At 40.1% G+C, this 115,343-nt stretch carries 112 protein-coding genes, 1 tRNA gene, 3 pseudogenes and 1 riboswitch (1 of these 117 cut by a window edge); of the genes and pseudogenes, 89 read left to right on the top strand and 27 right to left on the bottom strand.

Annotated elements, in window-relative coordinates; all coding sequences use genetic code 11:
• From FZC79_RS00905 to FZC79_RS23945, 8 genes and pseudogenes are all read left to right on the top strand, one after another.
• Positions 1-244, top strand: partial view of a DUF5412 domain-containing protein gene (locus FZC79_RS00905; protein WP_148945452.1) — the 3' portion only. 107 nt of this gene lie to the left of the window's left edge; the window shows 244 of its 351 coding nt (coding positions 108-351); its start codon lies beyond the left edge, outside the window; its stop codon occupies positions 242-244.
• A gap of 476 nt (positions 245-720) precedes the next feature.
• Positions 721-2,781 (top strand): DUF4179 domain-containing protein, encoded by a 2,061-nt coding sequence (locus FZC79_RS00900; protein ID WP_148945024.1) that lies wholly within the window; start codon positions 721-723, stop codon positions 2,779-2,781.
• 100 nt (positions 2,782-2,881) lie between these two features.
• Positions 2,882-3,763 (top strand): aminoglycoside 6-adenylyltransferase, encoded by an 882-nt coding sequence (locus FZC79_RS00895; protein ID WP_148945023.1) that lies wholly within the window; start codon positions 2,882-2,884, stop codon positions 3,761-3,763.
• 150 nt (positions 3,764-3,913) lie between these two features.
• Positions 3,914-4,021, top strand: a pseudogene (locus FZC79_RS23525) (GNAT family N-acetyltransferase); the annotation flags it as partial.
• A 192-nt stretch (positions 4,022-4,213) separates the two neighbouring features.
• Positions 4,214-5,104: an EamA family transporter gene (locus FZC79_RS00880; RefSeq protein WP_148945022.1), complete on the top strand. Its 891-nt coding sequence runs from the start codon at positions 4,214-4,216 to the stop codon at positions 5,102-5,104.
• Positions 5,105-5,181: 77 nt separating this feature from the next.
• Positions 5,182-5,841 carry a hypothetical protein gene (locus FZC79_RS00875; RefSeq protein ID WP_148945021.1) on the top strand — a complete coding sequence of 220 codons (660 nt, stop codon included), beginning with the start codon at positions 5,182-5,184 and terminating at the stop codon, positions 5,839-5,841.
• A 561-nt stretch (positions 5,842-6,402) separates the two neighbouring features.
• On the top strand, positions 6,403-7,794 hold the full coding sequence (rlmD, locus tag FZC79_RS00870; RefSeq protein WP_148945020.1) for a 23S rRNA (uracil(1939)-C(5))-methyltransferase RlmD: 1,392 nt from the start codon (positions 6,403-6,405) through the stop codon (positions 7,792-7,794).
• Between the two features lie 438 nt (positions 7,795-8,232).
• Entirely contained in the window at positions 8,233-8,457 is a 225-nt protein-coding gene (locus FZC79_RS23945; protein ID WP_316246766.1) for a hypothetical protein, read from the top strand.
• A gap of 116 nt (positions 8,458-8,573) precedes the next feature.
• On the opposite strand, the gene lexA is transcribed toward FZC79_RS23945, so the two are convergent.
• Entirely contained in the window at positions 8,574-9,194 is a 621-nt protein-coding gene (gene lexA, locus FZC79_RS00860) for a transcriptional repressor LexA (protein ID WP_148940050.1), read from the bottom strand.
• 153 nt (positions 9,195-9,347) lie between these two features.
• Here lexA and yneA point away from each other — a divergent pair, with 153 nt between their 5' ends.
• From yneA to FZC79_RS00810, 10 genes are all read left to right on the top strand, one after another.
• Positions 9,348-9,674, top strand: coding sequence for a cell division suppressor protein YneA (gene yneA / locus FZC79_RS00855; protein ID WP_148945019.1), 327 nt, complete (start codon positions 9,348-9,350; stop codon positions 9,672-9,674).
• Between the two features lie 11 nt (positions 9,675-9,685).
• Positions 9,686-10,336 (top strand): YneB family resolvase-like protein, encoded by a 651-nt coding sequence (locus FZC79_RS00850; RefSeq protein ID WP_148945018.1) that lies wholly within the window; start codon positions 9,686-9,688, stop codon positions 10,334-10,336.
• A 121-nt stretch (positions 10,337-10,457) separates the two neighbouring features.
• A complete protein-coding gene (locus tag FZC79_RS00845; RefSeq protein WP_148945017.1) occupies positions 10,458-10,691 on the top strand; it encodes a DUF896 domain-containing protein in 234 nt (77 codons plus the stop codon).
• Between the two features lie 429 nt (positions 10,692-11,120).
• Positions 11,121-13,127, top strand: coding sequence for a transketolase (gene tkt / locus FZC79_RS00840; protein WP_148945016.1), 2,007 nt, complete (start codon positions 11,121-11,123; stop codon positions 13,125-13,127).
• 394 nt (positions 13,128-13,521) lie between these two features.
• Positions 13,522-13,962, top strand: coding sequence for a sporulation inhibitor of replication protein SirA (gene sirA, locus FZC79_RS00835; RefSeq protein ID WP_148945015.1), 441 nt, complete (start codon positions 13,522-13,524; stop codon positions 13,960-13,962).
• A gap of 197 nt (positions 13,963-14,159) precedes the next feature.
• Positions 14,160-14,378 carry a YneF family protein gene (locus FZC79_RS00830; protein ID WP_119549243.1) on the top strand — a complete coding sequence of 73 codons (219 nt, stop codon included), beginning with the start codon at positions 14,160-14,162 and terminating at the stop codon, positions 14,376-14,378.
• 451 nt (positions 14,379-14,829) lie between these two features.
• Positions 14,830-15,990, top strand: a complete 1,161-nt coding sequence (locus FZC79_RS00825; protein WP_148945014.1) for a CamS family sex pheromone protein — start codon at positions 14,830-14,832, stop codon at positions 15,988-15,990.
• A gap of 631 nt (positions 15,991-16,621) precedes the next feature.
• Complete coding sequence (locus tag FZC79_RS00820) at positions 16,622-18,370, top strand: ABC transporter transmembrane domain-containing protein (RefSeq protein WP_148945013.1); 1,749 nt, start codon at positions 16,622-16,624, stop codon at positions 18,368-18,370.
• A 4-nt stretch (positions 18,371-18,374) separates the two neighbouring features.
• A complete protein-coding gene (locus FZC79_RS00815; protein WP_148945012.1) occupies positions 18,375-20,171 on the top strand; it encodes an ABC transporter ATP-binding protein in 1,797 nt (598 codons plus the stop codon).
• 112 nt (positions 20,172-20,283) lie between these two features.
• Positions 20,284-20,946, top strand: a complete 663-nt coding sequence (locus FZC79_RS00810; protein ID WP_148945011.1) for a hypothetical protein — start codon at positions 20,284-20,286, stop codon at positions 20,944-20,946.
• 212 nt (positions 20,947-21,158) lie between these two features.
• Here FZC79_RS00810 and FZC79_RS00805 read toward each other — a convergent pair whose 3' ends face one another.
• Positions 21,159-21,359 carry an aspartyl-phosphate phosphatase Spo0E family protein gene (locus tag FZC79_RS00805; RefSeq protein ID WP_148940039.1) on the bottom strand — a complete coding sequence of 67 codons (201 nt, stop codon included), beginning with the start codon at positions 21,357-21,359 and terminating at the stop codon, positions 21,159-21,161.
• Between the two features lie 465 nt (positions 21,360-21,824).
• Between FZC79_RS00805 and FZC79_RS00800 the strand changes: the two genes are divergently transcribed.
• From FZC79_RS00800 to FZC79_RS00785, 5 genes are all read left to right on the top strand, one after another.
• A complete protein-coding gene (locus FZC79_RS00800) occupies positions 21,825-22,532 on the top strand; it encodes a cytochrome c biogenesis CcdA family protein (protein WP_148945010.1) in 708 nt (235 codons plus the stop codon).
• A 258-nt stretch (positions 22,533-22,790) separates the two neighbouring features.
• On the top strand, positions 22,791-23,150 hold the full coding sequence (locus FZC79_RS00795; protein ID WP_148945009.1) for a response regulator: 360 nt from the start codon (positions 22,791-22,793) through the stop codon (positions 23,148-23,150).
• A 547-nt stretch (positions 23,151-23,697) separates the two neighbouring features.
• A complete protein-coding gene (locus tag FZC79_RS00790; RefSeq protein WP_148945451.1) occupies positions 23,698-24,183 on the top strand; it encodes a CcdC family protein in 486 nt (161 codons plus the stop codon).
• 93 nt (positions 24,184-24,276) lie between these two features.
• The gene (locus FZC79_RS22910) at positions 24,277-24,441 is read left to right on the top strand and encodes a hypothetical protein (protein WP_187442600.1); all 165 of its coding nucleotides are present in this window, start codon (positions 24,277-24,279) and stop codon (positions 24,439-24,441) included.
• 219 nt (positions 24,442-24,660) lie between these two features.
• The gene (locus tag FZC79_RS00785) at positions 24,661-25,443 is read left to right on the top strand and encodes an undecaprenyl-diphosphate phosphatase (RefSeq protein ID WP_148945008.1); all 783 of its coding nucleotides are present in this window, start codon (positions 24,661-24,663) and stop codon (positions 25,441-25,443) included.
• 148 nt (positions 25,444-25,591) lie between these two features.
• Here the strand turns inward: FZC79_RS00785 and FZC79_RS00780 are convergent, their stop codons facing one another.
• The gene (locus FZC79_RS00780; RefSeq protein ID WP_148945007.1) at positions 25,592-26,020 is read right to left on the bottom strand and encodes a DUF2621 domain-containing protein; all 429 of its coding nucleotides are present in this window, start codon (positions 26,018-26,020) and stop codon (positions 25,592-25,594) included.
• A 282-nt stretch (positions 26,021-26,302) separates the two neighbouring features.
• Here FZC79_RS00780 and FZC79_RS00775 point away from each other — a divergent pair, with 282 nt between their 5' ends.
• Together FZC79_RS00775 and FZC79_RS00770 are read left to right on the top strand one after the other, a co-directional pair.
• Positions 26,303-27,631: an ATP-binding protein gene (locus FZC79_RS00775; RefSeq protein ID WP_148945006.1), complete on the top strand. Its 1,329-nt coding sequence runs from the start codon at positions 26,303-26,305 to the stop codon at positions 27,629-27,631.
• 794 nt (positions 27,632-28,425) lie between these two features.
• Entirely contained in the window at positions 28,426-28,992 is a 567-nt protein-coding gene (locus tag FZC79_RS00770; RefSeq protein WP_148945005.1) for a YtxH domain-containing protein, read from the top strand.
• 241 nt (positions 28,993-29,233) lie between these two features.
• Here FZC79_RS00770 and FZC79_RS00765 read toward each other — a convergent pair whose 3' ends face one another.
• Together FZC79_RS00765 and FZC79_RS00760 are read right to left on the bottom strand one after the other, a co-directional pair.
• Complete coding sequence (locus FZC79_RS00765) at positions 29,234-29,731, bottom strand: CBO0543 family protein (protein WP_148945004.1); 498 nt, start codon at positions 29,729-29,731, stop codon at positions 29,234-29,236.
• Positions 29,732-30,063: 332 nt separating this feature from the next.
• A tRNA-Sec gene (locus FZC79_RS00760) sits at positions 30,064-30,160 on the bottom strand.
• A gap of 258 nt (positions 30,161-30,418) precedes the next feature.
• Between FZC79_RS00760 and FZC79_RS00755 the strand changes: the two genes are divergently transcribed.
• The 6 genes from FZC79_RS00755 to FZC79_RS00735 all read left to right on the top strand — a co-directional run bounded on the left by FZC79_RS00755 (position 30,419) and on the right by FZC79_RS00735 (position 38,124).
• Positions 30,419-30,949, top strand: a complete 531-nt coding sequence (locus tag FZC79_RS00755) for a hypothetical protein (protein WP_148945003.1) — start codon at positions 30,419-30,421, stop codon at positions 30,947-30,949.
• Positions 30,950-31,425: 476 nt separating this feature from the next.
• Positions 31,426-32,571: an exonuclease SbcCD subunit D gene (locus tag FZC79_RS00750; RefSeq protein WP_148945002.1), complete on the top strand. Its 1,146-nt coding sequence runs from the start codon at positions 31,426-31,428 to the stop codon at positions 32,569-32,571.
• Positions 32,568-35,702, top strand: a complete 3,135-nt coding sequence (locus FZC79_RS00745) for an AAA family ATPase (RefSeq protein WP_148945001.1) — start codon at positions 32,568-32,570, stop codon at positions 35,700-35,702. Before FZC79_RS00750 ends, FZC79_RS00745 begins: the two co-directional genes overlap by 4 nt.
• A gap of 418 nt (positions 35,703-36,120) precedes the next feature.
• On the top strand, positions 36,121-36,420 hold the full coding sequence (locus FZC79_RS22905; protein ID WP_187442599.1) for a hypothetical protein: 300 nt from the start codon (positions 36,121-36,123) through the stop codon (positions 36,418-36,420).
• Positions 36,417-37,211 (top strand): type II pantothenate kinase, encoded by a 795-nt coding sequence (gene coaW, locus FZC79_RS00740; RefSeq protein WP_187442598.1) that lies wholly within the window; start codon positions 36,417-36,419, stop codon positions 37,209-37,211. The genes FZC79_RS22905 and coaW overlap by 4 nt, the downstream gene beginning before the upstream one ends.
• Before the next feature lie 316 nt (positions 37,212-37,527).
• Entirely contained in the window at positions 37,528-38,124 is a 597-nt protein-coding gene (locus FZC79_RS00735; RefSeq protein ID WP_148944999.1) for an SCO family protein, read from the top strand.
• Between the two features lie 116 nt (positions 38,125-38,240).
• Here FZC79_RS00735 and FZC79_RS00730 read toward each other — a convergent pair whose 3' ends face one another.
• A complete protein-coding gene (locus FZC79_RS00730; protein WP_148944998.1) occupies positions 38,241-39,062 on the bottom strand; it encodes a DUF2935 domain-containing protein in 822 nt (273 codons plus the stop codon).
• Between the two features lie 364 nt (positions 39,063-39,426).
• Here FZC79_RS00730 and FZC79_RS00725 point away from each other — a divergent pair, with 364 nt between their 5' ends.
• The 4 genes from FZC79_RS00725 (at position 39,427) to FZC79_RS00710 (ending at position 43,534) form a co-directional block, all read left to right on the top strand.
• On the top strand, positions 39,427-39,963 hold the full coding sequence (locus tag FZC79_RS00725; protein WP_148944997.1) for a GNAT family N-acetyltransferase: 537 nt from the start codon (positions 39,427-39,429) through the stop codon (positions 39,961-39,963).
• A gap of 199 nt (positions 39,964-40,162) precedes the next feature.
• Positions 40,163-42,055 carry a selenocysteine-specific translation elongation factor gene (gene selB / locus FZC79_RS00720; protein ID WP_148944996.1) on the top strand — a complete coding sequence of 631 codons (1,893 nt, stop codon included), beginning with the start codon at positions 40,163-40,165 and terminating at the stop codon, positions 42,053-42,055.
• A gap of 47 nt (positions 42,056-42,102) precedes the next feature.
• Positions 42,103-43,002 (top strand): SDR family oxidoreductase, encoded by a 900-nt coding sequence (locus tag FZC79_RS00715; protein ID WP_148944995.1) that lies wholly within the window; start codon positions 42,103-42,105, stop codon positions 43,000-43,002.
• A gap of 52 nt (positions 43,003-43,054) precedes the next feature.
• Positions 43,055-43,534: an 8-oxo-dGTP diphosphatase gene (locus FZC79_RS00710; protein WP_148944994.1), complete on the top strand. Its 480-nt coding sequence runs from the start codon at positions 43,055-43,057 to the stop codon at positions 43,532-43,534.
• 56 nt (positions 43,535-43,590) lie between these two features.
• On the opposite strand, the gene FZC79_RS00705 is transcribed toward FZC79_RS00710, so the two are convergent.
• The gene (locus tag FZC79_RS00705) at positions 43,591-44,385 is read right to left on the bottom strand and encodes a SurA N-terminal domain-containing protein (protein ID WP_148944993.1); all 795 of its coding nucleotides are present in this window, start codon (positions 44,383-44,385) and stop codon (positions 43,591-43,593) included.
• Between the two features lie 242 nt (positions 44,386-44,627).
• Between FZC79_RS00705 and FZC79_RS00700 the strand changes: the two genes are divergently transcribed.
• The gene (locus tag FZC79_RS00700) at positions 44,628-45,065 is read left to right on the top strand and encodes a Dps family protein (protein WP_148944992.1); all 438 of its coding nucleotides are present in this window, start codon (positions 44,628-44,630) and stop codon (positions 45,063-45,065) included.
• A gap of 267 nt (positions 45,066-45,332) precedes the next feature.
• Here FZC79_RS00700 and FZC79_RS00695 read toward each other — a convergent pair whose 3' ends face one another.
• Positions 45,333-45,596 carry a YpbS family protein gene (locus FZC79_RS00695; RefSeq protein WP_148944991.1) on the bottom strand — a complete coding sequence of 88 codons (264 nt, stop codon included), beginning with the start codon at positions 45,594-45,596 and terminating at the stop codon, positions 45,333-45,335.
• A gap of 222 nt (positions 45,597-45,818) precedes the next feature.
• Between FZC79_RS00695 and FZC79_RS00690 the strand changes: the two genes are divergently transcribed.
• The 6 genes from FZC79_RS00690 (at position 45,819) to ggt (ending at position 52,118) form a co-directional block, all read left to right on the top strand.
• Complete coding sequence (locus FZC79_RS00690) at positions 45,819-46,385, top strand: VanZ family protein (protein WP_148944990.1); 567 nt, start codon at positions 45,819-45,821, stop codon at positions 46,383-46,385.
• Between the two features lie 84 nt (positions 46,386-46,469).
• On the top strand, positions 46,470-46,733 hold the full coding sequence (locus tag FZC79_RS00685; protein WP_148944989.1) for a hypothetical protein: 264 nt from the start codon (positions 46,470-46,472) through the stop codon (positions 46,731-46,733).
• 739 nt (positions 46,734-47,472) lie between these two features.
• The gene (locus FZC79_RS00680) at positions 47,473-48,051 is read left to right on the top strand and encodes a GNAT family N-acetyltransferase (RefSeq protein ID WP_148944988.1); all 579 of its coding nucleotides are present in this window, start codon (positions 47,473-47,475) and stop codon (positions 48,049-48,051) included.
• Positions 48,052-48,151: 100 nt separating this feature from the next.
• Positions 48,152-48,331 (top strand): H-type small acid-soluble spore protein, encoded by a 180-nt coding sequence (locus FZC79_RS00675; RefSeq protein ID WP_148944987.1) that lies wholly within the window; start codon positions 48,152-48,154, stop codon positions 48,329-48,331.
• Positions 48,332-49,574: 1,243 nt separating this feature from the next.
• Positions 49,575-49,985 carry a glucose starvation-inducible protein GsiB gene (gene gsiB, locus FZC79_RS00670; RefSeq protein ID WP_148944986.1) on the top strand — a complete coding sequence of 137 codons (411 nt, stop codon included), beginning with the start codon at positions 49,575-49,577 and terminating at the stop codon, positions 49,983-49,985.
• Positions 49,986-50,411: 426 nt separating this feature from the next.
• Positions 50,412-52,118, top strand: coding sequence for a gamma-glutamyltransferase (ggt, locus tag FZC79_RS00665; RefSeq protein ID WP_148944985.1), 1,707 nt, complete (start codon positions 50,412-50,414; stop codon positions 52,116-52,118).
• A 217-nt stretch (positions 52,119-52,335) separates the two neighbouring features.
• On the opposite strand, the gene FZC79_RS22900 is transcribed toward ggt, so the two are convergent.
• Positions 52,336-52,629 (bottom strand): hypothetical protein, encoded by a 294-nt coding sequence (locus FZC79_RS22900; protein WP_148992101.1) that lies wholly within the window; start codon positions 52,627-52,629, stop codon positions 52,336-52,338.
• A gap of 382 nt (positions 52,630-53,011) precedes the next feature.
• On the opposite strand from FZC79_RS22900, the gene FZC79_RS00655 reads away from it, so the two are divergent.
• Positions 53,012-54,310: a Glu/Leu/Phe/Val family dehydrogenase gene (locus tag FZC79_RS00655; RefSeq protein ID WP_148945450.1), complete on the top strand. Its 1,299-nt coding sequence runs from the start codon at positions 53,012-53,014 to the stop codon at positions 54,308-54,310.
• Between the two features lie 23 nt (positions 54,311-54,333).
• On the opposite strand, the gene FZC79_RS00650 is transcribed toward FZC79_RS00655, so the two are convergent.
• Positions 54,334-55,176: a hypothetical protein gene (locus FZC79_RS00650; protein ID WP_148944983.1), complete on the bottom strand. Its 843-nt coding sequence runs from the start codon at positions 55,174-55,176 to the stop codon at positions 54,334-54,336.
• A 239-nt stretch (positions 55,177-55,415) separates the two neighbouring features.
• On the opposite strand from FZC79_RS00650, the gene FZC79_RS00645 reads away from it, so the two are divergent.
• The 8 genes from FZC79_RS00645 (at position 55,416) to FZC79_RS00610 (ending at position 61,560) form a co-directional block, all read left to right on the top strand.
• Positions 55,416-56,060: a class I SAM-dependent DNA methyltransferase gene (locus FZC79_RS00645; protein ID WP_148944982.1), complete on the top strand. Its 645-nt coding sequence runs from the start codon at positions 55,416-55,418 to the stop codon at positions 56,058-56,060.
• A 190-nt stretch (positions 56,061-56,250) separates the two neighbouring features.
• Positions 56,251-56,712 (top strand): S-ribosylhomocysteine lyase, encoded by a 462-nt coding sequence (locus FZC79_RS00640; protein WP_148945449.1) that lies wholly within the window; start codon positions 56,251-56,253, stop codon positions 56,710-56,712.
• Between the two features lie 15 nt (positions 56,713-56,727).
• Positions 56,728-57,645: a PLP-dependent cysteine synthase family protein gene (locus FZC79_RS00635; protein WP_148944981.1), complete on the top strand. Its 918-nt coding sequence runs from the start codon at positions 56,728-56,730 to the stop codon at positions 57,643-57,645.
• Positions 57,646-57,649: 4 nt separating this feature from the next.
• On the top strand, positions 57,650-58,786 hold the full coding sequence (locus FZC79_RS00630) for a bifunctional cystathionine gamma-lyase/homocysteine desulfhydrase (protein WP_148944980.1): 1,137 nt from the start codon (positions 57,650-57,652) through the stop codon (positions 58,784-58,786).
• Positions 58,787-58,970: 184 nt separating this feature from the next.
• Entirely contained in the window at positions 58,971-59,318 is a 348-nt protein-coding gene (locus FZC79_RS00625) for an NIPSNAP family protein (protein WP_187442597.1), read from the top strand.
• Positions 59,299-59,943, top strand: coding sequence for a YdcF family protein (locus FZC79_RS00620; RefSeq protein WP_148944978.1), 645 nt, complete (start codon positions 59,299-59,301; stop codon positions 59,941-59,943). Before FZC79_RS00625 ends, FZC79_RS00620 begins: the two co-directional genes overlap by 20 nt.
• A 491-nt stretch (positions 59,944-60,434) precedes the next feature.
• The gene (locus tag FZC79_RS00615; protein ID WP_148944977.1) at positions 60,435-60,869 is read left to right on the top strand and encodes a hypothetical protein; all 435 of its coding nucleotides are present in this window, start codon (positions 60,435-60,437) and stop codon (positions 60,867-60,869) included.
• Positions 60,870-61,026: 157 nt separating this feature from the next.
• A complete protein-coding gene (locus FZC79_RS00610; RefSeq protein ID WP_148944976.1) occupies positions 61,027-61,560 on the top strand; it encodes a GNAT family N-acetyltransferase in 534 nt (177 codons plus the stop codon).
• Positions 61,561-61,606: 46 nt separating this feature from the next.
• On the opposite strand, the gene FZC79_RS00605 is transcribed toward FZC79_RS00610, so the two are convergent.
• The 3 genes from FZC79_RS00605 to FZC79_RS00595 all read right to left on the bottom strand — a co-directional run bounded on the left by FZC79_RS00605 (position 61,607) and on the right by FZC79_RS00595 (position 63,795).
• Positions 61,607-62,116: a hypothetical protein gene (locus FZC79_RS00605; RefSeq protein ID WP_148944975.1), complete on the bottom strand. Its 510-nt coding sequence runs from the start codon at positions 62,114-62,116 to the stop codon at positions 61,607-61,609.
• Between the two features lie 248 nt (positions 62,117-62,364).
• On the bottom strand, positions 62,365-63,216 hold the full coding sequence (locus FZC79_RS00600; RefSeq protein WP_148944974.1) for a VanW family protein: 852 nt from the start codon (positions 63,214-63,216) through the stop codon (positions 62,365-62,367).
• Between the two features lie 15 nt (positions 63,217-63,231).
• On the bottom strand, positions 63,232-63,795 hold the full coding sequence (locus FZC79_RS00595; protein WP_148944973.1) for a hypothetical protein: 564 nt from the start codon (positions 63,793-63,795) through the stop codon (positions 63,232-63,234).
• Between the two features lie 495 nt (positions 63,796-64,290).
• On the opposite strand from FZC79_RS00595, the gene FZC79_RS00590 reads away from it, so the two are divergent.
• The 9 genes and pseudogenes from FZC79_RS00590 (at position 64,291) to FZC79_RS00555 (ending at position 71,221) form a co-directional block, all read left to right on the top strand.
• Entirely contained in the window at positions 64,291-65,274 is a 984-nt protein-coding gene (locus FZC79_RS00590) for a ring-cleaving dioxygenase (protein ID WP_148944972.1), read from the top strand.
• 18 nt (positions 65,275-65,292) lie between these two features.
• Positions 65,293-65,904 carry an alpha/beta hydrolase gene (locus tag FZC79_RS00585; RefSeq protein ID WP_148944971.1) on the top strand — a complete coding sequence of 204 codons (612 nt, stop codon included), beginning with the start codon at positions 65,293-65,295 and terminating at the stop codon, positions 65,902-65,904.
• Positions 65,905-66,141: 237 nt separating this feature from the next.
• Positions 66,142-66,558: pseudogene (locus tag FZC79_RS23520) on the top strand (DinB family protein); the annotation flags it as partial.
• Positions 66,559-66,615: 57 nt separating this feature from the next.
• Positions 66,616-67,182, top strand: coding sequence for a GNAT family N-acetyltransferase (locus FZC79_RS00580; RefSeq protein WP_252183229.1), 567 nt, complete (start codon positions 66,616-66,618; stop codon positions 67,180-67,182).
• A gap of 97 nt (positions 67,183-67,279) precedes the next feature.
• Complete coding sequence (locus tag FZC79_RS00575; RefSeq protein WP_148944970.1) at positions 67,280-67,735, top strand: DIP1984 family protein; 456 nt, start codon at positions 67,280-67,282, stop codon at positions 67,733-67,735.
• 1,045 nt (positions 67,736-68,780) lie between these two features.
• Positions 68,781-69,323, top strand: a complete 543-nt coding sequence (locus tag FZC79_RS00570) for a GNAT family N-acetyltransferase (RefSeq protein ID WP_148944969.1) — start codon at positions 68,781-68,783, stop codon at positions 69,321-69,323.
• 19 nt (positions 69,324-69,342) lie between these two features.
• Positions 69,343-70,173 (top strand): DUF2785 domain-containing protein, encoded by an 831-nt coding sequence (locus tag FZC79_RS00565; RefSeq protein ID WP_187442596.1) that lies wholly within the window; start codon positions 69,343-69,345, stop codon positions 70,171-70,173.
• A 15-nt stretch (positions 70,174-70,188) separates the two neighbouring features.
• Entirely contained in the window at positions 70,189-70,665 is a 477-nt protein-coding gene (locus FZC79_RS00560) for a GNAT family N-acetyltransferase (RefSeq protein ID WP_148944967.1), read from the top strand.
• A gap of 283 nt (positions 70,666-70,948) precedes the next feature.
• Positions 70,949-71,221 carry a GNAT family N-acetyltransferase gene (locus tag FZC79_RS00555; RefSeq protein ID WP_148944966.1) on the top strand — a complete coding sequence of 91 codons (273 nt, stop codon included), beginning with the start codon at positions 70,949-70,951 and terminating at the stop codon, positions 71,219-71,221.
• Positions 71,222-71,329: 108 nt separating this feature from the next.
• Here FZC79_RS00555 and FZC79_RS00550 read toward each other — a convergent pair whose 3' ends face one another.
• Positions 71,330-71,827 (bottom strand): L,D-transpeptidase family protein, encoded by a 498-nt coding sequence (locus FZC79_RS00550; RefSeq protein ID WP_148944965.1) that lies wholly within the window; start codon positions 71,825-71,827, stop codon positions 71,330-71,332.
• Between the two features lie 227 nt (positions 71,828-72,054).
• On the opposite strand from FZC79_RS00550, the gene FZC79_RS00545 reads away from it, so the two are divergent.
• On the top strand, positions 72,055-73,536 hold the full coding sequence (locus FZC79_RS00545; RefSeq protein ID WP_148944964.1) for a Na+/H+ antiporter NhaC family protein: 1,482 nt from the start codon (positions 72,055-72,057) through the stop codon (positions 73,534-73,536).
• Positions 73,537-73,660: 124 nt separating this feature from the next.
• On the opposite strand, the gene FZC79_RS00540 is transcribed toward FZC79_RS00545, so the two are convergent.
• Positions 73,661-74,953: an NCS2 family permease gene (locus FZC79_RS00540; RefSeq protein ID WP_148944963.1), complete on the bottom strand. Its 1,293-nt coding sequence runs from the start codon at positions 74,951-74,953 to the stop codon at positions 73,661-73,663.
• A gap of 221 nt (positions 74,954-75,174) precedes the next feature.
• Positions 75,175-75,275: riboswitch (purine riboswitch) on the bottom strand.
• A gap of 440 nt (positions 75,276-75,715) precedes the next feature.
• Between FZC79_RS00540 and FZC79_RS00535 the strand changes: the two genes are divergently transcribed.
• The 6 genes from FZC79_RS00535 to FZC79_RS00510 all read left to right on the top strand — a co-directional run bounded on the left by FZC79_RS00535 (position 75,716) and on the right by FZC79_RS00510 (position 83,629).
• The gene (locus FZC79_RS00535) at positions 75,716-76,447 is read left to right on the top strand and encodes a YwaF family protein (RefSeq protein WP_148944962.1); all 732 of its coding nucleotides are present in this window, start codon (positions 75,716-75,718) and stop codon (positions 76,445-76,447) included.
• Positions 76,448-76,862: 415 nt separating this feature from the next.
• Complete coding sequence (locus FZC79_RS00530; RefSeq protein ID WP_187442595.1) at positions 76,863-77,270, top strand: NUDIX hydrolase; 408 nt, start codon at positions 76,863-76,865, stop codon at positions 77,268-77,270.
• Between the two features lie 142 nt (positions 77,271-77,412).
• The gene (locus FZC79_RS00525) at positions 77,413-77,955 is read left to right on the top strand and encodes an RNA polymerase sigma factor (RefSeq protein ID WP_252183213.1); all 543 of its coding nucleotides are present in this window, start codon (positions 77,413-77,415) and stop codon (positions 77,953-77,955) included.
• The gene (locus FZC79_RS00520; protein WP_148944959.1) at positions 77,936-79,105 is read left to right on the top strand and encodes a DL-endopeptidase inhibitor IseA family protein; all 1,170 of its coding nucleotides are present in this window, start codon (positions 77,936-77,938) and stop codon (positions 79,103-79,105) included. Before FZC79_RS00525 ends, FZC79_RS00520 begins: the two co-directional genes overlap by 20 nt.
• A 474-nt stretch (positions 79,106-79,579) precedes the next feature.
• The gene (locus FZC79_RS00515; RefSeq protein WP_148944958.1) at positions 79,580-81,595 is read left to right on the top strand and encodes a putative bifunctional diguanylate cyclase/phosphodiesterase; all 2,016 of its coding nucleotides are present in this window, start codon (positions 79,580-79,582) and stop codon (positions 81,593-81,595) included.
• A 315-nt stretch (positions 81,596-81,910) separates the two neighbouring features.
• Complete coding sequence (locus tag FZC79_RS00510) at positions 81,911-83,629, top strand: M3 family oligoendopeptidase (protein ID WP_148944957.1); 1,719 nt, start codon at positions 81,911-81,913, stop codon at positions 83,627-83,629.
• 74 nt (positions 83,630-83,703) lie between these two features.
• Here FZC79_RS00510 and FZC79_RS00505 read toward each other — a convergent pair whose 3' ends face one another.
• Complete coding sequence (locus FZC79_RS00505) at positions 83,704-84,519, bottom strand: STAS domain-containing protein (RefSeq protein WP_148944956.1); 816 nt, start codon at positions 84,517-84,519, stop codon at positions 83,704-83,706.
• A 295-nt stretch (positions 84,520-84,814) separates the two neighbouring features.
• On the bottom strand, positions 84,815-85,042 hold the full coding sequence (locus tag FZC79_RS00500; protein ID WP_148944955.1) for a hypothetical protein: 228 nt from the start codon (positions 85,040-85,042) through the stop codon (positions 84,815-84,817).
• A gap of 547 nt (positions 85,043-85,589) precedes the next feature.
• Between FZC79_RS00500 and FZC79_RS00495 the strand changes: the two genes are divergently transcribed.
• Both FZC79_RS00495 and rlmN read left to right on the top strand, forming a co-directional pair.
• Positions 85,590-86,162 (top strand): chloramphenicol phosphotransferase CPT family protein, encoded by a 573-nt coding sequence (locus tag FZC79_RS00495; protein ID WP_187442594.1) that lies wholly within the window; start codon positions 85,590-85,592, stop codon positions 86,160-86,162.
• A gap of 178 nt (positions 86,163-86,340) precedes the next feature.
• On the top strand, positions 86,341-87,417 hold the full coding sequence (gene rlmN, locus FZC79_RS00490; protein ID WP_148944953.1) for a 23S rRNA (adenine(2503)-C(2))-methyltransferase RlmN: 1,077 nt from the start codon (positions 86,341-86,343) through the stop codon (positions 87,415-87,417).
• A gap of 544 nt (positions 87,418-87,961) precedes the next feature.
• Here rlmN and FZC79_RS22895 read toward each other — a convergent pair.
• The 6 genes from FZC79_RS22895 to FZC79_RS00465 form a co-directional block, all read right to left on the bottom strand.
• Positions 87,962-88,114 carry a DUF5348 domain-containing protein gene (locus tag FZC79_RS22895; RefSeq protein WP_187442619.1) on the bottom strand — a complete coding sequence of 51 codons (153 nt, stop codon included), beginning with the start codon at positions 88,112-88,114 and terminating at the stop codon, positions 87,962-87,964.
• A gap of 125 nt (positions 88,115-88,239) precedes the next feature.
• The gene (locus FZC79_RS00485) at positions 88,240-88,479 is read right to left on the bottom strand and encodes a DUF5348 domain-containing protein (RefSeq protein ID WP_113928799.1); all 240 of its coding nucleotides are present in this window, start codon (positions 88,477-88,479) and stop codon (positions 88,240-88,242) included.
• Positions 88,476-89,276: an ExeA family protein gene (locus tag FZC79_RS00480; protein WP_148942090.1), complete on the bottom strand. Its 801-nt coding sequence runs from the start codon at positions 89,274-89,276 to the stop codon at positions 88,476-88,478. The genes FZC79_RS00485 and FZC79_RS00480 overlap by 4 nt, the downstream gene beginning before the upstream one ends.
• The gene (locus FZC79_RS00475; protein WP_148944952.1) at positions 89,269-90,627 is read right to left on the bottom strand and encodes a DDE-type integrase/transposase/recombinase; all 1,359 of its coding nucleotides are present in this window, start codon (positions 90,625-90,627) and stop codon (positions 89,269-89,271) included. The genes FZC79_RS00480 and FZC79_RS00475 overlap by 8 nt, the downstream gene beginning before the upstream one ends.
• Positions 90,628-90,665: 38 nt before the next feature.
• Positions 90,666-91,178 carry a DUF6431 domain-containing protein gene (locus tag FZC79_RS00470; protein ID WP_286365351.1) on the bottom strand — a complete coding sequence of 171 codons (513 nt, stop codon included), beginning with the start codon at positions 91,176-91,178 and terminating at the stop codon, positions 90,666-90,668.
• Positions 91,179-91,316: 138 nt separating this feature from the next.
• Positions 91,317-91,556, bottom strand: coding sequence for a hypothetical protein (locus FZC79_RS00465; RefSeq protein ID WP_215727422.1), 240 nt, complete (start codon positions 91,554-91,556; stop codon positions 91,317-91,319).
• A 212-nt stretch (positions 91,557-91,768) separates the two neighbouring features.
• Here FZC79_RS00465 and FZC79_RS00460 point away from each other — a divergent pair, with 212 nt between their 5' ends.
• Entirely contained in the window at positions 91,769-92,461 is a 693-nt protein-coding gene (locus FZC79_RS00460) for an aspartate/glutamate racemase family protein (RefSeq protein ID WP_148944950.1), read from the top strand.
• A gap of 56 nt (positions 92,462-92,517) precedes the next feature.
• On the opposite strand, the gene FZC79_RS23515 is transcribed toward FZC79_RS00460, so the two are convergent.
• Complete coding sequence (locus FZC79_RS23515; RefSeq protein ID WP_252183211.1) at positions 92,518-93,123, bottom strand: peroxiredoxin; 606 nt, start codon at positions 93,121-93,123, stop codon at positions 92,518-92,520.
• Positions 93,124-93,374: 251 nt separating this feature from the next.
• Between FZC79_RS23515 and FZC79_RS00445 the strand changes: the two genes are divergently transcribed.
• The 13 genes from FZC79_RS00445 (at position 93,375) to FZC79_RS00385 (ending at position 108,331) form a co-directional block, all read left to right on the top strand.
• Positions 93,375-93,959 carry a glycerol-3-phosphate acyltransferase gene (locus tag FZC79_RS00445; protein ID WP_148944947.1) on the top strand — a complete coding sequence of 195 codons (585 nt, stop codon included), beginning with the start codon at positions 93,375-93,377 and terminating at the stop codon, positions 93,957-93,959.
• An 11-nt stretch (positions 93,960-93,970) separates the two neighbouring features.
• Positions 93,971-95,584, top strand: coding sequence for an aminotransferase class V-fold PLP-dependent enzyme (locus FZC79_RS00440; protein ID WP_148944946.1), 1,614 nt, complete (start codon positions 93,971-93,973; stop codon positions 95,582-95,584).
• Positions 95,581-97,431, top strand: coding sequence for an LTA synthase family protein (locus FZC79_RS00435; protein WP_187442593.1), 1,851 nt, complete (start codon positions 95,581-95,583; stop codon positions 97,429-97,431). Before FZC79_RS00440 ends, FZC79_RS00435 begins: the two co-directional genes overlap by 4 nt.
• Positions 97,432-97,751: 320 nt before the next feature.
• Positions 97,752-98,384, top strand: coding sequence for a LysE family transporter (locus FZC79_RS00430; RefSeq protein ID WP_148944945.1), 633 nt, complete (start codon positions 97,752-97,754; stop codon positions 98,382-98,384).
• A gap of 277 nt (positions 98,385-98,661) precedes the next feature.
• Positions 98,662-99,420 (top strand): RsbR, positive regulator of sigma-B, encoded by a 759-nt coding sequence (locus tag FZC79_RS00425; protein WP_148944944.1) that lies wholly within the window; start codon positions 98,662-98,664, stop codon positions 99,418-99,420.
• 178 nt (positions 99,421-99,598) lie between these two features.
• Complete coding sequence (locus tag FZC79_RS00420; RefSeq protein ID WP_113930092.1) at positions 99,599-99,799, top strand: cold-shock protein; 201 nt, start codon at positions 99,599-99,601, stop codon at positions 99,797-99,799.
• A gap of 463 nt (positions 99,800-100,262) precedes the next feature.
• Complete coding sequence (locus tag FZC79_RS00415; RefSeq protein ID WP_148944943.1) at positions 100,263-101,228, top strand: cation diffusion facilitator family transporter; 966 nt, start codon at positions 100,263-100,265, stop codon at positions 101,226-101,228.
• Positions 101,229-101,643: 415 nt separating this feature from the next.
• Positions 101,644-103,152: a flotillin family protein gene (locus tag FZC79_RS00410; protein ID WP_148944942.1), complete on the top strand. Its 1,509-nt coding sequence runs from the start codon at positions 101,644-101,646 to the stop codon at positions 103,150-103,152.
• A gap of 709 nt (positions 103,153-103,861) precedes the next feature.
• Positions 103,862-104,989: a DNA polymerase III subunit beta gene (gene dnaN / locus FZC79_RS00405; protein WP_148944941.1), complete on the top strand. Its 1,128-nt coding sequence runs from the start codon at positions 103,862-103,864 to the stop codon at positions 104,987-104,989.
• A gap of 633 nt (positions 104,990-105,622) precedes the next feature.
• Positions 105,623-105,991, top strand: coding sequence for an IDEAL domain-containing protein (locus FZC79_RS00400; RefSeq protein WP_148944940.1), 369 nt, complete (start codon positions 105,623-105,625; stop codon positions 105,989-105,991).
• Between the two features lie 81 nt (positions 105,992-106,072).
• A complete protein-coding gene (locus FZC79_RS00395) occupies positions 106,073-106,282 on the top strand; it encodes a hypothetical protein (protein WP_148944939.1) in 210 nt (69 codons plus the stop codon).
• Between the two features lie 9 nt (positions 106,283-106,291).
• Positions 106,292-106,417 carry a hypothetical protein gene (locus FZC79_RS23940; RefSeq protein WP_353733598.1) on the top strand — a complete coding sequence of 42 codons (126 nt, stop codon included), beginning with the start codon at positions 106,292-106,294 and terminating at the stop codon, positions 106,415-106,417.
• A 741-nt stretch (positions 106,418-107,158) separates the two neighbouring features.
• Positions 107,159-108,331 (top strand): endonuclease, encoded by a 1,173-nt coding sequence (locus FZC79_RS00385; RefSeq protein ID WP_148944937.1) that lies wholly within the window; start codon positions 107,159-107,161, stop codon positions 108,329-108,331.
• A 224-nt stretch (positions 108,332-108,555) separates the two neighbouring features.
• Here the strand turns inward: FZC79_RS00385 and FZC79_RS00380 are convergent, their stop codons facing one another.
• On the bottom strand, positions 108,556-109,053 hold the full coding sequence (locus tag FZC79_RS00380) for a hypothetical protein (protein ID WP_148944936.1): 498 nt from the start codon (positions 109,051-109,053) through the stop codon (positions 108,556-108,558).
• Between the two features lie 281 nt (positions 109,054-109,334).
• Entirely contained in the window at positions 109,335-110,975 is a 1,641-nt protein-coding gene (locus FZC79_RS00375; RefSeq protein ID WP_148944935.1) for a peptide ABC transporter substrate-binding protein, read from the bottom strand.
• 720 nt (positions 110,976-111,695) lie between these two features.
• Here FZC79_RS00375 and FZC79_RS00370 point away from each other — a divergent pair.
• From FZC79_RS00370 to FZC79_RS00360, 3 genes are read left to right on the top strand one after another with little or no spacing between them, the layout of a single operon-like run.
• On the top strand, positions 111,696-111,818 hold the full coding sequence (locus FZC79_RS00370; protein ID WP_148938977.1) for an FbpB family small basic protein: 123 nt from the start codon (positions 111,696-111,698) through the stop codon (positions 111,816-111,818).
• A gap of 18 nt (positions 111,819-111,836) precedes the next feature.
• Positions 111,837-112,244, top strand: coding sequence for a sporulation protein (locus FZC79_RS00365; protein WP_252183210.1), 408 nt, complete (start codon positions 111,837-111,839; stop codon positions 112,242-112,244).
• Positions 112,245-112,271: 27 nt separating this feature from the next.
• Complete coding sequence (locus tag FZC79_RS00360; RefSeq protein WP_148944934.1) at positions 112,272-113,069, top strand: TerC family protein; 798 nt, start codon at positions 112,272-112,274, stop codon at positions 113,067-113,069.
• A 273-nt stretch (positions 113,070-113,342) separates the two neighbouring features.
• On the opposite strand, the gene FZC79_RS00355 is transcribed toward FZC79_RS00360, so the two are convergent.
• A complete protein-coding gene (locus FZC79_RS00355) occupies positions 113,343-114,359 on the bottom strand; it encodes an NADP-dependent oxidoreductase (protein ID WP_397541122.1) in 1,017 nt (338 codons plus the stop codon).
• A 292-nt stretch (positions 114,360-114,651) separates the two neighbouring features.
• Here FZC79_RS00355 and FZC79_RS00350 point away from each other — a divergent pair, with 292 nt between their 5' ends.
• From FZC79_RS00350 to FZC79_RS00345, 3 genes and pseudogenes are all read left to right on the top strand, one after another.
• On the top strand, positions 114,652-114,876 hold the full coding sequence (locus tag FZC79_RS00350; RefSeq protein ID WP_148944932.1) for a hypothetical protein: 225 nt from the start codon (positions 114,652-114,654) through the stop codon (positions 114,874-114,876).
• Between the two features lie 12 nt (positions 114,877-114,888).
• A pseudogene (locus FZC79_RS23935) lies at positions 114,889-115,116 on the top strand (hypothetical protein); the annotation flags it as partial.
• A 37-nt stretch (positions 115,117-115,153) separates the two neighbouring features.
• The gene (locus FZC79_RS00345; RefSeq protein WP_148944931.1) at positions 115,154-115,339 is read left to right on the top strand and encodes a hypothetical protein; all 186 of its coding nucleotides are present in this window, start codon (positions 115,154-115,156) and stop codon (positions 115,337-115,339) included.
• Positions 115,340-115,343 lie beyond the last annotated feature (4 nt).

Below are 115,343 nucleotides of genomic sequence, written 5' to 3'. Positions count from 1 at the left end.
TGAAGAAACATCACCGGACGGAAAATTAACGCTAAAGGCCTATGTAACCAATGGCGGAGCAACCACTTCTTATGCTGTCAGAGGCGAGTTAGTATTCAACAAAGAGGAAAAAAAGAAAAGAAATATCTATTGGAATTACAGGGAAGAAACAGCGAACATTTCCTGGACTAATAAAAATACAGTCGTGATTAATGGGCATTCACTAAAAGTCCCTGATGAAAAATTTGATTTTAGGAATCAGTGAAGAAAGGTCTTTTAACCACTAAAATCGAGTAAGCAGCATAAGAATTAAATATTTTTAGCAAAAACTTTCACCGTATTTAGGATTGCAGCATCGATTATTCTTTTTTGTGAATGAAATTAAAATACCTCTGTCTATAAGTTATTTCTATTCAATTGAGGGAGTAACGGGTACCTTTTATCTAATGGCAGCCGGTATTATGTTCATGACAGTGATAAACAAATAGTGGAAATTGTTTAAACTGAACGATGCCGCTTCTTGATTGCGTCCACTTGTTGTGAAGATGCAGTCTCACCATCGTGAGTAAGGTCTTTATTTATTTTTGAAGAAACGATTAAACAGGAGTTTTCATTATGGTAAAATCAGGATAGGGAGAGTTGCTTTTTTTTTGGGATTCATATTTCTGAAAATTCCACCTATTAAACTGTAATATTATATAGTACTATAGCATCAGGGGAAAGAGGAGGGAAGCCAATTTTATGAAAGCTGAAACAGAGACGGTTGTAGTGAAAAATGTCGGCGAAGAGGGTATTAAGCCTATTTTGAATTGGTTCGATGTACAAAAGGCGTCTTTCTATAAGCTGGCCAGGGCCTATTCAAGCAGCAACCATGAAATTCAGGAAGTTTTTTATCAAACGGTAATGAAGCTTTTTGATGATAAAAAGTATAATGTGGAAGATCAGAATTTTGAGCTGCAGGCTGCAGCGCTTTTTATAAAAGAATGCCAGGCAATCAATAAGACAAGCATCGATGATACTGGAAGTCAGCAGTCTGGCAGTACATTCAATGAATTGAAAAAGCTTGAAGAGAAAGATAAAGAAGCGGTTGCGGTTACATATCTGAAAGAATTATCGTTTGAAGAGGCAGCGCAGATACTGCAGATCTCCATTGACTCTTTAAAATCACTGCTGTCCAGAGGGATACAACAGTTAAGCACAGGATTGGAAAAGAAGAAACACCAAGGAGGCTGTACACCATATAGAAATAAATTCATCGATTATTTAGGGAAAAACCTGGATAGAAATGAAAAGGTTGAATTAGAGATTCATATCCCTACGTGCCCTTCCTGTCAAGAGGAACTGACTGATGTTCAGGAGGCTATTCTTTCGCTGCAACGAAGTGCAGATCAATTACATATTCCACCTGAGTTGATGCGCTCGGTCAAAGAGAAGGCAGCTGAAACGGAATTGGTCAGAACACAGAGAAAGAAGAAGAGAAACAACCTTGGCCTTGCCGCTGTTGGCGTGCTGACATTTATCGTATGTACCGGTTTTGTAACAGGAGGATTCACTAGTCTCTACTATTCTTGGATGGGATGGACTGAAAAAGAAGAAATGGAAATCGTCCAATACTACAAAAGCGGAATAGGCGAACCGCTTGAACTCGTTCAGGAAAGCAATGGAGTCAAAGTAACGATCAAGACGGCGGTAGCCGATGATGTGCAGACGATGATTTATTACGAAGTGGAAGACATAAACAAAGAGAATCAATACTTCCTCAATCAAGATGAAGGACTGCGTGTGGAAAATGAATATGAAATACTGGACAGGCAGGCTAACCAAAGATTTTTCCATCCCTATGAACATGGGCTGGCCAATGAAGAAGAGGAAAGTATTTTTAGAGGAAAAATCAGTCTCGCTCCGATTAATTCCGATAACGGGACGATTAAGCTAAGGCTCATGAGGCTTCAGGAAACGATTAAAGAAGAACCAGACAGTGATACAGTTGGCTCTTATTATCCTGAATTCTTAGAGGGTGAATGGAGTTTTGATATTCCGGTCGAAAAGCACAAATCCACAGTATATGATATTGACCAGGAAAGTGAAGTAGATGGATTTCCAATCAAGATTAACAAAATCACACTGGCTCCTACGGCAACCCTATTGGAATACAGCTATCAGGAAAGAGACCAGGAACAATGGATAGAACATGTAACCATGGATTCCCTTACCACTAATGGTCATTCAGCGAAGGCTGATTATTTCGGAGGTGGAGAGTTTATCAATCAATCAGGAGAATGGACGACTTTACAATCAAGGTTTGAACCGCTTTTTGTTACTAATCCTGAGCAAGTGACCCTTTCCTTGGAGTCCATGCACCTTTTTATTGAAGACAAAAAAGACATCGAGGTTAATCAAGCTGATGAACTTCCGCAAACCTTTCAATATCGAGGAAGCGAGCTTTCCATCGACCGTGTGGAAACGGCAGGAAATACTACTAAAGTCTCTATTACTGACCCTTATACTAAAGGCAGAGAGCATGAAAGACTTCGTATTCAGGTGATGTCTGCTAATTCATCTCAAGGTTATGGTTTTGGGGTTGACGGTATATTGGTTGATAAAAATGGCCAGGAATTCGCACCTGAAGAATATCACTACCCTTTTAAAGATGTTGAACAGCCCCGCTTCTTTGAGACAAGCCACGAACTGGAAATTTATGATGATTCATCAAATGATCCAGGTTATCCGACGAAGCTGGTGATTGAAGGGTATAACGTTACGAAGTATATAGAGAGCAAGATTAATATTCCATTGAATTAGAAGGTTATTATGCATAGAGATAATGTTCCTCTATCGGTGAGTTTTTTAGACCTTGCAGAAAGCTGCTTACTTATAAACGAATAGGAATTGGAGAGATTCAATGAGAACTGAGAATGAAATGATGAATATCATACTGGAGGCAGCAGGGAACGAAGATAACGTCCGCGCTGTCTATATGAATGGCTCAAGGACAAATCCTAATGCCCCGAACGATATCTTTCAAGATTATGACATTGTATATGTGGTTAAAGAAACGTCACCTTTAATAGAAGATAAAAGTTGGCTGAAAGTATTTGGTGAGCTTCTCATGATTCAGGAACCAGACAAAAATGACAGAATGGCCGGCATTCGGAAGGAGTCAGCCAATTCTTATGGTTTTCTGATGTTGTTTGCAGACGGTAATCGAATCGACCTGCAGCTCCAAGCAATAGAAGGGATGCTGCCGAGGTATCTCAGTGATAAGTTGACTGTTCCTTTGATGGATAAAGACAACATCTTACCTCCCATCGTGAAACCGACTGATATAGACTATCATATAAAGAAGCCGACAGAAGCCCAATTCTTCAGCTCATGCAATAATTTCTGGTGGTGCCAGCAGAATGTAGCCAAAGGAATATGGCGTGATGAGCTTCCCTATGCAAAGAACATGTTTGAGTGCATCATACGGCCCCATCTGGATGAAGCAGTCTCATGGTGGATAGGAATCCAATCGAATTTTGGGGTGTCATCTGGGAAATCAGGTAAGTATTTTAAAAAGTATCTTCCTGATGCCTATTGGGAGATGTATCGGGCCACCTATTCTGACGGGAACTATAATAACTTTTGGGAAGCTGTCTTCACCGCCTGCTCGTTGTTCCGTGAATTAGCCAGGGAAGTTGCTGAAAGCCTGGAATACACTTACCCAGAACAGGATGACCGAAATATGATGAGGTACATGGAAAGAGTACGGAATCTTTCAAATGATGCAGAAGAAATCTATTAAATACATACCTGAACAATGATTCTTTAAAGGGTGTCGCTGTACGTGAAACAAAGGAAGAATGCGGACTGGATATCGAGGACGCAAAAACTAGACAAGTCCATCTGTAATACGCATTTCCTTGGAAAACCGTTTGGAGGAGAGCTTGCTACAAAGGGATTTCCAAGAGAAGGTCTGCTCAGGCACTATGAATACACTTGTTGGAAATTCGATGATTTGTACTTGTATTCTCTTTTAAGAAGTGATTTATATACGGCTTGATGCTCAACATGCAGGAGCAGAATAAAGAAGATAGCAGGAGTGCTGATGCCGCCTGTTATTTTTTATTGTGCTCTTAGTGTGTATATCGCTGGTAGTTAATAGGCTTGTTTGTCTTCTCATTTCACAATAATGCAGCTGTAATCGTTGGCAACTCAGATTTTTTCAGAGAATGAAGGAGCAGGAGTGGTATGTATGTTGAATCAAAGGTCCGCCTTATTAGTGCTGCTGGCCGCGGTTTTGTGGGGAACAACCGGCACTGTTCAAACTTTTGCTCCTCAGGGGGCAAGTCCGATCTCTATTGGAGCCTTCAGGCTTGCAGTTGGAGGGGGAGCTTTATTTCTGCTGATGATTGCTGCAGGAAAGCTTCAGTTGAAGAACTGGCCCATAAGACCAACCATTTTGGCTTCTTTGAGCATGGCTTTATATCAACCGCTATTTTTTTCTGCTGTATCTATGACAGGAGTGGCAGTAGGAACAGTGGTTGCCATCGGAAGTGCGCCAATTCTTGCCGGGCTATTGGAATGGATAGTGCAAAAAAGAAAACTATCAAATCTATGGATTTTTTCAACAATACTCTCAGTTACAGGCTGCTCTTTGCTATTTAGTAACAGGGAATCGCTCATAATAGAGCCAGTTGGAATATTGCTGGCCTTGGGAGCAGGGCTTTCATTTGCCGTCTATACATTAGTCAGCAAGCAGCTGATCAGTAACCGCTCTTCGCTTTCAGTGACAGCGGTCGTATTTTCATTTAGTGCCTTGTGTTTATCTCCTTTTCTATTTCTCTCAGACATGACATGGATATTTAACGCAAGTGGAGTGGCTGTCAGTCTTCACCTGGGACTTGCTGCTACTGCCGCTGCTTATTTACTCTTCGCAAAAGGGCTTATGAATGTTTCTTCCTCTACAGCGGTTACACTTTCATTAGCTGAACCGATTACTGCAGCCTTGCTGGGTGTCTTTTTGGTTGGAGAAACGTTAAGTACTTATTCTTGGGCGGGCCTGGTCTTAATATTAACTGCAATATGTTTATTGATGTCGTTGACTAATCGTCAAGACCAGGGAAAGGTTATATCAAAAAACTGAAGTGCTCAAGTCACTTTTTTCTCTAATCAGTTTCTCCCTTATCTTTTAGGGTAGAAAAAATAGGAAAGGAGAATGAGATGGACACAATTCTTTTTGGTTTATTTGCTGCAGCATATATTGGATTGGCAATTTGGACAATTAAGATATATAAAACGGAACGTGTGATCAGTGCTGCTTTTCTGGTGCCTGTCATTTTGGGGCTTGTTTATGATAATAGTATCATAGCTGCAGGAAGATTCATCGGGGAAGGGTCATTCCTTCAATTTCTGAATGCGCTCCGTTATTGGTATCATGCGTTTTTCACACCTCTTCTGGTTCTTTTCTCGTGGAAGACATTAGAGCAGGCGAATATCAGTTGGGCAAAAACCAAATGGTTGCGCTGGGCCGCATATCTTCTGACAGCAGCGTTGGTTTTGCTTGAACTCTTCACAGAAGTCTTTGGTATGGAATTGGAGGCTGCTTGGGATTATGGAGTTCTTACATATAGCAATACAGCATCCTCTGGCGGACCTCCCATAATGGTTCTCGCCGTTTCAGTTGTTCTGTTGGCCGCCTCTATTATCATATGGTCGAAGAAGAAATGGATTTGGTTTTTCCTCGGTTCGCTTGTTATGGCGGCTGGAAGTGCTGTGCAGCTTCCAATCGAAAGCGGCGCAATCACAAACTTATTTGAACTTGCATTGCTGAGCTCTTTGGCTGCAACAGCGTATTTCCAAAGAAATAGAGAAGAAGTTTGAGGTGTATGGGAGAGAAGTAGAAATAACAATAAGCAAGCAAATTCTGTTATGAATTGCTTGCTTATTTTATTTTGGCAGGGCACATGCAGATTTATCATTCCTCAGACATGATTCATAGCTGTAATACCGATCCGTCAGTGTGAATCCGAAATAAAGATGTTAATGCAGATGGGGTAGACCTCTGCGTTTTCTTATTTCTGTGGAAAATCATGAACATGAGTAGTTACTGAGCAAGGGGGCTTTAATAAATTTCCACATGAGAAATAAGCAGGCGGACTTCCTTATTAGAAGGAGAAGAGAAGAGGAGAAAACATGCATAGCGTAAACATCAGATAGCCTTTTATGCAAAAGTATGAACAGATAAAAACATTTCGCTGACCATTCACAGCTCGGAATATACCGTTTTTTAAAGTAAAATTCTTCATATCTGCAGGAAAGCATTCCATATTCACTCGTCGTCCTTTATACTAGATAAGTATGTCTTCTAACAGAAATATAAATTTATCTTAAAGAGATTCTTTATAGATTATTAAAAGTTGTGGTATGAAGGAGGAATTCCAATTGAAGATTACTCAAGGTGAAATGGTAGAAACACAAATTCATCGATTGGATGATAGGGGTGCTGGACAGGCTGTTGTTTGGCGTGAGAATGAGAAGGGCCATATCGGCAAGCTGAAACTTACGATACCCCGTACTCTTCCCGGAGAAAAGGTCAGAGTGAAGGTCGATGAACCTCTAAAAAGGAGAAGAAAAGCCATTCCTGAAGAAATCATTGAACCGAATCCTGATAGGACGAATGCACCTTGTCCTCATTTTGAACGCTGCGGAGGCTGTGTATGGCAGCACTGGAGTTATGAAGGCCAGTTACGACATAAAACCGCTCACGTTAAAGAAGAAGTTGCTTCTCAAGGATATGACCCGGCTCTTGTACTTGATACGATCGGAATGGATAATCCTTGGCAGTATCGAAACAAGATGGAGTTCACGTTTTCACCGGACGGTTCCCTTGGATTGCATGAGCAGGGGAATTTCCGTAAAGTCATTTCGCTCGAAACATGTTTGATCGCCAGTGAAGAAATGGTAACAGCGGCAATGGAAGTAGCAGACTGGGTAAGCGAGCATGAATTGAAAGGATACGATAAAGACAGCCATGAAGGCCTGCTTCGCCATCTGATGGTAAGGCAGTCATTTGTAACGGGAGAAATCATGCTTGGCGTCTTTGCCACAGAGTCACCAGATGGCAGTCTGGAAGTAGCAGTATCTGATTTGGTTGATCGTGTGGAAAAAAAGTTCCCAAAAGTCAAAAGTTTGCTGTGGCTTGAAAATAGAGATTGGGCAGATCGTACTCAATCAGAAAAAAGCCATACGCTGGCTGGACGCGACTACATCTATGACGAAATGGATGGCTACAGATTCCGCCTCTGGTTTGACACGTTCTTCCAAACGAACCCCGTGCAGGCACAGAAGCTAGTAGACTTGGCCGTCGAGATGGGAAAACCGAAGAAAACAGAAAAAATGATCGATCTTTTCTGTGGTGTAGGCACTTTCTCACTGCCATTTGCTAGCAGAGTCGGAGAACTTGCCGGAATTGAAATTGTAGAAAGCTCGATTGAATCAGCTAAACGCAATGCTGAAGATAATGGAATTTCCAATACAACCTTCCTCGCAAAGGATGCAAGAAAGGGAATCGATGAGATCCTCGAGAGCTTTGGAAGGCCTGAACTGCTGCTGCTTGACCCTCCTCGTTCCGGTGCGGGCGGGAAGGTCATGAGAAGAATTGGACGTTCTCAGCCCGAAAGGATTGTCTATGTTTCTTGCAACCCTTCCACTTTTGCTGCAGACATTAAAGAATTAGAGCAATTTGGATATAGCTTGAAAGTGGTTCAACCGGTTGATTTATTCCCTCATACCGTTCATGTAGAGTGTGTTGCAGAGCTAATTTTAGAGAAGTAATAGTGAAACACCATCACGAACTGCCAAGTGTTTAACTTGAGATGAAATGCGGTAAAATGCAAACATCATTCAAGAAGCTAATCACATATAATTCACAGTGAAAAGGGTTTGGAGGTCAAATAATCTCCAAGCCCTTATTTGTACATCCTGAAATTATAAATTGATCATAGGCTGCAATAGATAAAGGAAGAGGTTTTCCTTGAAATAGCTCCATAAAAGGCTTATATAGAGTTTAAAGAATAAGAGGTTTAATATGAGGAGGGAACGTAATGAAGTTTTACACAGCTTCCGGTTTTAAAAATATCGAATCAGTAAGAAACCTTAACCAAAGAGTTACAACGAATTGGCTATATACATACCTATGATTGGACTCAAAATGACAGGGCATCTTCCCGGGAAGAGCTCGAGAGGATTGGCCGGGAAGAAAAAAGGGCAGTTATGGAATCTGACTTTATTATCGTTCTGCTGCCTGCAGGAAAAGGAAGCCATATAGAGTTGGGCATTGCGCTGGGACTTGGAAAAAAAGTATTTCTTTATTCACCGGAAAATGCAATGAATGATCTGGCAGCTACAAGTACTTTCTATCACTTGCCGGAAGTAGAACAATGCTTTGGAAGCCTTGATGACCTGTTAGTGAAGGTGGCAGCTTCCCAGCATATATAAGCGTTTTGCGGCTTCGGAATATACTTAAGAAGGAATTCCTTTCTACAGGGTCTAAAAGATAGGATGAACTATTAAACTCATAAAAAACCAGGCCGGATGCCGGCCTGGTTTTTTTATCAATGAATTTGGCGGTAAACCCCTATAACTTTACCAAGAATGGAAACATGGCGGAGGATAATGGGATCCATAGAGGAGTTTTCTGGCTGCAGACGGACAAAATCCTGTTCTTTGAAGAAGCGTTTCACCGTTGCTTCATCTTCTTCCGTCATAGCTACAACGATATCTCCATTATTGGCTGTCTGCTGCTGGCGGACAATAACATAATCCCCATCCAGTATACCTGCTTCTATCATACTATCACCCATAATTTCCAGCATGAACACTTGTTCATCTGCTGGGGCCAGATGCTGGGGAAGCGGAAAGAATTCTTCTACATTTTCTATGGCTGTAATGGGTTGGCCTGCTGTTACTTTACCGATTAACGGAACATTTACTGCTGCTTGTCTTGGAATATTGTCTTCCTCAAGGTTCAGGACTTCAATCGCCCTGGGCTTGGTTGGATCTCTCCTGATCAGGCCTTTGCTTTCCAATCTGGCCAGGTGACCATGAACAGTGGAACTGGAGGCAAGTCCTACGGCTTCTCCAATCTCTCTTACGGATGGCGGATATCCTTTTGATTTTACTTCTTCTTTAATATATTGAAGGATATCCTGCTGTCTTTTGGATAATTTTGTCATTTTTTCACCTCTAAACCGATCTTTTGTTCCCATTATAGCATGATAACCAAAGTGATACAAACATAAGTTCGAATAAATGTTGACACCAAACGGATGTTCGTACTATAATCATATTAACAAAAAACGAACACACATTCGTACGGAGGTATTGTCATGCTTATAACTATTTGGAGAAATTATTCTTATGTTATCCTTCTTATGGGATTGGCCGTGGCCATGAGTTCCATAGCTCTTATTAAACTTGGGGCGGGAGAAGCCTATCACGAAGTAACAGTAAAAGAAGGGGATTCACTTTGGAAGATTGCTCAGGAGTTATCTGAAGATCATGATATGTCCACACAAGCGATAGTAGAATGGGTCACACACAAAAACAATCTGGCAACGGACATAATTAAACCCGGGGAATCACTGATAATTCCAGGGGAAAATCGGGTTCTATTTAACAACGCCGATTATGAACTTGCAAGTGGAACAGAATAGGAGTTTGACTTATGAAAGCAGCAATATATTGCAGAGTCAGTACAAAAAAAAATACTCAGGAGTCTTCATTGCAGCGTCAAGAAGAGGAGCTTCTTAAGCTGGCTTCCAACTTTAACTTTGAAGTCAGCCATATCATAAAAGATCAAGCCAGCGGTTATGAACTTGAGAGAGAGGGCGTACTGGAATTGCTGGATCTCTTAAAGGCAGAAGAAATTGATGCGGTATTAATACAGGATGAAACAAGGATCGGGAGAGGGAATGCCAAGATCGCCCTCATCCACTGCATCATTAAGGAAGGTGTGAAGATTTTCAGTATTTCACACAGCGGGGAGCTTCATCTTTCAGAGTCAGACTCTATGGTCCTTCAAATCGTCAGTATGGTAGAAGAACACCAGCGGAAGCTGCATAATCTGAAGATAAAGCGCGGAATGAAAAGAGCGGTCGAGAAGGGTTATGAACCCCATAAAAACTTAAAGAACAGAGGAAACGGAGAGGGACGTGAAAGAATCGAAGTCCCAGTTGAAGAAATTGTAAGACTAAGAAACAATAAACTGACCTTTGCGGAAATAGCAGCTACGCTGAGAGGCTTTGGTTATAATATCTCTAAAGCCACTGTTCACAGGAGGTATCAGGAGTATGTACACCCTCCTGAAGAAGCGTGACACTTGTTTTTTCTCTCTTTTTCTAGTAACATGTCGATATTCAATCGGTCTTTTCTGATTAGTTATAAGCACAGGATGCTTTTAGAATAATTGACACTCATTAGGAGAGGAGAACCAGGTTATGCTATCAAAAGAAAAAATGGCAAAGATTAATACGCTGGCTAATAAAGCCAAAAGCAAAGGTTTGACGGCTGCTGAAGCAAAAGAACAAACAAAATTAAGAAAAGAATATTTGGAAACATTCAGACAATCTATGCGTTCGACCATTGAGAATACAAGAATGTTCGATCCTGAAGGAAATGAAGTAACTCCCCAAAAGGTCAAAGATATTCAAAATAGCAAGAAGTTTCATTAAAACATGCATTTTTCTGCATGTTTTTTATGTTGAATTAAGAGTGTTTTAAACAGGGTATCAGGATAGTAAAAAGGTGCATTCTAAAGATGTGAGGGTCATCTGTTTCACGTTGCAGTGCTATACTGAGTGTACAACCTTTAAATAATTCATTTATGCTCTAATGAGTCACAGTTAAATAGCGGACACTGCTATTGAGAAAGATTAATTTCACACGCTCTTTATGTGAAAGGAGCAGGAAGGAAAAAAATTTCGCGTTTTTATGGATTCGCGAAAATTATTTTCCCAATAAAGAAAAGGCTTTCATATCAATGAGGTAAGCGCTTTCTGTATGTCATTCCTGCTTTTCGGAGCAAACAAATCGTTTGTATAAACTGGATAAGAATATTAATATTAACAAGTAGTAATCGAAAAAAGGAAGGATGTTGATTAATGTTTGATAAAACTGATCAATTAGCCGTAAATACAATTAGAACACTTTCAATTGATGCCATTGAAAAGGCAAATTCAGGTCACCCGGGTATGCCGATGGGTGCTGCACCAATGACGTATGCACTTTGGTCCAAATTCATGAACCACAATCCAAAGAATCCTGATTGGCATAACAGAGACAGATTTGTTCTTTCAGCAGGCCATGGATCGATGTTGTTATATAGTTTGCTGCACTTGTCCGGTTATGATGTTTCAATGGAAGATCTGAAACAGTTCAGACAGTGGGGAAGCAAGACGCCTGGGCACCCTGAATACGGTCATACTCCTGGTGTGGAAGCCACGACTGGTCCACTTGGACAAGGGTTGGCAATGGCAGTGGGAATGGCAATGGCAGAACGTCATTTGGCATCTGTTTATAACCGTGACAACTTCAATATTGTGGACCATTATACATACAGTGTTTGTGGTGATGGAGATCTCATGGAAGGGATATCTTCAGAAGCAGCATCACTGGCAGCTCATTTAAAATTAGGGCGTCTGGTTGTGATGTATGATTCTAATGATATTTCACTAGATGGAGAGTTAGACAGGTCGTTCTCTGAAGACGTAGAAGGCCGTTTCAAAGCGTATGGCTGGCAATATGTTCGTGTCGAGGATGGAAATGATACAGAAGCAATAGCAAAAGCGCTGGAAGAGGCAAAGAGTGACGAAAACCACCCGACACTGATCGAAGTAAAGACCGTCATTGGTTACGGAGCTCCAAATAAATCGGGTAAATCCGATGTGCACGGTGCGCCGCTCGGTGAAGATGAAATGAAGTTGACTAAGGAAGCATACAAGTGGACTTTTGAAAAAGATTTCCACGTGCCTTCTGAAGTTCAAGATCGATTCAAAGAGCAAATGGTTGATGCAGGAGCGAAGAAAGAAAAGGAATGGAATGAGTTATTCACTCAATATAAAGCAGAATATCCTGAACTTGCCGCTCAATTCCTATCTGCGATGAATGGCGAGCTTCCTGAAGGCTGGGATAAAGAGGTTCCTGTATATGAAGAAGGAAGCAGCTTGGCGAGCCGTGCTTCTTCAGGTGAAGTGATGAATAGCATAGCTAAAAATATGCCTACATTAATTGGTGGTTCAGCGGACCTTGCTGGTTCTAATAAGACGATGATCAAAAACCAAAAGGATTTCACTCCTCAATCTTATGAAGGACGCAATATCTGGTTTGGTGTCCGTGAATTCGGAATGGGTGCTGCCATGAATGGTATGGCGCTGCATGGTGGAGTTAAAGTATTCGGCGGAACGTTCTTCGTATTCTCTGACTACTTAAGACCGGCAATCCGTCTTGCTGCCTTGATGGGTCTTCCTGTAACGTATGTGTTCACTCATGACAGTATAGCTGTGGGTGAGGATGGACCGACGCATGAGCCAATCGAACAACTGGCTTCTCTGAGGGCTATGCCTAATCTTTCCGTCATCCGCCCAGCTGATGGAAACGAAACTGCTGCCGCTTGGCGCACAGCACTGACTTCAAAAGATAAGCCGACAGCACTTGTGTTGACAAGACAAAATCTTCCTACCTTAAAAGGAACGGATGCCAAGGCACAAACTGGGGTAGAAAAAGGCGCTTATGTCGTATCCCCTGCAGGCAAAGAACAGCCTGATGCTCTTTTATTAGCATCAGGGTCTGAAGTAAGTCTTGCTGTAGAAGCTCAAAGTGCTCTAATAAAGGATGGAATTGCTGTTTCCGTTATCAGCATGCCGTCATGGGATCGCTTTGAAGAGCAGTCTAAAGAATATAAAGAATCTATTATTCCAAAAGCTGTTAAGAAGCGTCTTGCACTGGAAGTTGGTTCTCCTCTTGGTTGGGACCGTTACTCTGGTGATGAGGGTGATATCCTGGCGATTAATGGTTTCGGAGCTTCAGCACCTGGAGAAAGAATCATGGAAGAGTATGGCTTTACAGTCGAAAATGTCGTTTCACGTGTAAAAGCATTACTTGAAAGATAATTGAATGGTTGATATCTTTAAAAGCTGCTGTTTTTCAGCAGCTTTTGGTTTTATGAAATCGAATACATTTTATGATAATGCAGGTATTTGTGAATGGCTCTTTTCGTAAAGTTTGTTGCTATTTGATACTAACTTTCAAAAAAATGCCTATTACCAAGATGACATTTGGTAACAACGAAAAGAAAAGAGCTGCTCTTCCCCGTTTAATGTTTAAATTCTTAGTAACCGGGGGAAATTCGCCTCTGGGGATTTTTCCGAGAGCAAAATTATATATGAAAACAGCCTTGTAAATAAATTCGACAAAACTAGTGCATTTTCTCAACAGTTTTCTACAATCTTGCCTCTCTTGGTTCTTTATACTATAAAAAAGGACAAGCTATGGGGAGGAAGATATATGAAATCCTACCGGCTCTATTGGATAGAAGATGAGGTTGCTGATTATTTCTATGGCAGGGAACGAGCGTTTTATAATTTATTTCTTGAAAGTAAGATTGCCACTGGGCAGATGGAAGAGATAGTGTTGAAACAAGTTCAATATATTACAAAACCTATCCCTTTTTTGCCTTTCAATCGAGCTTTGTCCCAGGCGCTTTCAATCAAAAAAGAATACATCCAGAATGATAATAGATATTATATTGAATCTTCCTGCGGGAAAAATACCGCCAAAATCAGTGTGCTGGATTACTATGTAAAGGTAGAATTGCAAGGCCATAGTGATTGGGAAGCTTACATTTTTGAACTGTTGAGAAAGCTGGATGGCAGGCTGCTGGCAATTAATCTCGAACATGAACAATTTGGCTGGCTTAAACCGATAAAAATGAGAAAGTATGTTTAAGAGGCCGTAACTAATCAATATTCTAACTGCTAAGACAGCTAGTAGATTATACAACTGTTATTCAAACTTAATCCTCAATTAGCTATCATGTATAAGAAAATAATGTTTTGAATAAAGAAATTTAAATTAAAATATTGTATAATCTTCCTTGGTTTAGTACACTTTTATAAGGACAACATGAAGGAGGAAATAGAACTATGCTTTGGCAATTTATTCTAGTCGGTGTTCTGGCTGCTTTAGCTGGGGTAGCGCTAGGATTTTTCATCGCTCGTAAATATATGATGAGCTACCTAAAGAAAAATCCACCAATCAATGAACAAATGTTAAGAATGATGATGATGCAAATGGGACAGAAACCTTCCCAAAAGAAAATCAATCAAATGATGAACGCAATGAACAAGCAGCAAGGCAAGTAACTGCCAATTGCACAATGAGTTTCAGCTCATGAAAATGCTTAATTAAATTGAAGTATAAGGAAGAGTCTGCTTTTCCACTATGCGCAATCGTTCAGCATTGAAATAAAGAAGATCACTTTCCTGTATAAAGCAGGGTGGTGATCTTTTTTGGTTATTGAAAATGTGACTGATTAACAGCCATACCTCTTCGAAAGTCTGTCCTTAAATAGGTAGCTGCTTTTGGAATTCGCTTTGGCTCCTATATAGTCTCTTATAAATGAAAATGTTAGTTTGAATTATTATTATACAACCTATAAGTTACGGAAAGAGCCTTATAAAAAAATTAAGGTTAATGAGCTTCTTACTTGATTATCTATCCTGTTTATTTCACTATTATTATGGTGTTGAATTATAACGGCTGGTCTACACCTGTCTGTTTTTATGTTAAAATAGTGGTCGGAGGGAGACCTAAATGAATAAACGACTAATTGCAACTAGTGCGAGTTTACTGTTGATTCTATCAGGATGCAACTTCATGGGCATGCCTGGCGAGTCAGATACTGAAAACACAAACTTGGTTACTCAGCAGACTACATCTGAAAATGAAACCAATGAATATTTAAGATACAATGTTAAATCTTCAGCTTTCAGCAAGAACCGCGAGCTTATTACTTATCAGGTGAATAACCGTGTTGATATGAACGAAATCGAAACAGGTCTGATGAGCATCTCAGAAGAATATTTCCCTGCTGAAGACTACATCTATCAGGAAGGGCAGCATCTGGAGGAAATCAGAAGCTGGATACGCCGGGAGTCTAATGATGAACTCGGCTTAAATCCTGCAATAGAAGTAGAGGATAGCATGGGTTGGGAAAAAGTAATGGAGATTAAAAAAGAAAGTCCCATGTACCTTGGATATGTCCATGAACAAAATTACGTGGATAAAGAAGGGAACTTGAAGGGGATATCCATTGCGCTTGCCATGAACTCTGTTGATTATATTACTGTGGACGATAATATGGGATTGAAACATTTTGACACGAAAGAAATCAGCGGTTTGGATGAGCCCAGTAAAAAAATGGTTAGTGAAGGCAAGAAGATGGCCGGTACAATCATTAACCGTATTAGACAAAAGGAGGGCCTGGGAAACATACCTGTTGTAATTTCTCTCTATCAGCTTGAAAAGAAAAACAGTGTTCTTCCAGGATCCTATTTCAGTTACGCTTACCTGGATGCTAATGATAAGTCGATTAAAAAGTGGAGAGACACAGAAAAACAAGAGTACCTCTTTCCATCGGATGAGGCTGAAGAGCATGACCGTGTCGTTTCGAACCGCTTCAAAGGATTAGAAGAGGATATGAATTCGTTCTTTGTGGACCGTACCATCCAATTGGTTTCTAAAGGAACTTATATTGGCAGTGACATGCAGAAGATGGTGATCAATGTTAATACTGACATGACGAAATACGGAGAAATTGTCGGCTTTGTACAAGCCTTTACTCCTGAAATTCAAGACTTTTTCCCACATGAACCCGTATATATTTATGTGAAAACTCCTGAAGGTACAGCAGCCACAATCTTATTGGAGCCGGAACAAGAACCGGCAGTACACATTCATGATACCGGCAGTTAAAAAACGTGCTTTATGCACGTTTTTTTATTTGCGCGAATCTCATGGAGAAAATAAAACTTGCGGACAAAGTCAGAGCAAATAGAAATTATGGGAAAGGCCTGCTGCTATTTAGAAGCTTATGAAAGTTTCAATTAGGCTCTTTTAATAAATTGTTGATAATATTTAACTCATCGTTGATATAGAGCTGAAGGTGAATAAAGTCCTCATTACACTAGCGAGGGTCTGGCTAGCCCCTCCGTTGGCAAATAACCTCCTGAAAATAAATGTCCCACCCTATTTCTCAGGAGGAAATTTGAATGTCAGGGATGAAATGACGTCCTACTATAAATGCAGCTGCAATGGGCAGTGGCCGGAGAATTCCGGACGCCCAACCTTGCGATAAGTCAGCATAAGTATTTTGTTCGTTGTGTTTCCTTTTTACGGAGAAGATTTGCAATTTTATAAGGAACAACTTCGCTTTCTAATCAAATTCACTGCGAGCCGTTTGAAGCCGTGCATATGGAATGGTAATAAGCCGCCCATTAGAAAGCAATAAATATTTACGAAGACAGCTTGGTTTTTATTTTATATTATTCAAAAATTTGCTAAAATTAAGAGTCGCAAAAATATTTCTGGATTCGGGGGTTGCATCATGAAAGTCTTTCTTGATTTGATGTGGTTTTTTAAACAAGAAAAGAAATCCTATTTAACAGGCATAAGCGTTCTGTTATTGGTAGCATTGCTCCAGCTGGTGCCGCCTAAGGTCATCGGTATAGTGGTGGACAGTATTAAACAAAATGAACTTACACCTGCTGGGTTACTGCAATGGGCGGGCATCTTGGCAGCAGCCGGGTTAAGTATGTATGGTCTGAGATTTGTATGGAGAATGATGATTTTTGGTTCTGCTGTTAAGCTGTCCAAATTGCTTCGAAACAAGCTGTATCATCATTTTACGAAAATGACGCCGTCCTTTTATCAGAAAAGGCGTGTAGGCGACTTGATGGCGCACGCTACAAATGATCTTCAAGCTATTCAAATGACAGCAGGACAGGGAGTACTGACACTTGTGGATTCCCTGGCAACAGGTGGATTTGTCATCATTGCCATGGCTGCCACGATCAGCTGGAAACTGACCTTGATTGCGTTGATTCCAATGCCGGTCATGGCGATATTGACCAATTATTACGGCACTTTATTACATAAAAGATTTCATAAGGCTCAGGAGGCTTTCTCCAATCTCAATGATAAAACGCAGGAAAGTGTTTCAGGCATAAAAGTCATTAAGACCTTTGGGCAGGAAAAAGAAGACATAGAATCATTCAGGGATCAATCTGAAGATGTGGTCCAAAAAAACATCTCGGTCGCTAAGGTCGATTCATTGTTTGATCCAACTATTTCCATTATAGTCGGGATTTCTTTCTTTTTATCTGTTGCATTTGGCTCCAGATTCGTAATTGCAGGGGATATTACGATAGGGGAACTCGTGTCGTTTACAACCTATTTGGGACTGTTGATTTGGCCGATGCTTGCGTTTGGGTGGCTTTTTAACATTGTTGAAAGAGGTCGTGCTTCTTATGACCGGGTATCCGGATTGCTGGCAGAAAAAGTTGAAATTGATGACAGTCCTGGCGCATTGAATGTGAAACCTGAGGGAGATATTGAGTATGATATTGCCCATTTTAAGTACCCTGGGGAAGAAGAGGCTGTACTCGAAGAAATCCGCTTCACTCTAAAACGAGGGGAAACATTGGGGATTGTCGGTAAGACTGGTGCCGGTAAGACTACCCTGCTCAAGATTCTTATCAGGGAATTCGAAGGCTATGATGGGGAAGTCCGATTGGGTGGCCGGTCTATTAAAGACTATAAACTAGAGACGCTCAGAAATTCCCTAGGCTATGTCCCGCAGGATCATTTCTTGTTCTCTGCCACCATAGCTGAAAACATAGCCTTTACCAATCCCATGTCTGATATGGAGGCTATTGAGGCCGCAGCTTCGCTGGCTCACATCCACGAAGATATTAAAGGATTCACTGACGGCTATCAAACTGTAGTAGGTGAGAGGGGGGTCTCCTTGTCAGGCGGGCAGAAACAGAGGATTTCAATAGCAAGGGCCCTGATGATGGAGCCGGAGGTACTGATCCTGGATGACTCTTTATCAGCTATAGATGCAAAGACGGAAGAATCCATTCTTAGAGCACTTAAGGAGAACCGGGAAGGAAGGACAACCATTATTACGGCTCACAGGCTGAGTGCCATACAACATGCGAATTTAATCCTTGTCCTTGATAGTGGAAGAATTACAGAAAAAGGGACTCATGAAGAGTTGATGGAGAATGAAGGCTGGTACAGGGAGATGTATTTGCGCCAGCAGTTAGAAGAATTAGTAGAGCATGGAGGATAACCTTATGGAAAAAACAACAACCATGTCAGCCAAGGACCAGCGCCAAGTTTTAAAAAGGTTGGTAAGATATACAATACCGCATAAAAAATCTATATTCCTGGCCTTTTTTCTATTGGCTTTGACGACTGTAGGCGATGTTCTCGGCCCCTATCTTGTCAAAGTATTTATAGATGACTATCTGACACCCAGGAACTTTCCATATGAACCGCTGGTATGGCTGGCAGCGGGTTATATCGGTATACAGATTGCCAACGTACTCATTTCTTATTTTCAATTATTAAAGTTTCAGGAAATAGCTTTGAAAATCATTCAACAGCTGAGAGTTGACGTTTTTTCAAAAGTGCAGGACCTCGGAATGAGATATTTCGACCAAACACCTGCAGGAGGTATTGTATCCAGGGTAACAAATGACACGGAAGCAATTAAAGATATGTTTGTCAGTGTTCTGGTGAGCTTCATACAAGGAAGTTTCCTGTTTATAGGGATATTTACCGCCATGTTCATCCTCAATGTGAAACTGGCGTTGTTCTGCTTGTTTATCCTGCCAGTCCTGTTCATGATAATCAGGACTTACAGAAAATACAGTTCCATCTTTTATCATGACTTACGGGAAAGATTGAGTCAGTTGAATGCCAAGTTGAGCGAGTCCTTGCAAGGAATGTCAATCATTCAGGTGTTCAGGCAGGAAAAACGGCTTAGAGAAGAGTTTGGAGACATTAATGAAAGTCACTATAAAGCCGGTATGCGGAATATAAAAATCGATGGACTGCTGCTTCGTCCTGCGATTGATCTCGTATATACCTCTGCCTTGATTCTTGTACTGAGTTACTTCGGGATTGCTTCCTTTAATAACCCAATCGAAATCGGTGTTCTTTATGCATTCATCAGCTATCTGGACCGTTTCTTTGAACCCGTAAATAATATCATGATGAGGCTGTCGCTGTTCCAGCAGGCGATTGTCGCTTCTTCCCGTGTGTTTACGCTGCTTGATGAGACTGAAGAATCACCTGCACAAATCAAAGGGGCAAAAGGGAAAATAGCAGATGCCGAGATCGAATTCAGAGACATCACCTTTTCCTATGACGGCCATAAAGATGTCTTGAAAAATATTTCTTTTAAAGCCAAACCTGGTGAAACAATTGCATTGGTCGGTCATACAGGCAGCGGGAAAAGTTCAATTATCAATTTATTGATGAGGTTTTATGAATTTAAAAAAGGGGAAATCTTGATTGACGGACAGTCCATTAAGAAATATCCTATCGAAGAGCTCCGAGACCGTGTCGGACTTGTTCTGCAGGATCCGTTTCTGTTTTATGGAACAGTAAAAGATAATATTAAGCTTCATAACAGTAATATGACCGATGAAGAAGTGGAGTCAGCGGCAGAGTTTGTTCAAGCTCATACATTTATTGAAAAGCTGCCGGATTCCTATTCCCACAAGGTAGTTGAGCGCGGCTCCACGTTATCCAGCGGACAAAGGCAATTGATCGCTTTCGCGAGGACAATTGCCACCAACCCGAAAATTCTGGTGTTGGATGAAGCCACAGCGAACATTGATACAGAAACAGAAGACGCTATCCAGGAGGCTTTGGCGAAAATGAGGAAAGGCCGTACAACCATTGCCATTGCCCACAGACTATCTACAATCCAAGATGCCGATTGTATTCTCGTCCTCCACCAGGGAGAAATAGTGGAAAGAGGGAATCATCAGCAGCTTTTATTACAAAAAGGCTTGTATCACAAAATGTATCTTTTGCAAAATGGCTTAGTAGAAGGCATGGAGGGTGCAGTGAATTCCTAATTCGGAGAGATGACCGTTAAATTGGCGGTTGTCTTTCTTTTTTTTGTTTAGAAGGTGACTCTGTGGTGTATAGGCTAGTATAAGGTAAATTATAGAAAGGAGAATCAGGAGCATGAAAAAAATATCGTATGGGGTTGGTCTTTCCTTATTGTTGCTGGCAGGTTGTGGCACAGCTGAAGAAAGTACAGAAGCCAACCCTGCTGAAGCTCAGGCAGTGAAGGAGACACAAGAGGAAACATTTGAAACCGCTTCAACTGATAAAGCCGTAAATGGCGATACCGAAGAAGCGGAAATGACTAAGGAGAAAGCGGCAGAGGTTCTAAGGCAGTATGAAGATACCTTTATGGAAGTGATCGATAAAGGTCCTGAACTCAAGGAATATGAATCCAGAGATGAAATCATTCAACAATTTTCAACGATCATGACAAAAGAGCAGGCAGAAGACCTTGCGGATATCTATATCAATGATAAGGATGGAACATTATCCGTAGTGGCGACGGAAGCACCGATCTGGCTGAAGTATGATCAGGATTATAACGTAGAGAAAATTTCTGAAGGTGAATACCATGTCATCCAGAACAACAGCAGCGAATTGAGAGGGAACTTAGAGGTTACTTTTGTTTTAGTGTTGGATAATGATTCGTGGTTGGTTTCTAAAACTAAAACTGATAATAAAGAGAAAACAGAGCCTGAAGGGAATAATAACGCTGAAGCAGAAGGATTGGAAAGTGAGAAACAAGAAGATAGAATCGAGGATGAAATGGACTTTAAATGATTCTAATAGTAAAAGGCAAAAGCTGAAATATGCTTTTGCCTTTTTTAGGTAGAATTGATTTAAATAATAGGATTTAAACTTGGGCGGAGCTTATTAATCAGCTATTATATTAGGTGAAGATATTCGCTGTCTAACAGGGCGTTTAACACTCAGCAAAGCACTGTTTGACAGAAGCACAGTGGAAGGTCCGCTAGTATATGGGATAAAAATTTTTAATGAGCTGCATGTTTGGCAGCCAATGATTTTGATATAGATGAAGCCTTTATAAATTGTCGGTTGTAATGATTTAATAGGGAGTCCAGTTCTTGACTGTATTTGATGGCGAGAGGTGAATTAAGACCATTAACAGCTGCAATATCTATTAATTGGGCACGTTTTTTTTCTATACGATCTAGTAGCTCTTGTTTATACATGGTCTTAAGTCCTTTCTTGGAAGTGTCTTAAAGTGTTTTGGTTTTGTTAATAAATGTTACTAATAAATAATAGTATAGCGAAAAGAAGCTTTTTTTAAAAGAATTATTCACATAATTTATGAAAAAAGTAAGTAATTGTTAATAGGAGGAAGTGTAATTCCTTTTATATCAAGCATCCTGCTCTGTACACAAATTGTTCACAGTGCTAAATCTCCAATGAGGCATTGATGTCTGATACAATAATAAAGGATGTTTTCTCATACATTGTTGCTTTCTGAAAAATCCCAAGAGCCGGATTTCCCCTGGATACTGAGGTATTACTCTCTCAGGGTGAGCAGCTCTTTTCTTTTCCTGTTTAATAAGGGTAGACCGGTGGATCATAGTTTTTTGGAAATAGTGTGAAATAGTAACAAAGCTTTCGAAAAGAGCCATGAAAATAAAGAAACCTTAAGGAGTTGGGGTGTCATGGGTGATATTAATATATTTTTAGCTTTCGGCGCTGGTTTTCTTAGCTTCATTTCACCGTGCTGTCTGCCGCTATATCCTGCATTTCTATCATACATAACAGGAATGTCAGTGAGTGATTTGAAAAATGAAAATGTAAAGCTGCAAAAAAGAAGTTTGATCCATACCATATTGTTTCTATTAGGATTTTCGTCAATATTTGTTGTTTTGGGATTCAGTTCGACCTATTTGGGGAATTTCCTCTTCCAATATGAAGATATCATCCGTCAGGCGGGGGCCATCTTCATTGTCATCTTCGGACTGATGGTTATAGGAGTTTTCCAGCCGCAGTTCTTAATGAAAGACAGAAAGTTTGAATTCAAGAACCGGCCTGCTGGTTTCATTGGATCAGTCTTAATCGGTATGGCTTTTGCAGCCGGATGGACTCCATGTACAGGTCCTATACTGGGGGCTGTCATATCGCTGATCGGTTCGAATCCAGGGTCAGGAATGATTTACATGATATCTTATGCATTGGGCTTTTCCATTCCATTCCTTGTTTTGTCCTTCTTTGTGGGTAAAATGCAATGGATTAGAAAAAATAATGCTAAAATCATGAAAGTCGGCGGTTATATCATGATTCTTGTCGGCATCATGCTATTTTTTGATTGGCTTACCGAGATCATCATCTTCTTCAGTAAAATCACTGGGGGATTCACTGGTTTTTAACTAATAGAAGGCCGGCTTTATGACAAGCTGGCCATTTTACATATCAGAGGATAATTTCATTAGAATCGTCCGCCTTGAGTAAAAGTCTTCCACCATCTCGGCGGCAAAAAATCAAAATAATAGATAAATGTTAAGATTTGCTTTAAAGATTGAAATTACTAGATAAAGAGTGCTATATTTGAATATGAAAATAATCAGAAAATTAACCTGCTAAAATTAGAAATTCCACATCCATTGCTGGAACAAGGAGGATCACCTGTGGCAACAGTACTAATAGTGGACGATGCTAAATTCATGCGCATGACGCTTGGGAATATGCTGAAAACAAGTGAACATAGAGTAATCGGAGAGGCCGAGACAGGCACCCAGGCTATTGAAAAATACAGGGAGCTTCTCCCTGATATCGTCACAATGGATATCACCATGCCTGAAATGAGCGGGATTGAAGCAGTAAGACATATTGTGAAAGAATATCCACATGCCAAAATCATCATGTGCTCGGCAATGGGCCAGCAGAAGCTTGTTGTCGAAGCGATCGAAGCCGGCGCAAAAGACTTCATTGTAAAGCCTTTTGATGAAAGCCGTGTTGTCGAGGCAATCAATAGAGCAATAAGTTAAATATTCTTCCCCTCATCAGTGATGCAGGGGTTTTTTATATTAGGCTCTTCTCGTAAACTTTGTTGCTATTTAACATTAAATACTGGGATATCGATGTAAATCACCGAAAATAATCGTTAGAAAGAAAAGAGCTGCACCCCCTGATTAGTGAGGAAAGCCTTAGTATCCGGGGCAAATCCCGCTCTTAGGATTTTTCAGAAAGCAACAATCTATGGAAAAACAGTTATAATTTCTGATGTCTTGGAAAAGAGAGATGAGGGCTGCTCCCGTTACGAAAGCTAAGGGAAGAAAAGTGCATTAAAAGTATGCAGGAAGCAGAGAAGAAACTTGTATGAGGCATAATAAATAAAATGATACCTTCGTTGTTGCCAGTTAGTGTTTATAACTAGCCGGGTTGAGCGGAGTGAGGAAAGAATTTGTTTGTACAACCAGAAGGGTATGTCTTGTTGATTGTGAAGATGAGCCCGCGAACGGCTACTTGCGCTTTTGTGTTAATAGTCTATAATTAGTGTCGACACATGTAAATTATTTAAGAAGGATGATGACTATGTCCATGACGATTGCTTCATCCATTATTGCGATTGGTATGGGTTTTTTTGTGATTTTCATTAGAATGAAGGCCCAAAAAAAGCCGGTAACAGCCAGAAAGATTATCCTGCCTCCACTATTTATGAGCACAGGTGCACTTATGTTTCTTATACCGATGTTCAGGGTTACCCTGGCAGAAATGGTAGAAGCGTTGGTTGTCGGCATGATCTTTTCTATATTCCTCGTCAAAACATCACGTTTTGAAGTTCGTGATAATGATATTTACTTAAAACGGTCAAAAGCTTTTGCGTTCATTTTAATCGGGTTGCTGCTAGTAAGGATTGCTGCAAAAATAGTATTAAGCAGCAGTATAGATTATGGCCAGCTCAGTGGGATGTTCTGGATTCTTGCTTTCGGGATGATTGTTCCATGGAGAGTTGCTATGTATATGCAGTATAAGAAACTGCTGGACGATAAAGATGAATTAACGACCACTACGATTTAAACATAAACCGGTACCTGTCACTCTCGGCAGTCTGCCGGTTTTTTGTTGATTTAAGGAAATCCTGGCTATCCCGTGGTGAGGCGGGAGCTATTAATGGGGTTCAATAAAGATGAAGTGAGCAGAAATGAGAATCAGCTAAAAGAAGATAATCTGGCCGAACAGTTACCAAAATCGAAGAAGATGGCCGGTTTACGGAACAGTATATGGGCGGTAAAAATTATCTTTACAGCAGAATCACTTCGAAGTAATATTACTTAGATAGTATTGTGAGAAGCAGTATATCATGAAATACAATTAAAGGAGATATATTGTTAACCTGGATAAGAAGGTGGATAAAGCAGCAGCTGAGAGATCGTATAAAGCAATTTAATAGATTCATTTTGTATAGGCTGATACCAATTAAAATAGAGTTACGGTAAGAATACATATACTCTTAACCGGCATCAGGAAGAATAAAAATTGTAGGAGATGGAACATTTGAATGAAATCATTATCGCCATTATATTGGGGATTATTGAAGGACTTACTGAGTTTCTGCCAGTATCATCCACTGGCCACTTGATTCTGGCTGGTCATTTTCTTGATTTTACTGGGGAGAAGGAAAAGACTTTTAGTATTTTTATTCAGCTTGGTGCTATTATGGCTGTGGTAGTTTACTATTGGAAACGAGTCCTGTCGATTTTGAAATTTAATTTCAAGGAAGGCCTTAACGTCCTTCATATTCTTTTTGCCATGCTTCCTGCGGTGGTGGTCGGATTGTTGCTGCATGAGCTGATTAAAGAATACTTGTTTTCACCACAGACGGTGATCGTTGCTCTTGCGGCAGGCGGTGTGCTGCTTATTTATGCAGAGAAGAAAAATCAGCGTGTACTAACCGAAAGCTTGGATGAATTGACATACAAGCAGGCGTTTCGAATAGGATTGTTTCAATGTCTTGCCTTATTTCCTGGGTTTTCAAGAGCAGGGGCGACCATAGCAGGGGGGATTTTAAGCGGTGCAAATCATAAAACAGCTGCTGAGTTTTCTTTTTTGGTGGCAGTACCCATGATGTTTGCGGCCAGCGGACTGGATTTAGCTAAGAGTTATGAAGTAATATCAGTTTCTGATATTGATATGTTCATGGCGGGATTCTTTTCGGCTTTCATAGTAGCATTGATTGCTATTATGTCATTTTTAAAACTCTTATCCAAAGTGAAATTGACTCCTTTTGCTTATTATCGATTTGCCCTGGCAGCGGTTGTTGCCTTGTTTTTATTATAAAATAAAGGCTGAAACAGAAATTCCTGTTTCAGCCTTTTTGCTTTTTATATTTTTTATAGATAACAAGACCTGCCCCGAAGAAGATTAAATAAAAAATGACGGGGATAATTAAAATGACACTCATTAAAATAAATTCCTTTCCGCAATCTTAGAATAGATGTTCATAAGGTGCAGCATCAATATTCATTTCATCCAGTTTTTTTCTAAGAAATTTATGGTCCCTTTTGGGAGTGGCCATGATATATCCGCGGACGATCAGCTCCTGTGATATGGAAGAAGCCTTTTCTTTCAGAGCCAGCTCGCCGATTTTTCCAGCGATTTTTTGTTTGGCAACATCTCTGAAAAGTTCCGGAACTGGAGATACCAATTCATTGAGAATTTCAACTTCTTTAGGACCCCATAACGTATACGTTTTATTGACATAATATTCTTCCCAGTCCAAATCAGATCGTCCATCCTCTTTCGGCATGCGTTTCAAGAACTTCCTGAACATAAAGAAACCGCCGATTGCAAACAAGGAAATGAGGACAACTACCCAGAAAAGGATGAAGATTAAAAACCAGCCTTCTAATTGCATGTTTTTTCACCTCAAAATTTCTGTAAAAGCCAATTATCGTCTTTCATTATAGACAAGCGGAGGGGCAGTGGCAAGAGGCAGTTTGAAAAAGCCGTCACTGCTGGGTTAATGCCTTAAAGCATAATGAGGGGCAGTCCCTCTTTATGCTTTAAGGGCTAAAGAGAATTCTAAAACTTTTCACAAGTAAAATATTCCTTTTTCTTCAAGAGATGGTATACTGTTTTTAAGATAATTGTGCGAAAATTAGGATATTACTATAAGAATGAATCGAAGGGTGACGAAATGGGTCGATATAAAGGTCGGATAACATCTTTTATTACGGTGGCTTTGTTTGTAGTTGCCTGGGATTATATCTTTTATATTGTATTGGAGAACGATCTTAACCTAGTGGTCGATATTGTGTATACCATTCTCATTTTAGGAGCGGCAGTTTGGCTGGGCGGCTATTATGACCGCCATAAAAGAAACCTCGAACAGCTGAAGGAAAGCGAAGAGAAGTACCGTACGTTATCTGATGAGATGAGCCTTGTTCTGGAGGAAATAGACGAGGTGGTGTTTCGCACTGATTCCCAAGGACAATTTCAATTTCTTAATCCAGCCTGGGAGAGTTTTTCGGGGTACTCGGTCAATGAGAGTATAAATGCGAATGCTCTCCATTTTTTACCTTTACAGCAGCGCCATGAAGTTCTGCCGATAATCAGGACAAGCATTAAAGAAAAGGCAGGCAGTACAAAGGTAGAGGTACTGTATAGAACGAAAGACGGCGGGAATTATTGGGCGGAACTTCATATCAAACTTAATTATGATGACAAAGGTGTCTTCAAGGGAACGATAGGCACTATTTCAGATATAACCCATAGAGTTTATGCAGAAGAAGAGCTTATGAAAATAAATGAAAACCTTGCTGTACAATCTCAAAAGCTGTCGATTGCCGGGCAGCTGGCTGCGGGAATCGCACATGAAGTTAGAAACCCTCTTACAGCCATAAACGGTTTTCTTCAACTAATGAAATCTGATTCTAATACAAATCAATATTACTTGGACATAATTTTTGCGGAAATTAAGAGGATTGAAATGGTTTTAAGCGAATTGCTCATGCTCGCAAAACCGCAGGCGGTCCAGTTCAAGGAGAAAAATGTCCTCCATATTCTTCAGCAGGTTACAGCTTTATTGCAGACTAATGCTACGTTATTCGATGTTTCGATCCACCAGCAGTTCACGAAAAAGGAGCTTTTTATAAAATGTGACGAAAATCAGATCAAACAGGTGTTTATCAATCTGATTAAAAATGCCATTGAAGCACAGCCTGAGGGCGGCAACATCTACATATCGGCAAATGAACTCAATGGACAAGTACTGCTGACCTTTCAGGATGAAGGAAACGGCATGGATGAGAAGACCTTAAATAAACTTGGTGAGCCTTTTTATACAACAAAAGAGAAGGGAACTGGACTTGGCTTCATGGTGTGTCTCAGAATATTGAAAGATCACCACGGATCCATCCATGTCCAAAGTGAAAAAGGAAAAGGAACTACTTTTGATTTAACATTGCCTGCTGCTCTCCCCAAAAAATCAAAGAGAGCAAAAGAAGGAACAAAAGAAAAAGTTTAAGCTGTGAGAACAAGTGCACTGAAAATCTACCTGCCGAATTTAATTGCCTTGTAATAATCAAAGATAAAGTCAACTTTCCCTTCCTTAAATAGGGAGAAAAGTTGACTTTTTTCTTTGGAAGCAATGTATATGCTTCTCTCTTTACTACATAAGTCATAGAATGATTTTTGGAACTTTTGCCAGCGGGAGCTGAAAGGGTCCTTTTTCATCTAATCGATGGAAAGACTCTGATTAAATCCAGTGACCGGTGGCACTTAACCATGTCGTTCAGTATTTTGGGTAATAAATAGAGAAAAAAAGTTCCCTTGTTTACTACAAAACACTTAGCAGAGCTAAAATAGGGGAATAAATTTCCCTTATTAAACTTAATACATTAGTTAAATGTGCCTTTTTATCAATTAAGGAAAAATAGTTCCTCTATTCACCAAAAAATGGGCTTGAATTTGAAATTAAGGGAAAAAAGTTTCCTTGTTTTAACCGCCGGGTATCCAATTGTGTAAATAACAGGCCGCTTTCAAAATAAAGCCCATTTCATCCAGGCATAAACCCAAGTGGAGTGGGCATCTTGAATAGAAACCAACACTCTTTCATACCATCGGAAGCGGGAAAGACACGATTCTGTAGTTAAAAGTGTCTTTGGTAGACTTGTTCAATGGCCTTGTGAGAATATCACATCTTTTAAATTTGGGAAATATTTCCCAAAGTATGTGCAGGAACTTAAAGTTTAAAATGAAAAATATCGGGAAAGAAAAAACTAAGACCATATATAAATATTGCTTAGGAGGATGTTTTTTATGACACAAACAGTATCGTATAACAACACAAATGTATCATCAAACGAAGAAGAGAAGAATGGAAAACTTGTAAAAGGAATGGTATTGGGAGCGGTAGTTGGCGGAGCATTAGCAATGCTGGACTCTACTACAAGACAAAAGGTGACTTCCAATACGAAAAACATGAAAGACTCCACGATGGACATGGTTGGCCAAGTAAGAAATGATCCATCAGGTGTAAAAAGTGACCTGCAAGATCGTTTAAGTTCGGCTCAATCCGTATTGAAAGAAGCTATCAATGATGCTCAAAATCTGTATGAAAAGGTAAATGGAGATATTATTGGCCAAGTCAATCAAGTTAAGGAAGAATCCACAGAAATCCTTTCAACTGCTAAAGAAGCCACTTCAGACCTTAAAGACATCGGCGGAAAGGTAAAGGAAGCTGGGGAAGAAGTAATGGATGAAAGCTCCAATCAAACTGGCGGAAGCGTGAATAGCAGGTCAACTTCGAACAGCAGTACAGGGTTTAACAACACTTCTTCTACTTCTAACAGTTCAGACAAAAAAATACCAGGACAGCTTGGATAAAAAAACCGGTTTTTACCGGTTTTTTTACTGTTCAAATTGAGCTGCTTTTGGAAAAACTTAAAAGTCTGTAATGGAGGCGTTCTCTCTCTCAAATTCGGGAGAGCATCTTTGTCCTTTTAATTTCCAGGAATGTACTTAAAACGTTTAAGAGACAGAAGCAAATCTCAAGTAAAGAGACTAACAGAAAGAATAAATGGCTGCTGCAAGACAGCTGTTGCAAAAGCCGTGAGAAATCATAGAATTAATACTTCTGAAATTTACTATCTTCACTCTCTGCTTTCACTCTCACTAGTGAGATAATTCCCCTCACCATTAAAAAGGTGATATTCAAAGATATAAAAGTAAATATCCAGCTCCAGCCTTTCCTATATTCGATGAGATTGGTTTTCCTCTCCAGCCATTGTTCAACGATAGTCATAGGAACACTGAAATAGAGGACTCTAATAAAAATGGTCTTAAAGTTTTTTTGATAAGTGGCCAGGTTGTAATAAACACAGGTAATAGGAAATAGTAAGTAATCAAAAATAAAGCTTGTATCAAATATATGGATCAATCTTACAGGATATTTTATATAACCCTTCTTAACCACAAACTTATCTAAAATAGAAGAAATATACCCCTTTACCAGGAAAATAATCAGCCAGTCCTTGATAGGTGGTTTTCGTAGAATATTCATGAAGGAAAGTAGCCCGAAACCCAGTAAAAAGATTAAAATCCTTTTCTCATTCCTCTTTTTCACCCTAATCCCCCTATTGTAAGATTTTATATTCGAAACCATATGGTAAAAGCAATCTTTTTATGGGAAAATCTTAGTGCTTGTATAATTTAATTTCTGCTTCTTTCGGAAAAATATACAAAAAGCAGTACACATTTTCATGTGAACAAGAGGATAGAAAGGCGGAAAGATCAATGGGGCTGCTGGTGGATTTATCAGGCATTATTATTGGGGTTATTTTATTCTTTGCAGCTTATCGGATGTATAAGAAAAGCAGGGACTAACTTACAAATTAAAATGTCCTTAGAGGATATCTCTAAGGACATAACATATTTTAAAGATATTGTAGTTGAATTTGGCGGGACTGCCTGGGAATCGAACCCAGCGGAGACGGCACGCGCCTCCCAAGCGGTTTTGAAGACCGAGGCATGCACCAGCAACACAATCAGCCCCACAGAAGTTATATCAGCATTCTCTATTATGGAGAATTTCAGAAAGAATTTCAAGCAGTAAGTATTGGGTGCTTTTATTCAGAAATAATACAAAATTTCCAAGATTTAAACTTTAGGGAAATGAAGGACAATTCCTTTACCTGCCTGATATTCCCATGATAAGATACTTATCGGCTGAAACTTGTGGAGCTGCATGGGCAGCAGCACAGATCTTGCCGGAAAACTATTCAACATGGGCAATTCAGAAAGGATGAAGAACATGAAAAAATTATGGTGGTTAGGATTAGCTATTTTGTTAGCGGTTGCAGGTTGTTCAAACAATGGAGAAAACAATGCGGCGGACAATAATAGTGCAGACAATGCAGAAGAAACTGAGTCAACGGAAGAAACTGCTGATGTATCCGGAGCAATGATGGATTTTTACTTGAATATGACAAGTACTCTTAATGGAGTAGATAATGAATTAAATGATTTTGAAGCAGCTATGGGTGGAGAAGAAGCTCCGAGTGCTGAAATGAAAGAAGCCGCGGCTGCATCTGCGGCTGCATCAAGTGAAGCAGTACAAGGGATGGAAGTTTCTGAAGAGCTTTCTCAGTTCGAGGAAGAATTAGAAACGTTCAAATCTACACTTGCCGAATCTTATGATATGAAAGCTGCAGAACTGCAAAATGAAGAAGTAAACTTTGAAGCGGCTAATGAAAAATTTACAGAAGCTGAAGAGCAAATCGGCAGCTTGCTTGAAGAAGCCGGACTGGTTAAATCTTCTCTTAGCAATGATATTAACGGCTAATTAAAGGCGTAAAAGGATTGTTCCCAAAGGGGCAATCCTTTTTTTATGGCTCTGTTCATAAACTTTGCTGCTATTTGATACTAAATCCGAAGAAGAAATATCAAGAGAGGAAAATTTGTTGCTTTCGGAAAAATCTCAAGAGCTGGATTTTCCCCCGGATACTAAGAGTTTTATCTCTTATAGGAATATGCGAAAACAGCCTTCTGCATATAGCTTTTAAAGGGTAAGGCTTTTTCAACTTTCTTATAAGCGTATAAAACTATTAAACCGGGTTTCGGTGAGAACTGGCCTAATACAAGCTTTCGCGAGTGAAGTAGATAGGCTGCCAAACAGAAAGGAAATTACTCTCCCAAATCAGAGAAACGACATTACAGTAGTTTCCTCCGTTAATTCATGCCAACCTATCAAAGTGTAACAAACATCTGAGAATCTCTGATATAATACGAATAGAATATTTGTTCGGAGAGGTGATTTTGATGAAGTTTATACATACAGCCGACTGGCATTTGGGAAAGCTGGTTCACGGCATCTATATGACTGAACAGCAGCGGGAAGTTTTATATCAATTCGTTCAATTGGTAGAAGATGAACAGCCTGACGCCGTGGTTATCGCCGGTGATCTATATGACCGCTCGGTACCGCCTACAGAAGCTGTGGAATTGCTTGATGAGATTTTATACAAAATCAATGTAGAGTTGAAAATCCCGGTAATAGCTATATCGGGAAATCATGATAGCGCTGAAAGGCTGTCTTTTGGTACGTCTTGGTATAAACAGAGCCGTTTATATTTAAAAGGAAAACTAACGAATGATTTTACTCCAATAGAAGTTGATGGTATTCATTTTCATTTGATCCCTTATGCAGATCCTGGAATCGTCCGCCAGCTTCTTCAAGATGATTCCATTCACTCCCATCACGATGCCATGCAGGCACTTGTTGGTCAAATCGAAAAGAATATGGATACTTCACTGCCCCAGGTGTTCGTAGGCCATGCCTTTGTTCTTGGCGGAAAAACCTCTGACTCTGAAAGAACTTTGTCTGTGGGAGGTTCAGGATGCGTAGGCTCAGAATTATTTGATCCTTTCCATTATACTGCCCTTGGACATCTTCATAGCCCGGATGCCATCAAGCACACTAGAGTGAAGTATTCTGGTTCACTATTAAAATACTCTTTTTCTGAAGCTAAACAGAGAAAGGCTGTTTCAATTGTTGAAATCGATTCAAAAGGAAATATTTCGATAGAAGAAAAAACTTTAACACCCAAACAGGACATGCGTGAGATAAAAGGGTTTATGGAAGAGCTCTTAGATCCCCATTTTTTCAACGATCAAAAAACAGATGACTTTCTGAAAGTGACTCTGCATGATGAGGGAGCCCTCATCGACCCAATCAATAAATTGCGCCAGGTATACCCAAATGTGCTTCATTTAGAAAAAAAAGTAGAACAATACGATTTAAGAAGGAAAGAGAATTATTCTACAGTCAAGGATGAGAAAAAGACAGAGTTGGAACTATTTCAGCAGTTTTACAATGAAATGACCACTTCTGATTTTTCTGAAGAGAAGAAACAAATGATGATCAATGTCATTGAGAAGGCGAAGAGGGAGGCTGAAAAGAAATGAAACCATTACAACTGACCATGCAGGCGTTCGGGCCTTACCCTGCTGCCGAAACCATTGATTTTCAGCTTCTTGAGAATAGAACGATGTTTGTCATTTCCGGAAAAACAGGCTCTGGAAAAACAACCATTTTTGATGGAATCTCCTTTGCCATTTATGGAAAAGCATCGGGAGAAGACAGGAACGGCAACGATCTCCGCAGTCAATTTGCAGATGACAACGACTTGACTGAAGTGTCTCTGACTTTTTCCTTAAGGGGCAGGACGTACCTCATTACCAGGTCTCCTCAACAGGAAAAAAAGAAAGCGCGTGGTGAAGGGTTCACAACTGTCAACGCAAAAGCAGAGTTTTATTCAATCGATGAAAGCGGAGAGAAAAAGCTGCTGGCGGCGAACGTCAGAGATGTCGATGAAAAAATAAAAGAAATCATTCAGCTTGATGCAAACCAGTTCAGGCAGATTCTCATGATTCCGCAGGGAGAGTTCCGCAAGCTTCTGACTTCTGACAGCAAAGATAAAGAAGCGATTCTTCAACGGCTTTTTCATACAGAGTTTTATAAAAACATCCAGGATAAATTAAAAGAAGAAAGTGATCTTTTAAAAAGAGATGTTGAAAAAGCGGTGGAAGACAGAACGAGAAATCTGCTGGGTATACACCCTGAACAAAATGAAGCATTAAGGGAGCTTCTTCTGGAGGAACCCCTAAACGACACATTAATAATTGAAAAACTTCAATATCACAATACTGATATGAATAAGGCACTGAGTGAATTAAACAAGCTCTTTGATAATAAACAGAAAGATAGAGATCAGCTTCAAAAACAAATCGTTCAAGCGCAGAAACTGGTAGAACAGTTTGAGAAGAGGAGAGTCCTTAGAGAACAAAAACAAACCCTTGTAAATAAGAGAGAAGATATAGAACGATTGAAGGCCGAAATCAAAAAAGCTCATCAAGCAGACAAGCTGTTAAAACAGGATGAATACTGCCATAGGTTGAATCGTGAATTGAAATCGGTAGAACAAGAATTAGAGAAGCTCCACATTCAACAGCGTGAGTTAACGGAGAGTATGCATACTGCCCGTGAGAATTGGGAGCAAGAGCAGAAAAAGGAAGAGAAGAGAAAAGAAGCAGGAAAGAAGGTCAATTCCCTGGAAAGCCTGCGGGAAGATGTTTTCTCCTACGGACAATTAGAGGATGAGGTCTCCAATCTTGACGGACAGCGGAAGCGGTTGAAGGATGAAATGAAACAGGCGGTAGAAGGCCTGTCTGCTAAGAAGAAAATTCTTCAGGAGCAGGAGGAAAGAAAAGCTGCTCTGGAAAACCTCCGGATAGAGATGTTTGAAATAGAAAAAGCGATTTCCGAACTGCAAAGCAGTGAGAAACTACTCTTGCATTATCAAAAAATAGCAAAAGAAAGCACCCTCCTGAAACTTAATCTTGAAAAGCGGAACCAACAGCAAAAGCATGCCGTTCAAGAACTTGAAGATGCCCGTTCCACTTTGAATTGGCTGGAAGGTAAATGGAGTAAAGCACAAGCAGGTATACTTGCTTCCAACCTAAATGAGGGAGACCCATGTCCAGTATGCGGATCCGAGCAGCATCCTGTTCTTGCACACCTGCAGGATGACCTTCCACATGAAAAGGATATTAAAGCAGCAAAAGAAATGGCAGCGGAAAAAGAAAAACGCTCAAATGAATCCAGCAGAAGCTATTATGAGATTGAAGCTCAATACACATCGATTCAAACCCAAAAACGGGAAGTTTTGAGTGAAATTACTGAAATGATTGAAGGGATCAAAGAGGAGCATATCGATAACGAATTAGAGTCGGTAAGAAGGCTGATGGAAGCGAAAAAAACAGATTTAAAGACAGGCAGACAGCAGCTTAGCGGGCTCCAGCTTCTTATTGAAAATATCGAAGAGAATAAGAGGTTCATCGAGCAGCAGGACAAGATGATCGAACAGCTGACAAAGGATGAACAGAATTTATCTGAAAATTTTTATGCCAAGAAGGGAGCATTAGAAAGCAGAAGGTCGGCCATTCCCCCCGAGCTCAGAACCAGGGAGAAATTCACCCAGGCATTGCTTGCAGCCGAGAAGGAATTGAATCTGTTACAAACATCATTTGAAAAAGCTCAGGAAGTCTATAATCGCCTGAGTAAAGACGTTTCTGTTAATGAAGCCCAAGCAAATGACAGGCAGGCTGCAGTGGATAGGCTTAAAACAGAGATGGAAGATGAACGGAACAAATTTCTGCAAATACTGGAAGAACAAGGTTTTGAAAGCTACAGGGCATTTCAGGAAGCGAAAAGAACCGAATCTGAAATCAGTTCAATGGAAAAAGTTGTGAGCAGTTACGGGGAGGAAGTCCGCTCGGTGAAGGACAGGCTTGAAGAACTCGAAAAAGCTCTTCTGGATTCAGAAGAACCAAGCCTTGAAGAACTTCAACAGCAATTCACGTTAATGAACGAAGAATTAAAAAGTCTGAACGAAGACTATAATTCCATGAAAATGAGGAAATCTGAAAATGAAGGGATCTTAGAATACGTCCTTCAACTTAACAAGAAGATGAAATATATGGAAAATAGATACAGCCTTGCCGGTCATCTTGCCGAGATGGCACGAGGACAAAATGCACATCGTCTGACATTTGAACGCTATGTCCTGGCCTCTTTTTTAGAGGATATTTTGTTGGTGGCAAATGAGAGGCTGATGAAAATGACATCAGGCAGATACAGGCTGATCAGGAAAAAAGATAGAAGTAAAGGGAATGTCCAAAGCGGCTTGGAGCTGCTAGTCTTTGATCAATATACAGGACAGGATCGTCATGTTAAAACGCTTTCAGGAGGCGAAAGCTTCAAAGCAGCACTTTGCCTGGCGCTCGGTCTTGCTGACGTTGTTCAGCAGTATGCTGGGGGTGTTTCCCTGGAAACAATGTTTATTGATGAAGGATTTGGCACACTGGATCCTGAATCTCTTGACCATGCGATAGAAGCACTGATGGATATTCAAAGCAGTGGTCGTTTAGTCGGTCTGATATCACATGTTCCGGAGCTGAAAGAACGGATTGATGCACGGTTGGAAGTCATCTCTTCACAAACAGGCAGTACCACCAGATTTCAGTTTTTAGCTTAACATTGCGGCAAGGACTTGGTCGTTTTCCAATTCCTTGCCTTTTTAGTCAGGCTCTTTCGTAAACTTTGTTGCTATTTGATGCTAATTCCGAAGAAATATCAATATCAATAAGGTGAAATACGGTAATACCGAAAAGAAAAGACCTGCTCTTCTCCGATAAGAGATAAAACTCTTAGTATCCGGTGGAAAATCCGGCTCTTGGGATTCTTCCGAAAGCAACAATATGTGCGAAAACAGCCTTTAGTTAAGGGTATTTTCATGAGTGAAAACGATATCGCTCTCTACCTATTCTGGTGAAGTTTACCAAGAAGAATCGAAGGGTATCTTGCAGAGCAGCCATTTGTCGGGAAAGTGCTTTTTATTGGCAGAAGGCAGAATTTTCTACTGAAATAGAGATAACAAAGAAGAGGAGGGTTCATTGAAGATGGTATTGTTCTTTTTTATCTTGTGCATTTTACTTGCTGCAGCAGCGTCTTTTTTGTGGAGCTGCAAGCGCCTGCTGGATTTTAACAGTTACAAGAAGCCTTTTCTGGAAGGAACCTTTCTGAATTTCATTATTTTGATGTCAGGATCGTTGTGGTGGACGTTCATTTCCAGCAGCTCTGAAGAAAGATGGACTGGTATTTTTTATTTTCTGATTTCATTCCTGGTCATCATGGTTTTAAATGGAGCTGTTTTGGCATTTTTATATTCCAAAAGGAAGGATACACCTTCATGAGAAAAATTGGGATTGATGCCGGAGGTACGCTTGTTAAAGTTGTTTATCAAGAAAGAGGGGAAAGACATTACAAGACCTTCCTTTCCAGTGAAACAGATTCCTTAAGTCAGTGGATTCGCTGGCTTTCCCCCAATTCGCAATTCTGCGTTACTGGAGGAAAGGCCGCCAGAGTAAAAACCCAAATTGAGAATGCGGTTGAAATACCGGAATTTAAGGCAGTATGTTCAGGTGCAGCCAGCCTGCTATATGAAGAGCATAAGAAAAAGGAACCATTTATTTTAGCTAATATTGGAACCGGCACTTCCTTGTTCTTTGTAAATCCCATTAAGGACCAGCAGCGCCGCCTCGCCGGTACAGGTATGGGAGGAGGAACCATCATGGGCCTGGGAAGGCTATTGAGCGGTCAGTATACCTTTTCGGACATCATTCAATCGGCAGAATCAGGGGACCGTGAAAATGTTGACTTGCTGGTAAAGGACTTGTACGAAAACGAGAAGCCTCCCATTCCGGGTCACCTTACCGCTGCCAACTTTGCTGGTAATTTTACTGATGAGTTGATTCCTGCAGATGCATTGAGGTCTTTAATCAATATGGTGGCAGAAAATATCATTCTTCTATCCTCAAGGGAAGCTGAAGCGGCGGGAACCAAAACAATCGTGTTTTCAGGGGGAGCGCTGAAAGGAAATCCTTTATTAGTGAAAGACCTTGGACAATTTCAGGATATATTAAATTACGATCCAGTTTTTTTAAAACATGGAGCTTTTGCTGGAGCAATGGGCTGTTTATTGTGAGGTAAATACTGTTAGAAAACGATAAGAATTATTGCAGCCGCTGGCTTTCACCCTGCTAGATCACAGTTTATGCGCTGAAGCATGGTGTTTACGTGCCATCACCCTGCTATATAGATTATTCTCTTTGATGGAGTAGGATTATGAATTCTCCAAAAGTTCTTCAAGGAGGCAATGGCAGGTGGACCTAAAGGGTTTTGCGAAACTCTTCACAAAATCTTCAAGTATAATTAGTGGAACAGATTGTATTAATCCTTCATTTCATCTACCATAGATTAAGAAAACAATTATATGAAGAAAGTGTTGTGGAGGGATATCCTTGGTTAAAAAGATGGTACTGCTGTCCTTCGTGCTCATTGCTGCCGCTTTTTTGGCTGCCTGCGGAAACGGCGGTTTCAAAGCTGATCATAATTGGCAGGTACAGGATTTTAGTTATACGAATCAGAACAATGAAACAGTCAGTCTGGACGATTTAAAAGGGAAAGTATGGCTGGCCGACTTTATTTTCACGAACTGTGAAACGGTTTGTCCGCCAATGACGTACAACATGACCCTGCTTCAAGAGAAGCTTCAAGAAAAGGGTATTGAAGATTACCAAATAGTGTCCTTCAGTGTTGATCCTGAAGTGGATACGCCTGAAGCCTTATCGGAATATATCAGTAAATACGATGCTGATACAAGTAAATGGGATCTAGTAACAGGTTATACACAAGACCATATTTCAAAATTTGCCGAAAAGTCTTTTAAATCTCTTGTGGCGGATGACCCGAATACAGATCAGGTTGTCCACCAGACAAGCTTCTATTTAGTGAATCAAGAGGGAAGAACGGTAAAGAGCTACAGTGGTTATGAAGAAGTGCCGTTTGACCAGATTGCCTTGGATATTGAAGCGTTGATCAAAGAGGGAAATAAATGAGGATTACTTTAAGGACTGCTGACTCACAAGCAGTCCTTTATTTGTATTTGTGTGCTGCTTAATCAAACATACATTTTATGGGTGTCGCCATGCTGTTCCATCCTGCCGCAACCTGCTCACCTTCCTGGAGGATAAGTTACCTGGCATGGAGGATACTGAATCTCAGGGGCATAGAGAGACATTTTTTTCATAAAATAACAGGCTTCAGGAAAATGGTGAAATAGAAATCTCCGGGTAGATTGGTTAACGAGTGATTTTTCATCATAAAGTTCTAAGGTTAAAGCCACAAGATTATTGAATGCCACTACAGATCCGGCCACTTCATGAGCAAAGCGGATTTGAATTGGGGAGTTGGCCGGCAGAAATCGTAAATAACCTTTGATTGCATTATTTTTTACAATAAACTGAGAGAACTTTCCCTTCAAAACGTCTGCCTGCCTGATAATATCAAACTCTATACCGTCGACCAGTCTGATTAGGAGGACAACATGCCCCAGCTGGTCCTCAAGCCATAAAGACAAAAGGTCAACCAATGAAAGCGGCGGTGGTTCTTGGCCCCTCATGAAAAATTGAAGAATCCTTAAGTATTCTCCATTTTCGTTCAAAGTTCCGTTAAAGTAGGTAGGTGTCAGGTTTATATTAATCTCGTTTTTCAGCCGCAAATTTAGGATGTTTCCTTCAAATAAATAGTATTTTCCTGCTGTCTGATAAGCGAATTGTGCCAGCTCCATCATTTCAGGAGAGGAACATGGGGCATCTTTAGAGATGGTTTGTAACTTCTGTAAAACTGCTTCAAAACTTCTGATGTGCATGTCTGCTTCAATAACGTATCTAGTTTCGGCAGGAGAAAGGTAATCTCTGACAAAAAAGGCGTGGTCCTGCAGCATGTTCAGCCAAAATTGATGCTCATCCCAGGTTGAGATATATTGTTCTGGCATATTTATCCTCCGTTCTAAGTTATATATTAAAAGTTATTATTAGAATGAAGAGGATATGCTTGCAGGATTCTTGTTTCATAAGAGTAGTACCTTAAGTAGGAATCATATAGTCGAATACTAGCTGCATTTTTCTGACATGATATGCTTTTGGAAAGCTTTTATAAAGGTTGTTTTCATAAACTATCTGGTGATTTAGAACGAAAAGAAATACCCTCCCCAATCAGAGGAAAAACCTTAGAATCCTGAGATATTCGGAAGCAACACTATTGAAACAACAACCTTTTTAAAAATTATTCCAGCATAAAGGGAAAGCAGTGAGAACGTCGAATTAGAAATAGAACTATAGAGAGAGGGTGTACTCATATTGAAGATTGAAATCAGGCCGGTACGAGTGAGTGACGCTATGCAGATTACGGAAATTATGATTCAGGAAAAAGTCATGCCTTATGTGGTATCATTGCCAAGTGTACGTGCCGAACGTTTTGAAAATATTTTAAAAGGGGCAGCTCCTGAACAACATGAATTTGTCGCTGTTCAGGATGGAGTGGTGATAGGGTTTGCCGGTCTTCATCAGGGAAAAGGAAGAAGGTCTCACTGCGGAACTCTGTTTATTATGATTCATGAAGAATTCCACGGAAAAGGTGCAGGCTCTGCCTTGATTAAGAAGCTGCTTGATATGGCTGATAACTGGCTGATGCTTGAAAGAGTGGAGTTAACGGTTTTGGACAATAACCTGCAGGCAAAAAAACTTTATGAGAGGCTCGGTTTTATTGACGAAGGTTTTTCCAGAGGTACAATTGTACAGCATGGAAGGTATGCCGGTGAATACAGAATGGCAAGGTACCGGCCGGGAGGGTTTATTGAGGAAAGGATGAAGGCAGAAAGTGAAGGAAAAGACTAAGAAGAAATTATTTTTGTTTGATAGTTTGTTTACTATATTTATTTTTATTTGGGTGGTTAAGACATTCTTAGAAGGAGATGTTTCCAAAGGAATCATTTTCTCTATCCTTCTCGTTGTGATGGCGGGTCTCTTGGTCTTCAACAGAAGATTAAGATAAAATGGCATTGAAAGGCTGCAACTTAGAAAGAAGGTGGACGGAATGACAAAACGATATTTTACAGTAGGTATGGCAGGGCATATTGATCATGGAAAAACGGCATTGGTTAAAGCTTTGACAAATAAAGAAACGGATCGGCTGAAAGAAGAGAAAGAAAGGGGGATCTCTATTGAACTAGGGTTTGCTCCCCTGTTGGAAACAGAAGAGATGGAGGTTTCCGTCATTGATGTGCCAGGCCATGAAAAGTTCATCAGGCAAATGATTGCCGGTGTAGCAGGAATTGATCTGGTAATCCTTGTGGTGGCGGCTGATGAAGGTGTTATGCCCCAGACGAAGGAACATTTGGAGATTCTTTCTTTTCTGGGTGTGAATCGAGGAATTGTGGTACTAAGCAAGATGGATAACGTTGATGTAGAATTACATAGTTTGGCAAAGGAAGAAATCAAAGAAGAATTGGTGGGCACTGTTTTTGAAGATAGTCCAATCTTATTGGCCGATAGTTTGTCAGGTAAAGGCATATCCGATATTAAGAAGACAATCCTTGCATTTTTAGAGGAACTTCCATCCAGAAGTATAACGGGAGATTTCCGCATGCCGATCGATCAAGTATTCACGGTAAAAGGACAAGGAACGGTGGTAAGGGGTACGGTTTATGAAGGAAGTGTCAAAGAGGGAGAATCCCTGCTTCTGCTTCCTTCAGGAAAAGAAACCAAAGCAAGGCAGATTCAAGTTCATCATAAACCAGCTGCTGAAGCGTTCGGTGGTCAACGAACGGCCATAAATCTGTCAGGATTATCCAAAGAAGAGGCTGAACGCGGAGATGCACTAGTGAAGTCGGAATTTTTCACCGTAACAGATACTATAGATATCAGCTTAAAACTGGTTGATGACCTGGCGTACGCTGTTAAACAAAGAATGCCGATAAAATTGCATACCGGAACTTCTGAAACAATGGGGAAAATCATCTTCTTTGACCGCAACGAGGCGGATTCAGGGAATGAGGAAATACTCTGCCAGTTGAGGCTTGACGATTCCATCGTCGTGAAAAGAAATGACCGCCTGATTCTCAGGAGGCCGACACCAGCCGAAACTATCGGCGGAGGATTCATCATTGATCCAAACGGCGGCCGATACAAATTTGGTGAGGAAACGATACAAGTACTGCTGCAAAAAAAGAATGGAACACCATTGCAGCGGGCGGAGGATGCTTTAAAGAAACATAAGGTATTAAGTAAAAGTCATTTCCTGCAAGAAACTTCTTTAGCTTCTTCCGCACTGTATGAATTGCTGGAGGAAGGTACTTTATTGCAGCTTCCGGGCGGTGACTTGACAACGACCTATGTCCTCGAAGAAATCATTCAGTTGATGAACGATCAGCTTAGGGGGTATCATGATGAAAATCCCTTGAAAGCGGGATATGATAAAGCGATGTTAATGCAATTGAATAGAAGTACATATAAAGAATCCCTTTTGGATTATGCAGTAAAGAAAAACCTGCAAACGGGGAGTTGGAAACAAAAGGGGCACTACTTGTCTTTAGCGGAGTTTGATCCGCATGTGCCTGCTCAATGGGAAAAAAGATCTCAGCAGGTATTAGAGCATTTAAGGATGGATGGAATGAAGCCGGAGTACTTGGCTGATTATCTTGCGGATGCAGGTATTCCTGCTGATATGCAGGGAGGGCTGCTGCAATATTTTCGGGAGCAGGATATGGTCGTCTTTCTGGATGAAAAGCTCGCATTTCATGCGGAAGTCTTTCATAAAGCCGTCAAAAAGCTTCAGGGTAATACAGATAATGAATTTGAATTGTCTGACGCTAAAGAAACGCTTGGCTTGTCCAGGAAGTTTTTGATCCCCTTTTTGGAAGCGCTGGATAATCAGGGGTTGACTATCCGGGTGGAAAATAAGCGGAAGTGGAGATCGGCAGCACATTAAGAAAGGTTAAGGCATAGGGTACGGTAACAGTAAAAAGGAGTGAAAAAATGTACCCAGTTTATCCTTATTATGCCTATAAACAAACAAGTAAAACGGTTCCTGTGCCCTTTCCTCCCCAGCATCAGGCGAGGCAGCCGGGCTTGGAGTACATCATGGTACCCAGGCCGATTTCAGAAAACCCTCATTATAAAGGTTCTGAAAAGCTGAAAGGCAAAGTGGCAGTCATTTCTGGAGGAGACAGCGGCATCGGCAGGGCAGCTGCTTATGCGATGGCCAAGGAAGGTGCGGATATTACATTTGTCTATCTTAATGAGCATAGAGATGCCCATGAAACCAAGAGAAGGATTGAAGAGATTGGCAGAAAATGCTTGGCAATCAGCGGTGATTTAAGAGCTCCTCGTACCTCAATGACTGCTGTAGAGGAAACCATCAGAGTGTTTGGAAAAATTGATGTTCTTGTGAACAACTGTGCTGTCCAATATCCTCAGAAAAGCATTTTGGATATTACGGAAGAGCAGCTGGAAGATACATTCAGAACAAACATTTTTTCGTATTTTTACATGACTAAGGCTGCTCTTCCGCATCTCAAAAGTGGAAGTTCCATCATCAATACTTCATCAATTACGGCATATCGTGGAAATAAAGATCTGGTGGACTATTCTTCCACTAAGGGAGCGATAGTCACATTTACCAGATCATTGTCACTGCAGTTAATTGACAAGGGGATAAGGGTAAATGCGGTTGCTCCCGGTCCTGTTTGGACACCGTTGATTCCTTCAAGTTTTTCTGCAGACAAAACGGCGTCTTTTGGATTGGACGTACCTATGAAAAGGGCGGGTCAGCCATTTGAACTTGCGCCATCTTACGTTTATTTGGCTTCCGATGATTCACGATATGTCTCAGGCCAGGTTCTGCATGTGAATGGAGGAGCGATGGTAGAATCATAATTTTAGGGGAGGATGAACTATCCTCCGTACATATACGATTGGGTGGTATGAAATGGATTGTAGAGAATATGAGACTGAGCTTTATACAATGGTGATGATAGAGAAAGAGGATCAGCTCCTATTGATCGAAAGGCCTTCTGACAAAGGCTTCCCCGGATACATAGCTCCAGGGGGAAAGATTGATTTTCCTGAGAGTCCCGCAGAGGGCGCGGAAAGAGAAGTAAGAGAAGAAACAGGGCTGAAAGTCAAGTCTATGAAATTCAAAGGCATAGACGAGTTTGTCATTCCTCATAAAAACTACCGATATATTGTTTATAACTATCTGGCTGAGGATATTGAAGGGGACCTGCTGGAAGACCCTCCGGAAGGAAAGCTTATATGGATAAATAAGAAAGAAGTCATGGATTTGCCTATGCAGCCTTGGTTCCAAAGAAGACTTCCTTACTTTTTCAAAGAGGGAGTCTTTGAAATACATTCTAAGTGGGATGGAAACGTCCGGAATGAGGCAGAAGTGACTATCAGGGAACTATAAAGAAAAAAGCCTGTCCACCTAAGGGGAGAACAGGCTTTTTTCTTTATATCACAACTTTAGATCTTCACATCTATTGATGCATTTTCCCGCAATTTCTCAACCTCTGCGGCTAGCACTTCTTGTGTTTTCTGACCTTCAAGGTCCTGTCTGATTCGATCTTTCACTTCTTCATATTCAGGAATTTGAGCCTCAGCCTCTTCGGATCCGCTATTTTGTTCAACGATTTGATCATAATAGGCTTTTACATCTTCTTCTTTCACTTCTTCGACGGTCAATTCATTCTCAATATAAGCAGTATACTTAATATTTTTAGCAACTTCAGCTTCCAAATCTTCTAGTGACAGACCGCTGCTTTTCAACACTTCTTCAAATTCAGCCTCATCTTCATAGCCTTCCTTGAGTGTGGCGATCTCTTGCTGAATCTCTTCATCATCAGCCTCGTACCCTTTTTCTTCAGCTTGCTGAAGGAGTAGAGTCTGGCCTATCAAGCTGTCAATCGTACTTTCTTTTAATTGAGCTGCAATCTCTTCTGATGTTGGGTCTTGTCCCATCTGCTGGTAGCTCATTTGGCTTTCAGTCAGAAGGCTATTGTAAGCCTCACCTTTGATTTCTTCATCATTGACAACAGCTACCGTTTTGTCTTCTTCAATATGCTGTTCTTCTAATTTCTTTTGCATTTCTTCCATTTGAGCGGCTTGATCCGCCTGTTCCTCAGTTTGCTCTGCAGGTTGTTCTTCAGTAACATCTGAATTATTTTCTGCTTCCTCAGCATTTTCCTCGTTATCGGAACATGCTGCCAATCCTAGTGAAAGAATGCCCGTAAGCATTGCCAATTTCCATCTGTTTTTCATTTTCTTACCCCTCTTTCTTCCAATTATTAGTTGGAAAATTGATTGTCTTAAAAGACCATTGTGATGAAAAATAGGCTCATCGTCCCTTGCAATAAAGGCTGAGATACATCATTCACCAATTAGCCGGGCTCTCAAAATTTGAACCTAGGAGCAAGTGTATAACATTTGCAGAAAAAAGGAAAGCTATAAGAGTGAATTTAATTAAATTGAAATAAAAATTAGGAAAAGGGCGGGATATAAGGATGTCAAACGGATTGATTGTGATGCTGAATAACCAGCTGTCAAACTGGAATATCCTCTACACCAAGCTTCATAATTACCATTGGTATGTTACAGGTCCGGACTTTTTTACTCTACATGAAAAGTTTGAGGAGTATTATAATGAAGCAGGACAATACATAGATGAAATTGCTGAAAGAATTCTTACATTGAAAGGGAAACCGGTTGCCACTTTAAAAAAATACCTAGAAACGGCTACTATAAATGAAGCAACTTGTCAGGAAGATGCGAAGGATATGGTGGAAGCCTTGGTGGAAGATTTCGAACAGGTCATCAAAGAAAGCAAGAAGCTGATTGAAACGGCCGAAGATCTGCATGATCAGCCTACAGCTGATATGTTCATTGGAATTAAATCCTCACTGGAACAGCATGTTTGGATGCTGAGTGCTTATAACTCATAATAAGACCATTTGCCTGTCGGGTCTGACCGGGTGCTTCCGCTATTTATACAGGCGAAGCGGGAGGAGGCTCAACGCCCGCCCCGAGGAGTCGCGTACCTGCAACGGAAATCTACACTTTTTCGTAAAACCTGAAGTAAAAAAGGCAGAATCGCTCTTTGAAGAGAGCGATTCTGCCTTTTAGATCTTTAATGGACTTTTTCTGTGCCCTCACTAGATTTCCTGGGTGTTCTTGGACATTATCCTCTCCTACGAAAGGGAGTGGGGGAATTAATTTTTTGTTAAGGAAGCACAATACTCCTCGACCATCTGTACAGTTACTAACTTTCTTTCGGGAACTATACCGAGCCTTGCCTCATCATTGATTCTTTTAGTAACTTCGTTGATTTTATCAGTTGTAAAGGGCTCGCCCTTCAGGCAAAGACTTACTGCTTCATCAATATAATACTCTCTCTGCTGATCAAGTTTTATAAATTCTTTAGCAATTGCATTTTGCTTTTTTGAATGGTTTGTTATCGCTTTATGTACATTCATGCTATTCACTCCTGTTAAACGTTCTTTTAAGCCACATCCTTATTATGCTCATTTAATATGATTACCGCAACTAATTCATATAAAATCGCTAATCCATTATATTTTTCTTGAACAGAAACTCATTTTCAGTGAAAATAGTAATCGACTATAAGAACAAGTAGTGTACTAGTTTAAGAAAATTTTAATTGAATTTTTGTATTATGAGTAGAAAGAAGGCTGAAGATGATACAGCTTTGGAGACAATTCAGTTGGGTAATCCCTATTATGGCTCTAGTGACCGCCGCACTGGTGATGGCGGTTTTTGTATGGAAGAACCGAAAAGGAAAAGAGGACGCCAGGTGGGCTGATCTTATTCCAGTCCTTTTCACCTTGATATCAATTGGCGGAATATTTCTTATTACACTATCTCCGCTTGTACCCGGGGTTGCACTTGAAGGGAATACCAATTTCCGGCCGTTTGATAATCTCAGGCTCAACCTGGTTTACAGAACCCATTTGGATATACCTATCAGGAACTTACTGGCTAACATAGTGCTCTTCATACCGTTCGGATTTTTTTATTCTTGGTGGATTCGGAACCGGAAGTGGAGGTTGATAAAAACGACGCTTGCCGGCAGTCTGCTCTCAGTAACTGTAGAAGTGATACAGTATTTAGTGCCTCTTGGACGGTCGACAGATATCGATGATTGGATGACGAACACTAGTGGATCTTTGCTTGGAGGTCTGCTGTTTCTCCTTTTTATTATTGTGTTCAAATTCTATAGGAGGAGAAATGAGAACAAAAGCTAGTAAGAATTTTCCTGCCCATTCAAATTGCTTTTTTCAGTAAAAATAATGTGCTGATTATTTCTTGTCAAAACGGGAATAGGAAGATTGGAACACCAGATTGCAAAGGAGGTAATTGTTATCAGCGGGTACAGTGATAAAGACAATGCTCAAAAAGCCAATCAGCAATTGAATGGGGAGTTCTATAAAGAAGAAAACTCGTCTATAGCTGATAGTAAAACAGAGAATGCTAATAAGAAAATCAATGAAGAACTGGAGAGTGGTAAATCTTCAAAAGGCGTTGATCCCGACAACTATCTCGCTAATAGTGAAAACTCTCTAGTGACAAAGGGAATTCAAAAAAAGAAGTAACACAGAAGGAGGCTGGGACATAAGTTGGGATATTAGAAAAATAAAACCGCATGAGTTCAAGGTTTTATACTTGATTTCATGCGGTCCTTTCATTTTAATAGGCTCTATTTGAAGATGTTGCTTTTAAGGTTATTTATCGATTTTTTCTGAACGTAGACGGATTGGAGCGGAAGGTGTGCGACCTCCTGCGGGACTAGCGGGACAGGTGAGACCCCACAGGCAAAGCCGAGGAGGCTCACCGCCCGCCCCGCGGAGTCGTGCACCTGGAGCGGAAATCCATTCTTTTTACTCAGCCACAATCTTTGCGAAGAGAGCATTTATTATGGTTTTGTCCCAGCCTCTCAGGCTGTCGAGAATGTCTCGACAGCCTTTTCATTTATCTAATTACATAGTGGTTCACCGCGTTAACATCTTAATTTAATATTTAAAATACAGGTGGGTATTAATGTGTTTAATACTAGAAAAGAAATGCAGAATGAAGTTAGTGTATCTCAATTGAAGATTTAGTTCTGCAAGAGCACCTTCTAAGAAAAATTGGTCAATATATTGGTGCCTCCTTATCCTAGGAACATAGTTAATGTGATTTTATCTTTTTGAGTAACTGTATCTATGTTATCCGCGTCCTCCTCGTACTTTGGTGGGGGATGAGAAATTTTAATTCTCGACAAATTTCTACACCTTTTAAACGCTGGATTTATTAGCATATATTGTATATTGCCGTGGAGAAAGGGAGTTACATATGACATTTCCAGAATTAGAAACTAAGCGATTGAAATTAATTGAAATTACAGAGAAGGATATTGAGGCTTATTTCAGTGTCATGTCTTTGGATCGCGTTACGAAATATTATGGAATGGAAAGCCTTAAAAAGAAAGAGCAGGCTGCTGAGATTATTCAAGCTTTTAGGACAGGCTACGAAAGCAAAAGATCAATGAGGTGGGGAATCATCTTAAAAGATACTGGAGCATTTATCGGAACGGCAGGGCTGAATAATTTACAAACCGGACAGAAAAAAGCAGAAATAGGCTTTGAAATTCATCCTGATTATTGGAGGAGCGGCATCACGACAGAAGCGGCGAATGCAGTCATCCGCTACGCATTTGAAGAACTACATTTATTTCGTATTGGAGCTGTTACATTTCTGGAGAATCACTCTTCCTACGGGCTGCTTGAGAAGATCGGCTTCAAAAAAGAGGGGATACTTCGAGGGTATATTTTTCAAAACGGTGTTTCTAATGATACGTATGTTTATTCCTTATTGCGTAAAGAATGGCAAGAAGTCGTGGATCAACCTGTATTAACTGATTTCCAAGTATAAAACTGTTTAATTATACAGCAGATGTACCTTATTTCATTATTTGAATAAAAGCTAAAGAACCAGGCAAACTATTTCCATGATTATAATTGGAGGTGGAGACATGGACGTTAACAGAGTTAAACAAATACTGTCTTCTTCAGCTGATATTGATGTTACTTATCAAGGAGTATCTGTCTGGATTGATGAACTGCTGGAGGATCAAAGACTGGCCGAAATCCATTTGCGGGGTCCGCTCGAAGAAAGGTCTCAAGTAGCTATAGAAGATCTTATAGAAGAATAAAAGCAAAAAACACCTGCTTACAGGTTCTGTTTTAGAGTGAAAATTTAACAATTATACATAAAAAGGAGTGTCGAATCGCCTAGATTTTGACTCTCCTTTTTTGTTGGTTTAACGGTGAACGGCCGCTTCCGCTTTTTATGAAGCCGAGGAGGCTCATCCAGCTCCAGCGGCCAGCGACTAGCAGATTTCGGTCTCTCTCCTTGCTAATCTAGCTGCATGGCCTAAGGCGGCTAGCGTACTTCCCTGCCTCCTCCTTGCGATAAGTCAACATCAACTCACTATGTTCGTTGTGTTTCCTTTATCTCATGCGGAGTCAGTCCAGTCCGTACGCCGCTGAGCGGGGCCATTTCACTTTATATAGATAAGTCATCATCGAATCGCTGTCGCTCTTCGTGATTCCTTTATCTCATGCGAGAGCCCTAAAATCTGTACGTCGCTGAACGGCCGCTTCCACTTTTGCTTCACCGCACGCCCCGCGGAGTCACGCATCTGGAGTGGAAATCACTCTACCATTTCTTTGGCTAATTAGAAGTTTGTACTTAAAAACAGAACCCATTATGCTAACAGGTTCTGTTATTGGCTTTTATTAACTTCCCCCTTAAATGTATCCATTCTGAGAGGAAAGCGAATATACTTCCACTATTTTTCCATGAACCGATTATCATAAGCGTGGATGTAGAAGCTTGTTTGTATGGAAATAACTATTCCTCTTTGCATCATGCTAAAAAATAAAAAGAGTGCAAGCTTGTTTGGCGGCAAGTGAAGTTATCAGGCGTTTACGTGAATTTGGCTGCCTCGGTTCTTAGCTGGGTAAAAGAGCTTTAATATTCTGCCTATTGGATAGATTGCGCATGAAATAAGAGACTCATTCAGGATTTTTATTATAAAGTATCAAAGTTTACTTAAAGAGCATTGTAAAATTAAATATTACAAAAGGAAATGAACTTAATCTACATAGGAGCAGAAGTACTAGAAGCAGAAGGTTCCATACCATATTTTAAGTATAAATAGAATTACAGTAACGTTACATTAATGTTAAAAATATCATTTGGAGTTTAATAGACTTTAAAAGTGGAAGAATAAGAACACAGGTTAAGATAAAAAGTCATTGCTCAACAGGGTTATTTCGTGTTGAGTTAACTGCAAGACGACTCATCAAGACAGTTAAGGACATCTGAGAAAACAGCTAGAGTAATTCAACCTAATGAAAAAAACTATTTTATTCTTTAAGGAGGAATTAATAATGGCTAAAAACAACAACAATCAAAACGACAATGGTAAAATGAGTTTGGAAGAAGCAGGACGTAAAGGCGGACAGACTACTTCTAATAATCATGACAAAGAATTTTATCAGGAAATCGGACAAAAAGGCGGAGAAGCAACTTCCAACAACCATGATAAGGAATTCTATCAGGAAATTGGTGAAAAAGGCGGAGAGGCAACCTCCAATAATCATGACAAAGATTTCTATCAGGAGATTGGGAAAAAAGGCGGAGAAGCAACTTCCGAAAACCATGATAAAGAATTCTATCAGGAAATTGGTGAAAAAGGCGGAGAAGCAACTTCTAATAACCATGACAAAGATTTCTATAAGGAAATTGGCGAAAAAGGCGGAAACAGCAGACAGAACAACAACAACAATAATAACAACTAATAAGTACTGCACCGTTTACCATAAGAATCCTAAAGAGCTTGCACATTGATGTGCAAGCTCTTTACTTTCCGTGAAAATGATTACCTGTACATAGTAAGGAAACTGAGATTAAATTGTCAGGCATTTTAACAGCAGGGGGATAGTTAACCCCAAGTTTGCAATTCACAAAAGGCTATCAGGTTCTTTAGTGGATTGAAAGAAGCCTATGGTGGCATTAATTAAATTTATTCCTTTCATACTATCTTTTTGAAGAAGGTTTTAAACAGATATTTTTATGGGTAACGATACTATTAACTTCAATTAAAAGAATCACATTAAAAGTAATCTATATAGTTAACTGTTAACTAGCAGGAATTAAATATAGCGTTTGTTAAGATAGCCAGACATGCAGTTAATATGACCGGAATCAGTCAGGAGGAATGGGTTATGAAGATGAAGGAAATCTATAAAAACCAAAAATATGAACGCAGTGAAGATCGTTACAAAGCGGTCGGGGATTATGGGATGACTGCCAGTGCAACAAAGGAATCAAGTGACATTGGTGCTGAAGTGCTCCGTAAAGGAGGGACAGCAGCGGATGCCATAGTAGCAATGCAGTTTGCCCTTGCTGTTTCTGAACCTTTCAATACAGGTGTAGGAGCCAGTGGTTTTATCGTCTATCACCATAAGAAGTCGGGAGAAACTAAAGTTTTTAATGGACACTCACAAGCTCCTCAAAGTGCCCATCCCGAAGTGTGCAAGAATGAAAATGGAGAAGTGATACCTTTTGTGGAAAGGACGATGAATGAAAGTTTTGTCGGGATACCAGGGATAATGAAAGCGCTGGATACCATTAATAAAACTTATGGAATTAAGGATCTTGGAGAACTGATTGATCCTGCAATCGATCTCGCGGAAAAAGGATTCACAGTAAATTCGCTGTGGGATACAGCTTTAAAGCTTTATGGCGACAGGGTTGGCCATACAGCCAAAGAATTCTTTTACCCGAATGGCGTTCCGCTCGTCAAAGGAGATCTGGTAAAAAATGAAGCCTTAGCAAGGACTTTCAGGATTTTCAAAGAAAAAGGAATTGATGCATTGTATAAAGGTGAAATCGGCGAAGCAATTATTGATAGATTACAGTCTCATAATGGTCACATGGAGATGAGTGACCTTGAGAATTATGAATGCCAGATTCAAGAGCCTGTTGTAAGAAATTATAGAGGGTACGACGTTGCAGTTCCGCCGCCGCCGAATGGGGGAGGAACAAATCTGCTGCAGATATTAAAGATCATCGAGCAATTTGATTTAAGTGAATATAATGCTTCTTCATGGGAAAAATATTTTATTCTTTCAGAAGCAATGCGCCTTGTCTTCTCGGATAAACTAGCCTACATGAGTGATCCCGATTTTCATAATGTCCCTGTAAACGGCTTGCTTGATCCTGAGTATATTGCTGAAAGAGCGAAATTTATTGATTTTAACGGCGGCAGAAACCCTGATATTGATTTTGGTAACCCATGGGAATATGAGAAAAGTGAAATGAATCCAGGTGCCTCCTCTCAAAATAGAAGCGAAGGAAGAGAAACCACTCATTTCACTGCAGTGGACCAGTGGGGAAATGTTGCCTCCTGTACGTCTTCATTAGAGCATTATTTCGGAACGGGCATCATGATTGAAGAATACGGATTTTTATTAAACAATGATTTAACAGACTTCAAAGTGGAGAAAGAGCATATCAACGAAATGCGTGGAGGGAAATATCCGGTCAGCGCAAAGTGCCCGACAATTATCCTGAAAGATGGAGAGCCTTTTATGACGCTTGGTTCACCAGGAGGGCCTACGATTGTCTCATCTGTTGCTCATGTGATTATGAATGTAATCGACTTCAAGATGGACCTGAAAGAAGCAATTGAACATCCCCGGCTTTATAACAGTACAGCCCCTGAGGTATGGGTAGAAGATGACTTCAGCGATGGAGTAAAGCAAAAGTTAAAAGATCTGGGGATCGAGATACTTGATGATACAATGCCTATAGGTAATGTTCAGGCAATTTTAATTGATAAAGAGGAAAACCTCTTTTATGGTGCTGCTGACTCTACCAGGCCGGGTAAAGCTTCAGGAGTGTGGAAGGAAGAGGCTGACAGAATTTAAAGACTGCATTTATGCAGTCTTTTTTTGTCACCAATAAACTTAAGGTAAATTTTTAAAAAAATTCGCCTGTCTCCCTGCCCGGCTGAGTAAATTCTCCTCGTATGGTAGTTGGAATGGCGTATATAGTTGCCTATCCAATAGAAGAACCGCTGTTTTCAATGTTGTGCCTGAATTACACACTTGAAATTTTAGCTGGAAATAGGCTGAATGATAAGGATCAAATAAAAGGGGCTATGATAATTAACATCAAAGCACTTGAAATCAGTGTAAGTGACACTTTAGCAGAAAGCTTGTTTTTTGTTCCTTTCACAAAGCTTGAAAATTGAAGCCAGTTTTTATAGAGTACATATAGAATTAACAGGATGGCAAAGGCTGGGAACCAACCACCCGAACCATCCTCATTTATTACAACCCCCAGAACTTTATATATCAAATTAATCAGCCCGCCAAGCATTCCGCCAAAAAAAAGAAACAAAAACAAAATCCTGACTAACTCAAGCATAACTTTCACTGCTATCCTCACCTCATTAAATTAAATTCACGGTTTCCTCTTAATAATAACGGAGTGACAAAATAATAAATACTTAATTATCAAAATATTCATTTAAGTTACTTGTTGAATTCTCGCTTGTGTCTTTGAACAGCACATGCCGCTTAAGGTTTCACGCATTGGACCTTAACAAGGAAACGGGAATAAAACGTTTACATAGAAAGTGAGGGGGTATTTGAAGAAATGAGAGAAATGGCTGTACGGACTACTAATTGATGGAGGGAATTCAATGAGAAAACCAGATCCAACTAAAGATATCAAGATGGATGAAAAACCTAAAGTGACGAATAAAGAACCTCAAATAGGTGCGAAGAATGAAGTTGCGGCTGAAGTGAAGACAGAAATGCCGGTAAAGGAACAAAAAAATGGGGAGGAAATCACAAACCCTTATTTGATTGCACAGCAATTGATTGCAAGGGCAGCTCAATCGCTCGACCTCCCTGAAGGAGTATACAACATTTTAAAAAAACCTAAGAGGGTGATGAAGGTATCCATACCCGTCCGTAAAGATAACGGAGAATATGTAAATTACACGGGAATGCGCTCCCAGCACATTGACATTCTTGGGCCGACAAAAGGCGGAATACGATTTCATCCAGAGGTTAATGAGGATGAAGTAGTTGCTTTATCCATGTGGATGTCAATAAAATCCGCCCTCGTCGGACTTCCATTCGGAGGAGGGAAAGGCGGTGTCGTTGTTAATCCTAAAGAGCTATCTGAAAGAGAACTTGAAGAATTGAGCAGGGGGTATATCAGAGAGCTTGAACCTATTATAGGACCGGATAAGGATGTCCCTGCACCTGATGTAAATACAAACGGACAGATTATGGGGTGGATGCTTGATGAATTTGATCGGCTGAGAGGCAAGGATGTTTCCGGGTTCATTACAGGGAAGCCTGTAATCATCGGTGGATCTGAAGGCCGTATTGAGGCAACGGGAAGGGGTGTCGTCATCAACATTATGGAAGCGGCCAAGCGTTTGAATCTGAAATTGGATAAATTGTCAGCAGTCATCCAAGGGTTCGGGAATGTTGGTTCTATAACCGCCAAGCTTCTTCATGAGCAGGGTGTAAAAGTTGCCGCGATCACTGATGCTGGAGGGGGCGCCTATAATCCTGATGGATTGGATATCATCAGCCTTATTGACTATGTTAATGAAAAAGGAACGGTCAAAGGCTTTCCTGGAAGCAGGGATATTGCGAATGAAGAATTGTTTGCGGCAGACTGTGATATCCTTGTCCCGGCTGCTCTGGAAAATCAAATTACGGAGAAGACGGCACCTTCTATTAAAGCGAGTATAGTAGCAGAAGCTGCTAACGGGCCGACTACTCCGCAAGGAAATCATATTATGGAGCAGAAAGGCATTTTTGTCATTCCGGATATTTTATGCAATGCAGGCGGGGTAACAGTGTCCTACTTTGAATGGGTTCAAAACGCAATGCACTACTTCTGGAAAGAAGAGGAAGTGAACGAAAAACTGAGAGAGAAAATGGAAAATGCTTTTGACAGCGTGTACCGTATGAAGATAGAGAAGAACGCTTCGATGAGAGAGTCCGCTTATCTCGTAGGAGTCGGACGCTTGGCTGAAGCCATGAAAGCAAGAGGCTGGATAAAGAATTGGAAGATGCCAATAGAATGCTGAGAAAAGAAGACAGATACACTCCTTTAGTTGTGTCTGTCTTCTTTTGGTGTGGAAAATATAAAGGACTTTATTCTTGGAGATAAAAAAACCATAAATAAGTTTTGAACCGTGGTCCATATCAAAGTTGTTCTGCTGTTTATGATCTTCATTCGTAAAAGCAGAAGGTTAATGAAGGTCATGATTATCATGGAGGCTGCTTTGCTGGAAGTCCGGTTTTTGACCGCAGGCAGAAGAGCCACACCTGAGCAGATAAACATATAGAGTGGGGAAATCAAAAAATGCTCTCTCCAAGTATGAACCATCCCTACTCCAATTTTTCGTTTTTTAAAAATATCCAGAACAAACAAAAGGGTTTTTGTGATAACTCCTAATGATAAATATGTTGAAAACCAAAGAAACAATTTGTTCTTCTGATGGAGATTTCTGTTCCAATAGTCACTCCAAGCAAAAAAGACAGGCAGCAAGAGAGATGTGTATAGTGGTTTCCACCAGTGAAGCCGGTAATTATTGATCTTAAGAAAGTACAGTTCAATTAAATGAAAATAAATAATGGCTAAGAACTTTGCCGGCCATCCCAGCCGGAAAACGGAAAGGGCTGTCCCTGTTATGGGAATGTAAATCGCTTGTGAAAGCAATGCTCCCAAGGCATTATCGAGCTGTCGCTTCTTCAGGATTTTGGGGTTGTAACGGTAAGACTGAAGCACATTGAATACAATGTATTCAAATATATAAGCAAACGCGACATTAGATAGCAAAAGAGTGATTGTCTTTCTATCACGTTTTTTATGCAGAGTGAAAATGAAAAGGGCAATATGTATAAAGGAAAGCAGAATAAAAGGAACTGAATTTTTATTGATTCGTTTCAAGACTTTTGGATACCTCCTTAAGTGAATGAAACATTTACATATTCACCAGAGCTGTTTCCTAATTATACTTTCAAGGAATTGCCTATTTTATTCATAGTAAGTTCATTCTTCAAGCTGAATATTTTCTGAAAATAGGCATCTGCGGATTTATTTTATAAAGTTGTTGTGATATCATAAAATCAAACAGCATACCTGAGTATTCTTATCGGGTTTGTTAGAAAACAAAAGGGTGATAAAAAATGAGTCGCGAATTTGTTGATTTGTTCAATAATTGGGCCCAATCATATGATCAGACCGTTTCTGAAGATGGAGACATCGAATATAGAGAAGTTTTTGAGAACTATGAAGAAATATTGCAGTCGGTGGTCAGAAATTCTAAAGGCCCGAATATACTTGAATTTGGCGTGGGGACCGGTAATCTGACAAGAAAGCTGGTCAATAAAGGGTACAATGTTTACGGAATTGAGCCTTCCCAAGAAATGTTAAAGATTGGCCAGCTCAAAGTGCCGGAAGCGAAGATAAAAGATGGTGATTTTCTTGATTTTCAGCTTCCGGAAGTACAAATCACTTCCATTGTAAGCTCTTATGCTTTTCACCATTTGACTGACGCTGATAAAGACAGAGCGATCGAAAAGTACAGCAGAATACTTCCTAATCAAGGTGTTATAGTTTTTGCTGATACTGTTTTTAAAGATAAATCGGCCAAAAGAGCGATCATGGAACACGCGATAGCCTCTTACTATAATAATCTGGTAGACGACCTGAACAGTGAGCATTATTCCTATTTGGAAAATTTAACAGCAATGTGTGAAAAGCATGGGTTTACAGTTGAATTTATTCAGAAAAATAAGTATGTTTGGGTTATGACAGCAACAAAGAAGTAGGCAAAGCCAATCATATACAGAAGAAGCAGATCATCGGGGGCTGACTTTCTGGCAGACTGTCTGCTTCCGGTATCTGATTATCTGAGGGAGTCCGAGACTTTATTAGGTCTTAAAGGAAAATGGCCATATTACAGTAAGCAGCCTCAACAGGATTTTGAAAACTAATTTTTTGGAAAGCGAGAGATGGGATATGCCTAAAATGAATGTCGAAAGTTTTAATTTAGATCATACAAAAGTAAAAGCTCCTTATGTGAGATTGGTAGGGACAACAGAAGGTCAAAGCGGAGACAGAATATACAAATATGATTTCCGGATCAAGCAACCTAATAAAGAATACATGAATATGCCTGCTTTGCATTCACTTGAACATATGATGGCTGAATTCAGCCGCAATCATCATGATCGAATCGTCGATATTGGTCCTATGGGTTGCCAGACAGGTTTCTACATTACGGTTCTGAATGATGACAGCTATGATACGGTTCTGGAAGTTATTGAAAATACTTTGAAAGATGTCCTTGAAGCAACAGAAGTTCCTGCCTGTAATGAAGTTCAATGCGGATTTGCGGCAAGCCACAGCCTTGAAGGTGCTAAAGAACTAGCGGAAGATATGCTTTCAAAAAGAGATGAATGGACAGAAGTATTTGCTTAATAAGGGGCGGTATTCTTGAAATATGTAAATAGTGTACAAGAACTGATTGGAAATACACCATTGGTGGAGCTGACCAATATGGGGCTTCCTGAAGGAGTTCGATTGTTTGCCAAGCTTGAATACTTCAATCCAGGTGGAAGCATCAAAGACCGCCTGGGAGTTAAGCTGCTGGAAGATGCTGAGCGTACCGGAGCGCTTAAGCCCGGAGGTACAATCATCGAACCCACTGCCGGTAATACCGGGATTGGAATTGCCCTTGCAGCTGTAGGGAAAGGCTATAAGGTAATGTTTGTGACACCTGAAAAATTCAGTGTTGAAAAACAGACGCTTATGCGTGCTTTAGGTGCTGAAGTGGTCAATACTCCCACCGAACTTGGGATGAAAGGCGCCATTCAGAAAGCGAAAGAACTTAGCCGCGAAATAGAAGGCTCTTATTGTCCCCAGCAATTCGACAACCCATCTAACCCTGAGACTTATTATGAAACTTTGGGGCCGGAATTACACGATGGGTTAGATGGAAAGATTGATATATTTATCGCTGGGGGAGGAACGGGAGGAACCTTTATGGGGACGGCCAGGTATCTCAAGGAAAAAAATTCAGCTGTTAAAACTGTCATTGTTGAACCGGAAGGGTCCATCTTAAATGGTGGAGAATCCGGTCCTCATAAGACAGAGGGGATAGGTATGGAATTTCTTCCTTCCTATATGGATACTGACTACTTTGATGAGATATATACCATATCCGACAAGGAAGCCTTTAAAGCAGTGAAAGAGCTGGCACTTAAAGAGGGCTTGCTGGTTGCCAGCTCATCAGGAGCTGCATTTACAGCGGCTCTTAAAGAAGCAGAAAAGGCTGCAAAGGGAACAAACATTGTGACGATTTTCCCTGACAGCAGCGAACGATATCTAAGTCAAGGAATCTATGAGGAGTGAAATCATGAGAAGAAAAACAAAATTAATTCATGGCGGTATAACCGGAGACGAGCAGACAGGTGCGGTATCCGTTCCGATTTATCAAGTCAGCACATACAAGCAAGATGGAGTGGGGCAGCATCGTGGTTTTGAATATTCCCGTACAGGAAACCCAACCAGACATGCACTTGAAACATTGATCGCTGATATTGAGGGCGGACACTCAGGATTTGCTTTTGGTTCTGGAATGGCAGCCATATCATCCTTGATGATGCTGTTTAAATCAGGAGATCATATCATCTTTACGGATGATGTTTACGGCGGTACATACCGTCTGCTTTCCAAAGTGCTGAATCGCTTCGAAATTTCCGTTTCCTTCATTGATACATCCGATACGGAAAAGATAAAAGAAGCTATACAGGAAAACACGAAGGCAGTTTATGTTGAAACACCAACAAACCCGCTGCTAAAGATTACTGACCTGCAAGCAGTTTCTAAAATTACAAAAGAGAACGATTTATTATTCATCGTTGATAATACCTTCAGCACACCATATTGGCAGAACCCGATTGAACAGGGAGCTAACATTGTCCTGCACAGTGCAACTAAATATCTTGGGGGCCACAGCGATGTTGTAGCAGGATTGATTGTCGTTGATTCAGAAAAACTTGCAGAAGACATGCACTTTGTTCAAAACTCTGCGGGTGCCATTTTGGGGCCGCAGGATTCCTGGTTACTGATGAGAGGTATCAAAACACTCGGTATCAGAATGGAAGAGATCGAAGAAAATACTAAACGTTTTGTGGAGTTTCTTCAAAAGCATCCCAAGGTGAGCTCAATTTACTACCCAGGGCTTGATTCCCATAAAGGCAGTGATGTACACGGAAAACAAGCGCGTGGTGCCGGCGGAATGATTTCGTTTGATGTGGGAAATGAAGAAAATGCTGAAAAATTGTTAACCAATGTCAAGTACTTTACGCTAGCGGAAAGTCTTGGTGCTGTGGAGAGCTTGATCTCCGTTCCTGCGAAAATGACACATGCCTCAATACCTGTTGAAAGAAGAGCGGAATTAGGAATAACTGATGGTCTTGTTCGTGTGTCGATTGGCCTGGAAGATGTAGAAGATCTTATTGAAGATGTAGAAAGTGCTTTGGATGAATAATGATGTAAAGCGAGTGCTGAGGCACTTGCTTTTTTTTGCTGATTATAGATTGTCATAAATAGTTGCTAAAGGATAGCTTTTTTGCTGTTTTGTTCATTTTATTTCATAATTTTTATATTAAAGATTAAATTTATATTGAAAACGCGAAATAAAAGGCATAAAATGGAATAAAGGAGGGGTTGTTGTGATTTATAGAGTGAAAACGTACAAAGTTTCTGAAGAGAACCTCGAGTTATTCAATGAATTTTTTTTACAGTATTTGTTTCCTAACCAGATTAATCATGGTTCTCATCTTATAGGCCGGTGGGTGAATTCTTACAAAAACAAAGTCACAGCGATCTGGGCATATGAGAATTTAGATCATTATGAAGAAATTGAAAGAAAAATACGGCAGACAAAAATGCATGAAGAGGCAAAAAAACGTAAGAAAGAGCTTCCAGAACTATTTATATCTTCGAGCCAGGAGTTTTGGGAGATGACGGGAGATTACAAAGAAAAGGAGAGGGATAGCAGTGAAACCGTTGATATCTAAAGAGCCAATTTCACCTGAATTTACAGAGCGCAGGGTTAAAGATCTTACCACCATCGTTTTTGGAGAAAGAATTGAACCGAAGAAATGTGATGCCTTATTTGTATTTAGCGGAACTCATCCGGGTCACTGGAAAAAGGCAGTTGAAGCCTATCATAGAGGGTTGTGTGACAGAGTCATCGTGACGGGAGGAATAAGCATCACTGGTGTTCCTCACCCACAGTGGGAGGACAGGACAGCCAAAGAAGCGGATCTTATCTGTGCCCATCTTATAGAGGAAGGCATTCCCGTAAATAAAATCGTATTTGAAAACAGATCGTCCAACTCTTTAGAAAACGTTCTCTACGCGAAAGAAGTTTTTGATTTTTCAGGCATTCAGTCTCTATTGTATATTTGTAAAAGCCATGCTGCCGGTCGGCAGGAGAGAACACTTAGAAAACATCTTGGAGAGAGCCTGGAATATATTCCTTATTCTTTTGATGCGGAATATGAGGGCGAAAAAGTGGCAAGAGAGACCTGGAATGAATCAGAAACTGGGCGAAACAGAGTATGGGGAGAATTTTTAAGAATTCTTGCTTATGGAGAAAAAGGAGATATTATTTCTCTAGAGATTAAGAAATTGCAGTAGAGGTTCTTTCAAAAAGCTCTTTTCGCAAACTTTGCTGCTATTCTATACTAATTTTAGAGAAATAACCCTATTACGAAGATGAAATCTGGCAAAACTGAAAAGAAAAGAGTGATTCTTTCCCGTTTATAGTTAAAATTCTTAGTATCCGGGGAAATCCGAAAGCAACAATATATGCTAAAACAGCCTGCTTTTAAATTGATCCTCATCCTTTCGTAAATGTCTGTCATAAAGAAGAAGAGTGCTGAAACAGTAAGTAGGAATGGGCGAAATCTTATGTGATTTCGTTTTTTTATTCACCGCAGGGAGGAAGGCCGTTTGCACTGCAGACCTTGACTTGCAGCGAAACTTATTGAAATTCACTTGCAAAAAAAGCAGGTTAACGACTCTGTAAATATTAAAACTTACCTGAAGCTAGTAAACGAAATTTTGATGAATTGAAACTTTTTCCAAATGAATACGTAGAAACTTATAAAACAATAGGAGGCGGAAGAATGTATTTTTTTTGGAATGTTGTTTTTACGATTATTCTTTTAATCATCTTGACATTAGCTTCATTTGCAATTGACTACATAAGTAAGTTTTTGGAGAAAAGGGTTAATCCAAAATTAATGAAGATCATGATCATTTTAACCCTTCTTTTACTGATGGGTATAGGAACATATGTAATCAGTGAATTAGGCAGCTGGAGTTTTATCGATACTGTTTTTGTTTCTAGTTTATGTTTCTTTGGCCTGGGATGGATAACTAATATAACAAATAAGGCAAGTATCAATTCCCAAGGAACGGTAGCCAAGTTTATTACCAATAATTCTTATAAGCATCAGTATGAGGCTGCAAGTTCATCAGAAATGAGTTTATATTTTTTATCCAGTTTGATCTTTCTCATAGGAAGCTGGAGTGCTGCATTTTGGATAGCCTACTCATAATATCATTATATTAGATGGTATTTATCCTTACCGGCTTTCATTTCCTGTCTTCTACCCTCATAGCGTAAATTAATCTGAAAACATCATAAAAACCTATATAAAATAGGAGTTTCTTGTGTTATTATAGTTGGAATTTATCAGGAGAGAGGGATATATTATGGTGCAAAACACGGAACTCATTAAACCAACTATTGAATTGCAAGAACAATACCTGGAATTTTACCGCGAATGGAAAGAGAGCGGAGAAAATATGGTTCCGTGGGTCATTAGCAAAGACCCCTCTGACTTTTCAGCAATGCTGAACTTTATAGAAAATAATGCTAAGGGTGAGAATCTTCCGGACGGATGGGTCCCTGACTCCACCTTTTGGCTGATTGATCCGGATAAAAAGATTGTCGGCGCGGTCAATATCAGGCACTCTTTAACAGAAGAGCTTTTAAATACAGGCGGCCACATAGGATACGGTATCCGTCCGACCGCAAGAAGGAAAGGGTATGCAGCAAAAATATTGTCACTGTCGCTGGAAAAAGCTAAAGAGTTGGGAATTGCAAGGGTGCTTGTTGTTTGTGATAAAGGAAATATCGGTTCAGAAAGAACTATCCTGAAAAATGGGGGAGAACCAGCTGAAGATTATATAGAACAAAATGGAAATGTAATTAAAAGATTCTGGATAGAGAACCACGCCAGGTAAAGAGAAAGAAGGCTGCATAATGCTGCCTTCTTTAATAGTGTGAATATCATTTCACCTCTAAGACTATAGAGCCTCTTTCGCTTCCGTCGTATTCAACGTCAACTCTCCATTGGCCTTCTTCAGGAAAAGTGACGATTAAGGGGGAACACCCTTCCTCCATGGTTAAAGCAAAAGGCTCAATAGTTTCTCCGCTTTCAGAAACAGGGGAAAGAAGAGCTTCTTTTCCATCACCACTTCCAGGAATGATAATTTCAGACTCAAATGGCCTTTCTGCAAATGGAAATGATTCATGGAGAATGGCAGGACCATTCTTTTCACCTACATAAAGTTGAGACTCTTTTTCAAACATTGGACTTGTGTACCACTGAGCTTTTGAAAGCCCGTAAAAGTGGCCGGCTATGATCGTTAATGATAGCAGTAATAAGACAAACTGTGTCCACCAGAAATGAGACGTTTTTTTGAAGCTGTTTAAAAGCTCTGATTCAGGAGCGAACCATTTGGCCAGAAAAAAGACCAGATTCATTAAGAGTACGGCAAAACCTATATATAATAACATTTTTCCTCCTTTAACTTTTTCGACTATTCATAATTAAACATATGTTTAGTATAGCATATTTAGCAGGAGAAACTGGGCTTTTATTCCACTAAAGCTTTAGAACCTTTAGATTGTTTTCATTGAAGTCGGCTATTTAAAAATACTGTAAAATGGAAGAGGAGCATGAGGATAGAACCAAAACTTAAAAGGTCTCCTGAATAAATCCAGAGACCATTAGCATCATTTTATTAGTGCGGCTGTAGAATACCTTAATGTTCATAGTCCAGGTCTTCTGAGGAAAATACCATGATAATCATTTGTCCGCCTAAAACCATCGATCGGATAAGAAGGGGCTGGTTATGTTGATTGCGGAAGGTGAAATCAGGTCCATACCAACTGACAGTGGCATCCCTTTTGGGTGGAACGTAAGGCACTCTTCTACTATGGGAATATCGTTCTAAAATTTTTACTCCGGCACGGTCCACTGCATTAAAAAGTGTAGAGGAAACCTGGCAGATTCCTCCTCCGATTCCTTCTGATAATTCTCCTTTTATAATGACCGGTGCAGGGAGATATCCCTTCGAAACCGTTCTTTTGCCCACAACCTGATTGAAGGAAAAGGTTTCGCCGGGAAACACAACCTGGTTGTTAATTGCATCGGAAGCCAGCTTTATATTATGAACTCTTTCTTTGTTTCTGACATTAAAGTAAGTGACATAATGGCTGATTCTTTTTCGTTTAATTCTTTCGAGGAGTTCGCTGTCAACTTTGGGATATACCGGACTTGCCGGGATTTCCAGCTGAGAAGGTTTCCTATTATAAAAGGCTTCATAAAATGCTTGTTTGAACTTGGTTTGATCTATTGTACGCCCATTTTGTTCACTGACTATTTCTCCGTGTTCATTGAGTGAAGCGTCAACAGCTTCTTTTGAAATTTTTTTGTTCGTCCTGATAATTAGTTCGTTCAGCTTGGTCTCATCTATTAAATACTCAGGGTAAGGACTCATCTCATATTCTGCCAGACTGATGTTCTCCACTGTTTCTTCTTCGTATTTTAAATCGATATTCAATTTATCGGAAGAGATTCCCATAGCAGCTAGTAAGATAAATAACAATTTCATTTGCTCACCTCCAATTCATTTTATTAGTAATTTTAAAAGTGGTGTTTCATCTACTTTCCAAGGTGCGGCTGGCGAGGTTTTGACTACTTTGAATGTAATGCGTGTATTTAAAGGCCCCTTGTCCGTTAGAAAAAGTTTCAAATCAGCATTAATTTCCTGAATTAAAGGAGTTCTCTCGTTACTTACTGTACTGGTCTGCCACCTTAGCGCTTCGATTTCATTCAGGATTTTAAGGTTGGCTTCCTCATTTAGGATCGTTTTTTTAAACAGAACTTGATCATTATTTTTTGCGCCTGTAAGAAAAGCATCAACTACCCCCAGTGGTGCTAATTCACTGAGATAAGAATCCAGCTGTCCTCCAGCTTTCATAATCATAAGGTGATGAGAGAGGTCGGGAGAGTCGGTCTTATGAGTTGTACTCCCATTAAAGTGAATACAAAAATGGCCGGGAAAACCATTTTGTAATGCACCTGCACCATGCGGCATGCCATGCATGGAAGCAGCAATAAGATGGTTATTTGAGAGAATGAGAACGGCTCTCCTCTTCCAACTCCACTTTCCACCGTAAATCACTTTCATGATTTTTGTGTCTTTGTGTGAAAGTGGCTGAACGTCCGCATGATTGCTGCCAGCCCTTCTCTGGACATTGAAGCTTTTTCCGGTCTCCATATCGATCACTAGGAAGCTGGATTTTCGGGGGAGCAGCCTATCAACTTCTTCCCAGTGGGTCATTTCAACTTGAAAATCTACATTAGCGAGTACCTGTTTTGAGAATTTGTTTGTATGCAGTTCAAATGATAAAGAAAGGATAAAAAGGATTATAGCGAGCTTCTTCACAATTTAGTCAACTCCATATATAGCGATTTACTCCTATTTTGTGCTTATTGCTCCTCTGCTAAAGCTTCAAATTAATGGAAGCAAAAAGCTGGCTTCAGCAATTCACCGTGCTGAAAAATACTCGTCTCTTATAGCGGTGAAGAATTTAAGTATTATTTTCATATCAAATATTTTTAATTTGAGATAATTAACGATAAAATTGATTTATGAAAACTTTTCTTACTTAAGGAGGATATGATGGAATTAAAACCATTGAAAGGCCAGCACCATGTATCGGCTATTACTGCAAATGCGAAGGAAAATTACGAGTTTTATACTAAAGTGTTAGGCATGAGGCTTGTGAAGAAAACGGTCAATCAGGATGATACATCTGTGTACCATTTATTCTATGCAGATGAGAGGGGTAATCCGGGAACTGACCTGACCTTTTTTGAAATTCCACATGCTGGACGCACCCACCAGGGAACAAACAGCATTTCAACTACTTCATTAAGGGTCGCTTCAGATGAAGCTCTCAACTACTGGATGAAAAGGTTGGAATCACACGGAGTGGATCACGATGGAATATCAACAGAAAGCGGAAGAGCAGCTTTGGCGTTCAGAGATTTTGAAGGCCAGCGCCTGATGTTCGTCTCAGATGAAAATAACCAGGGTGTAGAAGGCGGAAAGCCTTGGGAAAAGAGTCCGATTCCTGAAGAATACGGAATTCGCGGATTAGGGCCGATCCACTTAACGGTCGCCAAGAGGGAAAACACAGAAAAAATTCTAACCGATTTAATGGGGTACCGTAGAAAGGGAAGCTACTCCACAACCGTTGATGAAAAACAATTCGAAGTAAACGTTTTGGAAACAGGCGAAGGAGGTACAGGAGCCGAAGTTCACATCATTGAGCGCCCGGATCTTCCTGTTGAACGGCCCGGACGTGGAAGTGTCCATCATGTTGCCTACAGAGTGGAAAATGAAGACGAATTAAACAAATGGGTCGAGCTGCTGAAGGAACTGAGAATTCCTAGTTCTGGATTTGTGGAAAGGTATTATTTCCGTTCTCTATATTTCAGGGAAGCCAACGGAATTTTATTTGAACTTGCTACAGATGGACCGGGATTCGAAGGAGATGAAGATTTCGAACACCTTGGAGAGAACCTTGCTCTTCCTCCGTATTTCGAAGACCAGCGAGATCAAATTGAGGCGCGTTTAAAGCCGCTCGAGACGAAAGAGTAAAAGAAGGAGGACTTGAAAATGGAACATATTTTTAAACAAGGGAAACAAAAGAATGGACCGACTTTGCTGCTTTTGCACGGTACGGGAGGAAACGAGTCGGATCTCCTTCCTCTTGGGGAAATGATTGCGCCGGATTGTTCGGTGCTGGGTGTTAGAGGAAATGTTTCAGAACATGGCATGCCGCGGTTTTTCCGAAGACTGTCAGAAGGAGTATTTGATGAGGAAGATCTAGTCTTCAGAACGAAAGAATTGAAGGAATTCATTGACCAGAGTTCTGAAAAATATGGCTTTGACCGAAATAATGTTCTGGCCATTGGGTATTCAAACGGAGCAAATATTGCTGCAAGTATGATGTATCATTATAGCGATGCAATCCAGGGAGCCATTCTTTTTCATGCTATGGTTCCGCTCCGTGGTATTGATATGGCAGATTTGAGTGGTACACCGGTGTTTATCGGTGCAGGAGAAAATGATCCTTTAATCCCGGCTAAGGAAACAAAAGAACTAGCAGCGGCTTTGAGATCTTCAAATGCAGATGTCACAGAGTTCTGGACCAGAGGCGGACATCAGCTGACAAGGGAAGAAGTGGATCATGCCGCTGAGTGGTATAAGGAAAAATATAATAATTAATTTGTAAAGGCATCCTTTTGGGGTGCCTTTATTGCTTAATAAACTAGAAATCCAAGCTTGTTTCTGCCTGAAGAGAAGTTGCTATGCATAATAAGTATAGAATAGGAAGTCAGCTCTTCCTTTTCAGCTTAGTTTTCCTGCATGAAAGGCTCAGCACAATAAAGCCTATTGGTAATATAGATAAATGGCGGGCAGAATCTTTAAATCTGCATTGTTTTATGTTAGGGAGGAATTGATTTGAAAGACAAAATTATCGAAAAGAATAGAAGGATCGCAGAATGGGCTTTGTCGCTCAAAGGCTTACCAGGGGATGTGTGGTTCAGGCCATTTAAAGAAGGTTCGTGGGGGACGGCAGAGGTGATTGCCCATTTAATGTTCTGGGATCATAACGTGATTGACAGCCGTTTAAAGCCTTTCTTGCAAAACGAAAAACTTTCGGAGAGCAAGCTAGATGTTCAAAAAATCAATGATAATGCAGCAGCCTACGCTCGAAAAACAGATAAACAAGAAGTGATTGACGAATTTGTCAATGCAAGAATTGAGCTCATAGGCTTGATTGAAGCGATGCCTTCTGAAGCTTTTTCGCAAAAACTTCCAGGTGAAAAAATGTCATGGAGTCACTATTTCCATGAATTGATCCAGCATGATAAACATTATCAAAATCAAATAAATGCTCTGTTAACCAGCGTACTGCCGGTTACAGGCAAGCTGTTGCTTACGAGTGATACGGCGGATTTAATAGAAGGCAGTGATATCTTTTTAAAAGAATTCATTGATAAGGATGCTGCGGAGTTACTGCACCTGCAAGTAGAAAATAAAGAATTTTTTGAACAATTTTCAATGCGCCAGCCGAATGGTTTTTATACTGAGCAAGGTCAGGAAGAGAGAATCAGGAGCTTTCGAAGAGATAAGGAAAAGGATGAAAGTTACAATTTTGGAATTTACTCTAGCAGTGAAAGTCAGCTTTTGGGAACGATTAACCTTTTTCAAATTCTGCGAGGTTCCTTACAAAGTGCATTTATCGGTTATTTTATGGACAGGAAACAGAATGGGAAGGGATACACTTCAGAAGCGGTTAAATTACTCGTTCATTACGGATTCAAAGAATTGAAGCTTCATAGAATTGAAGCAGGCGTAATGCCTTATAATACTGCGTCAATCAGGGTATTGGAGAAAGCTGGGTTTTACAAAGAAGGTATAGCCCGAAAAAGTGTAAATATCAATGGCAAGTGGGAGGACCACCAAGTTTTGGCCATCATCAATCCTGCACATGAATAGCGATAATATATTGAAATCAAACATTCAACCTTTTCAGAATTATGTAATTTATGGTAGTATATCTTAAATACAGAATTATATTGTCGGGGTGAATAATTTGAAATTAGCAGAAGCTTTATTAGAAAGAGCGGACTTGCAAAAGCGGCTTTCTCAAATGTCCGGAAGGCTTGAACGGTCTGCCGTTATTCAGGAAGGAGAAGATCCGCCTGAGGACCCGCAAACTCTGTTAAAAGAAATGAAACGCATCTTTAAGAGGCTTGAAGAGTTGGTAACATTGATACAAAAAGCGAATGCTTCATCGGATTTGGAACCTTTCGGAAAGCTCTCTGATGCACTTGTGAAAAGAGATATTATCATGCAAAAGAGACAGATGCTCCAAACTTTAGCAGATCAGGCATCCATTGTTGAAGCGAGATACAGTATGTCGGAAATCCGCAGAATTCCAACTGTAAGCGTTCGGAAAATCCAGAAAGAAATAGACGAGTTATCTAAAGAATACCGTTTGCTCGATACAAAAATCCAACAAGCAAACTGGCTGACAGAAATAGACTAATTCTAATTTCTTTCTAATATAGTGAGAAGAGCTGCGGGCGGTTCTTGCAGTTGACTCTTTAGGTGTAACCTTATGAATATAGCGGATGCAATTGCTTTCTAAGATGGCAGGGCTGGGAGAGTGCCTATCGGTTCAAGTCCGATCGTACAACTTATTCTCAGTACACAATACCTTTCATTTAGTATCAATCATTGTTACTACCACGCATCGGATAGGAGTAAGGTGAGGGCGGGAAGCGGGATATTTTCCTTGAAAGATGGTGAAAGATTGGTCGATATTTTTTAGCTTTTGTATTCATCTTTTTAGGAATCATTATCATAATGGTAGTTGCGAAGACCTGGGCATGGGTGGAGAAATTCTTTACATACAAACTTTAACCTCTTAAAAGGTATAACCATTTGCTGGTGTTAACCTTAGAGGTTGAATTAATGATGATTTAGTTCAGCTCACAGACTTTTTCATTATCCCTCATTGATACCATGTTTGTCACAGGATTTATATTTCTGATATTTATATGGACCATACCGTATTATTCAGGCTTTACGACAAGTTATGAAAACACGGTCAACAGCTGGAATGGTTCAAGTAAGCAGTCGCTGCACGTTTCAATTGCAGGCCAGCTTCTATCCATAGGGCGTTACTATCTTTGAATGACGCTATACAATAAGGCACTGTTAGTTAATATTGTTGTTATAGATTATTCTGGGTTTAAGTGCCAGCAGGAAGGCGTCATCCAATAAAGAAACTTGATAAATGCTGGTTAATCGACTTGTTTTTCCTTTTAATTCTAGTGTGAATTAACCAAATTTTTTATTGGATGTTGATACGACAGTTTATATTGGATTCTCAGTTTCTCCGCATATGTTGACTGGAGGCTCACCGCCCGCCCCGCGGAGTCGTACACATGGAATGGAAGTCAACATACCCATTAAAAACAACAATAGTCTTTAACAGAGCCTACAATAAAAAGGTCTCCTGCCTACAAGAGAAAAAGAGTCAACCTTCTAGATTAAAAAGATAATTTGCTGAAATTAGGAGTGGCGCTATGTTTATACATATTATTGATCAGAATCTTTCGCTGAAATTACCGGAACTAAAGGATGCGGAAGATCTTTTTGCTTTAACGGATTCTTCAAGAGAACATTTGCGAGAGTGGCTTCCCTGGCTGGACGGCACGAATTCAGTTGAGGATACAAAGGGGTTTATTCAATATGCCCTCACAAACTTCGCTAGTCAAAAAAGTCTTACCACGCTTATTCTTTATAAAGGAGAAGTAGCAGGTACAGCAGGTTTTAATCAAATTGACTGGAGCAATGGGATAGTTTACATAGGGTATTGGCTCGGACAGGGATTTCAAGGCAGCGGAATTATGACCAGGGTGGTAGAGGCACTGACGGAGTATGCTTTCAATGAGCTGAAAATGAATAAAGTAGAAATCAGGGCTGCAGTGGAAAATAAAAGAAGCAGAGGCATTCCTGAGCGTCTGGGATTTATGAATGAAGGCAGCATCAGGTGTGCAGAAAAACTTTACGACCATTACGTTGATCATGAAGTTTACGGCATGCTCTCACATGAGTGGAAGAAATAATGAGAATAGAGGATTTTATATGGATCTAAAGAGTAGATTGCAAGATATTAAGAAGAATGATTACGAAGGAAACGACTATGAAATCGTCATGGACGAAATGATAGAGAATATTGGACATCCTGATCCTGAACTCAGAGATCAATTAATCTATACAACATTCTATTGGTGGGTGGAGAAAGATCTTCTATCTGATAACAGCTTGAGAAAATTATTGAGTGTATCCTTGGATGAGAGCCATCTCTTTTACAAGATTGGCGAAAGGTCGACTGATACAGTTTTCACGAGAAGCTTTTCATCACTTGCTGCTGCATTGGTATTGAGAAAAGATGCTGAGAATCAACACCTTCCTGAAGAACTGATTTTAGAAGCAATTGACAAATCCATTCAATACCTGAAAAAAGAGCGTGATACCCGCGGGTTTTTGCATGGAAAAGGGTGGGCTCATAGTATTGCTCACGGTGCAGATCTCCTTGCTGCCTCCATTCGCCATCCATATTTCCCCTCAGAAAAGATTGCTGCCTGTTTAGAAGCTGTAAAGTCTTGTTATCAAAAAGAAGCAATCTACACGGACGATGAGGATGAAAGGCTGATTTTTGTCATAGAAGCCCTCCTGCAAAAAGGGTTGACTCAACAGCAGCTGCTGGAGTGGGTTCACTCAATGAATGATCATCTTAAGAAACAGTTTGATGAAACTGGTTATTCTGTACCTTTTTTCAAGAAAAAGAAGAACTTCTTGGACTTATTAAAATCGCTTTATTTCCGTCTGGGTTATTCACAGAAATTCAAGGAGGTCCAAAAGGAGATTTCCATGGTATTGGAACAGTGGCATAGAAACATTTACAGAATATAGGCAGGGGGTCGTCAGATGGAATACACAGTGAGAGAAGCAGGGATAAATGATTTTTTCAAGCTCCAGCCGCTTCATAAAGAAGTTCATGACTTGCATGCCGAGGCAAGGCCTGATAAATATAAGGAAGCTGAAGAAACTCTTGATCAAACCTATTACGAAGAGTTGATTTCTTCTCCTGAAGCGAAAATTTTTACCATTGAGGAGCAGGGTGAAATTGTTGCGTTTACGATACTAAAAAAAACCTGGCCTCCTAATTGGAATACCAAAGTGCAGGCTCCGGTCGTATTTATGGAAGACCTTGGGGTGAAAGGTTCATACAGAAGAAAGGGACTTGCCAGGCTCCTGTTTGAAAAAGCGGTGGAGTTTACAAAGGAGTGCGGTGCTGGAAGTTTGGAATTGGGCGTGTGGGAATTCAATAGAAGTGCCATTGACTTTTATCAAAAAATGGGCATGACAACCCAGGCAAGGAAAATGGAAATGAAGATAGATTAAGAAGTTATCAGGAGGATAGCTTCTTTTTTTATTGCAAAATAAAGATGATAAAAGACAAATAGAACATTCAAACGTTTTATCTGTTTTTTAATTAGGGAATAGTACAAATGGAAGGTTTTGTTTTGGAAGGCTGAATTCTTATTTAGCTATAGTCCTTTCAACAAGTATTTCGCTGCTGACCTTTAAAACAGTTCCAGCAGAATATGAAACGGTTTAGAGGCTTGGCTCACTGATAAGAATCGGAGTTTAGAAGCTTATAAACCTAAAGAGGAGGAGGGATAGTATGAGTGACATTCGGAAAGGTGCAAATAAATTTTATAAGGGTGAAGACGAGAATGCGCCCGAAGCGGAATTAGTGTATTCTGCTGATGAGGAAGCTATTGTGATTGAGCATACGCTAGTTTCGGAACAGTTAAGAGGCCAGGGAATAGGAGAAAAATTGGTCGACAAGGCAGTTCAGTATGCAAGAGAGAATAACTTAAAGCTTGACTCTCAATGTCCATTCGCCAAACAAATATTGAAAAATGATGATAAGTATGAGGATGTTTTGCAGTAAGTAATCAATGAAAAAGATGTCTCAAGTAAGTACAGAAAACTAAAAATGATTAAGGACGAAATCGATATTGATTTCGTCCTTTTTACTTTACTTTTCTTCTGAATCTGTTTATGGAGATATGATCACACGTGTTCCTACTGGGATGGTATTGGCTAGCTCTTCAACATCCTTGTTATACATACGAATACAGCCTTTTGAAACGGCTTTTCCAATAGAAGAAGGATTATTGGTTCCATGGATTCCATAAGATTTTTTGGATAGGGACATCCACATAGTTCCAAATGGTCCTCCAGGGTTGGGGGCTTTGTTTATAATGACGAATTTTCCAATAGGAGTAGCTGACAACATTTTTCCTACGGCGATTGGATAAGTCTTAACTTCCTCTCCATTTCTCAATAGTGTCAGTTTCCTTTGTTTGGTGGAAACCCTGATAGAGTAAGGGATAGTATCCGGGTCAGGAAGGCCGGGAATAGTGATCAGCTGTCCCGCATAAATCAAGCTGGGATCCGTGATGTTGTTGGTTTTCACTAATTCAGCAAATGGTGTTCGGTAATCCTCAGAAATCGACCATAAAGTTTCTCCGGATTTTACTGTATGTTGATACATGGCGTACCTCCAAGAAGCTTTTATTGCAGGATATGTAAGCTGATGATAAATCGTGGCTGAAAATAGTAATGAAGTGTGAGGGATGTTATTTAAATATTGCTTTTTTTACAGGGGATTATATATTTCATGCCATGCTAAAGTACTAAATTGCTATTTTAGCCTAAAAATATTTTCAAAATATTTTGCAGAATGATAGACTAGTATGAACAAACTTAGGTGGTGTCAATATGGATAAGAAACAAAGAGATGAAGTCATTGATGACGCGATTGGGGAAAGATCAGTCCAGCGGCTTGAGTTCAGAGGAGGGGTTTTTGCTGCAACAATTCCCCTTGTATTCTTCATCGTTTGGGCAATAACGCTAAGCGTCCTTGAGCTTGTTACAGAGGAAGCACTTGTGCTCGGGATGGTCATCGGAATCGCAATTGGTCTTTTTTTCTGTAAATCAAAGTGGGCAGATTATGCACAGAGTTTATTTTCTGGGATGGCGCAGCCAATAGGTGTCATAGCTGTAATTGCCTGGTTCTGGGCTGGAATGTTCGCTAAATTGCTTTCTGCGGGTGGACTGGTGGATGGACTGATATGGTTTGGCTTTCAGACCAATTTGGAAGGCGGCTTATTTGCAGGTTTAACATTTTTGCTGGCTGCCCTGTTTTCTACAGCTGTTGGAACAGGATATGGAACAGTCGCTACTTTTGGCATTCTTATGTATCCTGCCGGAATTATATTAGGTGCCGATCCTGTCGTTCTGCTGGCAGCAATTCTCAGTGGGGCAGTATTTGGGGACAACCTTGCGCCGGTGTCTGATACGACGATTGTTTCTGCAACTACACAGGAAGCCGATGTTCCAGGAGTGGTTAAATCCAGGTTCAAATATTCCATTTCCGCAGCTATTCCTGCTCTGTTTCTATTTGTCCTGTTAGGCGGAGGAGGAGAAACTGCAGGAACAGAAGCAATGGCTCAGCTGCAGGAGCAGGTATCTCCAAGCGGCCTGCTACTGCTGATTCCTTTTGCGATCGTCTTATATCTGGCACTATCAGGCCATCATTTGCTGACTTCCCTTACATGGGGAATTGTGGCATCCATTGTATTCATCATCATTTCAGGAACACCTTTTACAGAAGTGATCCATATTTACAAAGATGATACAGGAAATGCGGTCGTGGAAGGTGCCTTGATGAGCGGAATCGGAGGCTATTTCAATATGGCGATTCTGATCCTGTTCATCCTGGCTGCCGCTCACTTGATGGAAGTGGCTGGTACGATGGAAGTCATTAAGAACTTTTTCCTGAAACTGATTAATAACGTGGTTCGAAGAGCAGAGTTGTCAATTTTCGGAATCGTGGCATTTCTCAATATCTTTATCACAATCAATACGGCAGCAGAAATTGCTGCTGCGCCGTTTGTCCGGAAAATCGGCAAAGAGATGAACATTCATCCTTACCGCCGGGCAAACTTCCTTGATACGGTTTCGTCTTCACTAGGCTATATCTTTCCATGGAGTGGAGGAGTATTGCTTGCATGGGCTACGATAAAGGGGGCGGCGGAAGAGTATGAATTCCTGCCGATTGTCAGCCCTACAGAGGTGGTTCCATACGTCTTTCAAGGGTGGGGCTTGCTGATCGTGATGCTGATCGCAGCCTCCACTGGATGGGGACTTCGCTACAGCGGGAAAAACGGGGAGGAAGTTAAGCCTAAAGATTATAAATAAGCAGAAAGAGGTGCCGGCAGAAATACCGGCACCTCCTTCTGCTTGTATACATGAGTTTAATGGGTTTATATATTTAGTGTTTTATAGAGACAGTACCTCATAGTAAAGCCGGTGACAGCAATGCTTAGACGAAAAGGAAGTAGGAGGTGAACAGAATGCAGAGAGCATACATGATCGGGTGAACTTCTTTCAATCGCTTTTGAGAAATCAGTGCTAAAGGATAGAGTATAAAGCCTAGTGCAATTCCAGTAGCAATACTAAAAGTCAACGGCATCATCAGGATCGTGATGAAGGATGGAATCACGATTTCCATGCGGCTCCAGTTGATTTTGCTCATCTCTGTTGCCATCAACGCGCCGACAATGATCAACGCTGGTGCTGTTACTTCTGGTGTAATCACTCCTAGAATCGGAGAGAAAAACAACGCGATAAAGAAGCAGGCGGAAATGATGATGGATGTGAAACCGGTTCTTCCTCCTACGGCAATACCTGCAGAGGATTCAACAAAGGTAGCAGTTGTTGAAGTGCCCAGTACGGCTCCGATGACTCCGGAAGTTGAATCGGCCAGGAGTGCTCGCCCTGCATTAGGTATTTGGTTGTTTTTCATCAATCCAGCCTGGCTTGCCACCGCAATCAACGCACCAGCAGTATCGAAGAAAGCAACAAACAAGAAAGTGAAAATAACAGTCAATACTTGAGGAGTCAAAATATCTCCTAAGTGATAGAAAACCACTCCAAAAGTTGGTTCAAGGCTTGGGACTTTTCCGACAAACGAATCCGGGATGCCGATCAAACCGGCAATCATTCCGATCATAGTTGTAATGACCATTCCTATGAAGATGGCACCATGAACGCCCCTGACAAGCATTAAAACGGTAATAACAAATCCTCCGACTGCAAGTCCTGTCAAAGGAGACGCCAACTGACCAATAGATACGAATGTGTCAGGATTGGCTACAATAATTCCAGCGTTCTTCAATCCGATAAAAGCAATGAAAAAGCCGATCCCCGCCGCTATTGCGTGTTTCAAATCCTGAGGAATGACATTAATGATTTTTTCGCGAATTTTCATCAAGCTTAAAATCATAAATATGATCCCTGCCACAAATACACCTGTAAGAGCTACTTCCCAATCGATTCCCATCCCAATGCAAACAGAAAAGGTAAAGAATGAATTCAACCCCATGCTGGGGGCTATCCCGATTGGGTAATTGGCCAAGATCCCGATAAGTAAGGTACCTGCAATAGCAGAAAGGGCAGTAGCCGTAAATAATGCTCCTTTATCCATTCCAGCCTGACTTAAAATGACAGGGTTGACCACTAATATATAGGCCATAGATAAAAAGGTGGTGATTCCTGCCAGTGTTTCTTGTTTGTAGGACGTTGCCCGTTCTTCAAACTGAAAAAATTTTTTCATGATGTATGACCTCCTGATGTCTTAAAGTGATAAGTTGAACCATTAAGTATTTTGATAGACATAGCGATTGTTTAATAAGAGCCCTTAAATTATCAGGAAAGTGAATTCCCTTGAGTGCCATGCAGCTAAACAGCTCGATAATATTTCAATAGAACAACACAAAAAAGCTCTGTCAGCAAATCAGCTGCCAGAGCAATTATCCATAAGAATAGAAATAATTATAAAATCATTACTATCCTTGTAGACAAGCTATTTAAGGTAGCTGGTAGAAACGCTCAGGCCGAATTCCTGAACTTATACAAGGTGTTATTATTCAAATATAATAGTAGTCATCTTACCAACATAAAAATTAACCGTCAATAGAGAAAGAAATAATCAATTTATTGAAATTATTCCAGCGGTACTTACGCTGGATGAGGGACTGCTTCTCAATATAGATTAAAGTGCTGAAGGAGCAGCAGCTGGCATTTAGTAAGTTTACTCCAAAAGAATCAAGGGAATTTAGAACAACACCAAATGTTTATAGTTCAGTTTCGTACCGTTAGCAGCTAGTGCTTATGGTACCGTTCTTTCGGGCTTGAATAAATTCGTACCCTTTCTGATCATGCATAATATTCATAGGGCCTTAATAGACTATCAATAGAGTCTCCAAAAAATACCTTCTTTGATGAGGATTAAACTTCCAGATAAACATAATATAATTATAATAAATTAACTGCTTCACTACATATTGCTTTAACAGGATGAAGAAAGGGGGACGGTATGTTGAAGGAAACATTGAATTTTGATAGTGAGGGATATCCTTTTGTAATGTTCTCAATGTCCCATTTGATGGCTATTGGGACTTCTATTATGATTATGGTGCTTTTTTACCTGGCTCGAGACCGGATTATAGCTCATGGAAGACAGTTGATCAGACACCTATTGATTGCATTGCTTATATTCGGAGAGGTGTCATTTCAGTATTGGTATTTCATCAATGACCGCTGGGATACCGCCATAAATCTTCCTTTTCAGCTTTGCTCTCTGTCACTCTATTTGTGCACTTTCATGCTGCTGACGAGAAGCTATCGAATCTTTGAAATCAGTTTTTTTGTGAGCATGACAGGTGCTTTCGTTGCTATTTTAACACCGGAATTATTCTATGGTTTTCCTCACTTTCGCTATTTCCAGTTTTTCATAGCACATATTGCGATCATCCTTTCCTGCTTATATATGGTATGGATTGAAGGATATAGAGCCACCTACTCATCTGTCTTAAAGTCGCTTGCGGCTCTGAATATCATCGCATTCTTTGTTTTTTTAATTAATATAGCTATAGATGCAAATTATATGTTTCTTCTTCATAAGCCTGTAAATGCGAGCCCTATCGACTTGCTGGGCCCTTATCCATGGTATATCCTTTCTTTGGAAGCTGTAGCGTTCATCCTGTTTTCTCTATTGTATTTGCCTTTTCATCTGTCTAAGAAAAAGGAGATGGTAAAGGAGTTTTAAAGGGCGGTACTGATACTGGTTCAATTAAAGAGCTCAAATTGCAGTAAAAGAAAGGTACTCTTTGTAGAAGAGCAGAGGAAAGAACAACTCTTTCTTATCTGCTCCGCGCTTCGACTTTTTATTTTTGCAGCAATTTTTATTTGCCATAGAGACTCTTCGTAAATCTCTTCGTTCCTTCGGGAAGAAAAGATTTTTTTTTGAAGGCTTTTTTTAAAAAGTTGTTGCTTTTAAATGTTTTCTTATCCTCCTCCTCCTAGAACGGAAATCCATTTCTTTTAAAGCAGTCATCACTATTTTCTAAGACAGCTCATAAAGTGCCGGTGAGTCAAGCTGTTAAACTCTGTATATTTTTTATTCCGAAAAATCAGTAAATAATTGTATAATATACATATATTACTTAAGCGGGGGTATTGCATTGAAAGAATGGAGAGGTGCTGCGGCTATATGCTTAAACGAAAAACAGGAAATACTTGTGGTGAGAGGAATGGGAACAGATATATGGAGTGTGCCCTCTGGAGGAATTGAAGCAGGTGAATCGCCTGAAGAGTGCTGTATCCGTGAGGTAAAGGAAGAAACAGGCTGCGAAGTAGAAATTGTAAGAGAGTTAAAGGTCAAACAAACAGAAATCAAAGGCATTGCCGTTACGACTTATTATTTTCTTGTGGATATAACTGGCGGTAAATTAGAGGTCGATGATCCTGATCTCAATATAGAAGAAGCCTGCTGGAAATCATTCGAAGAGTTCGAAAGTCTGCCACAGATGTATGCTGAGGATCTGCCTTTGTTCAAGAGTGTCTCACACTCTTTCAATACAATTACATAACTATCCTGGAAGCCTCATTGAGGGCTTCTTTTTTAAGTTGCAATTCTTACGACCCGTAAACTGAATAGAATTAAGGAAAATTTATGAGAAACTGTAACCATTTTCAGTTAACGAACGACTAATGTGCAGGACGCCAGGGGGGATGGAATTGAAGGAGCCAGACTTAAACGAATTATACGAATCCTGCTTCTATGATGTTTACCACTATTTATTGTATTTCACAAATAGCCATACAGATGCAGAAGATTTGACTCAGGAAACGTTTATCAAGGTTTTTAAGAGCTATAATCGTTTTGAGCACCGTTCATCGATTAATACGTGGATTCTTTCCATCGCAAGAAGAACAGCGGTTGATCATTACAGAAAAAGAAAAATAATTTCCGTATTGCCAGAAATTATTGCGGGTCTGGAAAAAAGCAACCGGTGGAATCCTGATAAAGAATTGGAGCGGATGGATGATTGGCAAACTTTGCAAAAATCGTTATCAACTTTAAAACCTGATTTTCGGAATGTAGTTATTTTGAGAGGGCTGAAAGAGTATTCGGTTAAAGAAACGGCAGAAATACTGAGTTGGAAAGAGTCCAAGGTGAAAGTTTATTTTCACCGGGCTATCAAACATTTAAAGAAACAATTGTCAGAATCCAATGAAGGAGTGGTGATATTACATGAAAAAAAGAGAGGTTGATCATTTCCTTCAGCCTTTAAAAAATAGGCCTGACTCCAATCCTCGTAAAGGATTTCAAGAGGAACTTCATCATCGGCTGATCAGCGGACAATTGAAAGCACAGAAAACTAGACATCATTCTTTGCTGCCCAATTTGGCGGCTGCCCTTCTATTAGTGGTGGCTGCAGTGTTTATTAGCAGAGAAATTATCCTGTCAGACCAGCAGCCGGATTTAACTGCAGCCACGGATAATCAAGACGTGCCAATCTCTGAAAGCATAGCAGACATAACGGAAAAAGAAGCAGTAGAACTGATCGGAACGGCTTTTGCTCACTACTCTATTGTCGTGAATGGCGGAGGTCCGAATATGGGTGATGTATTTAAATACGACGGAATGGAATATCGCTATATGGGAGACGACTTCCAATCAAAAGGTGAAGTACTTTCCTTCTTACAGGAAAAATATTCAGAGGAAATTTCATCAGCGATCTTTGCAGAAATTCCCTTTAGAATGGTGAATGATAAGCTCGCACAGCCTAATAAATTGATCAGCGGCGACCTGCTTTGGGCGGATGGTGAAATACTGAGCTATAAAAAAGACGGACAGAAAGCCCGGAGAATTGAATACAAAGTTCAACGAGAGAACAGTGAAAACTTTTCAATATTTGAACTGACACTTCGTTATGAAGATGGGTGGAAACTGGATGAAAAGCTGCCATTTTCTTATGGAGATAATCTGGGAAGCTCAAATGAACAAGGTACGGAGATTCCCTATGATTCGTTTTCATTAACAGAATCCGAGCAAGCGATTTATGATTATTTCTCGGCTGATTTTAATGAAGAACACCTTCGCAATCTTGATCCTGTCAGCATAGCAAAGCTTTATGTGCAAGCAGGGCTCGAAAATAACCATGAGGCAGAATATGCATTATTCACAGACAGGGAAGAGTATGTTAGATGGACTAAGGAAGAACATTTAGAAATATCGCTTAAAGAGGAAGTTTCTCAAAAAGAACTTCTCAACATCTTTAATGGTATACAAAACGGGAAGTTCATAGAAAAAAATAAAAATCACGGTTATGTCGAGTTCAACAACAATGGCTTGAAGGGCTTTCAGATGGTGAAAGATAAAGATGGAATATGGAATGTAGGATTCATGCCGATTCAATAATGCAAGGACCGGTCATAACTTGGCCGGTCCTTAACAATTATTAAGGAAAAAACTAGTAAGTGCTTCTTCAAAACTACCTATTTCAGTAGTAAGAACACTTAGTTACTGCAATAATAAAGCAAGCAGGACTATTATCAAATTTAGTAAAACCGAAAGAAATATATGGTAAAATAAAATAGAATTCTTATCTAGTTGAATGGGAACCAGTATTCTAAGCGATAATGCTCAGTACGAATTAGGTGTAAACATTATATTCCTTAAGAAAACGGTGTTTATGTTAAAGAGTATCTGGTTACTATCCATGCCTATTCGAAGTGGATGGGTACATGAAGCGGCCTAAGGATACCGCGGCTTAATCATAAAAATAGAGTTGCAGAAAGAAACATTACTTAAATATAATAGATAGGAAGATATATCCACATTTCCATTTTCACATCATATAGGCAAAAGCATAATTAGGGAGGGGGCTATTGAGTGAGCATTGAGAGTTTGACGCTGCTATCTTCAATACTGGTTATCAGTATTTCAATCTATCTTTTATTAAAGTACAGTCACCTCTTTAAAGAGACAAAGGCTGTCGTACTATATTCTTTTTCAGCATCCGTTATTACATGGGGAGTCATCTTCCTTTTGGCAGTTGAATATGGTCTGGGTGCAAATATAAGCAAGCCAGGCATGTCCATCCTGTTAATCAGCCTGTTTTCATTTACTATCCTGGCGTTCAGTCTTGTTTTTTATAACCTGAAAAATATAGAACAGGACAAAAATTCCTTAGGTTATTTCATAAGCAGTATCGTTGCGGGGGTTTTCCTGGTAGCCATTCAATGCAGTCTCTACCTGGAATTTACTGGTTTTGATACATATATCTTGAATAACACTCTTCTGTTCGCGGTACTTCATACCGTTATAACTTTATTTCTGCTTACCAGGGTGCTGCAGCAGGTCAGATTCGATCAGCTGCATTCGCCTGCAAAAGTTAAAAACGTATCTCTGGTGATCATCTCAATAATATGCGGCCATTCTTTATTTGGTTCTTTTATTACCGTTATAGAGGCATTCAGCTTGACGGTAAACTATGACTTGTTCAATGTAGAATATGTAAGTGCGATCCTGTTGTTTGCCATAACAGTGGCGCAGGGAGAGAGGCAATACCTGGATGAAAGGGCAAAGCTTAATTATTTGGCCTATCATGATTCTCTTACAGGCCTGTATAATCGCAGCTATATGCAGGAGAGCATCTCTAAAAAAACGGGAGAGTCAAGAAGTCCATTTCATGTATTACTGTTAGACCTGGATTATTTTAAGCATATTAATGATACACACGGCCATTTTTTCGGAGATGAAGTGCTGATAAAAGTTTCCTCCTTTATAAAAAGTAAGTTAGGCCCTCTTGATCGTGCAGGACGCTTGGGAGGGGATGAGTTCGTTATTTTTTACCACGAGGAAATGAACGAATTAACAGTAGAAGAATTTTGCGAAAGCATTTTGGATTACTTATCCAATCCGCTCATTATCAATGACCGTCAAATTACAGTGACGACTTCAATTGGTGTTGCTTCATACCCTGAAAATGCGGAGACTCCTGGAGAACTCTTAGTGAAGGCAGATATCAGCATGTATAAGACGAAAGGGGATGGACGTAACTCCTACACCATTTTCAACCGCCAGTTAGAGGAAGAATTCAACAAGGACATTACCTTACAGGCTGATTTAAGCAAGGCTCTTCTTAATAAGGAATTTGAAGTCTACTATCAGCCGGTTGTCAGCCTGAAGGATAAAAAAGTCGTCGGTTTTGAAGCGCTGCTTCGGTGGAACCACCCAGAAAAAGGGATGGTCAGTCCAGGGGAATTCATACATATAGCAGAGGAAACGGGAATGATTGTCTCCATAGGGGAATGGGTGGTCCGGGAGGCTTGCAGGCAGATCCATGACTGGAATAGGCAGCTGAATCAGGAATATACCATTTCTGTCAACCTGTCACTCAAACAATTTTCGAAGAAAGATATCTTTGAAGTGCTTTGGGAAATCATCACGGATTCAGGAATATCCCCTTCACTTGTGACGATCGAGATAACGGAATCCATGGCAATGGTCAATACTGCACATACCCTTTCTCTTTTAGAAAAATTCAGAGAAAACGGAATCGGAATTTCCATAGATGATTTGGGGACAGGATACAGCTCTCTCAGCTATTTAAAGGACTTTTCAATCCAGAGTATCAAGATCGATCGTTCATTCATTAAAAGTGTCAATGAGAGCGGAAAAGATGATGCGATTGTAAAAGCCATCATGTCCATCGCCGAAAATCTTGGGATAGAAGTAGTGGCAGAAGGTGTGGAGCTTCCCCAGCAGGAACATTTTCTACTAAGGGAGCAGTGCCGTTACGCACAAGGTTATCATTATAGCAGACCTCTCAATAGCAGCGATTTGCTGAAATACCTCGAAGGAAACAGCCTTGTACTTACATCTGATCCTGCACTGACTTCGTAGAAATGCACGAGAGAGATGGAAACAGGATAAAGTAGTAATTTGCTTTTGTAATCTGCCAATGTCTTAGACAGAGAGGTCTTTTCTCGCTGCGCGGAGAGAACTTCGCTTAACTTTTATGCTCCCCATTATAATGCGGGATTTCAAGCGAAGTTAACCAAAAGAGACTTATTATAAATGACTTGGACAAACGAAAAAAATAAATGTACTTTTGGCCCGTTAGATTCGGGCTTTTTTTTTATTTTCAGAAAACACTTCTTGTTTTGTGTAGTAATTTAAATTACTATTTAAAGTAAATAAGTAAAGAGGGTGTTAACTATGAAAACCAATTACTATGTTGAAACCGAAAGCCCATTCGATTTTGATGCTTTCCAAAAACAGTTTGAAGAGAAGCTGAATGAATTTAATGAAACTGACAATGTCTTTACCCTTAAGAGGATATTAGAGGAGATTAATGAATTGCGGTTTGAATATGAGGGAACTCAAAATCTTATCACTCTCCGCCATGTACAGGATTTTAATGATAGAGAAACATCTTCAGCCTGCCAGGAATTTATGTCAAGGGATACCGGTTATCAAAATTTAGTGACCCGGTATTATCAGGCTCTTCTTCTTTGTCCGCAGAAAGAGAAAATTGAAGAGAACTGGGGAAAAAAGATTTTCAGGCTTGCCGGATTGAAAGTTAACTCTTATCGGAAAGAGATTGAAAGAGAGATCGATCTTGAAGTTAAGCTTATGGAAGAGTACTCAACATTACTTGGTACGGCTGAAGTGGAATTTCAGGGAGAACACTTGCCATTATCCGCTCTGGGAAAGTATATGGCTAGTCCAGACAGGATGATAAGAAAACAGGCATGGGAAGCCAGAACAGAATTTTTTGAAAAGAATGGAGGTAAGTTTGATGACATTTTAGATAAGTTAATCACTGTGAGAAATGAAATCTCTCTTAAGTTAGGAAGAAAGAACTTCGTAGAAGTCGGATACGAACGGATGAACAGGACGGATTTTACACCCTTTGATTTAGAGAATTATAGAAAACAAATCAGGAAATATGGAGTTGGGTTTGCTTTCTCTTTGAGAGAGAGGCAAAAGTCCAGTCTGGGTGTTGAAAGATTAAAGTATTACGATGACAAAATAATGTTTAAGGAGGGCCCGCCCTCAATAAAGGTTAGTGAGAAGCAGTTCAGGGAAGGAATGCATAATTTGTTAAGAGATCTATCTGAAGAAACAAAAATATTTTCAAATGCTCTTTTCCAAGAGGGTCATTATGATTTCTATCCCAGAAAAGGCAAGAAGGGCGGGGGATATGCAACCTACCTGGGAAAAGAAAGAAAGCCGTTCATTTTTGCAAATCTTACAGGTACTTCAAATGATGTACGTGTCTTCACTCATGAAGCCGGGCACGCCTTTCAATTTTTTATGAGCAGCAGTATGAACTGTCCAGAATATATCATTCCAGTAGATTCTGCAGAGATTTTTGCTTTTGCAATGGAACGCTTTGCGTGGCCGTGGCTTGATCAATTTTTTAAAGAGGACACCTGGAAATATAAATACTCCCACATGGCTGAAGCCTTTATGTATATGCCGCTAGCCAATGCCGTGGATGAATTTGAACATTTCCTGTATGAAAAACCGCAAGCTTCTATAAGAGAAAGAAGGGAAAAGTGGAGAAAACTAGAGAAGAGCTACATGCCTGAATTAGATTATGACGGAAATAAGTATCTGGAGGATGGCGGGAGTTTTCACAGCATCGCTCACATATTTTTTAGTCCTTTTTATTTTATAGACTATGACCTGGCCCATACAGTGGCAGTGCAATTGATGAAAATGGCCCAAAAAGAACCAGCGGCTGCTTGGGAAAACTATCTTGAGATGTGTAAAGCTGGTGGAAGCAGGACACTGAAGGAGCATTGTCAGGCTGCAGGGCTGATAAGCCCTTTTGAAAAAGAGGCAATAACCGGTATAATCGAGTTCGCTGAAGAGTGGATAAATGGAAATCATAAATTGGAGAGTAAGAAAAAAAGTAAGAAAACATGAAATCCAATGAATGTGAGAATCCCTATTTTATTTCACTCTATGATAAAAGGGAAGCAAATGCTTCCCTTTAGGATCTAAAGAAGTTCTTTCACGGCTTTTTCAAGAGAGCCGAGTGTGTTGATGTCAGGGAGCTGGATTCCCAGCTGGATGATTTTCTGGGCCACATCAGGAAGAATTCCCGTAATGATTACCTTGATTCCGAGTAATTTTAAGGCCTCTGCAATTTTTACGACTTCAGAAGCCACCATATCATCCATCATCGTGACGCCTGAAAGGTCAATGATTAAATGTGAGAGCCGGTATTGGGAAGCCTTAGTTAAGGTTTTTTCAAGAATGATCTGTGCCCTTTCTCCATCAATATCACCAATCAGAGGCAATATTGCAACACTTTCAAAGATTTTAACAACGGGAGAAGAAATACGGAGGAATTCTTCCTTTGTATTCTTCAAAATATTTTCATGATATTTAACGTAACTCAAACCGAATATCAAAATGGCATCGTCTAGTAATGGATCTATAATGGATGCTGCATCGAAAACGGTTTCAAGAGATAAATCATTTTCCAAGGCTATTTCACGGATATACTTCCAGATATATTTTCTATACAATTTAGAAGTGCTGAGAGTGCTCTTCATCGGTGCATTGGATTTGATAGCAGCCTGTCCGGCGAATTCAGCCCAGTGAGCAATGTCTTCCTTCAATGTATCTGGATTATCATGCTGCAGTGCTTGAGAAAGAAGGTGAATGAACTTTGCCCGGCCTTCAAGCAGTTCTTGTACGATAGATTCATCAAGATCTAACTCTTGATAAGGCTTTATATCTGTAATTTCTCTAGCGATGTTATATTTATTCTCAATTAATTTTTCAGATAATAACGCTAATTGATCCATGTCTTTACCCCATTAGTATTTAAGTAATAAGATTCCTAGTTAATAGTACATAAGAATCCAAGTACATTCAAATGAAATGCCTTATATAAAGGGAAGCCCTTATTAAAATAGGGGAAATACTGTACCTGTTCAGGATGCAGGTTAGAGGAAGGGGAATTATAGTCTGTTCCTAACGAAAAGAACCTCATTAAGAAATTCCTCCAGGGGGAATTGTAAGCTCCGGAAAGGATTACAGGAACGATTACTAAAAAGGGCATTTGGTCCTGGTTCGCCTAAGGGTCCAGGACCAATGATATTAGAGAACCTCAGTCTTGTCTTCCCGAGGGCGGTCCAGTTTCATTCGCTCCAATTCCAATTTCATCATTTCAGTTTCCATGACAAAGTTCTCTTGTTTCAGTTTTTCTAACTTAAGTTCATCTTTTAATAAGGCCTGCTTGTACTTATAGCTTTTTTGAAAATGATCGCTAATGATGGCTATAATCGGGATGGAAAAAATCATGACAACAGCGATGGTGCCTGTCATAATACCCCTCCTTACAATAAGATTATTGTTGAATGTATTTTCTATTATATAGTTATTTTATCTGAATTAATAGATTATTATCTCGGCCTGGGGACTGTGTTTTGAAGAGGCGGAGGTCCTGAATTTATCTTACAAAGGTTATATAAAATAGCATCAAAGTTTACAAAAAAGCCTAAAAAATGAAAATAAATAATAGCCTAATGCATTCCTTGTAATGTTATACGAACGACATGCTAAAAAAGTTTCGCAGATTTTCGAATAACTTCTATTCCAAGCAATAAGAAGTCTCTTTAAAGCGCTCTTCTCACTATATTTGTGGCTGAATCAAAGTAGTGACATTTACAATCCACCCGGTTGACAGCCCGAGACCGGCGCCCGCTTGAAGCTGAAATCCACTGCTTTTAACGCTAAATCTTTTAGTAAAAAAGCCGTTAAAAAAGGATATTCGATTGTATCTATAGAAATATTAAATGCTTCTGAAATTAAAAGCTTCTCTAATAAGGCAGAAATTGTCAGTAAATAGGACAGAAATGGAATGGTGTATGACATGACAAGAGGAAAAATAATTTTGTTAAATGGAGTATCTAGTTCTGGAAAAAGCACTTTAGCACAAAAGATAATAGAAAAACTGCCCGATTATTTTCATCTTTCCATTGATGATTATGACTGTATTATCGAAAAGATGGAAGACCGTGAGAACCAAAGGTTGATCCCTGTTCCGACTGAGTGTTTTTTTCATAGAACTATGTCAATGTTTTCCGATAATGGAATAAACCTTGTTGTAGATCAAATTCTTTTTAATGAAGAAACACAAGAAGACTGTTATCAAACGTTAAAGGATTATCCAGTATTGTTTGTCGGGGTGCATTGTCCTGCAATTGAGCTGGAAAGAAGGGAAATGACCAGGCGAGACAGGCCGCTTGGACAAGCGTGCGGCCAACTATCCTATGTTCATCAGCAACAAGAGGAGTACGACATTGAGATTGACACAAACAATGATGATTTGGAGAAAGCCGTTCAGTTAATCAAAGAGAGAATGGAAAATTTGGGTGAAGCTACTGGCTGGAAAAACTCAGTGGAAGAATATTTTAATCAGAAGATTGAGAAATGCCAATCCTAAGAGAGGCACTTTTCCATTATTTAAAAGAAGCAGTCCTTCTTAGGCCTTGCTGAGTAGAACTGCTTAACTCATAGACAATTATATTTCTCTTTTCATTATAAATGGGTTGCGACATTGGCATACTTTAAGTAGTATAGAAAAGTAGAAAAAGGCAAGTATTTTGAAATGAGGGTTTACAATGGAAAAAGTTTCTATATATGGATTAACAATAGATCAATTGACGTCTTGGATTGTTGAAAAGGGCGAAAAGAAATTCCGTGCTTCTCAGATTTGGGACTGGCTATATAAAAAGCGCGTAACAAGCTTCTCTGATATGAAAAATATCGGCGGGCAGCTGACTGCCTTGCTGGAAGAGAATTTTCACCTAGGTACGCTTCAGCAGGAAATCAAACAGGAATCTAAAGACGGCACAATCAAGTTCCTGTTCAAGCTGGAAGATGGAAACCTGATAGAGACGGTTTTAATGAAGTTTAATTATGGATACTCCGTTTGTGTTACAACCCAAGTCGGCTGTAATATAGGTTGTTCTTTTTGTGCGAGCGGTCTGCTGAGAAAAAATCGGGATCTATCAAGCGGGGAAATCGTCGAGCAGATCATGAATGTCCAGCATCACCTTGACGCAAAAGGAAACGATGACAGGGTCAGCCATATCGTTGTGATGGGAATCGGCGAACCCTTTGATAATTATAATAATTTGATGGACTTCCTTCGTGTAGTGAATGATCAAAAAGGATTATCAATTGGAGCCAGACATATCACAGTGTCAACAAGCGGTCTCGCTAATAGAATCTATGATTGGGCAGATGAAAATATCCAAGTCAATTTGGCAGTATCTTTGCACGCGCCAAATAATGAACTCAGGTCCAGAATCATGAAAATCAATAAAGCTTATCCGCTTGAAAAGCTGATGCCGGCTATTGATTATTATTTGGAGAAGACAAACAGAAGAATTACTTTTGAGTACATTCTGTTGAAGGATGTTAATGATCATAAAGAAGAAGCTCTCCAGCTTGCGAAGCTTCTGAAAAGCAAAAAACATCTTTCTTACGTGAATTTAATTCCTTATAATCCAGTTGATGAACACGGCCAATACCAGCGCAGTACCAAAGAAGCCATTGTAGAATTCTATGGTACACTAATGGATCAGGGAATTAACTGTGGTGTCCGTACTGAACACGGAACAGATATCGATGCAGCATGCGGACAGCTGCGAAGTAAGCAGATTAAGAAAGATCAAGACAGAGTGCGTTCTTGACAGAGATTATACACTTTAAAGAGCCAACAGCTTAAGCTGCTGGCTCTTTTTAGTTATATGAACAAGTGCAAAGCGATGAAGAAGATGTATCCAGGCCGGCTTAATGAGGACATGAACTAGTGGAAAAGGAGAAGGAGAAGGAGATGTATCCAAGCAGACAATATGAGGGCATGAATATGTGAAAAAGGAGAATAAGATGAACCCAAGCTGGATCTTAAAACAGAATTCCAGCACATATTGAAAAAGCTGTGTTTCTGCACAGAAACCTTCCTGAAAACTCATAACTGATTAACTCTGAATTAGAAGGTTGTAAGAGCATGTTTTCAAGTAAAAAACAAAATATTCCCCATAAACAGAAAGTTACATTATAATGTCTTTATATAATTGGGTCTTTTGCATATAAAAGTTTAGGCTTTGTAAAACTATTACTGTTAATGACGCTCCATAATGTCCTGAAACTGACGGCTCATTTTGTCCTGAACTTGACGGATTTATTGCCTATTAAAGATACAGAAGGGAGGCTTGTGAGGCCTCCCCAAAACATCTATAAATCTACCTCATAGGTTTCATTTTGCTTCAAATAAAAACGGACTTCGTGACTGCCGGTGATAATGTACCAATCTCTGCCGAGCTCAAGCCTGCATGACAACACCTTTCCATAACCAAGATTCAGCTCGAACCATTCGCCACACCTCAGTTTGTAACCNTGTTAATGACGCTCCATAATGTCCTGAAACTGACGGCTCATTTTGTCCTGAACTTGACGGATTTATTGCCTATTAAAGATACAGAAGGGAGGCTTGTGAGGCCTCCCCAAAACATCTATAAATCTACCTCATAGGTTTCATTTTGCTTCAAATAAAAACGGACTTCGTGACTGCCGGTGATAATGTACCAATCTCTGCCGAGCTCAAGCCTGCATGACAACACCTTTCCATAACCAAGATTCAGCTCGAACCATTCGCCACACCTCAGTTTGTAACCTTTTTGATCTCCCCAATTAACAATCCAACAATCAAGTGTCTCATCAAAGTACATACTCTTCCAACGGCTTTTCTTCATGCAAGTTCTCCTTCAATCACCTTCTTGACCATACGGTCATCAATGATTCTTGAGCCGTTTTGAGCTGCGAACAGAAGACAATGTGTCGCCAGTTTATTGATCAGTCGTGATGCACCACTTGAATAGCTGAAAATCTCATCCAGGGCTAGATCACTAAAAATATCTCGTTCAACACCTGCATAGCTTAAATGCTTATTCATATATTGCTCTGTTTCTGCTCTGTCAAGATGATCAAGCTTAAACTGGATATCAATGCGCTGACGGATTGCTGCGAAGGACTGAAGCTGAAGGCGATCCCAAAGCTCAGTCTGTCCCACCATAATCAATGCCATGGGACTTTGCGCATCCATACGGAAATTTAAAAGGAAACGTACTTCCTCTAACATTTCACGATCAAGCAGATGGGCTTCATCGACCACAACCACAGGCGTTATCTTGTGAATGCCTTTCATCAATTCGATTTCACGATGTAATTGGCGCTTGGCATCACCTCTGTAGAACTTTGCTTCGAGGCCCAACTGTTCTAACATTCCTTTATAGAAGTGACGTGGTGTCAACTTAGAATCTGATAAATAGATCAGCTTGAAATGAGATGGATCTAGTTGATCTGTAAATCTGCGAATAGCTGTCGTTTTTCCAAGCCCACACTCACCAGTCATGATAGCGAAAAGCTGACGTTCTGCGGCATAGTTCAGTCGTCCAATAATCTCTTCGAGCTGAGTAGATTCATATAGTTCAGTCGTTGGAATGCTGCGAGAAAATGGCGTATGGCGCATCTCAAAGAAGGACTCAAACATGACTCGTTCCCCCTTTGTTGATATGACGGAAACTCACGGCTGGGACAGAAGGTGTAATGGCGGCAGCCTTTCTTGCCTGGTTAGGTTTTTTAGCTCCCTGAAGAAGTCTTGAAGAACCGGCAGGTTCCTTTATCATCTTCTCCGGAAGAGATGGTCTTTTTCCTGTTCTCTCTGAAATCACCATTCTTTTTGCTTTCCAACTATCAAAACCCGGATAATCTACGGTTAATTCAGTAGTGTCTTTAGGGTCATAGGTAATTTCAACTTTACATCCAACGAAATTGATACCCACTTCATATTTTTCATCCTGAAAACTGATGCAGCCGGCTTTATCGACTTTCCTTGTTTCTGAATGCAGGAATGCGTGAGCGAGCTCTTCTGCAGAAACGTGGCGAATGGGCGTACCTTCACTGCGATAAGCTTCTAATGGTGTGATGTTTTTCTCTAAAGCTGAGTGCGGCTTATGAAGATAACGCTCATCAAGCCATACACCTAACCATTGATTTAACGCTTCAATTGTTTGAGGGTTTTCTAGTTTCACCTCGTTTAAAAACTCTTCGAATGTTCGATTAAAACGTTCTACTTTACCAGTCGATTCAGGCGAGTAAGGACGGGCATATAGAAGCCGTGTCCCTAACTTGGAACAGGTTCTGGCCATCCATTTCGTCCGGTACTGCTTACCGTTATCAAAGTAAACACTTTCAGGAACCCCATGCTTTCTGACAGCTTCACGAAAAGCATCTTCAACACAACGAGCATCAAGCATAGGATAGAATGCCACGTGAAGAGGAAATCGAGTCGCGTCGTCTAAAAAAGCTACCATATATACCTGTTTTTTCGTACCGTTCGGTCCAATCGGTAAATAAGGTCCATATTTAATATCAGAGTGCCATAAGGCATTACGACAACGCTTCTGAAAACGTCGGGCTGCTCCAGATGTTTCATGATACATCTTCATTTGCCGTGAACTATAACCACGTTTTGCGAGACGCTCCTGCAGTGTTGATCGTTTCAGTACACCTTTTTCTACAAGGCCATCCCACTCGAGGATTTGAATAATGGAGGCAATACTCCTACTTGGCACTTCACGTCTCAGTAAAATAGCCTGTTCAAGCACTTGATCCTGTAATTCTTCTGGAACTGAACGATAAGGTTTTTGTTTTAGACCCTCAAAGCCTTTTTCTTTAAACTGCGAGATATAGCGTCGAATGGTGCGTTCTGAAAGTCCGTGCCTCAGACAGATTTGCTTGATGAGTCTTCCTCGCTCCTGCTTATCCAATTCTTCATCTAATAACGGCGCAATCATTTGAAAGCGATTCGTCGCCTTTTCATCTGCTTTAGTTCTATCCATTGTTAACACTCCTTTTTTCTTGATAATTGAAGTGTAAATCATGGATAAGCGGACAAAAACGCAGAACGGGTATGTATCCAAAAATGATGATTTGCAACTGGATGGACAATTTCCCCCAGCCATCCACTTGCTGTGCCAAACCATTGTCCAATTCGTTTATGTACAGGCAACAGGCGACTGGACAGGTCGACCGTTGGGGTCTCATTCTGATCAAATTGAATTAGTAAGGATTGAAGAATAAACAACCAGTAATCAATCAAAGTAGAAAACCATTTCCTCCACCTGTAAATCGTAGATTCATCTGCTGCCACCGTCAGGTGGGCTGTTTGGAAAATGGTTTCCTCGATGACATCTGCAGCGTATCGTTTATATGGGATCATTAAGTCAGGAAGCTCGTGGTGAATCTTGTTGCACTGCTGGCAACGCAGCCTCCTGATGATAAACGTTCTGGCCATGCCTCTCTCATCTTTTAACTTTCTCTCCCTTGAACCAATGACCTTGAAGTCCTGATGATTACAACAGGGACAAGGAACCTTTTCTGCACATTTAATAAAAAACGCTTTTATCGGCGGATTCCACTATGATATAATCATTTACAACAATCATATTGTTTGAGGGACGTCTCCCTTGAACCAATGACCTTGAAGTCCTGATGATTACAACAGGGACAAGGAACCTTTTCTGCACATTTAATAAAAAACGCTTTTATCGGCGGATTCCACTATGATATAATCATTTACAACAATCATATTGTTTGAGGGACGTCTTCCGTCGCGCCACTGGTAATGGCCGGCATAATGGAAGGCGTCTTTTCCTTTCTTCAGGGTGATTAAGGACATTATATCCGTCAATCCCCGGACAAACAATACCGTCAACATATGGACGTTTTTAGACAGCATTAACATATTACTATATTTACTATGTATCAAACTTATACTGCGTGATTGATTATTATAGCTTTTTTTGGTAGATGGTGGTGGAGCTGTCATGGAAGCTTTTCTGAAAAATTGTTGCTATTGAAGGCTATTTTATCCATATCCGTCTTTTCGTAGTAGGATTGGAGCGGAAATCTATTACAATTAAGAAAGCCGCAATCTTTGCGCAAACAACCATTGAATATGAAGTATGGAGGTAGATATCAATGAAAACAATCGGGTTAATAGGCGGAATGAGCTGGGAATCCTCATCAGAATACTATAGGCATATAAATGAAACGGTCAAAGCTCAATTAGGAGGGCTTCACTCTGCTAAATGCATTCTCTATAGTGTGGATTTTGAAGAAATTGAAAGGTATCAGGCGCAGGGTGAATGGGAAAAAGCAGCTTGCATTTTAAAAGAAGCGGCAGAGTCTCTCGAGAAGGCAGGGGCTGACTTTCTCATCCTATGTACCAATACGATGCACAAGGTTTTTGAGGATATCTCAGACAGCGTCAATATTCCCTTTCTGCATATTGCGGACGCAGCTTCATCCCAAATAAGAAATGAAGGATTCGACACAGTCGGACTTCTTGGCACACGCTATACAATGGAGCAGGATTTTTACAGAGACCGCATGCTGGTAAATGGGGTTAATGTGATTGTACCCGGAAGAGAGGACAGAGAAAGAATTAATACTATTATATTTGAAGAATTATGTGTTGGTGAAATTAAGGATTCATCAAGGGACTTTTTCCAAAAGGTGATGAATGAGCTAAATAGAAATGGAACTGAAGGAATCGTTTTGGGATGTACAGAGATTGGGCTTCTCATCAAAGATGACGAGTGGGAGGTCCCTATCTATGATACTGCTGCCATTCATGCGGAAGCGGCTGTCAAAAAAGCTTTACAGGATTAAGCAGAATCGTGCACCTGGTACAAATAGGCTGTTTTATACCAGGTACCCTAATCATCTTAGATTCTGCCTATTAACTTTGGGTCCCTTGAAATGCCGGAGTGTCCCGGAATCCAGTTCGCAGGTATGCCTTGACCTGTTTCACGTCCATATTGTATACCTTGTAGAAGCCTTAAGATTTCATAAACATTGCGGCCTACTTCCATTGGATTGACAAGTTTAGTAACTATGATTCCTTCGGGGTCGATAATGATGGTTGCTCTTAAAGCCGCCCCGCTTTTCACATTCAAAACCCGATATGCCCGTGATATCTCTTGTGTTCTATCACTTACGAGAGGATACATTACTTTTGAAAGTGAAGGCGAAACTTCACTGAACACCTTATGGGCATATACACTGTCGGTGCTGATAGCAAGCACTTCAGCGTTTAAAGATTGAAATTCAGGGTAGATAGCAGCGACCGCTGCTAGTTCAGTAGGTCATACAAATGTAAAATCACTTCCGTAAAAAAACAGGATCACCCATTTTCCCCGGAGTTGATTCAACGAAATATTCTTAATTGATTTATCGGAATTAAAGAAAGCCTCTGCTGAAAACAATGGTGCAGGGTCTGATGTCTGTGCACAAAAATACCGATCTTCATTGTGATTTCTGCTGTGGTCCATTTCCTCACCTCTTTTCTATAAGTTAGATGATGTTAATATACTATTCAAGAAGGATTTTTTTAGAATAGATGGATCATTGAGAACAAAGTCAGAACAAGCGGGTTAGAACTGATCAATAGGTGACTTTTAATTCAGTTTTTTAAAATATATTGGTAAAAGTGAAACTTTTTAATGGTAAGTTTCGTTATGTTATAAGGGGTGGTTTTGGTTCCAACACCCTTAGAAATAATTAAGATTGAGCGTGAAACCAAATGAATGTATATATGCTAATCGCTGTTTGTCTCCTTTCATACGGGTTTGGAGGCCTGAATGGAGCTTATTATTTAACCGGATATTATATTAAAGACGACATCCGCCGCTATGGAAGCGGAAATGTCGGAGCTACAAATGCAGGAAGAATACTTGGAAAGAAAGGTTTTATATTGACGGTCATCTTGGATGTATCAAAAGTAATGGCAGCGATGACGATTGCTTTTTGGATCACCGAAAATGATGTCATTTCCATGTCCCTGAGTGCGTTTTTCCTGCTTATTGGACATATCTTTCCTCTGCAGCTTGGATTCAGGGGTGGAAAAGGGGTAGTTGTCTTTTTGGCAAACTCTCTTTTTTTGGTCCCGCTCAGCATTCTTATATGTGGAATGATTATGGGGATCAGCTTTTTTTTGTTAAAGGACTACAAGAAGGCAGGTTTTCTATCAATGCTGTCTATACCCGTATCTGCTTTTCTGCTAAGTGCTCCATCCCAATATTCGACAGCTTTACTGATTATGCTTTTTATAGTCTTGCTAGTACATAAAAAATCACCATTGCCGCAACTTCATAACCAGCACCATTAGGAGGTCTGAGAATGAAAACTGATTCTCTTCACTTTAAGATAGCAAACGACATAGAAGAATTTAACCAGATTCATAGAATGAATTATGAAACTTTTGTAAATAAAATTCCGCAGCATGAAAGAAACCCGGAACGGATGCTCGTTGACCGTTTTCATAACGAAAATACATATATTATAGCAAAAAAAGGGAGTGAGCTGATTGGGATGATTGCGGTCAGGGGGAATAGACCTTTCTCTTTGGATCAAAAACTTCCTAATATCCATACATATTTGCCAGAAGGGGGGAGCCCCTGTGAAATTCGCTTACTCTCTGTACACAAGGATTACCGCAGCAGTATCGTGTTTTATAAACTGGTAGAGAGAGCGGTATCTCACTGTTTGAGGAATGGATATAACCTTGCTCTTATTTCCGGAACTGTGAGGCAGCTCAAATTATATAAACGAATAGGCTTTGAAACATTTGGTCCTCTTACAGGTGAAAACGAAGCGCGTTTTCAGCCTATGTTTATCACTAAGGAGAATTTTGAAGGGGCAACCAAAGCATTCAGCAGGCTGATGCACAGGGAGGATTCCCAAAGGAAGGTAATGAATTTCCTTCCCGGACCTGTGCCTGTGAAAAAAGAAGTAGAAATAGCATTTTCTAAGGAAGCAGTCTCCCATAGATCGACGGATTTTATGAACCAGATCAGTGACGTGAAAAGCAGGCTGAAGGAAATGACGGGTGCGCCAAATGTTCAAGTGCTAGTCGGGACGGGCACTCTGTCTAATGATCTTGTTGCCGCTCAATTGCATCGCCAGGGGGGCAGGGGTTTAATTCTTGCGAATGGGGAATTTGGCTTGCGTCTCGTTGACCATGCCCGTCGGATGGACCTTCACTATGATGTGATAGCCAAAGGCTGGATTGAAGAGATTACTTTGGAGGAAGTAGATGAGTTCCTTCATTATGAGCCTGATATCAGGTGGTTATGGTTGGTGCATTGTGAAACCTCAACAGGATATCTGTTCGATTTGGAAGGGTTTAAACGGCTCTGCAATAAACATGGGGTCAATTTATGTGTGGATGCTTGCAGTTCAGCTGGAAGCACACCGTTGAATTTAAACGGCGTTTTTATGGCAACTACTGTAAGCGGGAAAGCTTTTGGTTCCTACCCTGGACTGGCGGTAGTCTTTCACCGCGAAGAGGTAGAGGCGGATAATTCTTTGCCGCGTTATTTAGATCTCGGTATGTATCAAGAGAATAATAGTGTTCCTTATACGCATTCTTCTAACCTCGTAGCGGCCTTTCATACTGCCTTATTGGAAATGGACCCTTATAGCAAGGCCAGGCTGAATTATGAAGTAAGGCGGACGTTAGAGAGGTCGGGTATTTCTTGCCTTGGAGATGGCACCTATTCTCCGGGGATCATTACCATTCCTTTGCCGGAGGATATCTCATCAAGAGGGTTTGGTGATAATCTCAAAAAGAAAAAAATTCTTATCAGCTATGAAAGTGACTATTTACTTAAAAGAAATTGGGTTCAAATCGCATTAATGGGCGAATATAAATTAAACGAAGTGATGATGGCTTTGGATAAATTTAAAGAAGATTATAAGGAACAAACAGCCAGTGAGGCAGCGGTCCTGTGAAAATTCCGCAGGTGTCTGCTGCCGGTAAGATCACTTCAATTAGACTAGTAATCATAGCTGTTATAGCAATTTGGATAAAAACGGTATTTGTTTTATTCTTAGGATTCGATTTGAAAATTACTTCAGCTGTTGAAGTTCCTTTCATCATGTTGAGCCCTATTGGGTCGCTGCTCCTCTTGTTCGGTTTCAGTTTCTATTTCACGAAAACTGTAAAACCTCTTTTCTTCTGGACAGCCTGGGCAGCCGCCAATGCCTTATTATACGGAGACTTGCTTTATTATAGATTTTATACCGATTTTGTCACTCTGCCCATCTTATTTCAGTTCGATAATGTAGGTGGATTGGGCCCGAGTACTCTTGAATTGATGAGCCCTTGGGATCTGCTGCTATTTATTGATTTATTTATACTTCCTTGGATAATGATAACAAGGACAAAAAAGGGAACTGTTATTACCGCCAAGACAAAGGGATTATACGTTGCTGCGGGAGTTGTGCTCGTATTATTTACAGTCGGTACCGGATTGTTCCGCTCACCATATCTATTTGCAGCTTCCTATGACCGTGACGGCATGGTTAAGGCTCTGGGTCCCTATAACTATCATCTGTATGATTTTGCACTTGGGGCGGTGACTCCTTTTAATCGATCACTAGCCACTAAGGCTGATGCACTGCCTCCTTTAGATTACCTTAAGAGCAAGGAAGGTGCTTCAACTGATTTATTTGGGGCTGCGAGAGGAAAAAATGTGATTCTGATTAGTATGGAATCGACTCAAAATTTTGTAATCAACCGGGATAATAATGGAGAGGAAATTACTCCATTTTTAAACGACCTGATAGAAGATAGCTTTTATTTCAGCCGTGTGTATGATCAGACAGCGCAGGGAAAGACATCCGATTCAGAATTTATGATTGATACGGGATTATACCCTCTAGCAAGCGGATCGGTATTTGTTCAAAAGCCGGAAAATACTTATTACAGCCTTCCTCACATTTTAAAGGAAAAGGACTATTATTCAACTGTTTTTCATGGTAACGAAAGAACCTTTTGGAACCGTGAAAATATGTATAGTGCTTTGGGGTATGACCGGTTTTATTCAGAACGTGACTATAAGGTTACTGAGGAAAACTCAGTGAACTATGGAATAAAAGATATTGAGTTCTTCAATCAAACAGCAGAAAAGCTTGAGGAACTTCCTCAGCCATTTTATTCAAGACTGATTACTTTAACGAATCATTTCCCATTCCTTCTTGAAGAAGAAGATAAATTTATTAAAGAAGCGGATACCGAAGTGGATGTTGTCAATCGTTATATAACCACTGTACGGTACCAGGATGAAGCAATTAAGAAGCTATTTCAGGATTTGAAAGATAAAGGACTATATGAAAATACAATGTTCGTCCTTTACGGTGACCATTATGGTATTTCCGAGAAGTTTGAAGAGGGAATTTTCGAAATGCTGGGGAAAGAGGTGTCCCCTGTCAACCATGTTTCATTACAGCAAGTGCCTTTGATTATTCACATACCTGGACAGGAAGGGGAAATAGTCAGCAGGGCAGGCGGCGAGATAGATATCCGTCCTACCATCCTTCACTTGTTGGGGATCAATACGGAAAATAAGCTCTCTTTTGGACACGTATTATTTAACAGAAATGAGGATCACCCAGTTATATTCCGTGACGGAAGTTTTGTTGCAAAAGATATTACATTCAACGATGGAGTTTGTTATGAAAACACTAGTGAAGCAATAGTACCTGCCAAATGTATCCCTTATGAGGAAACTGTCCGCCAGGAGCTTGAGCTTTCCGACGACATCATTTATGGGGATCTATTAAGGTTCTTAGAATAAGTGATATCCCCTGTAAGAGCTATTGGAGTTAGATTCATCGGAATCGGATCTCCTAATCTCAAAAGAAAAGAGAATATAGAACAGGGAAGAAACCCATATTATGCTAAAACACCTTTTGTAATAAGCAAAAGGTGTTTTAGCATACAGGAATAATATAAGTTATTAAATTGGGTCCATCCTTCAATTTAGATTCTATATAACTTGCTGTTTTCAGCCAGCGGCAACCCTGAAGTAAATGCAGTAAAGTACTATAAATTATTCTATTTCTCTACCAGAAGACATAAACTGTACAAGCTGTCTTAAAAAGGTGGAGAGGTTCCTTGAGCATCAGTATTCTTTTCAGTTATGTATTATTAGGCTTGACCTTAGCGGCCCCGATAGGCCCAGTGAATTCAGCACGACTGGATAAAGGAATTAAGAATGGATTCTGGCATGCGTGGATAGTGGGTGCAGGCTCCATGATAGCTGATGCAGTATTCATGCTGCTGGTGTATGTGGGGATGGTCCGCTTTCTCGATATTCCTGCTGTTCAAATATTTCTTTGGTTATTTGGTGGATTTGTACTGATTTACTCCGGTATAGAAAGTATGACCAGCATGAAGTCATTCTCTATAGAAAGTGTCAGGAAAAGAGACTCGCTGACCAAGTGTTTTTTTATTGGCTTTCTAATGTCCATATCGAGTCCGCTCTCAATCCTTTTCTGGCTTGGTATATATGGATCTATCCTGGCGAAAACGGCATCCGAGAATGGGACAGGAGATCTTTTGATTTACAGCAGTATGATTTTTCTTGGGCTGACTATCTGGGATATATTTGTTGCGCTGCTCACTACCTCTTTAAAAAAGTATTTTAATTCCAATATCTTAATTATTATATCGGTTCTATCAGGCCTGTCCTTGCTGTGTTTCGGCAGTTACTTTGGTTTTCAGGGCATAAAGGCCTTGTTCGGTTAAGGCTCTTTTTGTAAACTTTTCTGCTGTTTTAAAATTCACTTCAAAAGATAACTGCTTTAATCTGGTAAACCATTGAACTGCTCCTCGTTTAGAGAGAGAAAACTTATAGTACCCTTATAAAAATTCGGCTCATGGAATTTTTCCAAAAGCAACAATATAAACGAAACCAAACTTTGTTAAAGAGCACTGTGCTTGTGCTGGTGATCAATCTATTAGGCGTTCACCTTTCCCGGATTGTAGTATAATAAAGATATTCTGTAAGTAAGGGTGAATTAGGATGAAGCCGATAGGAATACTGCCTGAGAAAATTTCTCTGCTAAATGCATTAAATAGTATAGGAGAAAACATTATAATTGCGGATCTGGACTATACCGTTTGCTGGATGAATAATTATGCCGCAGGATTGATGACTGAACTTGCCCCATTGTTTGGTTTGAATTCTGCAGAAGATATGATTGGACTGAATATGAGCGCATTTCACCATACGCCTTCCCGCCAAAAAGAGGTTATGGATGAGCTTACAGAAATACACAGGGCTCGAATTTCGATTCGGGATAAATTTGCAGCTGATATTGTCGTGACCCCTATCAAAAACGAGAAAGCTTATATTGATGGTTATGTCGTTATGCTTATGGATGTAACGACACAAGCTATAGAGGAAGAAGAAAGGGAGAAACTGATCAAATCGCTGTCAGTGCCGATAATTCAAGTCTGGGAAAAGACAATTGCTTTACCGCTGATCGGACATTTTGATAATGATCGAGCGGAAAGCATGATTGCTTCTGTCTTGCATGAATGTGCGCTCAAAAAAATTGAATATGTGCTGGTAGACTTAAGCGGAATATATGAACTGGATATGAATATTAAATTTCATATACAAAAGCTTTGTGATTGTCTGAGCCTCATAGGTTCACAATGTGTAATAGCCGGTATTACCCCGGAATTTGCTTTAGCTGCAGGAGATTTATCAGGAGAACTGCCCATTTTTAGGAATGCTCATGCCGGCCTGAAATATGTCATAGAGAAGATAAATTAATTTTTTTTCGAAAGAAAGTGGTGTTTTCCTTTCATATCTTCCGCTAACCTGTTATGATAATAAGGAATTATTTTTGTTCGGTATGTAAGAAAGAAAGAGAATGAAATCTTTAATTCTGAATACCCTGAGAGCAAGGATAGTATTAATAATGTGTGAAACGCACTAGGAGGCAACAAACATGGAAAAAGGTACAGTAAAATGGTTCAACGCAGAAAAAGGTTTCGGATTCATCGAAGTTGAAGGTGGAGAAGACGTATTCGTACATTTCTCAGCTATTCAAGGCGAAGGTTTCAAATCTCTTGACGAAGGTCAAGCAGTAACATTTGACATCGAGCAAGGTCAACGCGGACCTCAAGCTGCAAACGTAAATAAAGCATAATTAGAAAACTTAGTGAAAGTCTTTCGAGCCAGCAGGCATACCTGCTGGCTTTTTTATATAGGATTTTACCTTGTGAGAAGCGGGCATATTTGAATACTGCAAATGCAAGGAGAAAAAGGGAGGAACGATAAGTTAATGAATATAAAATAAGGGGTATGAAAGTTTTTATCAGTCTCTTACCGTAAGCATTGTTGCTATTTGAGATGAATTTCGTAAGATTATGCCATTATTTACAGGAAATATATAGTGTTGCAATAAGAAATGAGCTGCTTTCCGTATAGAGGAAGTATCTTCAGCAACAATATAAGCGAAAACCGTCTAATTTAAAAAAGAAGGTGACAGTTGAAGCCCTGAAGTAATCCCGGAGACAGGCTGAAAATGGATATAACTTAGATATTTTCGTAATGTCCTTCATGTTTTACTAATCCTGATATCGGAAAAAAGTTCAAAAGGAGGTATGGGTATGGGGGAACTTTGGAATTTACTGAAGCAGGGGAATAGGTCTGCTCTTCTAGCGACGATTATTAATGCTGTAATTTCAGTTGCAAAAGGGGTGGCTTATACTCTTACAGGCAATGTTGCCATGTTTGCTGAAACGCTTCACAGTATAGGAGATTCAGCCAACCAGTTTTTTGTCTTTATTGGTTCCGCATTAAGCAAAAAGTCACCAACTCCCCGCTTTCCAAACGGGTTCGGAAGATTGGTTAACCTTGTATTGCTGGCAGCGGTGCTGATCGTGGGTATTATGGCGTATGAGACAATTATCGAGGGGTATCATCATATACTTCATCCCCAAGAGTCCAAAGGCTTCATAATAAGTATCGTTGTTTTATCACTTGCTGTCATACTTGAAGCCTTTGTATTGTTTAAAGCAATGAAAGAGACCCTCCATGAGGTCGGAATCGAGGCGAACGGCTTTGATATCATTACTAAAAGCGTTGCAAACGTCAATAAGGCTAAAGCGGCAACAAAGCTTGTATTCTTAGAGGATGCAGTTGCAACAGGAGGAGGGGTGCTGGCCCTTGCTGCCATCATCATTTCTCATTTCACGCCGTATCATCAGGCAGAAGGGATTGCTTCTATCATTATCGGCTTAATGATGTTCATCGTAGTCGGAAAGACATTTTTGGACAATGCTGCAGGGGTACTGGGAGAAGCAGATTTATCTCTGAAAAGTGTGATTGGTGATCTTGCTTTTAGTGATCCGGGAGTTAAGGATGTCCAGGAAATTGCAGTCCTGAAAGAGGGAGATGAATATCATGTTGAACTAATTGTGGAAGTAGATTCCTCCATCACTGTGGCAGAGGCCGATGATATTAAAGACCGCCTGCAAGATAGGATATTAAGAGAAAATGGGGTCACAGATGTAATTATTCAATTTGATGAAGATGATAAGCATTCGAAATGGGAAGAAAGCAAGGAAAATTAAAGCAAGTATACCAGCCGTCTTGTTTAAGGCGGCTTTTTACTGTGGGTTCCTATTAGATAAAAAGAAAATGAAAAAGCGGTCCTTCCTATGGTTTTAAATGATACAGGGGGCTGGGAGGCTGCATGAACCAGCAGTAAAATTACGCGGTTTTTTCTATATAAGATTATGCTTTAAGGTTCCCTTTGCTTAACTGAAACTTTAATGGCACGTGTAGAATAGAATTACAATTCGGAATTTGTCTTAATAAAGAAAAAGACTTATTAAAATGAGACAAGATATTGATAGTAAAAGCATTGTTTCGAAATTTTTAATTTTTTTGTAAAATATGAAACTTTCAAGTATTCTCTCTCGTATACATACTATACCCTCAAGCGGATAAGCAAAAGAGGGGAAATACATAGGGAGGGCTATAAAAATGGAGTTATTTGGTGTACTTATGATTTTGATACCTGTGCTGGTTGTTGCAGCGATAGCAGGGGTTGCATACTTTTTTTGGGTGAGGTTCCGTTATCGCACCGCGAAGTCCAATCAAGCTTTAATCATTACAGGTCCAAGATTGGGTGATCCGGAAAAAGAAACGAATATTTTTACAGACGATGAAGGACGATCCATGAAGATTATCCGTGGAGGGGGTTACCGTTTAAGAAGGTTCCAGACATCCACTCCGGTAAACCTGACATCTTTTCAGTTGAAGCTGGCTACGCCGAGGGTTTATACCAATGGAGGGGTGCCAATCGTTGCTGATGCAGTGGCAATGGTTAAGGTAGCGGATTCACTGAATGGCATAGCTAATTATGCAGAGCAATTCCTGGGAAAAGACCAAGAAGAAATTGAATCTGAAATCATTGAAGTATTGGGAAGTAACCTGCGGGCAATCCTTTCGAAGATGACTGTGGAGGATATCAACAGCGATCGAGAAAAATTTAATGCAGATGTGGCGGAAATCGCCCAGAAACAATTGGATTTGATGGGTTTCAAAATCACTTCTCTTGGATTGACAGACTTAAGGGATGCTGATGAAGAGAATGGATACTTAGAAAACCTGGGGCGCCCGAGGATAGCGGAAGTCCGGAAACTGGCTGAAATTGCAGAAGCTGAGAACGACCGCGAAACAAGAATCCACAGAGCGCAAACCGACCAGCAGACAAAAGAAGAGGAATATAAGCGGCAGATAACCATTGCTGAGAGTAAAAAAGAAAAAGATATAAAGGACGCAGCGTTCAAGGAAGAAACAGAAAGAGCACGTGCGAAATCTGAACAGTCCTATGAACTAGAGAAAGCAAAGCTGGCGAAAGAGATTAAAGAAGAGGAATTAACGCTGAAATTCCTCGAACGCGAACGTGCTGTCAAGCTGGAAGAGGAAGAAAGCAAGCTGCGTAAGACCAAGGCTGATGCAGAATACTATGAAACTACCAGAAAAGCAGAAGCGGATGCGCGCAGATCAGAAATTGACGGGGAAGCCAAAGCTAAAATCCGCAGAGAAGAAGGTTCTGCAGAAGCAGATGTCATCCGTGAACGCGGTAAAGCTGAAGCAGAATCCAGAAAATTGCTGGCTGAAGCGATGGAAAAGCACGGAGATGTCATTATTACCGAGAAACTCATCGAAATGCTGCCGTTGTTTGCTGAGAAGATTGCACAGCCGCTGAATAACATAGATTCTGTTAAGATCATTGATTCTGGAAATGGAAATGGAATCCCCTCATTCGGTAAAAGTATTACAAAAACGATGGTTGATATGCAGGAACCGTTAAAAGAAATGACAGGTATTGATGTCGGTGAATTGCTCAAGTCCTATGCCAATAGATCGAACACGAACCATTCACAGCAATATTCAGGCGGCGGAACTGCCCTTGCATCAGCGCCTGAAGATACCCCTCATGAAAGAGAGCCAGAGTCAGCAACAGAGGAAAGAGAGGAGAAATAATCATAAAGGGCGCATCCTGTATTATGGATGCGCTCTTTATAATAGTCTTGAAAACCCCTAGGCAGCCGGGGATTCCAGAGAACTTATAGCGTGGTATAAAGTACCCTCTTACTATAGAATAAGCCGCCGGTTCCCTTTCACTTCATGCTATTCCAGTAGGAGGGGCAGGTATTCTTGCGATGGGTATTAATAAAGCTAAAATAAGCGGAGTTTTTCCGGTTAAACATCAGATTTGCATGTGATTTGGGGTATATAAGCGGAATTTTTCCGCTTAAGCACAGCGAAACGAATCATTTTCTCATCTTTTACACAAATAAGCGGAAATTCTCCGCTTATTCTAGCTGTTTTTTCGTGCTATGACTTAAATAAGCGGAATTTCTCCGCTTATTTCTCCACGTTTTTACAGCCGGAATAAAATAGACAGAGAAGATTATTCATAGTGCCTTTTAGGCAGAGGCTGGTCAGGAAGGCTTCCTGAAGCAGAGCAAACTACCAGTTTAAACTGGGGGTTTTGTTTTAATAAGATGGGCTAAGTAATCTGAACTAAGTGGAGTACTAGAAGTTACAAATAACAACGGAAAAGAATTTTTCTTGAGAATCAAATTTGCAAATAGAATGAACAAAGAAAACCCAATAATTATATAGAATCTGAATTTCAGAATTTTTAATATGTTATCATAGAGAGAGTATTTATAAAAGGGAGATTATCATGGAATTCGTTATACATAGTGAGACACTAAAAAAAGCTTTAAACATTGTCAGCCGGGTGGTTTCTGGAAACCCATCGGTTCCAGTCATGTCCGGTTTCAAATTAGAAGGAGTTAAAGATAGGCTGATTGTTACGGGAGGAGATTCGGACATCAGCATTATAAAAACCATAGACTTGAAAGACAGCCCTCAAGAAAAAATGGTAGAACAGGGTTCACTTGTTGTTCCAGCAAAGTACTTTCATGAGCTTATCAAGAAGATGCCGGTTAACAGCCTGATCACAATCAGAAAATACAATAAGCAGATTTTCATTAAATGCGGTGACATAGAAACAACATTAAGCGGTTTGAATGAAGAGGACTACCCCGCCGCTGCAGATGTACCTTCTGGAGATGGAATAAAAGTCAAGGGCAGTCTGCTGATTGAAATGATAAAGGAAACACAATTTGCTGCTGCTAAATCGGAGACACGTGCGGTGTTGACTGGTGTAAATTGGGTATTTGGAGAAGGCGAATTGACCATGATAGCTACTAATTCACAAAGGCTGGCTATGAGAAAGGCTTCTTTGAAAACCAACTTGACTGGCTCATTTATCCTGCCCATTAAAGCTTTGACGGAACTTGTTCATGTCATTGATAAACACGACTTTATACGAATTTTCTCCACTGAAAGCATGATGACCTTTCAATCAGAGGGCTTGTCTCTCCACTCTCGCCTGATAACAGGAAACTACCCTGATATCAGCAGGATTATTCCTGAAGAGGCCGTAACTGAGGTGGTTGTTCCGAGACTTAGATTTCTCGAAGGAATAGAAAGGGCTAATCTGCTTGCATCTCAATGGAAACATAATAATGTGACTCTAGCGTTAAATATGGACGAAAAGATCCGATTGACTTCAAGTACATCTGAAATAGGTCAAATCAATGAGAAGCTGGATACAGTTGAAGTAGAAGGAGATAGGAATTTTAAGATATCTTTTGATGGGAAATTCCTCGCAGAGGCGCTAAAATCGATTCAGGACGACCTGGTAACACTAAGTTTCGGGGGAAGCCTTAGGCCGATTATCATTAAGCCATACAATAAAAAAAACACGATTCATTTGGTGTCCCCTGTGAGAGCTTCGTCATAACAATACCTTTAGATAAAGAAATTAAAGGAGATAAGTATGAAACAAGAGAAAATAAAATCCAAGGTAATCATAGTATGTTCAATAATTATGAGCCTTTGTGCGCTAATAACTCTCTTTTTTGATGAAAGTCCTTTGACGGGCTATGCTTTTTGCATTGGGTTTCTCACTTCTGCCGTGTTTTCGATTGCACTGATTGTTGAGGAGTAATAACAAGACAGAAGGCACCAACTCCGAGTGTATTTCCCACGATATCGTGCATCAGAACTTAGTAGTTTGCTTTTAAGAACTTCCTTTATAGGGAAGTTTTTTTATTTATCACCTTTCTATTATCTCCTTGAAATTTTCTTTTCCACTGAGCATTAACGCTGTTATTAAAAATGGCTGAAAGTAAATTGAACTTGCTCCAAAACTATCTCCCAGCTATTAAAAAAATATAAAAATTCTTTAAGATATTATTTACTATCAACATTTATAGAACAGCAATTAACTAAAAAACGAGTTCCCTATCACTATTGAAGATGTTTGACTTCCTTCAGAAAAGGATAATTAGCAATTAAGATAATAAAAATACGAAACCAAAAAAATAATCATTTGAATCTGGTTGACCCAAAATAATTAAGGCGGTGTATTGGAATGACTAACATTAAACGAGACAAAGTGAACGTAGGTGATTGGGTTAGAGGTTTTGCAAAGAATGGGGCTTTGATCCAAGGGTATATGGAGAACATCGATCCCATCGATCCATTGTTCAAAATCAGAGTGATTGACAGTGATGACAAAGACTTGATTGGATATACACTCAATATGGATGACAGTCTCATGGAAAAGATGAAGCCCACGAGTACGCTAACAGAACCACAGCTTCACTTTTTAATCGATATAGCGCTGGAAACCAATGACAAGGAATGGTTCTTAGAGCTGACAAGCGCCCTGAATAAATTCAACCGGAATACTGCCAATAACATTTCTCAGGAATTTATTGAATTTTCAATTGAGCGTTAACTCTTATGGATGAAACATATCAAGAAAGAACAGGACTGTTAAAGTGAAAGACCTGGAAAAGATTGCAGTACAATAGTAGAAATGTTAGGTGCAGAAGAGGCAGCCAAGGAAGGGCTGATTAAGCAGGAAAAACCAGGGGATATTGAAGTTAGGGTGCAAGGCAGGCCAGTTAAAAGTGATACAGATTACAAAATTTATTTTGAAGCCTTTCATGATGTTGGAACAGCTCTCAATCATAGCGAAATTGTATTGCTTCCTGATGAAGTCCCCGGGTTTACTTTAGCTTTATGAAAGAATGATATCCCGAGATCGGCTCTTCATGATTATTGGATGTTTGCAGAGTCTGCCATCAAATACTTACACGTACAGTCAGTTGAAAAGCCTGAATCCTTTGCAAAAAGAATGGCGGAAGTGTTAAAGGTTTAGAGGAATTAAGAGCATGGAACTCTGCTTATAAATAGCAGGAAAGAGCGGTCCGGTGTTTGCCGGGCTGCTCTTTTTAATGGTCTTAAAACCGCTTGCTAATCCTGGACCCCGTGGAACTTATAGCTTGGTATTAGGTTAACCCTCTTTATAATAGGGTAAAAATGGTCTACCGATTATTTCCTTCTGCCAATGTAGAAGGATTTCTGTAATTGACATAAACTATCCTAATGAGAAACCATATATAACCTAAATAAGCGGAAATTTTCTGCTTTAGTTTGGAATATTGAACCATCCTCCTATCTATTAGGTGAATAAGGGAAGTTATTCTTTCTCATTTGGATATATAATAAGAGGCAATACTCAGCTTATTTCTCATAAGAATTTTACAGTGAAAAAAGTCTTAATTACAGACTCTTTTCGTTAAAACTATTTGCTACTCTATATGATATTCGAAAATTTCTGCCATAAATGAGCGGAAATAACCTGATAAGCAAGAAAGAAAAGTGATGATCTCCCTGGTCAGAGAGAAAAATCTTGGTAGCCGGGATATCAGAAAGCAAAAAGAAATGCGAAAACAACTTTTAAGAAAGGGACATCCTTTTTACATTAGATTCATTTAAGTACATCTAAAGCACCATTCTTTCTGGCGGATTACTATTATAATGCATCTTATAGTAAGCTTAATGAGAGTCGGCGAGGAGCTGCTTTACCTTCAAACTGCCGGATAGGAGAGAAATGACAATGGTTAGGAATAAATATATTGGAATCGCAATGGTCTTTTTGTCCTTTTTAATAGGAGGGTGCAGCCTTACCGAAAATCAATCATTTAAGACTACTCAAGATTCTTTGCTGACAATAGAAGAAACAATAGCCAAAGAAGAAGGAAAAGAAGTTACAGCTCAAGGGTACATCATAGGACAGCCGGTTTCTGATAGCACTGTCATGGGAGAGGGGTTTTCAAACGATTACGCAGTGGCTATTGCTGATGATAAGGAAGAGAAGGATCCGCGGAACATGATTTTTGTGCAAATCACGGCTGAATTCCGGGAATCCTTCGGCTTACAGAGTAACCCTTCTTTAGTGGGTAAAAAGATCACAGTGACCGGGCAGCGTGAAAGCTATTTCGCCCATCCAGGCCTGAAAACCATTTCTTCCATTGAATTAACATCAACTGAAGAAAATCCTGAAAGAGGAAATGATGAAGAAGAGACGGCTGACCCGCCTGAAATTAATGATTCCTATTATGAATCGGCATCTGGGAAGACAGGGGAAGAGTTGAAGGATGTGCTCCATGAGATTATAGACGACCACAGGACACTTTCCTATGATGAAGTCTGGGATGCCTTGAGGAAAACTGACGAAGATCCTAACAACTCAGAAAATGTACTATTATTTTACACAGGACGCTCCCAATCAAAATTCTTGAATGGCGGAGGTGCCGATGAGTGGAACCGGGAACACGTGTGGGCAAAGTCTCATGGAAGATTTGGGACTGCTAAAGGAGCGGGAACTGATCTGCATCATTTGCGCCCGACTGACACGACCGTCAATTCTTCGAGAAGCAATCTTGATTTTGACAATGGGGGAAGTCCTCATAAAGAAGCAGAAGGTAATTTCTCTGACAATGATTCCTGGGAACCAAGGGATGAAGTAAAAGGGGATACAGCCCGCATGTTATTTTACATGGCTCTGAGGTACGAGGGAGATGACGGCGAACTGGATTTAGAGTTGAATGACAAAGTCGAGAATGGGTCTAATCCTTTTCATGGAAAGGTTTCTGTTTTATTGGAATGGCACAGTATGGATCCTGTAGATGAAAGGGAAAGGAAAAGAAATAACTTAATTTATGAAGAATATCAAGGTAACAGGAATCCTTTCATCGATCATCCTGAATGGGCAGAAATGATATGGTGAATAAAACATAGAAAGCGAAAGCACCCTGTATAGTCCCAACAGGTAAATTTTTCTATAAAAAGGTGGTTTTCCTTTTATTCACCAAGGGTTAATTGACCCCGAGGGACTAAGTCCGTTCCAGTGGGTTCGGACCGTCGGGCGCTGTAGCTGGATTCAAAACCCCTTACAACCACAACCATTAAAAAAAGGACAGCTGTAACTGCTGTCCTTTTACTATGAATTTATTAGGTTTCTTTCCATGATCGAATTTCTCCTTTTCTTCTTTTCAAGTCCATACTTCCGATTACGTCACTGCCGCATTTCCTTTCGATCGTCAAAAGAAGCTCATCCCAAGCTTCAGAAAAAGGGAGGAACGGAACTGGACATACTTTTGAATAGCTGCCCTTTTTTGCATGGATCTCCATTATAGGAGATCCGCTCATTTTTCCTTTTCGAACTTCACGGATGTGATCAAAGTCAATTTTATGCCGTGTGATCCCTATTACTTTAAGGACGAAATATTTCTCTGTAACGATGACTCGCTGGCTTTTTATGGAAAGATAAATAAGTGAACATACCACTATATAAAGAAGGCTCTGCATCAGAAAAAAAGTCCATTGAACCAGGGTTTCATTAAGTATAAAGCTTAAGGCACTGCCGCCGGCCAAGAGGATTACGTAGCCGATGGCCATCAGTGTGATGACACCTTTCGTATTAGGGAAATAAACTTTGACGACCCGCACTTTAGTCACACCTTTGTTAAGAAGATATCCGTGGCATATTGATGTATTAATGCAGTGATCAAAAAGGTTTATATTGTACCATAACCCAATAAACCTTGAAAAAACATAAAAGGTTGAAAAATAATCACTATTTTTTTACATAATATACTGAAAGTGAATTAGGGTCTATACATAATGTGACCGCATATGTGTCAGAAATGGGAACGTTAAACAGAAAAAAAGCTTGCAGTTCAACTGCAAGCTGAAAGGAGACCGGTACCCGGTCTCCTTTTGGTGTATTATTATTCGATGTGAGTCCACTTATAAGAGTAGTCAGCACCAAATGAATGACGATACAAGTCTTTAACATACTCTCTTTGCAGGTATGCAGAACCATCTTGGAACATTGGGCTGATAGCCTGCTCTTCCATAAGAATTTGTTCTGCCTCCAGTAAAGCTTCCCAGCGTTTTTCCGGGTCTTCAAGAAGAGTTGTTTGAGCATCGTTAATTAATTGATCGTACTTCTCATTAGAGAAGCCTGTTTGGTTATTAGAGCTTCCCGTTACGAACATATCCAGGAAAGTCATTGGATCTGGATAATCCGGGCCCCAGCCAGCATAGGAGAAGTCATAGTCTCCTCTTTGCTCAACTTCCAGCTTTTGCTTGAATGGCTGTTGAGAAATAGTGATAGAAAGACCTTCTAAAGTACCTTCAAGCTGCTCTTTCAAGTATTCACCGACTTTACGGGAATTTTCACTGTCATAGTTCAACAGTTCAAGTTCAGCTGTTTCGATACTTAGTTCATCTTTAGCTGTATTCCAAAGTTTAGCAGCTTCTTCAGGGTTAAATTCCCCAAGTTGCCCGTTAGTGTCACGGAAATCATCGCCGTCAGGTCCGGTTACGAAGTCATCTGGAACCAGGTAGTAGGCAGGAATGGATCCATCATTTAGAAGGACTTGTACTAGACCTTCTTTATCCCAAGCCATGTCGAATGCTTTTCGGGCATTCTTATTAGAAAGTACTTCATTTTCCTGGTTAAGGCGAAGGAAGAAAGTAGAAGTACGAAGCTGTGTATTGAAGTTTGGATCTTCTTGGTATGAATCTACATATTGTTCAGACAATACGGCAACGTCCGTCTCGTTTGTTTCATATAGATTCACTCGTGTAGAAGTATCTTTAACAATGTTAAAGTTAATTTCTTCAAGTTTTACAACATCTGCTTCCCAGTAGTCAGCATTTTTCTTCATTTGGAAGCTTTGTTCATGTTTCCAATCAGATAAAACAAAAGGACCATTGTAGATGGCATTTTCAAACTCAAGGCCATACTGATCTCCTTGCTCTTCTACAAATGCTTGATTCTGAGGAAGGAACGTTGCGAATGTCAGCAGCGATTTAAAGTAAGGGACAATTGTTTCCAATTCCACTTGAAGTGTTTTATCATCAATTGCCGTGATTCCTGCTTCATCAAGAGGAAGCTCACCATTGTTAACTTTCTCAGCATTCTTAATGTCAAACATGATATACGCATATTCTGATCCAGTATCAGGATTTAGTGCTTTTTTCCAAGCATATTCAAAATCCTGAGCTGTGACAGCCTCACCGTTAGACCATTTCGCATCACGTAATTTGAACGTGTATGTCTTGCCATCTTCGGAAACTTCAGGTTCTTCAGCAGCCATACCTAACACAGGTTCATCATCTTCACCTAATCGGTAAAGACCTTCAAATACATTATTCATAACGTTAAATGAAACTGAATCTGTTCCAAGTGTAGAATCCAGGGAAGGAATTTCTGAGCTTTCCAGCAAGTTCAGAACTTGCTCATCTTTACCGCCGCCAGTATCGGCAGTACCATTGTCGTTGTTATTACCGCCGCCGCATGCTGTTAGAAAAGCACTTAAAACAAGCAGGATAGACAGTAATATTATGGACTGTTTCTTCATGTAAACGTAACCACCTATCTGTTTTATTTTATGTATCCCCTTTCTTAGGGACCAGTTTCAATGTTAATCAAAGATTTTCACAAATGCAACAATTAAACCTTATATTGAAATAATTGTTTTATTGCTAAGTGTGTTAAAATGGACAATATTTTGAAGATTTACTAAATTTAATTACTATTTCAATATAGGGACAAGACTGTGAGAAAGGGTTAAAAAAAGTTTGCCCGGAATGCACATATTTATGCATTTGCCCAATGAAATGATTAAAATTATTGAATTAGAAAACGACGATTTATGAGGATGAAAGGGAAAAAAAGCTTTTGCTTTTGCATCAGGCGGATACCGTGCTATATCTTTAGGTCAAATAAAGCCGGCGATAGCTGACTCTACTCCCCGTTAGAATGAACAGATTCTACCCCTTATATAAAAAATGAGCTTATAACTAATTGACAGACTCTTGTGAATGTTATATAGTTAGATTACAAGTTGAATAGTTTCTCCTTAAAGGGGAGTAGCTTTTACAGCAAAGTCGTCATTTCAGAGTGAAAACTCTCGGCTTTGTTGGCAGCAGAAATGTTGTTAGCAAGACCTTTACCTCGTTGGTACAGGTCTTTATTTATGTTTATAAAGCCTTTACCACACTGTTGGTAAAGGCTTTTTTTGTTGAAAAAAAGTCTTAGGAGATACATTTGCGACTAAAGCAGGAAGGGAGGGAGCTTTATGAAAAAAGGTCAACTGACAATAGATGAACTTGTGAAAATAAATAAGGAAGAGCTTCTAAAAGATAAGGTGAAGATCGAAAAGATTGAATTGCGTTTGGAAGAAAAATATATGAAGAATTAGATTCAGGATTCTATGGAGGTGAAAGGATTGCTGTTAAGAAAATATATGTCTCTTATGGGTGTCGGTGCTGCAAAGATTGACCTGCAGCTGCCTAAAGAAAACTATTGTTCCGGGGAAACCGTTAAAGGAGTGTTCCAAATCGAAGGAGGTACGGTGGACCAGAGGATAAACAGAATAGATTGTGAATTGATCAGGATTGACAAGGTTGCCAAGACAGAAAGCCTGATCGATTCAACAACAATCTTAACTTCTACAGTCATCAATGCTGAAGAGGAATCTGAGAGGAATTTCACCTTCAAGATACCGGAGAATCTGCCTCATTCAACAAACACAATCGTCTATCAGTTCAGAACAAGGCTTTCATTTAATAAAGGCATGGAAAGTAAAGATCAGGATATTATTACCGTCAGTCAAATGAGCGGCTGACTTGAAGAATAGAGGAGGAGATAGTAAATGGAATGGGCTTTATTAATGGAGTATTTATGGGTGCTGCTGCTGCTGATTGGAATTGAGGGTCTTCTTGCAGCAGACAATGCCTTAGTGTTGGCCATAATGGTCAAGCATCTGCCTGAGGAGCAAAGGAAAAAGGCATTATTTTATGGTCTGGCAGGTGCCTTTGTATTCAGGTTCGGATCCCTATTCGCCATCAGCTTTCTTGTGAATGTATGGCAGGTTCAGGCTATCGGGGCTCTTTATCTTCTATTTATTGCGGCTAATCATATTTTCAGGAAGCTCGTCGTAAAAAAGCAAGAGGGAACAGATCTTAAAAAAGAAAAAAATCCTTCAGGGTTCTGGTCGACTGTCTTTAAAGTGGAGCTTGCTGACATAGCCTTTGCTGTAGATTCGATACTGGCAGCCGTTGCCCTTGCTGTAGTACTTCCAGATACATCGCTGCCTCAGATAGGTGGTTTGGATGGAGGTAAATTTCTCGTCATCTTCGCAGGAGGATTAATAGGCTTGGTCATTATGAGATTCGCTGCTGGATTCTTCGTTAAATTGCTGCAAAGAAAACCTGGGCTGGAAATCGCTGCTTTCTTGATTGTTGGCTGGGTTGGGGTTAAGTTATCGGTATACACGCTATCACATCCTGCATTAGGAGTCCTGAGCGAGAGTTTTGCTAAATCGCCAGAATGGAAAATAACCTTCTATGCAGTGCTGCTTCTTATCGCTGCAGGAGGATGGTTTCTTTCTAAAGAAAAAGAGCCCGCAGAGAATACTCACTTGAAAAACAGCATAGATGTTGAAGGATAATAAGAGAAGACCGGCATAGTAAATATGCCGGTCTTTTAGTACCCTGAACGCTGATAGGTTATGCAGGTTGCAGGTGAGACGGTTTCTTTGTTAAGGTCTGTTGACAAAGCAGCTTTAGCCGAGCGAACGCTGCTTTGCGGAGTATTGCCCATTCTCTTTCTAAATTCTGAAATAGTTCATACAACCTATCACCGAAAAACCCGTTTCAACTAAGTCTTAAAGTATCTGACTAAGAGTCTGGTGCCAATCCAAACAGTCAGTAGATATTGTCTCTTACTCGGTATCGCTGACTTTAACCAGCTGTTTACCCAGATTATTCCCTTGGAACAAACCGAGAAAGGCTTCAGGTATATTGTCAAACCCTTCTGTAATAGTCTCTTCATAAGAAAGTCTGCCTTCTGATAACCATTTGCCTAATTGAGAAGCACCTTCCTTAAAACGGTCTGCATAATCATTGACTACATATCCTTTCATTAAGGCGCTGGACTTAATGAGGACTGTCTGGACACGATTTCCTATATCCCCTTCTGTGCTGTTATAAGCTGAAATAGCTCCGCAAACAGGGACACGGGCAAACTTATTGAGAAGGCTGAGTGCAGCATCGCCGATTTCTCCGCCGACATTTTCAAAATAAACATCAATTCCATCTGGGCAGGCTTCCTTCAATGCGTCCTTGATGTTTCCGCAAGTTTTATAGTTGATAGCTTTATCGAATCCAAGCTTTTCAGTTAAATACTCAACCTTTTCGTCAGACCCTGCAATCCCTACTACATAAGCGCCTTTTATCTTCGCGATTTGTCCTGCAGCAGAGCCGACTGCACCGGCAGCACCCGAAATGACTACAGTTTCCCCTTCTTTAGGCTGACCTATATCCGTCAAGCCAAAATAAGCAGTCAGACCAGTCATCCCAAGGATTCCAAGGTAGGAAGATAAAGGGGCTAAAGAAGGATCCACTTTTCGTACTTCTTTTTCTGAAGCGATACAATATTCTTGCCAAGGAAGGATCCCGATTACGTAATCTCCTTCTGAAAATCGGCTTGAATTGGATTTGACAACCTGAGAGATGGCACCTCCCTCAATAGGTTCTCCCAATTGAAAGGGCTCAACGTACGATTTTGCATTCGACATCCTCCCTCTCATATATGGATCTACTGAAAGATAGATCGTTTTCAAGAGTACTTGGTTATTTTCCGGTTCAGGAACAGGTACCTCCTCATACTGAAAATCATTCCTTTCCGGTTTCCCATGCGGTCGTGAGGCTAAGCTGACACGTTTACTTTTTTCGGGGATCATAAAACTCCTCCTCATTCATATTAGTATCTTCTTAAATAAAGGTAGCATAAGAGTCATTGCTTTTGGAAAGGTACTGCTCATTAGCTATTCAAAATGAACCGAAAGAAGGAATTTTCAAGATATTAACAAATTAAAGCCCTTCAAGATGCCTTTATTCACGCTGAGATTTCCGGAATGGTTATTAATCTATCCACTCAAGAAGAGATCCATTAGGCAGACATGAAAGAGGAGGAGAGAATGAATTTTACGTTGGAAGCAGCCGTAAAAATGAGAGAGACATTATTTATATATGATGCAATATTACTTCAATGACTTTTCAGAATTAAATGGGGCGGATATAGTCGGGGATGGGAGGTTTGGTGAATATCCTTACCTGGACCATTATTGGGAAGAAAAAGTCAAGCACCCTTTTATTTTGAAGTATGAGGATAAGTATGCGGAGTTAGCTTTTGTCAGGAAAATAGAGCAAGGAAATAAACTATATTACTCGATTACGGAATTTTTTGTGATGTAGAAGTATAGGCGATCGGGGCTGGGAAAGGATCTTTTAATAAAAATTGAAAACCTGGCGAAGGAAAAAGGGTGCTGTTTGGTGAGCCAGGATACGTTCAGTTGTCAGGCTCCTGAATTTTACAAAAGTCAGGGATACAAGGTTTTTGGAACAGTCGATGATTTTCCTAAAGGTGAACGTCAATTTTATCAGAGAAGCACCTGTAAAATTGAATTGGCAATTTTTCTGAGAATAAGTTCCTGATTATAGCATAACCTAAGCTCGTTCAGGAGGTGATTTCATGTCTGATCAAAATAGACAAAACCAAAAAGATACAATTACGAACAATATCAAAGATGGAGCAGGTGCCCTATTCCATGCGACGCATAAAGCTTTGGAGGCTACTGAAAATGCAGCTATGGGAGCGGTGGATACAACATCAAAAGCATTAAAAAATGTAACTGGTAACAATGATAGGAACGAATAAGAAA

The organism is Rossellomorea vietnamensis (assembly GCF_008180615.1).
GTDB classification, from domain to species: Bacteria; Bacillota; Bacilli; order Bacillales; family Bacillaceae_B; genus Rossellomorea; species Rossellomorea vietnamensis_D.
This window is presented reverse-complemented; position numbering and strand designations above follow the sequence as displayed.

What these genes read in the sequence shown, in the direction of transcription:
- FZC79_RS00755 (WP_148945003.1), top strand. Translation starts at nt 30,419, where the DNA reads ATGAAAAAATTATGGTGGTTAGGATTAGCTATTTTGTTAGCGGTTGCA.
- FZC79_RS00770 (WP_148945005.1), top strand. Translation starts at nt 28,426, where the DNA reads ATGACACAAACAGTATCGTATAACAACACAAATGTATCATCAAACGAA.
- FZC79_RS00845 (WP_148945017.1), top strand. Translation starts at nt 10,458, where the DNA reads ATGCTATCAAAAGAAAAAATGGCAAAGATTAATACGCTGGCTAATAAA.
- FZC79_RS00615 (WP_148944977.1), top strand. Translation starts at nt 60,435, where the DNA reads ATGTATTTTTTTTGGAATGTTGTTTTTACGATTATTCTTTTAATCATC.
- FZC79_RS00880 (WP_148945022.1), top strand. Translation starts at nt 4,214, where the DNA reads ATGTTGAATCAAAGGTCCGCCTTATTAGTGCTGCTGGCCGCGGTTTTG.
- FZC79_RS00780 (WP_148945007.1), bottom strand. Translation starts at nt 26,020, where the DNA reads ATGCAATTAGAAGGCTGGTTTTTAATCTTCATCCTTTTCTGGGTAGTT.
- selB (WP_148944996.1), top strand. Translation starts at nt 40,163, where the DNA reads ATGACAAAACGATATTTTACAGTAGGTATGGCAGGGCATATTGATCAT.
- FZC79_RS00825 (WP_148945014.1), top strand. Translation starts at nt 14,830, where the DNA reads ATGAATAAACGACTAATTGCAACTAGTGCGAGTTTACTGTTGATTCTA.
- FZC79_RS00385 (WP_148944937.1), top strand. Translation starts at nt 107,159, where the DNA reads ATGGTTAGGAATAAATATATTGGAATCGCAATGGTCTTTTTGTCCTTT.
- FZC79_RS00360 (WP_148944934.1), top strand. Translation starts at nt 112,272, where the DNA reads ATGGAATGGGCTTTATTAATGGAGTATTTATGGGTGCTGCTGCTGCTG.
- FZC79_RS00695 (WP_148944991.1), bottom strand. Translation starts at nt 45,596, where the DNA reads ATGAATGTACATAAAGCGATAACAAACCATTCAAAAAAGCAAAATGCA.
- FZC79_RS00750 (WP_148945002.1), top strand. Translation starts at nt 31,426, where the DNA reads ATGAAGTTTATACATACAGCCGACTGGCATTTGGGAAAGCTGGTTCAC.
- FZC79_RS00460 (WP_148944950.1), top strand. Translation starts at nt 91,769, where the DNA reads ATGAAAACAATCGGGTTAATAGGCGGAATGAGCTGGGAATCCTCATCA.
- FZC79_RS00480 (WP_148942090.1), bottom strand. Translation starts at nt 89,276, where the DNA reads ATGTTTGAGTCCTTCTTTGAGATGCGCCATACGCCATTTTCTCGCAGC.
- FZC79_RS00420 (WP_113930092.1), top strand. Translation starts at nt 99,599, where the DNA reads ATGGAAAAAGGTACAGTAAAATGGTTCAACGCAGAAAAAGGTTTCGGA.
- FZC79_RS00565 (WP_187442596.1), top strand. Translation starts at nt 69,343, where the DNA reads ATGGATCTAAAGAGTAGATTGCAAGATATTAAGAAGAATGATTACGAA.
- FZC79_RS22910 (WP_187442600.1), top strand. Translation starts at nt 24,277, where the DNA reads ATGGGGTTCAATAAAGATGAAGTGAGCAGAAATGAGAATCAGCTAAAA.
- FZC79_RS00590 (WP_148944972.1), top strand. Translation starts at nt 64,291, where the DNA reads ATGGAATTAAAACCATTGAAAGGCCAGCACCATGTATCGGCTATTACT.
- tkt (WP_148945016.1), top strand. Translation starts at nt 11,121, where the DNA reads ATGTTTGATAAAACTGATCAATTAGCCGTAAATACAATTAGAACACTT.
- FZC79_RS00415 (WP_148944943.1), top strand. Translation starts at nt 100,263, where the DNA reads ATGGGGGAACTTTGGAATTTACTGAAGCAGGGGAATAGGTCTGCTCTT.
- FZC79_RS00700 (WP_148944992.1), top strand. Translation starts at nt 44,628, where the DNA reads ATGTCAAACGGATTGATTGTGATGCTGAATAACCAGCTGTCAAACTGG.
- FZC79_RS00630 (WP_148944980.1), top strand. Translation starts at nt 57,650, where the DNA reads ATGAGAAGAAAAACAAAATTAATTCATGGCGGTATAACCGGAGACGAG.
- dnaN (WP_148944941.1), top strand. Translation starts at nt 103,862, where the DNA reads ATGGAATTCGTTATACATAGTGAGACACTAAAAAAAGCTTTAAACATT.
- FZC79_RS00610 (WP_148944976.1), top strand. Translation starts at nt 61,027, where the DNA reads ATGGTGCAAAACACGGAACTCATTAAACCAACTATTGAATTGCAAGAA.
- FZC79_RS00900 (WP_148945024.1), top strand. Translation starts at nt 721, where the DNA reads ATGAAAGCTGAAACAGAGACGGTTGTAGTGAAAAATGTCGGCGAAGAG.
- FZC79_RS00645 (WP_148944982.1), top strand. Translation starts at nt 55,416, where the DNA reads ATGAGTCGCGAATTTGTTGATTTGTTCAATAATTGGGCCCAATCATAT.
- FZC79_RS00815 (WP_148945012.1), top strand. Translation starts at nt 18,375, where the DNA reads ATGGAAAAAACAACAACCATGTCAGCCAAGGACCAGCGCCAAGTTTTA.
- rlmN (WP_148944953.1), top strand. Translation starts at nt 86,341, where the DNA reads ATGGAAAAAGTTTCTATATATGGATTAACAATAGATCAATTGACGTCT.
- FZC79_RS00655 (WP_148945450.1), top strand. Translation starts at nt 53,012, where the DNA reads ATGCCGGTAAAGGAACAAAAAAATGGGGAGGAAATCACAAACCCTTAT.
- FZC79_RS00410 (WP_148944942.1), top strand. Translation starts at nt 101,644, where the DNA reads ATGGAGTTATTTGGTGTACTTATGATTTTGATACCTGTGCTGGTTGTT.
- FZC79_RS23945 (WP_316246766.1), top strand. Translation starts at nt 8,233, where the DNA reads ATGGAATCTGACTTTATTATCGTTCTGCTGCCTGCAGGAAAAGGAAGC.
- FZC79_RS00680 (WP_148944988.1), top strand. Translation starts at nt 47,473, where the DNA reads ATGACATTTCCAGAATTAGAAACTAAGCGATTGAAATTAATTGAAATT.
- FZC79_RS00485 (WP_113928799.1), bottom strand. Translation starts at nt 88,479, where the DNA reads ATGAAGAAAAGCCGTTGGAAGAGTATGTACTTTGATGAGACACTTGAT.
- FZC79_RS00560 (WP_148944967.1), top strand. Translation starts at nt 70,189, where the DNA reads ATGGAATACACAGTGAGAGAAGCAGGGATAAATGATTTTTTCAAGCTC.
- FZC79_RS00705 (WP_148944993.1), bottom strand. Translation starts at nt 44,385, where the DNA reads ATGAAAAACAGATGGAAATTGGCAATGCTTACGGGCATTCTTTCACTA.
- FZC79_RS00350 (WP_148944932.1), top strand. Translation starts at nt 114,652, where the DNA reads ATGATGCAATATTACTTCAATGACTTTTCAGAATTAAATGGGGCGGAT.
- FZC79_RS00605 (WP_148944975.1), bottom strand. Translation starts at nt 62,116, where the DNA reads ATGTTATTATATATAGGTTTTGCCGTACTCTTAATGAATCTGGTCTTT.
- FZC79_RS00525 (WP_252183213.1), top strand. Translation starts at nt 77,413, where the DNA reads ATGGAATTGAAGGAGCCAGACTTAAACGAATTATACGAATCCTGCTTC.
- FZC79_RS00540 (WP_148944963.1), bottom strand. Translation starts at nt 74,953, where the DNA reads ATGAAAAAATTTTTTCAGTTTGAAGAACGGGCAACGTCCTACAAACAA.
- FZC79_RS00545 (WP_148944964.1), top strand. Translation starts at nt 72,055, where the DNA reads ATGGATAAGAAACAAAGAGATGAAGTCATTGATGACGCGATTGGGGAA.
- FZC79_RS00370 (WP_148938977.1), top strand. Translation starts at nt 111,696, where the DNA reads ATGAAAAAAGGTCAACTGACAATAGATGAACTTGTGAAAATAAATAAG.
- yneA (WP_148945019.1), top strand. Translation starts at nt 9,348, where the DNA reads ATGCTTATAACTATTTGGAGAAATTATTCTTATGTTATCCTTCTTATG.
- FZC79_RS00555 (WP_148944966.1), top strand. Translation starts at nt 70,949, where the DNA reads ATGAGTGACATTCGGAAAGGTGCAAATAAATTTTATAAGGGTGAAGAC.
- FZC79_RS00395 (WP_148944939.1), top strand. Translation starts at nt 106,073, where the DNA reads ATGTTAGGTGCAGAAGAGGCAGCCAAGGAAGGGCTGATTAAGCAGGAA.
- FZC79_RS00425 (WP_148944944.1), top strand. Translation starts at nt 98,662, where the DNA reads ATGAAGCCGATAGGAATACTGCCTGAGAAAATTTCTCTGCTAAATGCA.
- FZC79_RS00830 (WP_119549243.1), top strand. Translation starts at nt 14,160, where the DNA reads ATGCTTTGGCAATTTATTCTAGTCGGTGTTCTGGCTGCTTTAGCTGGG.
- lexA (WP_148940050.1), bottom strand. Translation starts at nt 9,194, where the DNA reads ATGACAAAATTATCCAAAAGACAGCAGGATATCCTTCAATATATTAAA.
- FZC79_RS00640 (WP_148945449.1), top strand. Translation starts at nt 56,251, where the DNA reads ATGCCTAAAATGAATGTCGAAAGTTTTAATTTAGATCATACAAAAGTA.
- FZC79_RS00710 (WP_148944994.1), top strand. Translation starts at nt 43,055, where the DNA reads ATGGATTGTAGAGAATATGAGACTGAGCTTTATACAATGGTGATGATA.
- sirA (WP_148945015.1), top strand. Translation starts at nt 13,522, where the DNA reads ATGAAATCCTACCGGCTCTATTGGATAGAAGATGAGGTTGCTGATTAT.
- FZC79_RS00570 (WP_148944969.1), top strand. Translation starts at nt 68,781, where the DNA reads ATGTTTATACATATTATTGATCAGAATCTTTCGCTGAAATTACCGGAA.
- FZC79_RS00345 (WP_148944931.1), top strand. Translation starts at nt 115,154, where the DNA reads ATGTCTGATCAAAATAGACAAAACCAAAAAGATACAATTACGAACAAT.
- gsiB (WP_148944986.1), top strand. Translation starts at nt 49,575, where the DNA reads ATGGCTAAAAACAACAACAATCAAAACGACAATGGTAAAATGAGTTTG.
- FZC79_RS00550 (WP_148944965.1), bottom strand. Translation starts at nt 71,827, where the DNA reads ATGTATCAACATACAGTAAAATCCGGAGAAACTTTATGGTCGATTTCT.
- FZC79_RS00445 (WP_148944947.1), top strand. Translation starts at nt 93,375, where the DNA reads ATGAATGTATATATGCTAATCGCTGTTTGTCTCCTTTCATACGGGTTT.
- FZC79_RS00820 (WP_148945013.1), top strand. Translation starts at nt 16,622, where the DNA reads ATGAAAGTCTTTCTTGATTTGATGTGGTTTTTTAAACAAGAAAAGAAA.
- FZC79_RS00800 (WP_148945010.1), top strand. Translation starts at nt 21,825, where the DNA reads ATGGGTGATATTAATATATTTTTAGCTTTCGGCGCTGGTTTTCTTAGC.
- FZC79_RS00595 (WP_148944973.1), bottom strand. Translation starts at nt 63,795, where the DNA reads ATGAAAGTGATTTACGGTGGAAAGTGGAGTTGGAAGAGGAGAGCCGTT.
- FZC79_RS00790 (WP_148945451.1), top strand. Translation starts at nt 23,698, where the DNA reads ATGTCCATGACGATTGCTTCATCCATTATTGCGATTGGTATGGGTTTT.
- FZC79_RS00895 (WP_148945023.1), top strand. Translation starts at nt 2,882, where the DNA reads ATGAGAACTGAGAATGAAATGATGAATATCATACTGGAGGCAGCAGGG.
- FZC79_RS00520 (WP_148944959.1), top strand. Translation starts at nt 77,936, where the DNA reads ATGAAAAAAAGAGAGGTTGATCATTTCCTTCAGCCTTTAAAAAATAGG.
- FZC79_RS00505 (WP_148944956.1), bottom strand. Translation starts at nt 84,519, where the DNA reads ATGGATCAATTAGCGTTATTATCTGAAAAATTAATTGAGAATAAATAT.
- FZC79_RS00585 (WP_148944971.1), top strand. Translation starts at nt 65,293, where the DNA reads ATGGAACATATTTTTAAACAAGGGAAACAAAAGAATGGACCGACTTTG.
- FZC79_RS00745 (WP_148945001.1), top strand. Translation starts at nt 32,568, where the DNA reads ATGAAACCATTACAACTGACCATGCAGGCGTTCGGGCCTTACCCTGCT.
- FZC79_RS00510 (WP_148944957.1), top strand. Translation starts at nt 81,911, where the DNA reads ATGAAAACCAATTACTATGTTGAAACCGAAAGCCCATTCGATTTTGAT.
- FZC79_RS00775 (WP_148945006.1), top strand. Translation starts at nt 26,303, where the DNA reads ATGGGTCGATATAAAGGTCGGATAACATCTTTTATTACGGTGGCTTTG.
- FZC79_RS00400 (WP_148944940.1), top strand. Translation starts at nt 105,623, where the DNA reads ATGACTAACATTAAACGAGACAAAGTGAACGTAGGTGATTGGGTTAGA.
- ggt (WP_148944985.1), top strand. Translation starts at nt 50,412, where the DNA reads ATGAAGATGAAGGAAATCTATAAAAACCAAAAATATGAACGCAGTGAA.
- FZC79_RS00850 (WP_148945018.1), top strand. Translation starts at nt 9,686, where the DNA reads ATGAAAGCAGCAATATATTGCAGAGTCAGTACAAAAAAAAATACTCAG.
- FZC79_RS00715 (WP_148944995.1), top strand. Translation starts at nt 42,103, where the DNA reads ATGTACCCAGTTTATCCTTATTATGCCTATAAACAAACAAGTAAAACG.
- FZC79_RS00495 (WP_187442594.1), top strand. Translation starts at nt 85,590, where the DNA reads ATGACAAGAGGAAAAATAATTTTGTTAAATGGAGTATCTAGTTCTGGA.
- coaW (WP_187442598.1), top strand. Translation starts at nt 36,417, where the DNA reads ATGAGAAAAATTGGGATTGATGCCGGAGGTACGCTTGTTAAAGTTGTT.
- FZC79_RS00375 (WP_148944935.1), bottom strand. Translation starts at nt 110,975, where the DNA reads ATGAAGAAACAGTCCATAATATTACTGTCTATCCTGCTTGTTTTAAGT.
- FZC79_RS00675 (WP_148944987.1), top strand. Translation starts at nt 48,152, where the DNA reads ATGGACGTTAACAGAGTTAAACAAATACTGTCTTCTTCAGCTGATATT.
- FZC79_RS00810 (WP_148945011.1), top strand. Translation starts at nt 20,284, where the DNA reads ATGAAAAAAATATCGTATGGGGTTGGTCTTTCCTTATTGTTGCTGGCA.
- FZC79_RS00690 (WP_148944990.1), top strand. Translation starts at nt 45,819, where the DNA reads ATGATACAGCTTTGGAGACAATTCAGTTGGGTAATCCCTATTATGGCT.
- FZC79_RS00535 (WP_148944962.1), top strand. Translation starts at nt 75,716, where the DNA reads ATGTTGAAGGAAACATTGAATTTTGATAGTGAGGGATATCCTTTTGTA.
- FZC79_RS00600 (WP_148944974.1), bottom strand. Translation starts at nt 63,216, where the DNA reads ATGAAATTGTTATTTATCTTACTAGCTGCTATGGGAATCTCTTCCGAT.
- FZC79_RS00500 (WP_148944955.1), bottom strand. Translation starts at nt 85,042, where the DNA reads ATGACAGGCACCATCGCTGTTGTCATGATTTTTTCCATCCCGATTATA.
- FZC79_RS00730 (WP_148944998.1), bottom strand. Translation starts at nt 39,062, where the DNA reads ATGCCAGAACAATATATCTCAACCTGGGATGAGCATCAATTTTGGCTG.
- FZC79_RS00440 (WP_148944946.1), top strand. Translation starts at nt 93,971, where the DNA reads ATGAAAACTGATTCTCTTCACTTTAAGATAGCAAACGACATAGAAGAA.
- FZC79_RS00805 (WP_148940039.1), bottom strand. Translation starts at nt 21,359, where the DNA reads ATGTATAAACAAGAGCTACTAGATCGTATAGAAAAAAAACGTGCCCAA.
- FZC79_RS00475 (WP_148944952.1), bottom strand. Translation starts at nt 90,627, where the DNA reads ATGGATAGAACTAAAGCAGATGAAAAGGCGACGAATCGCTTTCAAATG.
- FZC79_RS00875 (WP_148945021.1), top strand. Translation starts at nt 5,182, where the DNA reads ATGGACACAATTCTTTTTGGTTTATTTGCTGCAGCATATATTGGATTG.